Annotated in this window: 103 protein-coding genes, 1 pseudogene and 3 riboswitches (1 of these 107 cut by a window edge); of the genes and pseudogenes, 44 read left to right on the forward strand and 60 right to left on the reverse strand. The window is 69.1% G+C overall.

Features of this window, described 5'->3' with window-relative positions; genetic code table 11:
* Nucleotides 1-224: 224 nt before the first annotated feature.
* From C8P66_RS04295 to C8P66_RS04350, 12 genes are all read right to left on the reverse strand, one after another.
* Nucleotides 225-1649 carry an MmgE/PrpD family protein gene (locus tag C8P66_RS04295; RefSeq protein WP_158537090.1) on the reverse strand — a complete coding sequence of 475 codons (1425 nt, stop codon included), beginning with the start codon at nt 1647-1649 and terminating at the stop codon, nt 225-227.
* Between the two features lie 136 nt (nt 1650-1785).
* Nucleotides 1786-2613, reverse strand: coding sequence for an IS5 family transposase (locus C8P66_RS04300; RefSeq protein ID WP_211314024.1), 828 nt, complete (start codon nt 2611-2613; stop codon nt 1786-1788).
* A gap of 45 nt (nt 2614-2658) precedes the next feature.
* Nucleotides 2659-3117, reverse strand: a complete 459-nt coding sequence (locus C8P66_RS04305) for a Zn-ribbon domain-containing OB-fold protein (protein WP_111396931.1) — start codon at nt 3115-3117, stop codon at nt 2659-2661.
* Nucleotides 3114-4307 carry a thiolase family protein gene (locus C8P66_RS04310; RefSeq protein ID WP_111396932.1) on the reverse strand — a complete coding sequence of 398 codons (1194 nt, stop codon included), beginning with the start codon at nt 4305-4307 and terminating at the stop codon, nt 3114-3116. Before C8P66_RS04310 ends, C8P66_RS04305 begins: the two co-directional genes overlap by 4 nt.
* 193 nt (nt 4308-4500) lie before the next feature.
* Complete coding sequence (pobA, locus tag C8P66_RS04315; RefSeq protein ID WP_111397125.1) at nt 4501-5709, reverse strand: 4-hydroxybenzoate 3-monooxygenase; 1209 nt, start codon at nt 5707-5709, stop codon at nt 4501-4503.
* Between the two features lie 70 nt (nt 5710-5779).
* Nucleotides 5780-6934, reverse strand: coding sequence for an acyl-CoA dehydrogenase family protein (locus tag C8P66_RS04320; protein ID WP_111396933.1), 1155 nt, complete (start codon nt 6932-6934; stop codon nt 5780-5782).
* Nucleotides 6935-6947: 13 nt separating this feature from the next.
* Entirely contained in the window at nt 6948-7433 is a 486-nt protein-coding gene (locus C8P66_RS04325; protein WP_111396934.1) for a MaoC/PaaZ C-terminal domain-containing protein, read from the reverse strand.
* Between the two features lie 14 nt (nt 7434-7447).
* Nucleotides 7448-9601 carry an acetate--CoA ligase family protein gene (locus tag C8P66_RS04330; protein WP_111396935.1) on the reverse strand — a complete coding sequence of 718 codons (2154 nt, stop codon included), beginning with the start codon at nt 9599-9601 and terminating at the stop codon, nt 7448-7450.
* A gap of 86 nt (nt 9602-9687) precedes the next feature.
* Nucleotides 9688-10227 (reverse strand): FAD-dependent oxidoreductase, encoded by a 540-nt coding sequence (locus C8P66_RS04335; RefSeq protein WP_111396936.1) that lies wholly within the window; start codon nt 10225-10227, stop codon nt 9688-9690.
* On the reverse strand, nt 10227-11345 hold the full coding sequence (locus tag C8P66_RS04340; RefSeq protein ID WP_111396937.1) for a CaiB/BaiF CoA transferase family protein: 1119 nt from the start codon (nt 11343-11345) through the stop codon (nt 10227-10229). Before C8P66_RS04340 ends, C8P66_RS04335 begins: the two co-directional genes overlap by 1 nt.
* Nucleotides 11333-11995 carry a nitroreductase gene (locus C8P66_RS04345; protein WP_211314026.1) on the reverse strand — a complete coding sequence of 221 codons (663 nt, stop codon included), beginning with the start codon at nt 11993-11995 and terminating at the stop codon, nt 11333-11335. The genes C8P66_RS04340 and C8P66_RS04345 overlap by 13 nt, the downstream gene beginning before the upstream one ends.
* 96 nt (nt 11996-12091) lie before the next feature.
* Entirely contained in the window at nt 12092-13051 is a 960-nt protein-coding gene (locus C8P66_RS04350; RefSeq protein ID WP_111396939.1) for a Bug family tripartite tricarboxylate transporter substrate binding protein, read from the reverse strand.
* Nucleotides 13052-13234: 183 nt separating this feature from the next.
* On the opposite strand from C8P66_RS04350, the gene C8P66_RS04355 reads away from it, so the two are divergent.
* The 3 genes from C8P66_RS04355 (at nt 13235) to C8P66_RS04365 (ending at nt 15804) form a co-directional block, all read left to right on the forward strand.
* The gene (locus C8P66_RS04355) at nt 13235-14041 is read left to right on the forward strand and encodes a FadR/GntR family transcriptional regulator (protein ID WP_111396940.1); all 807 of its coding nucleotides are present in this window, start codon (nt 13235-13237) and stop codon (nt 14039-14041) included.
* Between the two features lie 283 nt (nt 14042-14324).
* Nucleotides 14325-15479, forward strand: coding sequence for an IS4 family transposase (locus tag C8P66_RS04360; protein ID WP_111396941.1), 1155 nt, complete (start codon nt 14325-14327; stop codon nt 15477-15479).
* A 13-nt stretch (nt 15480-15492) separates the two neighbouring features.
* Nucleotides 15493-15804, forward strand: coding sequence for a hypothetical protein (locus tag C8P66_RS04365; protein ID WP_111396942.1), 312 nt, complete (start codon nt 15493-15495; stop codon nt 15802-15804).
* Between the two features lie 301 nt (nt 15805-16105).
* On the opposite strand, the pseudogene C8P66_RS04370 reads toward C8P66_RS04365, so the two are convergent.
* Nucleotides 16106-16273 (reverse strand): annotated as a pseudogene (locus tag C8P66_RS04370) (transposase); the annotation flags it as partial.
* 497 nt (nt 16274-16770) lie between these two features.
* Between C8P66_RS04370 and C8P66_RS04375 the strand changes: the two are divergent.
* A complete protein-coding gene (locus C8P66_RS04375) occupies nt 16771-17562 on the forward strand; it encodes a DNA-binding transcriptional regulator (RefSeq protein ID WP_111396943.1) in 792 nt (263 codons plus the stop codon).
* A gap of 8 nt (nt 17563-17570) precedes the next feature.
* On the opposite strand, the gene C8P66_RS04380 is transcribed toward C8P66_RS04375, so the two are convergent.
* The gene (locus C8P66_RS04380; protein ID WP_111396944.1) at nt 17571-18953 is read right to left on the reverse strand and encodes an MmgE/PrpD family protein; all 1383 of its coding nucleotides are present in this window, start codon (nt 18951-18953) and stop codon (nt 17571-17573) included.
* On the reverse strand, nt 18950-19951 hold the full coding sequence (locus C8P66_RS04385; protein ID WP_158537091.1) for a Bug family tripartite tricarboxylate transporter substrate binding protein: 1002 nt from the start codon (nt 19949-19951) through the stop codon (nt 18950-18952). Before C8P66_RS04385 ends, C8P66_RS04380 begins: the two co-directional genes overlap by 4 nt.
* A gap of 350 nt (nt 19952-20301) precedes the next feature.
* On the opposite strand from C8P66_RS04385, the gene C8P66_RS04390 reads away from it, so the two are divergent.
* On the forward strand, nt 20302-21366 hold the full coding sequence (locus C8P66_RS04390; RefSeq protein ID WP_111396946.1) for a mandelate racemase/muconate lactonizing enzyme family protein: 1065 nt from the start codon (nt 20302-20304) through the stop codon (nt 21364-21366).
* A 15-nt stretch (nt 21367-21381) separates the two neighbouring features.
* On the opposite strand, the gene C8P66_RS04395 is transcribed toward C8P66_RS04390, so the two are convergent.
* The 7 genes from C8P66_RS04395 to C8P66_RS04425 all read right to left on the reverse strand — a co-directional run bounded on the left by C8P66_RS04395 (nt 21382) and on the right by C8P66_RS04425 (nt 27971).
* Nucleotides 21382-22335: a Bug family tripartite tricarboxylate transporter substrate binding protein gene (locus C8P66_RS04395; protein ID WP_158537092.1), complete on the reverse strand. Its 954-nt coding sequence runs from the start codon at nt 22333-22335 to the stop codon at nt 21382-21384.
* A gap of 209 nt (nt 22336-22544) precedes the next feature.
* The gene (locus C8P66_RS04400; protein WP_111396948.1) at nt 22545-23318 is read right to left on the reverse strand and encodes an SDR family NAD(P)-dependent oxidoreductase; all 774 of its coding nucleotides are present in this window, start codon (nt 23316-23318) and stop codon (nt 22545-22547) included.
* A 91-nt stretch (nt 23319-23409) separates the two neighbouring features.
* On the reverse strand, nt 23410-24360 hold the full coding sequence (locus tag C8P66_RS04405) for a Bug family tripartite tricarboxylate transporter substrate binding protein (protein ID WP_111396949.1): 951 nt from the start codon (nt 24358-24360) through the stop codon (nt 23410-23412).
* A gap of 24 nt (nt 24361-24384) precedes the next feature.
* On the reverse strand, nt 24385-25209 hold the full coding sequence (locus tag C8P66_RS04410) for an amidohydrolase family protein (protein ID WP_111396950.1): 825 nt from the start codon (nt 25207-25209) through the stop codon (nt 24385-24387).
* A 10-nt stretch (nt 25210-25219) separates the two neighbouring features.
* On the reverse strand, nt 25220-26071 hold the full coding sequence (locus C8P66_RS04415; protein ID WP_111396951.1) for an amidohydrolase family protein: 852 nt from the start codon (nt 26069-26071) through the stop codon (nt 25220-25222).
* Nucleotides 26072-26166: 95 nt separating this feature from the next.
* Nucleotides 26167-26958 (reverse strand): DNA-binding transcriptional regulator, encoded by a 792-nt coding sequence (locus tag C8P66_RS04420; protein ID WP_342768004.1) that lies wholly within the window; start codon nt 26956-26958, stop codon nt 26167-26169.
* Nucleotides 26955-27971 carry an NAD(P)H-quinone oxidoreductase gene (locus C8P66_RS04425; protein WP_111396953.1) on the reverse strand — a complete coding sequence of 339 codons (1017 nt, stop codon included), beginning with the start codon at nt 27969-27971 and terminating at the stop codon, nt 26955-26957. Before C8P66_RS04425 ends, C8P66_RS04420 begins: the two co-directional genes overlap by 4 nt.
* Nucleotides 27972-28142: 171 nt before the next feature.
* Between C8P66_RS04425 and C8P66_RS04430 the strand changes: the two genes are divergently transcribed.
* Genes C8P66_RS04430 through C8P66_RS04450 form a run of 5 tightly spaced genes read left to right on the forward strand, consistent with a single transcriptional unit; the run spans nt 28143 to nt 32416 of the window.
* Nucleotides 28143-29147, forward strand: coding sequence for a Bug family tripartite tricarboxylate transporter substrate binding protein (locus C8P66_RS04430; protein ID WP_111396954.1), 1005 nt, complete (start codon nt 28143-28145; stop codon nt 29145-29147).
* Nucleotides 29144-29965 (forward strand): amidohydrolase family protein, encoded by an 822-nt coding sequence (locus C8P66_RS04435; protein ID WP_111396955.1) that lies wholly within the window; start codon nt 29144-29146, stop codon nt 29963-29965. Before C8P66_RS04430 ends, C8P66_RS04435 begins: the two co-directional genes overlap by 4 nt.
* Before the next feature lie 29 nt (nt 29966-29994).
* Nucleotides 29995-30978 (forward strand): Bug family tripartite tricarboxylate transporter substrate binding protein, encoded by a 984-nt coding sequence (locus tag C8P66_RS04440; RefSeq protein ID WP_111396956.1) that lies wholly within the window; start codon nt 29995-29997, stop codon nt 30976-30978.
* Between the two features lie 24 nt (nt 30979-31002).
* Complete coding sequence (locus C8P66_RS04445; protein ID WP_111396957.1) at nt 31003-31962, forward strand: NAD(P)-dependent oxidoreductase; 960 nt, start codon at nt 31003-31005, stop codon at nt 31960-31962.
* A 16-nt stretch (nt 31963-31978) separates the two neighbouring features.
* On the forward strand, nt 31979-32416 hold the full coding sequence (locus C8P66_RS04450) for a nuclear transport factor 2 family protein (RefSeq protein ID WP_158537093.1): 438 nt from the start codon (nt 31979-31981) through the stop codon (nt 32414-32416).
* 202 nt (nt 32417-32618) lie between these two features.
* On the opposite strand, the gene C8P66_RS04455 is transcribed toward C8P66_RS04450, so the two are convergent.
* Both C8P66_RS04455 and C8P66_RS23475 read right to left on the reverse strand, forming a co-directional pair.
* Nucleotides 32619-33521, reverse strand: a complete 903-nt coding sequence (locus C8P66_RS04455; RefSeq protein ID WP_111396959.1) for a cupin domain-containing protein — start codon at nt 33519-33521, stop codon at nt 32619-32621.
* A gap of 69 nt (nt 33522-33590) precedes the next feature.
* Nucleotides 33591-34382 (reverse strand): IclR family transcriptional regulator, encoded by a 792-nt coding sequence (locus tag C8P66_RS23475; protein WP_158537094.1) that lies wholly within the window; start codon nt 34380-34382, stop codon nt 33591-33593.
* A 127-nt stretch (nt 34383-34509) separates the two neighbouring features.
* Here C8P66_RS23475 and C8P66_RS04470 point away from each other — a divergent pair, with 127 nt between their 5' ends.
* A complete protein-coding gene (locus C8P66_RS04470) occupies nt 34510-35280 on the forward strand; it encodes an HpcH/HpaI aldolase family protein (RefSeq protein WP_111397127.1) in 771 nt (256 codons plus the stop codon).
* 15 nt (nt 35281-35295) lie between these two features.
* On the forward strand, nt 35296-36207 hold the full coding sequence (locus C8P66_RS04475) for a DUF6282 family protein (RefSeq protein WP_111396960.1): 912 nt from the start codon (nt 35296-35298) through the stop codon (nt 36205-36207).
* A 190-nt stretch (nt 36208-36397) separates the two neighbouring features.
* Here C8P66_RS04475 and C8P66_RS04480 read toward each other — a convergent pair whose 3' ends face one another.
* Nucleotides 36398-36853 carry a MarR family winged helix-turn-helix transcriptional regulator gene (locus C8P66_RS04480; RefSeq protein ID WP_111396961.1) on the reverse strand — a complete coding sequence of 152 codons (456 nt, stop codon included), beginning with the start codon at nt 36851-36853 and terminating at the stop codon, nt 36398-36400.
* Nucleotides 36854-37132: 279 nt separating this feature from the next.
* Here C8P66_RS04480 and C8P66_RS04485 point away from each other — a divergent pair, with 279 nt between their 5' ends.
* From C8P66_RS04485 to rfbD, 6 genes are all read left to right on the forward strand, one after another.
* On the forward strand, nt 37133-37486 hold the full coding sequence (locus C8P66_RS04485) for a DUF1428 domain-containing protein (protein ID WP_111396962.1): 354 nt from the start codon (nt 37133-37135) through the stop codon (nt 37484-37486).
* 10 nt (nt 37487-37496) lie between these two features.
* Entirely contained in the window at nt 37497-38273 is a 777-nt protein-coding gene (locus C8P66_RS04490) for a VOC family protein (protein WP_111396963.1), read from the forward strand.
* Nucleotides 38274-38276: 3 nt separating this feature from the next.
* Nucleotides 38277-38759 carry a VOC family protein gene (locus C8P66_RS04495; RefSeq protein WP_111396964.1) on the forward strand — a complete coding sequence of 161 codons (483 nt, stop codon included), beginning with the start codon at nt 38277-38279 and terminating at the stop codon, nt 38757-38759.
* A gap of 269 nt (nt 38760-39028) precedes the next feature.
* Nucleotides 39029-39910, forward strand: coding sequence for a glucose-1-phosphate thymidylyltransferase RfbA (gene rfbA, locus C8P66_RS04500; RefSeq protein WP_111396965.1), 882 nt, complete (start codon nt 39029-39031; stop codon nt 39908-39910).
* Nucleotides 39907-40473, forward strand: coding sequence for a dTDP-4-dehydrorhamnose 3,5-epimerase (gene rfbC, locus C8P66_RS04505; RefSeq protein ID WP_111396966.1), 567 nt, complete (start codon nt 39907-39909; stop codon nt 40471-40473). The genes rfbA and rfbC overlap by 4 nt, the downstream gene beginning before the upstream one ends.
* The gene (rfbD, locus tag C8P66_RS04510; protein WP_111396967.1) at nt 40473-41363 is read left to right on the forward strand and encodes a dTDP-4-dehydrorhamnose reductase; all 891 of its coding nucleotides are present in this window, start codon (nt 40473-40475) and stop codon (nt 41361-41363) included. The genes rfbC and rfbD overlap by 1 nt, the downstream gene beginning before the upstream one ends.
* Here the strand turns inward: rfbD and C8P66_RS04515 are convergent.
* From C8P66_RS04515 to C8P66_RS04540, 6 genes are all read right to left on the reverse strand, one after another.
* On the reverse strand, nt 41335-43443 hold the full coding sequence (locus C8P66_RS04515) for a glycosyltransferase (protein WP_111396968.1): 2109 nt from the start codon (nt 43441-43443) through the stop codon (nt 41335-41337). The two genes, rfbD and C8P66_RS04515, sit on opposite strands and share 29 nt — an antisense overlap.
* Nucleotides 43440-44390, reverse strand: coding sequence for an NAD-dependent epimerase/dehydratase family protein (locus tag C8P66_RS04520; protein WP_111396969.1), 951 nt, complete (start codon nt 44388-44390; stop codon nt 43440-43442). Before C8P66_RS04520 ends, C8P66_RS04515 begins: the two co-directional genes overlap by 4 nt.
* 2 nt (nt 44391-44392) lie before the next feature.
* Nucleotides 44393-45655, reverse strand: a complete 1263-nt coding sequence (locus tag C8P66_RS04525; protein WP_146422713.1) for a glycosyltransferase family 4 protein — start codon at nt 45653-45655, stop codon at nt 44393-44395.
* Nucleotides 45655-46593 (reverse strand): glycosyltransferase family 2 protein, encoded by a 939-nt coding sequence (locus C8P66_RS04530; protein ID WP_158537095.1) that lies wholly within the window; start codon nt 46591-46593, stop codon nt 45655-45657. Before C8P66_RS04530 ends, C8P66_RS04525 begins: the two co-directional genes overlap by 1 nt.
* A 20-nt stretch (nt 46594-46613) precedes the next feature.
* Nucleotides 46614-51062 (reverse strand): rhamnan synthesis F family protein, encoded by a 4449-nt coding sequence (locus tag C8P66_RS04535; protein ID WP_158537096.1) that lies wholly within the window; start codon nt 51060-51062, stop codon nt 46614-46616.
* 116 nt (nt 51063-51178) lie between these two features.
* The gene (locus tag C8P66_RS04540; protein WP_158537097.1) at nt 51179-52579 is read right to left on the reverse strand and encodes a glycosyltransferase; all 1401 of its coding nucleotides are present in this window, start codon (nt 52577-52579) and stop codon (nt 51179-51181) included.
* A gap of 339 nt (nt 52580-52918) precedes the next feature.
* On the opposite strand from C8P66_RS04540, the gene C8P66_RS04545 reads away from it, so the two are divergent.
* Nucleotides 52919-53878, forward strand: coding sequence for a Gfo/Idh/MocA family protein (locus C8P66_RS04545; protein ID WP_111396974.1), 960 nt, complete (start codon nt 52919-52921; stop codon nt 53876-53878).
* Between the two features lie 25 nt (nt 53879-53903).
* Here C8P66_RS04545 and C8P66_RS04550 read toward each other — a convergent pair whose 3' ends face one another.
* From C8P66_RS04550 to C8P66_RS04575, 6 genes are read right to left on the reverse strand one after another with little or no spacing between them, the layout of a single operon-like run.
* On the reverse strand, nt 53904-54878 hold the full coding sequence (locus tag C8P66_RS04550) for a Bug family tripartite tricarboxylate transporter substrate binding protein (RefSeq protein ID WP_111396975.1): 975 nt from the start codon (nt 54876-54878) through the stop codon (nt 53904-53906).
* Between the two features lie 31 nt (nt 54879-54909).
* Nucleotides 54910-55713 (reverse strand): alpha/beta fold hydrolase, encoded by an 804-nt coding sequence (locus tag C8P66_RS04555; RefSeq protein ID WP_111396976.1) that lies wholly within the window; start codon nt 55711-55713, stop codon nt 54910-54912.
* Nucleotides 55714-55724: 11 nt separating this feature from the next.
* On the reverse strand, nt 55725-56645 hold the full coding sequence (locus C8P66_RS04560; protein ID WP_111396977.1) for an MBL fold metallo-hydrolase: 921 nt from the start codon (nt 56643-56645) through the stop codon (nt 55725-55727).
* Between the two features lie 26 nt (nt 56646-56671).
* Nucleotides 56672-57595: a BKACE family enzyme gene (locus tag C8P66_RS04565; protein ID WP_146422715.1), complete on the reverse strand. Its 924-nt coding sequence runs from the start codon at nt 57593-57595 to the stop codon at nt 56672-56674.
* 29 nt (nt 57596-57624) lie between these two features.
* Nucleotides 57625-58569, reverse strand: a complete 945-nt coding sequence (gcvA, locus tag C8P66_RS04570; protein WP_111396979.1) for a transcriptional regulator GcvA — start codon at nt 58567-58569, stop codon at nt 57625-57627.
* A gap of 5 nt (nt 58570-58574) precedes the next feature.
* Nucleotides 58575-59180 carry a glutathione S-transferase family protein gene (locus C8P66_RS04575; protein WP_111396980.1) on the reverse strand — a complete coding sequence of 202 codons (606 nt, stop codon included), beginning with the start codon at nt 59178-59180 and terminating at the stop codon, nt 58575-58577.
* Nucleotides 59181-59793: 613 nt separating this feature from the next.
* Between C8P66_RS04575 and C8P66_RS04580 the strand changes: the two genes are divergently transcribed.
* Genes C8P66_RS04580 through C8P66_RS04590 form a run of 3 tightly spaced genes read left to right on the forward strand, consistent with a single transcriptional unit; the run spans nt 59794 to nt 62587 of the window.
* Nucleotides 59794-60474, forward strand: coding sequence for a response regulator (locus tag C8P66_RS04580; protein ID WP_111396981.1), 681 nt, complete (start codon nt 59794-59796; stop codon nt 60472-60474).
* Entirely contained in the window at nt 60471-61985 is a 1515-nt protein-coding gene (locus tag C8P66_RS04585) for a sensor histidine kinase (protein WP_111396982.1), read from the forward strand. The genes C8P66_RS04580 and C8P66_RS04585 overlap by 4 nt, the downstream gene beginning before the upstream one ends.
* Before the next feature lie 5 nt (nt 61986-61990).
* Entirely contained in the window at nt 61991-62587 is a 597-nt protein-coding gene (locus C8P66_RS04590) for a phosphonate degradation HD-domain oxygenase (RefSeq protein ID WP_245903209.1), read from the forward strand.
* 124 nt (nt 62588-62711) lie between these two features.
* Here the strand turns inward: C8P66_RS04590 and C8P66_RS04595 are convergent, their stop codons facing one another.
* From C8P66_RS04595 to C8P66_RS04605, 3 genes are all read right to left on the reverse strand, one after another.
* Nucleotides 62712-63659, reverse strand: coding sequence for an alpha/beta hydrolase fold domain-containing protein (locus C8P66_RS04595; protein ID WP_111396983.1), 948 nt, complete (start codon nt 63657-63659; stop codon nt 62712-62714).
* A gap of 66 nt (nt 63660-63725) precedes the next feature.
* On the reverse strand, nt 63726-64694 hold the full coding sequence (locus tag C8P66_RS04600) for a glycosyltransferase family 2 protein (protein WP_158537098.1): 969 nt from the start codon (nt 64692-64694) through the stop codon (nt 63726-63728).
* Between the two features lie 111 nt (nt 64695-64805).
* Nucleotides 64806-65789, reverse strand: a complete 984-nt coding sequence (locus tag C8P66_RS04605) for a Bug family tripartite tricarboxylate transporter substrate binding protein (RefSeq protein ID WP_111396985.1) — start codon at nt 65787-65789, stop codon at nt 64806-64808.
* 182 nt (nt 65790-65971) lie between these two features.
* On the opposite strand from C8P66_RS04605, the gene C8P66_RS04610 reads away from it, so the two are divergent.
* Nucleotides 65972-66970, forward strand: a complete 999-nt coding sequence (locus tag C8P66_RS04610; RefSeq protein ID WP_111396986.1) for a Bug family tripartite tricarboxylate transporter substrate binding protein — start codon at nt 65972-65974, stop codon at nt 66968-66970.
* A 1-nt stretch (nt 66971) separates the two neighbouring features.
* Here C8P66_RS04610 and C8P66_RS04615 read toward each other — a convergent pair whose 3' ends face one another.
* Together C8P66_RS04615 and C8P66_RS04620 are read right to left on the reverse strand one after the other, a co-directional pair.
* The gene (locus C8P66_RS04615; protein ID WP_111396987.1) at nt 66972-67493 is read right to left on the reverse strand and encodes a gamma carbonic anhydrase family protein; all 522 of its coding nucleotides are present in this window, start codon (nt 67491-67493) and stop codon (nt 66972-66974) included.
* 63 nt (nt 67494-67556) lie between these two features.
* Nucleotides 67557-69314 (reverse strand): ABC transporter ATP-binding protein, encoded by a 1758-nt coding sequence (locus C8P66_RS04620; protein WP_111396988.1) that lies wholly within the window; start codon nt 69312-69314, stop codon nt 67557-67559.
* Nucleotides 69315-69399: 85 nt separating this feature from the next.
* Nucleotides 69400-69492, forward strand: a riboswitch (glycine riboswitch).
* Nucleotides 69493-69496: 4 nt separating this feature from the next.
* Nucleotides 69497-69591, forward strand: a riboswitch (glycine riboswitch).
* Between the two features lie 50 nt (nt 69592-69641).
* Here C8P66_RS04620 and gcvT point away from each other — a divergent pair.
* The 8 genes from gcvT to C8P66_RS04660 all read left to right on the forward strand — a co-directional run bounded on the left by gcvT (nt 69642) and on the right by C8P66_RS04660 (nt 77113).
* Complete coding sequence (gene gcvT, locus C8P66_RS04625) at nt 69642-70730, forward strand: glycine cleavage system aminomethyltransferase GcvT (RefSeq protein WP_111397129.1); 1089 nt, start codon at nt 69642-69644, stop codon at nt 70728-70730.
* A gap of 11 nt (nt 70731-70741) precedes the next feature.
* Entirely contained in the window at nt 70742-71110 is a 369-nt protein-coding gene (gcvH, locus tag C8P66_RS04630; protein ID WP_111396989.1) for a glycine cleavage system protein GcvH, read from the forward strand.
* On the forward strand, nt 71110-73989 hold the full coding sequence (gcvP, locus tag C8P66_RS04635; RefSeq protein WP_111396990.1) for an aminomethyl-transferring glycine dehydrogenase: 2880 nt from the start codon (nt 71110-71112) through the stop codon (nt 73987-73989). Before gcvH ends, gcvP begins: the two co-directional genes overlap by 1 nt.
* A complete protein-coding gene (locus C8P66_RS04640; protein ID WP_111396991.1) occupies nt 73986-74552 on the forward strand; it encodes an NUDIX hydrolase in 567 nt (188 codons plus the stop codon). The genes gcvP and C8P66_RS04640 overlap by 4 nt, the downstream gene beginning before the upstream one ends.
* A 39-nt stretch (nt 74553-74591) precedes the next feature.
* Nucleotides 74592-75065 (forward strand): P-loop NTPase family protein, encoded by a 474-nt coding sequence (locus C8P66_RS04645; protein WP_111396992.1) that lies wholly within the window; start codon nt 74592-74594, stop codon nt 75063-75065.
* On the forward strand, nt 75065-75688 hold the full coding sequence (locus C8P66_RS04650) for a ribonuclease HII (protein ID WP_111396993.1): 624 nt from the start codon (nt 75065-75067) through the stop codon (nt 75686-75688). The genes C8P66_RS04645 and C8P66_RS04650 overlap by 1 nt, the downstream gene beginning before the upstream one ends.
* Before the next feature lie 57 nt (nt 75689-75745).
* Complete coding sequence (locus C8P66_RS04655; protein ID WP_211314028.1) at nt 75746-76834, forward strand: site-specific DNA-methyltransferase; 1089 nt, start codon at nt 75746-75748, stop codon at nt 76832-76834.
* Between the two features lie 87 nt (nt 76835-76921).
* Nucleotides 76922-77113 carry a CsbD family protein gene (locus tag C8P66_RS04660; RefSeq protein ID WP_111397131.1) on the forward strand — a complete coding sequence of 64 codons (192 nt, stop codon included), beginning with the start codon at nt 76922-76924 and terminating at the stop codon, nt 77111-77113.
* A gap of 54 nt (nt 77114-77167) precedes the next feature.
* Here the strand turns inward: C8P66_RS04660 and C8P66_RS04665 are convergent, their stop codons facing one another.
* The 4 genes from C8P66_RS04665 to C8P66_RS04680 all read right to left on the reverse strand — a co-directional run bounded on the left by C8P66_RS04665 (nt 77168) and on the right by C8P66_RS04680 (nt 81407).
* Entirely contained in the window at nt 77168-77506 is a 339-nt protein-coding gene (locus tag C8P66_RS04665) for a carboxymuconolactone decarboxylase family protein (RefSeq protein WP_408881970.1), read from the reverse strand.
* Nucleotides 77507-77583: 77 nt separating this feature from the next.
* Nucleotides 77584-79932, reverse strand: a complete 2349-nt coding sequence (gene clpA / locus C8P66_RS04670; RefSeq protein WP_111396994.1) for an ATP-dependent Clp protease ATP-binding subunit ClpA — start codon at nt 79930-79932, stop codon at nt 77584-77586.
* A gap of 198 nt (nt 79933-80130) precedes the next feature.
* Nucleotides 80131-80562, reverse strand: coding sequence for an ATP-dependent Clp protease adapter ClpS (clpS, locus tag C8P66_RS04675; protein ID WP_456303632.1), 432 nt, complete (start codon nt 80560-80562; stop codon nt 80131-80133).
* A gap of 284 nt (nt 80563-80846) precedes the next feature.
* Nucleotides 80847-81407 (reverse strand): phasin family protein, encoded by a 561-nt coding sequence (locus C8P66_RS04680; RefSeq protein WP_111396995.1) that lies wholly within the window; start codon nt 81405-81407, stop codon nt 80847-80849.
* A 325-nt stretch (nt 81408-81732) separates the two neighbouring features.
* Between C8P66_RS04680 and C8P66_RS04685 the strand changes: the two genes are divergently transcribed.
* Nucleotides 81733-82947, forward strand: coding sequence for a D-alanyl-D-alanine carboxypeptidase family protein (locus tag C8P66_RS04685; RefSeq protein ID WP_111397134.1), 1215 nt, complete (start codon nt 81733-81735; stop codon nt 82945-82947).
* On the opposite strand, the gene C8P66_RS04690 is transcribed toward C8P66_RS04685, so the two are convergent.
* Nucleotides 82948-84087: an ATP-grasp domain-containing protein gene (locus C8P66_RS04690; RefSeq protein ID WP_111396996.1), complete on the reverse strand. Its 1140-nt coding sequence runs from the start codon at nt 84085-84087 to the stop codon at nt 82948-82950.
* A gap of 11 nt (nt 84088-84098) precedes the next feature.
* Between C8P66_RS04690 and C8P66_RS04695 the strand changes: the two genes are divergently transcribed.
* Complete coding sequence (locus C8P66_RS04695; protein WP_111396997.1) at nt 84099-84968, forward strand: CoA-binding protein; 870 nt, start codon at nt 84099-84101, stop codon at nt 84966-84968.
* Here C8P66_RS04695 and C8P66_RS04700 read toward each other — a convergent pair.
* On the reverse strand, nt 84955-85923 hold the full coding sequence (locus C8P66_RS04700) for a Bug family tripartite tricarboxylate transporter substrate binding protein (protein WP_158537099.1): 969 nt from the start codon (nt 85921-85923) through the stop codon (nt 84955-84957). The genes C8P66_RS04695 and C8P66_RS04700 overlap by 14 nt on opposite strands.
* Nucleotides 85924-86027: 104 nt before the next feature.
* On the opposite strand from C8P66_RS04700, the gene C8P66_RS04705 reads away from it, so the two are divergent.
* The 6 genes from C8P66_RS04705 to C8P66_RS04730 are packed head-to-tail and all read left to right on the forward strand — an operon-like array spanning nt 86028 to nt 91580.
* Entirely contained in the window at nt 86028-86984 is a 957-nt protein-coding gene (locus C8P66_RS04705; protein ID WP_245903211.1) for an NAD(P)H-dependent flavin oxidoreductase, read from the forward strand.
* Entirely contained in the window at nt 86981-87619 is a 639-nt protein-coding gene (locus tag C8P66_RS04710) for an enoyl-CoA hydratase/isomerase family protein (RefSeq protein WP_111396999.1), read from the forward strand. Before C8P66_RS04705 ends, C8P66_RS04710 begins: the two co-directional genes overlap by 4 nt.
* On the forward strand, nt 87616-88815 hold the full coding sequence (locus tag C8P66_RS04715; RefSeq protein ID WP_111397000.1) for a CaiB/BaiF CoA transferase family protein: 1200 nt from the start codon (nt 87616-87618) through the stop codon (nt 88813-88815). Before C8P66_RS04710 ends, C8P66_RS04715 begins: the two co-directional genes overlap by 4 nt.
* Nucleotides 88812-89552 carry an enoyl-CoA hydratase/isomerase family protein gene (locus C8P66_RS04720; protein ID WP_111397001.1) on the forward strand — a complete coding sequence of 247 codons (741 nt, stop codon included), beginning with the start codon at nt 88812-88814 and terminating at the stop codon, nt 89550-89552. The genes C8P66_RS04715 and C8P66_RS04720 overlap by 4 nt, the downstream gene beginning before the upstream one ends.
* On the forward strand, nt 89545-91143 hold the full coding sequence (locus C8P66_RS04725; protein ID WP_111397002.1) for an AMP-binding protein: 1599 nt from the start codon (nt 89545-89547) through the stop codon (nt 91141-91143). The genes C8P66_RS04720 and C8P66_RS04725 overlap by 8 nt, the downstream gene beginning before the upstream one ends.
* Nucleotides 91140-91580 (forward strand): MarR family winged helix-turn-helix transcriptional regulator, encoded by a 441-nt coding sequence (locus tag C8P66_RS04730; protein ID WP_111397003.1) that lies wholly within the window; start codon nt 91140-91142, stop codon nt 91578-91580. Before C8P66_RS04725 ends, C8P66_RS04730 begins: the two co-directional genes overlap by 4 nt.
* Nucleotides 91581-91584: 4 nt before the next feature.
* Here C8P66_RS04730 and metE read toward each other — a convergent pair whose 3' ends face one another.
* Nucleotides 91585-93882, reverse strand: coding sequence for a 5-methyltetrahydropteroyltriglutamate--homocysteine S-methyltransferase (gene metE, locus C8P66_RS04735; RefSeq protein ID WP_111397135.1), 2298 nt, complete (start codon nt 93880-93882; stop codon nt 91585-91587).
* A 76-nt stretch (nt 93883-93958) separates the two neighbouring features.
* A riboswitch (cobalamin riboswitch) is annotated at nt 93959-94167 on the reverse strand.
* Nucleotides 94168-94262: 95 nt separating this feature from the next.
* On the opposite strand from metE, the gene uvrB reads away from it, so the two are divergent.
* The gene (gene uvrB, locus C8P66_RS04740; protein WP_245903236.1) at nt 94263-96401 is read left to right on the forward strand and encodes an excinuclease ABC subunit UvrB; all 2139 of its coding nucleotides are present in this window, start codon (nt 94263-94265) and stop codon (nt 96399-96401) included.
* Here uvrB and C8P66_RS04745 read toward each other — a convergent pair whose 3' ends face one another.
* From C8P66_RS04745 to C8P66_RS04785, 9 genes are read right to left on the reverse strand one after another with little or no spacing between them, the layout of a single operon-like run.
* Nucleotides 96402-96812 (reverse strand): GNAT family N-acetyltransferase, encoded by a 411-nt coding sequence (locus tag C8P66_RS04745; RefSeq protein ID WP_245903212.1) that lies wholly within the window; start codon nt 96810-96812, stop codon nt 96402-96404.
* A gap of 20 nt (nt 96813-96832) precedes the next feature.
* Nucleotides 96833-96997: a VOC family protein gene (locus C8P66_RS24055; RefSeq protein WP_211314029.1), complete on the reverse strand. Its 165-nt coding sequence runs from the start codon at nt 96995-96997 to the stop codon at nt 96833-96835.
* The gene (locus C8P66_RS04755) at nt 96997-98472 is read right to left on the reverse strand and encodes a M81 family metallopeptidase (protein ID WP_111397006.1); all 1476 of its coding nucleotides are present in this window, start codon (nt 98470-98472) and stop codon (nt 96997-96999) included. Before C8P66_RS04755 ends, C8P66_RS24055 begins: the two co-directional genes overlap by 1 nt.
* A complete protein-coding gene (locus C8P66_RS04760; RefSeq protein WP_111397007.1) occupies nt 98469-99704 on the reverse strand; it encodes a Zn-dependent hydrolase in 1236 nt (411 codons plus the stop codon). The genes C8P66_RS04755 and C8P66_RS04760 overlap by 4 nt, the downstream gene beginning before the upstream one ends.
* Entirely contained in the window at nt 99701-100990 is a 1290-nt protein-coding gene (locus C8P66_RS04765) for an ArgE/DapE family deacylase (RefSeq protein WP_111397008.1), read from the reverse strand. Before C8P66_RS04765 ends, C8P66_RS04760 begins: the two co-directional genes overlap by 4 nt.
* On the reverse strand, nt 100987-102594 hold the full coding sequence (locus C8P66_RS04770; RefSeq protein ID WP_111397009.1) for an ABC transporter ATP-binding protein: 1608 nt from the start codon (nt 102592-102594) through the stop codon (nt 100987-100989). The genes C8P66_RS04765 and C8P66_RS04770 overlap by 4 nt, the downstream gene beginning before the upstream one ends.
* A complete protein-coding gene (locus C8P66_RS04775) occupies nt 102591-103427 on the reverse strand; it encodes an ABC transporter permease (RefSeq protein WP_111397010.1) in 837 nt (278 codons plus the stop codon). Before C8P66_RS04775 ends, C8P66_RS04770 begins: the two co-directional genes overlap by 4 nt.
* On the reverse strand, nt 103424-104410 hold the full coding sequence (locus C8P66_RS04780; protein ID WP_111397011.1) for an ABC transporter permease: 987 nt from the start codon (nt 104408-104410) through the stop codon (nt 103424-103426). Before C8P66_RS04780 ends, C8P66_RS04775 begins: the two co-directional genes overlap by 4 nt.
* A gap of 4 nt (nt 104411-104414) precedes the next feature.
* Nucleotides 104415-105950 (reverse strand): ABC transporter substrate-binding protein, encoded by a 1536-nt coding sequence (locus C8P66_RS04785; RefSeq protein WP_111397136.1) that lies wholly within the window; start codon nt 105948-105950, stop codon nt 104415-104417.
* 156 nt (nt 105951-106106) lie between these two features.
* Here C8P66_RS04785 and C8P66_RS04790 point away from each other — a divergent pair, with 156 nt between their 5' ends.
* Both C8P66_RS04790 and C8P66_RS04795 read left to right on the forward strand, forming a co-directional pair.
* Nucleotides 106107-107135: a histone deacetylase family protein gene (locus C8P66_RS04790; RefSeq protein ID WP_111397012.1), complete on the forward strand. Its 1029-nt coding sequence runs from the start codon at nt 106107-106109 to the stop codon at nt 107133-107135.
* The gene (locus C8P66_RS04795) at nt 107132-108622 is read left to right on the forward strand and encodes a YifB family Mg chelatase-like AAA ATPase (protein ID WP_111397013.1); all 1491 of its coding nucleotides are present in this window, start codon (nt 107132-107134) and stop codon (nt 108620-108622) included. The genes C8P66_RS04790 and C8P66_RS04795 overlap by 4 nt, the downstream gene beginning before the upstream one ends.
* Here C8P66_RS04795 and C8P66_RS04800 read toward each other — a convergent pair.
* Nucleotides 108619-109002, reverse strand: coding sequence for a YraN family protein (locus tag C8P66_RS04800; protein WP_111397014.1), 384 nt, complete (start codon nt 109000-109002; stop codon nt 108619-108621). The two genes, C8P66_RS04795 and C8P66_RS04800, sit on opposite strands and share 4 nt — an antisense overlap.
* Nucleotides 109003-109038: 36 nt before the next feature.
* Here C8P66_RS04800 and ggt point away from each other — a divergent pair, with 36 nt between their 5' ends.
* Both ggt and C8P66_RS04810 read left to right on the forward strand, forming a co-directional pair.
* The gene (gene ggt / locus C8P66_RS04805) at nt 109039-110742 is read left to right on the forward strand and encodes a gamma-glutamyltransferase (protein ID WP_111397015.1); all 1704 of its coding nucleotides are present in this window, start codon (nt 109039-109041) and stop codon (nt 110740-110742) included.
* Nucleotides 110743-110791: 49 nt separating this feature from the next.
* Nucleotides 110792-111253: a CreA family protein gene (locus C8P66_RS04810; protein ID WP_111397016.1), complete on the forward strand. Its 462-nt coding sequence runs from the start codon at nt 110792-110794 to the stop codon at nt 111251-111253.
* On the opposite strand, the gene C8P66_RS04815 is transcribed toward C8P66_RS04810, so the two are convergent.
* On the reverse strand, nt 111244-111874 hold the 3' portion of the coding sequence (locus C8P66_RS04815; RefSeq protein WP_111397017.1) for an ABC transporter ATP-binding protein. 365 nt of this gene lie beyond the right edge of the window; the window shows 631 of its 996 coding nt (coding positions 366-996); its start codon lies beyond the right edge, outside the window; the stop codon is at nt 111244-111246. The two genes, C8P66_RS04810 and C8P66_RS04815, sit on opposite strands and share 10 nt — an antisense overlap.

Below are 111874 nucleotides of genomic sequence, written 5' to 3' on the forward strand. Positions count from 1 at the left end.
CGTTGTCCATACAGCCATCTCCAAGCATCACGCCTGGAGCCGACCCAGCACATTCATACCGACCCGCGAAAGAAGGGCGCCGAGGCTTCGCTTACTATGCGTCCGCCGGTTCGCTTCGTCATTCTCGCTCCTGATCCGCGGCAGCTTCGCCGCTGTCAGGCCGGAAATCCACTTATCGGACTGTCCGAAGTTGCCGAGCCACCCCTTCAATAGGCTCGCCGGTATCAGGTCAGGTCGAGCTCGTCGAACACCCAATCTAGCCGTCGTTCACCTTCGATCCCGAGGATACGCCGCGCGTAGCCCACGGCCCGGTCCTCCGGCATGCGGCTCCGGGTCAGCATCAGGAACTTGCCGACCACATCATCCGGTGTCATGGGATTGCCTGGCGCCCCCTTGGCCGAGCGGGTGAAGGCTTGGTGCCGCGTCCCGTCCGCCAACACAGCCGTCAAGCGGCACTCTTCGTAGTGACGCAGTGCCTCATCCGGCTCGATCTTGACGGAGTGGAGGAAGGCGGCGACGGCCGGGTCGGCAAGGTAGAACGCCGCCCTGATGCTGTGCTCTGGCAGGATCACGTCGTCGCCGGCTGCCACGACCGCGACGCAGAACTGCGTGTGGAACCGTGCCTCATTGGCCGAAATCGGCGGCGCATTCTTCGAGACGGCTGGAAGGACGTACTGCGGCATTTCGATAGTGATCGTCGCGCCGCGCAACCGGTCTGTGCCAATTGCCCGGCGCTGCTCCGCCATCAGGTCCAGCGCCGCGTGGATGTAGCCACAGCAGGCGTGCTGCTTGCGCCGTGGCCGGGCGAGGTGCCACCGCCCCGGCACCGTGACCTCCTTCGGGTCGAATCGGTCAGCAACCGTGCGGAAGTAGCCGCGCGACCCCTCCAGCAGCTCGCGGGGGCCGGTCATGCCGTGGGCGGCGTAGCGGGCGGCGGTGATCGCCGTTGCCGCTGGCAGGGCGCCGAACAGCATCGCCTTCACCGTTCCGCCGTCGCCAAAGATCACCTCTGACGGGCACCAGCCGCCCAGCGCGCCACTGATCGCGATAGCGTCTGCCACTTGCCCCTCGTCCAACCCGAGGAGCAGTGCGACGCCGGCGGCCGCGCCAAAGCTGCTGGGCAGGCCGACGGGGGTAAGGCCCACCGCGGTGTAGGGGCGGATCGCCGGGTAGAAGGCGCTGTACACGCGGGCTGTCGATTCGAGGCCAGCGATGACGGCACGCAGGAGATCGGATCCGCTGGACCGCCGCTGCTGCACGAGGGCGAGCATCGCCGTGACGGTGCCGATGCTCGCGTGGCCGCCGATCAGGTCGTTCAACTCGAACACGTCGCCCAGATAGCCGTTCAGCCGCGCCGCGGATTCGGGCGACAGCTTCAGAGACGCGCCGAGGACTGAGGCCGTTCCTGCCGCCGCGCCTTCCCGCTCGGCCCGCAGCAGGGCCTGGACCTCCGGAGCGTGCCATCCGGCGATGATGCAACCGATCGTGTCAAGGATACAGGCGGCCGCCTGGCGTCGTACCTCCGCCGGCACGGCTGCGAGGTCGAGACCGTGCGCGAAGCCGGCCAGCGACTCAATCAGCGTGGACGCCCTGGCGCTCGGCGCCTCCGCCACTCGCCCGGCTTTCGCAGTCAGTGTCGCGTCAGGCATGGGGTCTTTCTTTCGAAATGCTGGGGGTCTTGGCCGGCGGCCAGTAGACGGCGCTGCCGCCGGACGCGTCGGACGTGGAGCGACTGCGTTGCAGGGACCGGTTTGGAGGCGCAGGAGGCCGTCGGGGGGTCTGCGGTCATGCGAGCCGGACATACTCCGGCCGTCCGAGCCCGATCATGCGGTTCAGCGCGCTGACGGCGATAGCCACCTCCGTCGCGCGGCGCCCGTCCGTACGCGAGCGCAGTCCGCCGCCCATGACCCGCTTGAAGCGCGCGATATCCGCCTCAACCAGGGCGCGCCGGTTGTAGCCCACGGCCTTCTGCCAGCCCCTGCGTCCGCGCTCGGCGATGGTCTGCAGGTGCTGGTCGCGCTGGGTTGGTGCCGTTTCGGCCGTCGCACTCGGCACGGCGCTGGATCGGGGTGGCAGGACCACGGCAGCATCGGGGTGCCGTGCGGCGACCTCACCGTAGACACTGTCCTGGTCGTAGGCGCCATCGGCCGTGAACGAGGCGATCGGGTCCGCGACCTGGTCGAGCAAGGGCCCGACCTGGGAGGCGTCATCGACGTCCTGCGCTGCCAACCCGGCCGCGACGATCCGTCCGGTGTCGGCATCCACACCAATGTGCAGCTTGCGCCACGACCGGCGCGTCCTGCTCCCGTGCTTCTCAACCAGCCACTCGCCCGGGCCACACAGCTGCAGCCCTGTGCTGTCCACCAGCAGGTGCACGGGGCGGCTGCCGGAGTGAGAGCGTGGCATTTCCAGTGTCTCGGCCCGGCGACTGCGGGTTGAGTGATCCGGCACGGCCAGATCGAGACCGAGCAGAGCGGGAATGGAGCCGATCCGGCCCTCGGTCTGGCGGAGAGCCAGACGGAACACCGCGCGCAAGGTCAGGGCTGTGGTGATCGCCAGGGCCGGATAGCGCGGCTGCCCGCCGCGGCGGTCGGCATTCGCCTTGAATGGCAAGCTCGGCTCTCCTCGATGATGGCAGGGCATCGTCCCCTCACGATCCTACCCCGGGCGGGGCGCCAAGCCGACCGATGCAATACACCCGCCATCGGGCCTCGCGGCGAAGAGCGGCCCGTCGTCGTAGGAGAGCGCCACGAGCCGCACAGGGCTGTCGAGCGTTGCAGGCCCTCCGCCGAGCAGGCGCGTCGCAAGTCGCACCCCTTCTTCCAGATCCACGATCGCTACCCGGTACGGCGCCTCCTGACGAAATGAAGCTGGCGCCGCGTGGATCGTCGTTGAGGAATAGAGGCGGCCATTGCCAGACAGCTCGTGCCAGAGGATGCGGCGTGACCAGCAATGGGGGCAGATCACCTTCGGGGGGAAGCTGAACCGCCCGCAATCGTCGCACCGCGTGGTCTGGAAACGGCCCTCTAGCAGGCCCTCCCAGAACGGTGCCGTGGTGGCCGTGACCCTCGGCGGATAGGGACGGCGCCCTGGGCGGGACAAAACCTCGATGGTCATCGAACTGCCTCAAGCACATGAACGAGTGCGGCGTTGTAGTTGCCCAGTTCAGCGCTGGTCAGCGCAAGCCGCGCGTCGCGCACCTGCCGCTCCCCGGCGCGCCCCTGGAGTTGCTCCAACACCTCCACGAACGTGTAGAAGGGCGTTACATAGGCCGGGTGGCCGCGGGACTGCAGGCCTCCCGAGGTGCAAATTGGAATGCGCCCGCCGAGGCTCGTTTCACTCTCCGCCGCGCCGTGCGCCCCGCGGCCGCGCGGCATTAGGCCCAGCGCCTCACTGACCAGCACCTCAACAATGGTGCAGGGTGCATAAACCTCCGCGAAATCAATATCCGACGGCCCGACGCCCGCCGCCGCATAGGCCGCCTGCCCGGATCTCTGTGCGGCGGCCAGGGCGGTCATGTCGTTCGGTACTTCGCTGATCTGGTGCGCGCCCTCGTGGTAGAAGCCGCGGCCGCGGATGAGCGCGTAGGGCCTGCCGGTCGCGCGTGCGACTTCCTCCTCCGCAAGCACGAGGCACACTGCACCGTCGCTGCGCGGCGGCACCTCGAACAAGCCGAGCGGCTCGACGATCATCGGCTGAGCGAGGACATCTTCCATCGTGATCAGCTTACGAAACTGCGCAAGCGGGTTCAGCGAGGCGTGGCGGCGGTTCTTGACGGCGACGCTGGCGATCGCCTCACGCGAGACACCGTACTCGTGCATGTAGCGGGCGGCGTCCATCGCGTACCATGCGATGGGCGTGAAGCCGAAGGGAACCTGGAAGTCCACGTCACCCGTGGCGCGCATGGAACTCATCATGTGTTCTGCGGCCGAGGTCGCCGTCTCGAAGTTCACGCCCAGGGCGAGCGCCACCTTGGCGCGTCCGAGCAGTATGTCGTCCACCGCACGCTCGAAGGCCAGGCCGGCCGTCATGCCATTGCCAAGCGTTTCCGAAACGGTACCTGTGCAGGGAAGGCGCAGGTAGTGCGCCATGAAGGTCGCGAAGTACTTCTGCAGCGTATAAGGACGACACTGCGCGAAAGCGAGCGAGCCGATGTCGCGCCGGTCGATGCCGGCCTCAGCCACCGCATCGGCGACTAAGCTGGCGAGAACCTCGTGCTCCAGCACTTGCAGCGCTGCATCGGCGGGCGTCTGCCACTTGCCGCAGGGTAGGGCAGCGGCGGCAACCAATGCGACACGGCGGCTCACCAGATCGATCCCTGCCGATAAGACGCAAGGTAGTACATGCACTTGCTGCACAAGGTCGCCATTCCAGCCACTCCTCCTGATCCTTCTACGCTAACCTGCGATAAGGTTGCATGGAATTTTCTTAAAACCCGGTGCGTTACTTCCGCCGCTTACCAGGACGAGGTTGTCGCGTTGAGTGCGGCCGAGCCATGGATCACCTACCTCCAAGCGGCGTGGCCGCATAGGCCAGGGGCAGACCGACGTAGTTCTCCGCCACAACCATCTGCGCCCTCTCGGACGCGCGGATGTAGGCGAGTTCGGCCACTTGCATGTGCCGCGCGAAATCATCCATTTCCGGGAAGCGGTGCGTCAGGCTGGTGAACCACCAGGAAAAGCGCTCTGCCATCCAGACGCGGGCCAGGGCACGCCCCGAATAGGCGTCGAGACCGACGTCAGAGCCACGGGCGTAGTGCTCCATGAGGGCGTCGGCGAGGAAGCCAACATCGGAGGCAGCCAGGTTCAGCCCCTTTGCCCCAGTCGGCGGGACGATGTGGGCCGCATCGCCGGCCAAGAAAAGGCGGCCGTAGCGCATTGGCTCGGCCACGAAGGAGCGGAGCGGCGCGATGCTCTTCTCGATTGCCGGGCCGCGCGTCATGCGGGAAGCGGCCCGGGGGCCGAGGCGGAGGGCCAACTCGTCCCAAAGGCGCTCGTCGGGCCAGTCCTCCAGCCGCTCGGTCAGCGGCACCTGCACGTAGTAGCGGCTGCGCGTGTGCGAGCGCATGGAGGCCAGGGCGAAGCCGTTGAGATGGTTGGAGTAGATCAGTTCTTCGTTACAGGGCGGGACGTCGGCCAAAATGCCTAGCCAGCCGAAGGGATAGACCCGCTCGAAGACGCGCAGGACATCGTCGGGGATGCTGGCGCGGCTGATGCCGTGATAGCCGTCGCAGCCCGCCACGAAGTCGCAGGCGATGCGGTGGCTCTCGCCCCCGTGCTGGTAGGTGACCTGGGGGCGGCCGCCGGCGAGGTCGTGCAGGGCGACCTCCTCCGCCTCGAAAAGGAGGGCGGCGCCGCGGGACTGGTGGGCGCGGATGAGGTCCTGCGTCACCTCGGTCTGGCCATAGACGGTGACGGACCTGCCGCCGGTCAGCCCGTGCAGGTCGATGCGGAACACGTCGCCGTCCAGCGCCATCTGCACGCCGTGATGGGGCAGGCCCTCGCGGTGCAGGCGCTCGCTCACCCCGGCGCGGTCCAGTAGCTCCACCGTGCCCTGCTCGAGCACACCGGCGCGGATGCGGGCTTCGACATAAGCCTGCGACCTGCGCTCCAGCACCAGGCAGTCGATGCCCGCCGCATGGAGAAGTTGGGACAGCAGAAGACCGGCCGGGCCGGCGCCGACGATCACGACCTGGGTATGGCGAGGCATGACCTCATCCTCGCCGATGTTGCAGAAGGCCCGGCCTCGGGTCACGGTCAGCCGTCATGCCCGCCACTGTTCAAAGTCCCATGCGCTTGGCGAGGACGTTACGCTGGATCTCGTTGCTCCCGCCGCCGATCGGCCCCACGCGGGAATCCCGAAAGAACATCTGCATGTCGTATTCCATCGAGTATCCGGCGCCTCCCATGATCTGCAGCCCCTGGTCGGCGCAGCGGAAGTTATTGTCCGTGCAGATGATCTTCGCGAGGGACGTCTCCTCGATCGCCTGCTGTCCGGCGTCCAGCAGCTCTGCCACGCGGTAGACCGACTGACGCGCCGTCTCCGACATGATGAACATGTCGACGAGCTTGTGCTGGATGACCTGGAAGTTGGTGATGGGCTGTCCGAACTGAATGCGGTCCTTCGCGTAATCGCGGGCATATTCGGTAATCTTGAAGCAATGCCCTGCGGAGATTGCCGCGAGCCCCAGCCGCTCGACCCCAAGGCAGGTCATGATGTTCTTCCAGGCCATGCCCTCCTCGCCGATCAGGTTGCGGGCGGGCACGCGGACATTCTCGAAGAAGACCTCATTTGCATGCGTCGTACGGCGCCCGAGCATCTGAAGAGGGCGAATGGTCACGCCCGGGCTGCGCGTGTCCACCAGGATGGCGCTCATGCCCCGGTGGCGCTCAGCCTTGGGGTCCGTCTTCGCGATCACGACGAGGTAGTCCGCCACATGGGCGCAGGTGATCCACACCTTGCTCCCGTTCAGCACATAGTCGTCCCCGTCCCGGAGCGCCGTGGTCTTGATGCCCGCCACGTCCGATCCGGTCCCGGGCTCCGACATCGCGAGGGCAAGCTTGACCTTCCCGGAGATGATCTTGGGAACGATCTCCTCCTGAACCTCCGGCTTTCCGAACTTGACCACATGCATTCCGGCATAGATCAGCGTGGTGGTCACACCCTGGGCGATGCCGGTGTAGTAGTAGCCGAGCGTCTCCAGCAGGACCGTCAGGTCCTTGTGCGTCCCGCCCATGCCACCGAATTTCTCGGGATAGAAGAGACCGAGATAGCCTGCCTCAGCCAGGGCGTCATAGGCCTCGTGCGGAAACTCGCGTTCCTCATCCATCTTCCGGACACGATCCCAGGGCAGGTGGCGCTCGCAGATCTCAAGAATGCTCTCGCGCATCATGCGCTGCTCGTCGGTCAGGCCGTGTAGGTTCATCAGGGTCATAGCTTCCTCGCGATCAGGCGGCTTCGCCGCTTCGTTCCTGCATGGCCACAACGCCGGCGCGGGTCAGGACCATGGTGGTCATGAGCCCGGTCTGGACGACGTCCCCACGCTGGTTCACCAGCTCCATGCGCCGTACGAGCACGCCCCGGTCCGGCTTCGAGGTCGGTCGCGCCGAAACGATCGTCGTCCGGAGATGCACCGTGTCGCCCAGCAGAATCGGCTTCAGGAACCGCCACTCGTCCACGCCAAGAGCGGCGATCGCCGTCCCATCCAGCTGCCCCAGGTCGTAGGAAAGGCCCGTGGAGATCGAGAGCCCAAGGGCACCATGCGCAATGCGCTGCCCCATGGGCGAGCGCCGGCTGTGCTCCGCGTCGGTATGCATCGGGTTCCTGTCACCCGACACCCAGGCGAAGGTCACGACGTCCGTCTCCGTCACGGTCCGTCCGGGGCTGGTTTCCACTTGGCCAACCTCGAATTCTTCGATGCAACGTCCCCGCATGGCGTGACCCTCCCTCAAGACAACACGATCAGGGCGTCGGCCGCGACCGCGCCCTTCCGGCCCACGATCAAAGGGTTCACGTCCGCCTCTCCGATGAGGTCACCGAGGTCGGCCGCCATCTCGGAGAAGCGGCAGATCACGTCCACGGCCGCCTCGATGTCGCGCGGCTCCTCCCTCCGATAACCGGAGAGCAGCTTGTGGCCGCGCAGCGATGAAAGCATGTGCCGTGCCCTCTCCGGCGTCGTCGGGGCGAGCGCCGTGGCCACGTCGCCCAGCAGCTCCACCAGGACGCCTCCGAGACCGACCACGACCAGGGGGCCGAACTGCTGGTCGCTCTGGATGCCCAGCACCAGCTCGACGCCCGGCGACACCATGGACTGCACACTGACACCGACGATCCGCGCTTCGGGGCGGTGCCGCGCCGCGGCTGCCAGCACGGCTTCCGTCGCGGCGCGCACCGCCTCCGCGTCGCGTAGATTGAGGCGTATGCCTTCCACCTCCGTCTTGTGCAGGATGTCGGTGGAGGCGACCTTCACAACCACCGGGAAGCCAATGCTGGTCGCGGCGGCGGCGGCGGCCTCTGGCGTTGCCGCCACCTCCTCCCGTGGCACGGCGATACCGTAGGCAGCCAGGATGCGCTTGGAATCCCGTTCGCCCAGCGCCTTGCCGCCTGCGCGGGCCGCGGCGATCACGGCACGCGCGGTCGCAACCGCGTCACACGGGGAGAGACGCGGGGCAACTCCTTCAGTCGCGGCGGCGCGGCGGGCATGCCAGTCCATCCATGCGCGGATACTGTTCGCGCAGCGCTCGGAGGACCGAAACAGGGTAACGCGCTCGTCGGCATCTAGCACCGCGCTGCCCGGCCCCTCCAGCCAATCGGTCATCCACACCGCCGCGACCGCGCAGTCCGAGCGGGCCGCGACGTCGCTGATCACGGGCGCCCGGGCGCCCGTCGCGCCAGCGTGCGCGAAGACGAGAGGCACGATGACGGCGCTGAAGCTGGGATCCTGCACGAAGGCGTCAAGGCAGTGGGCGAAAGTCGAGGCAGTCTTCAGTACTTCCGCCGTGAGGTCGGCCGGGTTCGCCACAGCGCCGAAATCCGGCACAACCTGCTCCAGCGCCGCACGGGTCTGCGGGGCGAGTTCGGGCAGGGCGAGGCCCGCCTTCTCGGCCTTGTCGGCATTGATGACGCCGGCGCCGCCGGAGGTCGCCATGATCCCCACGCCCGGTCCGCGCCTCGGCGGCCCGTTGCGCGTCATGAAACTCGCCATCTCGATGACGGCTTCCAGGTCATCGACCACGATCGCGCCGCACTCCTCGAAGGCGGCGCGATAGGCCGCGACACTGCCGACCAGGGTTCCGGTGTGGGATAGCGCCGCCTTGCCGCTCGCCTCGCCGTTGCCGGCCTTGTAGACGATCAGCGGCTTGCCCGCCGCAGCTGCGAGGCGCGCGGCCTCCAGGAAGCGCTGGCCGCTCTGCAGGCCTTCGAACAGGCAGGTGATGGCGCCGACCTCCGGGTCATCGGCCATGCAGGCGATCATGTCGCAGATGTCGACATCTGCGGCATTTCCGGCAGCGAGGTAGTGGCTGATGCTTACGCCCCGGGTTATTGACTGAAGAATGGCGTAGCCGAGCGCGCCGCTCTGCGACACGATGGCCACGCGCCCGATCTTGCGGCCGCGGACCATCTCCCCGCAGTCCGGCATGAAGTTCATCAGCGCGCCGGTACGCAGGTTCGAGAGGCCGACACAGTTCGGCCCCACCAGCCGCAGACCACCGCGCTTCGCGGTGGCGACAAGCTGCTCCTGCTCCGCGACACGCGCCGGCAGGCCGGTCTCGGAAAAGCCTGAAGCGTATACAATGGCACCGCCCGCACCGATGCGGATGGCCTGCTGCACCGTGTCCTCCACGAGTTGGCGCGCCACGCAGAGAACGATGCTGTCCGGCGTTTCCGGCAGATCCTCCAGGCTCGGAACGCAGGATCGTCCGGACACCTCACGGTACTTCGGGTTCACGCCGTAGACCTTTCCGGCGAAGCCCGAGAGGTTGGCGAGGGTGCGCTGACCAAAGGATCCCATGGTCTCTGATGCGCCAACCACGGCAATGACGCCCGGATCAACCACGCGCCGCAATTCATCCAGGCGATAGAGACCGCGATTGTCCTGCATGCCTGAGTTCCTCCGCGCGACGCTTCGTCATTAAGTAAGTAATGGACGGTCCATTTAGTCAAGGGGGAGAATTCTCGGGTGAGGTATCAGCTCCCCTCGATCGCGATGAAATCGGCGATAGCCGAGTTGAACATCATGCCGAGGAAGGTGATCGTCTCCAGCGGCTTGCGCAGCCGCCGCATCTCCGGCCCGAGGCGGCGCGCATCATAGGGCAGCGCCGAGACCGAGCGGCCGATGGCAACGCCGCCATTCCGGTCCGGGTGGTAGTCCGGGTAATCGGCGAGGGCGAACTTCACCTCGGTCTCCCGCTCGAAGAACTCGAGCATCCGCGGGCCGTTTTCGAGAAAGGCTTCCACCCGCGCCTCGTCGAAATGGTTGCCGGCCTCGCCGCGCATGTAGGTCCGGGCAGCCTCGCGGCTGTCCTCGATGCCGCGCGCCTTCGCCAGGTGGTTGCCGGGGATCCAGAGGATGCCGCCCGAATAGGCCGTGGTGCCGCCGAAGACGGGCTCCTTCTCCACCACCAGCACCTCCAGCCCCGCCTTGCGCGCTACGATGGCGGTCGCCAGCCCACCTGCGCCCGATCCCACCACCAGCACGTCACAGTGACGCGTTCCGTTCTCGGCCATTATCCGGTCCTTTCCTCCTCGCGGGATGCCGCGCTCCACCTCGCCAGCACCGCCGCCGCGCCGCCGGGCACTTCTGTCGTCGGGCGAATGGCGCCCCGCGTGCGGGAGAGGCGGGGGGCGGGCGCGGGCTGAAGCTGCCCACCGATCTCCTGCTGGACCCTGCGCGCGGCCATGTGTGGGTGCGCGGCCACTGCTTCGAGGGGCAGCACCGGGCTGACGCAGGCCTCGGTAGGCCCAAGACGCTCGGCCCACTCCTCCCGCGTCCCTCGGCGAAAGGCTTGTGCCAGGGCGGCTCGGATGACCGGCCAGGCCGCGCGATCCTCGCGGGGCGGCAGGGCGTCCGGCGCGATGCCGAGGCCGGCGAGGAGCGCCTTCCAGAAGGGTTCCTCCAGTGCGCCGACGGCGACGTGCCCGCCGTCGGCGGTTTCGTAAGTCGTGTACCAGGGCGCCCCGCCGTCCAGCAGGTTCTCACCCCGCCGCGGGACCCAGCCGCTGCGGGCAGCCATGCCGTGAAACACCGCCATCATGGCTGAGGCGCCGTCCACCATCGCTGCGTCCACCACTTGGCCGCGGCCGCTGGCACGCGCCTCGATCACGGCGCAGAGCACGCCGAAGAGAAGGAACATTGACCCGCCGCCGTAGTCGCCAACGAGGTTCAGTGGCGGCACCGGCGCGCCGCCCGCGGGGCCAATGGCGTGCAGGGCCCCGGTGAGCGCGATGAAGTTGATGTCGTGGCCAGCCGTCCGGGCCAGCGGCCCGTCCTGGCCCCAGCCGGTCATGCGGCCGTAGACGAGGCGCGGGTTGTGCGCCAAGCAGGTATCCGGCCCCAGGCCCAGACGCTCCATCACCCCGGGCCGGTTGCCCTCCAGCAGCACCTCCGCCCTGGCGGCGAGGTCAAGGGCCGCAGTCTGGTCTTCCGCCTGCTTGAGGTCGAGCACGATGACGCAGCGGCCGCGCAGGGTGGGGTCGTCTCTCGGGTCCCGCCGCGGCCCCGGGCGGACCACCTGCACCACCTCGGCCCCCATGTCAGCGAGCAGCATCGCGGCGAAGGGCACGGGCCCGATCGCGCCGAACTCCAGCACACGCAGCCCGGCGAGCGGCCCCGTCACGACCGCCACTCCACGACCTCCTCGGTCGGCGCACGGCTGGTGCGGAACGCATTGGCTGGATGCGATGCATCCTCGAAGCGGAAGGCAATGCCGCACACCACCTTGCGGCTCTCCGGGATGCCGAAATGAGTGCGCAGGAAGGGGGAGTAGGCCGCCAGGGCCGCCTGCGCGACGCAGGCGACACCCAGCGCCTGAGCCGTGAGCATGAAGGCGGTGATATAGGCGCCGCAATCGACGGCACCGTAGGTTCCCAGCGCCGCTTCAGTCGTCACCAGCGCCGCGTGTGGAGCGCCGAAAAGTCGGAAGTTTTCGGCCGCCTGCCGCGCCGAGGCCCCCCGGTCGCCCCGCGCGACACCGACCGCGTCGTGGAGCTGGAAACCGCATTCCCGCCGCCTATCCTGGTATTCACCGCGGTAGGCTTCAGGGAAGGCGATGTCCGGCCGCCGCTCCCCCGACCGCACATGTTCCATCAACCCCACGCGAAGAGCTTCGGTCGCCGCGCCGGAGGTGGTGATCACCCGCCAGGGCTGCGCGTTGCACCAGGAGGGCGTGCGCTGTGCGGCGGTCAGGATGCGCCTGATGACCGCTTCGTCCATCGACTCGGGACGGAACGCGCGGCAACTGTGCCGTCGCGCGAGGATGTCCTCGAGCATCGCCATGGCATGGCCCGGAGACGCGACACGATCATCCGGCATGGCCGGTCCCGCGGCTGGAGGGATCGGGTTCAACACTGGCCCCTGCCATGAAAGCCAGCGCTACTCAGGCTTGATGTTTGCCGAGGTTATCACGGAGCGCCACATGGCCTCCTCCTCAGTCAACAGCCTCGAAAACTCCTGTGGCGTGGAGCCCACCGGCTCCATCCCGGCGGAGCGGAGCACCTGCTGGACGGAAGGCAGCGCGAGACCCTGCCGTACCGCAGCCGCGATCTTCTCGACAATCGGTGAGGGCGTGCGCGGCGGCGCGAGAAGTCCAAACCAGATCTCGACGTTGTAGCCCGGCAGCACGTCTGAGATCGGCGGCACGCCTGGAACCTCGGGAGAGGCCTGCGCCGAGCTGACCGCTAGGGCCTTCAGCCTCCCGGCCTCGATCTGGGCGTTCATGGCGGTCGAGGTGGTGGTCAGCACGAACTGCACCTCCCCCGCCACCACTGCAAGACTCGCAGGCGCCTGCCCGCGGTACGGAATATGCGTGGCACTGAAGTCGGCCATCTGACTTAACAGCAGAGTTGCGACATGGCCGAGCGAGGCAACGCCCGCAGTGGCGTAATTCAACCGGCCGGGGCGCTCGCGCGCATAGGCAATGAACTCGCGCAGGTCGCGCGGCGGCAGGGAAGCTGGCGTCACGAGCACGAGCGGGGCTCCGGTCACCCGGGTGATCGCTGTCAGCGCCGTTCCGCGATAGCCAATGTTCGGATCGGTAAGAGGCAGGATAGTGGCCGGGCCGTTATTGGCAATGACAAGGGTATGACCGTCGGGCGCGGCGTTCATCAGTTCGCGCATACCGATAGCTCCTGCCCCACCTCCCCGATTCTCGATCACCACCGGCTGACCCAGCCTGGCCCGAAGCGGTTCCTGAAGAGCACGGGCGATGACATCGGTCGTGCCGCCTGCCGGATAGGGGATGATCACGCGTATCGGCCGGTTCGGGAATTCCTGGGCGAGGGCGGGCGCCGCTAGCATCAGCAGCGCGGCAAGGAGAGTGTTCCGCTTCTTCATTGGCGTTTCCTCACTGTCTTACAGCCGGCCGGGCGGCCGGGCAGAGCGCCGACTATCAGGGTTTTGGACCGTCCATTCAAGAGCATTCCACTCGTATTGCGGACCTGTTATGGCTGCGCTGGTTTTAAGGCGGCCAGCCCCTCTGCACTGGTGTAGGGCGACCGCCTGGGGAAGGATCGCTTGATGGGACGGCCGGGGGCTAAGCTAAAGACGTCCGATATAGAGAATGCGAAGACGCCCTCCCCCAGGGCGAGCCGCGAGCCGGCGGCTCCCACCCGCTCAGTACCCGCGGCCTTCGCTCCGATCAGGCCGCTGCGTATCTCGGAGGAGATCGGCGCACGAATCCGCCAGCAGATTGCGGCCGGCGAGTTGAAGCCCAATGATCGCTTGCCCACTGAGCGCGAACTATCAGACATGTTCGCCGTCAGCCGCATGGCAGTGCGCGAGGGCATGCGCAACCTGGAGGCAGCCGGGCTCATCACTTTGCGCAAGGGCCGCAATGGTGGCGCCTTCGTGGCCGAGAGTGGCGCCAAGCTCGTCACCCAGTCCTTCCGGGACATGATTGATCTCGGGCGTGCCTCGCTGGACATGCTGCTGGAAGCGCGGCTGCATGTGATGGGCACCGTGGTGCGCTTGGCCTGCCGGCGCGCGACCCCTGCCGACCTGGTCGCGCTGCAGCAAAATCTTGACGAGGCGGCGGCGCTGACCGAGCGCGGCCTCCTGGAGGAGCGCACCTCCAAGGCAATCGGCTTCAATCGGCTGCTCGCCGAGGCCACAGGCAACATCATGCTCACTGCCGTGGTTGAAGGACTCAGTGAGGTGCTTCGCCACTTCGTCGCGCAGGCCGGGCGACGTGTGCATGATCCCGTGCTGGCCGTGAGGCGCAAGTTGCTTGCGCAGATCAGCGCCCGGGACGAGGAGGGCGCTGTGCTCACAATGGAGACCTATCTGCGAGGCCTCCAAGATTATCTTGACAACGCTCGCCGCTAGGTAGGGAACCGTAAGCGGGGCAAATTCCCGGGCGGTTTCCGCAAGGCTGCTCGGTCTGGCGCACCCTCGGCCACCAAGAATGGCGGCTATCCGCCATTTCTGGTCGTTGCGGTCGGCGATGCTACACCTGCGTGCCCGGGAATTTGCCCCGGTTACACCGAAAGTCCCGACGGCCCGAAACCTGTCGCGATGCTCACGAATCCCCTCATTTCGCCTAGCCCCGCTAGACCCGATTCGGACGCGCTTTGTAGACCTTCGGGAGCATTGGCGGAGGGTCAGGATTATGGTGCAGGCGGAGCGGTCGCGAGTGCGTTTGCGCGATGTTCGCGGGTTCATTGGCGAGTTGTATGCACACGACCTGCACGCCAAGCGGGTGGATGCGCTGGCGGGCGCCACGCTGGGCGTGATGGCTGGCGCGTCGCTGGCGGTGGCGATGATCGGCCAGGCACTGGCGCTGGCGCGGGGGCTGGTCACCAAGCATGCTGTCAAGCAGGTGGACCGGCTGTTGAGCAACGGCGCGATCGACGTGTGGGACAGCTTTGCCCGCTGGGTGCCGAACCAGATCGGCGCCCGGCGCGACGTTCTGGTGGCGATGGGCTGGACCGATTTCGACCGCGACGGCCAATCGACGCTGGTGCTGAGCCTGGTGACGGGGCATGGCCGCGCGGCGCCGCTGATCTGGCTGACCGTCTGGAAGGACGAGATCGCGACCCGCCGCAACGACTATGAGGATGCCTGCCTGCGCCGGCTTGCCGAGACGGTCCCGCCGGACTGCCGGGTGACCATTCTGGCCGATCGCGGGTTTGGCGACCGGAAGCTGTTCGCGTTCCTGGGCGAACTCGGCTTCGCCTACGTCATCCGCTTTCGCGGCAACATCCGCGTCACCGACGGCGACGGCCAGAGCAAGCCTGCCGTCGAGTGGGTCGGCCGAGGCGGCCGGGCGCGCAAATTGCGCGATGCCCGGGTCACGGCACAGGGACAGCGGGTTGGCGCCGTCGTGTGCGTGCATGCCAAGGGCATGAAGGAGCCATGGTGCCTGGCCGCCAGCGACCCGCAGGCGAGCGCGTCCATGCTGGTCAATCACTATGCGCGGCGCTGGACCATCGAGCCGCAATTTCGCGACACCAAGGATCTGCGTTTCGGGATGGGGCTGTCGGCGACGCGCATCGGCGAGCCGATGCGGCGCGACCGGTTGCTGCTGGTCAGCGCCTTCGCGGTCGCTCTGCTGACGCTGCTCGGCACGGTAGGCGAGCGTCTGGGCATGGACCGGCTGCTCAAGTCCAACACCAGCAAGACGCGCACGCACTCGCTGTTCCGCCAGGGCTGCATGCTCTACGAACTGATCCCCACCATGCCAGAGCACAGGCTCGCTCCGCTCATGCGGGAATTCGCACAGGCAGTGTCACAGGCAGGCGAATTCAGTGGAGCGCTTGCCTGAACGAAATGAGGGGATGATTGAGGTCGCGATGTACACATTCATCGTCAAGGGCGTTGCTGGCGCAATCACCAACGAGGATCGCGCCACTCTCCGTCTGCACCCCGTGCATGAAATCATTGCCGATCTCGATTCCAGTCGCTACCGCGCAGCGCTCGGCATGCTGGTGCGGTGGCAGGGGCAGACCGAGTATCGCCTCGGCTTCAATGACTGCGTGACCTTCGCCGCGGAGATGGCGCGTGCCGTTGGCATGTCGGTGCCGAACCGACAATTCCGAGATCCGATAGATTACCTCGCGGCGATGATAGCGAACAATCGTCCAACATAGGGCGCGCCGCTCATCCAATTTTTTCCTGCCAGAGACATTTTTCCCCGGTTCCCTTTGCTGCCACGATGGGCGCGCAGAATAGGCGCCGGGAGTGGAGACCGTTCGAATCCAGGCGCACCTCCTCCGCCAGTTCCCATGCGAGCCGTGCTCTCCGCCTGACCGGACGCCGCGCTGAGTGGCAGGTTTCCTGGGGTTTTCTGGGTGGACCTGTTGACTGGCCAGACGTGGAGATGGCCGGAAATCGCTCTCCGGAGGCCAATTCTCTCCGGACCTCCTGACTTGGGCATATTAGAGCCTGTCGTCAATTGAGCCAGACGGTAACTGCCGCAAGCTGAATGGCGCCGAGGAAATTTCGGGCGCTTTTGTCGTAGCGCGTTGCGATGGCACGGAACTCCTTGAGTTTGGCGAAGAAGTTCTCGATCAGGTGCCGTGTCTTGTAGAAGTGCTTGTCCGGGCTCCGAGCCACTTTCCGGTGCGCTCGATGGGCTTCGACATAGGCGTGCGCCTAGGCTTGACTCATTTCCGGGAAACCGGCCTGCCCGTGCGATGGTATCCATCCCCATGTCCCCTCGCCGCTGACCAGCCCGTCCAAGGCCGGAGGGCACCGGCAAGCACGGTTTGGCTGCGTTCCGCCGTCGGAAGAAAGCGACCCTGAGCGACCGCCGCATGACGCGGGCGCCCGGGTCGGCGAGCGCGGGGAACGGCGGGCTGGGTCCGTACCCCCGCCTTGACTCGCTATCATTCCAGGATGCGGAATATGCGCGGGCCGCGACCGATCTTGCTCGGCGTGGATGCTAGCCCTGCCGCGGCGGATCCGGGCGCAGGCAAAAGGGGGGACATCGACCGAATGAAGGTCATCGTGATCAGGGGCAAGGGCACAAAGCTGCTCACCTTGGTACAAGGGCGCCCGCCCGTCGCCGGCCGCCTGCTGCCGACGGTATCGCCCCTGCCCTTGCGGCACCGTGAATGAGCGGCCCCCCGGTGCAGTCGGTGCTGCGGGCGCTGGTGCTGCTGAAGGAGCTGAACCGCCAGCGCCACACGACGGTGGACCAGCTGCACCGCGTCTCCGGCCTGCCGAAACCCACCATCATGCGGCTGCTCGGCACGTTGAGCACGGCAGGGCTGGTGGCCAAGGGCGAGCGCGGGCTCGGCTACCGCATCACCTCGCAGGTTGCCGCGCTGAGCTCCGGCTTCCATGGCGGACCGCTGGTGGCAGAGGCCGGGCGCGCCTGGGCGGCGGATCTGACGCGGCGACTGAAGTGGCCGGCGGCGATCGCGGTACCGGACCAGGGGCGCGTGGTCATCAGCGTCAGCACCATGGCCGACAGCGCGGTGTCGCCCTTTCACGCCACGGTCGGCGTGAGCTTCAGCATGGTGACGCGGGCCATCGGCCGCGCCTACCTCGCCTTCTGCCCCGAGGAGGAGCGGCGCATCCTGCTGCGCCTGCTCGCCGCTTCACCCGAAGCCGAGGACAACCCCCCCAACCTGGAACGCGTGGTCCAGGGGATGATCGCCATGGTGCGGCGCCAGGGCTATGCACAGCGCGATCCGAAGGTGGAGCCGCGCAACTCCAACACCGTCGCGGTCCCGATCATGCTGGGTGAGTCGGTCGCCGGCACCCTGGGCCTCAGCTACTTCCGCTCCGTCGTCAGCCATGCCGCCTTGACCGAGGAGCTGGTGCCGGCGCTATGCGAGGCAAGCCGGCAGATCACCGCCTCGATGGAACGGCTGCAGCAGGGCCAGACCCAGGAGGCGTGATTCCGCCATCACGCGAGCGCCCTCAGCCCATCGAACACCGGAGCGACGTCGGCCAGAGTGTCGAGCCGCAGCAGGCTGTCGATCGCCCCATCCGCCTGCCCCGGCGCCAGCGTGTCGCGTGTATTGGCAAGGAACTTCGCAATGATGTCGTCGCGGGACATCGGATTGCTGCGGGTGCCGCGCATGTCGTCGATGCGGTGGGTCAGTTCGCGCCCATCCCGCAGCCGCACCGTGACGGTGCCGCCGGAGCGTGTGGGCTCCGTCGCGAGATCATCCTCATAGACCACCTTATCCGCGAGCGCGTTGACCACGGGGTCCCGCAGGCTGGCCTTGGCATAGGCATCCTTGTCCATGCGGCCGAACACCAGCGCCTCCGCGACCGTGTGCTGCAGGCTGATGCGGCCATGCCAGGTGGTGGCAGGGCGGCGCTTGTCGGCCACCGGCTCGCACATGGTGGCGAAGGAGCGCTTGCCGATCTGGCAGACAACCTCCGCGATGTCATCGGGGCGAAGCCCATGCGTCGCGCGCAAGGCGAGCGCGGCCTCGATATGCGGCATCATGGTGAAGGCGCAGGGGTGCACCTTGGAGGCGATGTTCAGCACCTCCCAGTCCTCCCCGAGGCCGGTGAGCAACGCATCGAAGCGCAGATCGTCGCGGCCCTGCACATGGCTGCGGAACCAGCCGAAGCGCCCGTCGAAGACCGGCGCGGGGCCGGAAATGCCCGCCTGCGCCAGCGCCACCGCGCGCATCGCGCCCGTGGTGGCAAAGCCCACATGCATCATCTTGGTGGAACTGCCATCCTCGAAGGAGGCGTTCAGCCCGGCCGAGAGACTTCCCGCCGCGCCGATGGCATCGCCGATGGCGCGCGCATCCAGCCCGCGCAGCTTGCCCAGCGCATAGGCCGCGCCGAACACGCCGAACACCGCGGTGGGATGGAATCCCAAAGTGTGCAGCCGCACCGGCGTGATGCGGCCGAGCCGGCAGGTCAGCTCGCTGCCCACCAGCACCGCCTCGATCAACTGCCGCCCCGACAGGTGCCTGCGCTGGCTCTCGGGAAAGGCGACGGCGACGCAGGGCGCCGTCGGATGGATGAAGCTCTCGATATGCGTGTCGTCGAATTCCAGCACGGCGGACATCACGCCATTGACGAAGGCCGCGGCCATCGGCGACGTCTCCTCGGCCTCCCCGAGGATCCACGCCCCGCCGCCGGCATCGACCGCCAGCGATGCGCGCCGCGCCGCTGCCACAAGGTCCAACGGCTTCGCCGCCAGCATCACGCCGATCAGGTCGAGCACGCGGAGCTTCGTGCTTTCCACCACTTCGGCGGGGACCTGGTCGAGCGAGAGCCCGGCCGCCCATTCGGCCGCGCGAGCGCTGAGGCGGTCGCTCATTCCGCGGTGATCCCGCTGTTGCGGATGATGGCGCCGAACTGCCGGTTGTCCTCGCGAAGATCCTCCGCAAGCTGCGCGGGTGTGCGGAAGCTCGGCACCACGCCGACGCGGGAGAGGCGCTCAAGAACGACAGGCTCGCGCAGCATCGCCTCGACCTGGCCGGCGAGGAGGTTGACGATCTCCGCCGGCATGTCCGGCGGCCCCATCAGCGCCTGCCAGCCCGAGGTGCGGACACCGGGGTAGCCCTGCTCGGCCATTGTGGGGATGTCGGGGAACTGCGGCAGCCGGCGGTCGCCGACCGCGGCCAGGCCGCGCAACCGGCCCTGCAGGACATGCTGGATCACCACGGTGTCGATCATGAAGTCCACGTCACCGCCCAGCATCGCCTGCACCGCCGGGGCCGAGCCGCGGAAGGGGATGTGCACGGCATCGAACCCGGCCTCGCGCCGGAACATCTCGGTCATCACATGCAGCGTGGAGCCAATGCCGGAGGAGCCATAGTTCAGCTTGCCGGGATTGCGCTTACCGTATTCGACAAGCTCCGCCAGCGTTGCCACGGGCAGCGTGCTGCGGACGGCCAGCAAGCGTTGCGATTCACTGATGTTGGCGATCGGGGTGAAGCCCTTCACCGGATCGTAGCCGACATTGGTCAGATGCGGCAGGATGGCGAAGAGCGCATTGCCAGCCAGCAAGGTCGTGTAGCCATCCGGCGCGGCGCGGGAGACGGCGCGGGCCGCGATGGCGCCGCCGGCACCGCCCTGGTTCTCGACGACGACAGGCACGCCGAGCTTCGCTGACAGGGCCTCCGCCACCATCCGTCCGACCAGATCGCCGGTGCCGCCGGCGGCATAGGCGACGATCAGCCGGATCGGCCGGTCGGGGAAGGCGGCGCTGGCGGTCCGGGTGAGGCCGGTGCCGAGGAGCACCGGAGCCAGCAGCAGGCTGAGCAGCAGACGAAGGCGCCCTGCCCGATTGGTTGGACGGTCTTGGATCGGCATGGCGTAGGCTCCACTGCTGGGCGAAGGATCGGGGGCGTCGCGGTGCTCGGCGGTGACTGCGGCGGCCGGCATGCCTGGGCGCAGCGTCTTGCGGTTCGTGCGGCCATTACCGTGCAAGCGCGCGAAATCCTGCTGGCTCATTCGAGCATTCTGCTTTCCCGCAACCGTCCCCGAATTTCACTCTAACGCCAGACAGACCCCAGGACCCGACAATCTGACAGCGTTCCGCATCTCGGAAAGACGGTCGAATAGCGGCGAGTGCCGCGCGGTGATCGTGCAACGCTTCAGGACGGGGTAGCACCGCCGGTATCGGTAGCGCGTGCCTGCCCATCGTCGCTGGAGGAACCTGGGTGTCGATCGTCACGGCCGAATTGCGTCCCTGCACACAGCGGCAGGCCGATGCGGGATGGAAGTTCGCCCGCGCGACTGTCGCGGAGTTGCAAGGATGGGTCATCGTTCTCACCGATGCGGATGGGGTCACCGGCCTCGGCTACGCCCACGCGGTTCCCGCCATCACGACGCATGGGGCAGGTGCCGAGGCGGCGCTCATCTTCCTGCGTCCGCTTCTGCTGGGACGCGATCCGGCTGACCTCGCCGCGATCATGGACCTGGTCGAGGCCACGCTCGTCGGCAACCGCTCCGTCAAGGCAGCCATCGACATGGCACTGCACGACCTGCTGGCACGGCGTGCCGGGCTGCCGCTCTCCGCGTTGCTTGGCGGCGCCTTCCGGGATCGCATCCCGCAGTCGCGAATCCTGCCGATCAAGACGCCGGCCGAGATGGCGAACGCCGCCGCGGCCTTGGTTGCGAAGGGCTACCGCACGCTGAAACTGAAACTCGCCGGCGACGCTGCCATGGATGCGCGGCGCGTGGCGGAGGTTCGCGCAGCAATCGGCCCCGCCATCGCGCTGACGCTCGATCCAAATCAGAGCTACAGCGCGAAGGGATTCCTCGCCGCGTGGCGGCAAATCGAGCCCCACGACATCGCGCTGGTGGAGCAGCCGGTGCCCGCTGGCGATTGGGGCGGTCTCGCGCTGCTCACCCGCACCCTGCCGGTGCCGATCGAGGCGGATGAATCGGTGGAGACGGTCGCCGATGTGCTGCGCGTGGTCGAAGGGCGCGTTGCCGATGTGGTCAATCTGAAGCTCACCAAGCTCGGCGGCATGCGCAACTTCCTCACCGCGGCACGCATCCTGGAGGCGGGTCAGATCGCGACGCGGATGGGCGCCGCCTTCGGGCCGGCGCTGTTGCAAGGCGCCTCCGCCCATGCCGCGGCCTCGCTGCGCCAGCTTCCCTTTGCCTGTGAACTGTCCGAGCACGACCACATCCTGGATGATCCCTTCACGTCGCTGCCCATCGAGGACGGCATGATCGCCGTGCCGCCCGGGCCCGGCTGCGGCATCGTCTACGCGTGAAGCGGCCTGGCGTGGCTAACGAAGGTTGAGATCCTCCACCAGCCGGGCGCTTACCCGGTCCTCCTCCGCAAGCGCCTGGGCGAGTTGCGTGCGATCCAGCAGCAGCACCTCATTGTAGGTGCGCCGCATCGCCTGCGCGTAATCGGGTGACCCGGCGGCTGCCAGGAAGGCGCTGCTGAGCCGATCCAGAACCGGCGCCGGCGTCCCCTTCGGGGCGAAGAAGCCGAAGCGCGTCACCATATCCACATCCAGCCCGACCTCCTTCAACGTGACCAGCTCCGGCAGGGCCGCGATCCGCGTCGCACCCGTCTGTGCCAGCGGCAGGATGCCATGGGATTCGACGGTCGGCATGATGATGCCCGGCGCGCCGACCACCAGATCGATATCCCCGGCCAACAGCGCCGTCATCGCCGGTGCAATGCCCGGATAGGGAATATGCAGCAGCTTGACGCCCGCCGCCCGCGCCATGGCCTCACCGGCCAGATGCGGTGAACTCCCGATGCCCGGCGAGCCGAAGGAGATGCCCTCGGGCTGGGCGCGCGCAAGGGCCAGCATCTCCTGCATCGTGCGGAAGCGCGAGTCCCGCTTCGCCGCCACCATGATGGGGATGGCGACCAGGTTGCAGATCGGCGCGAAATCCGCCGCGGTGTAGGGAAGGTGCTGAATGCGCGGCACCACGGTAAGCGCCGCCGTGCCGGCGAAGAGCAGGGTGTAGCCATCCGCAGCACTGCCGCGCACCCGGCTGGCGCCGACGCCGCCGCCGCCGCCCACCACGGAATCGATGACCACGGGCTGACCCAAGCGCTGCGCGAAGCTCTGCTGCAGCAGCCGTATGTACTGGTCTGTTCCACCCGCGGCATAGGGCACAATGACCCGGACCGAGCGGGTGGGAAAATCCTGGGCCTGCGAGGGCGCGGCAGCCAGGCCGAGGCCTGCGGCCGCCAAAGCGTGACGACGGGTGATCAACATGAGCCTTGCCCCTCTTTCTCGTTCCGGCGCTTCTGGCTGCGAAGCTTCACCGATGTGCTGCCGCATTTTTGCTCTGGGAGACCCCGGGTCGCGGCGCCGGCGATGGTCCCGGGCTCGGTTCGTTGTCTTGCTGATGCCAACAGATGGAAAGACGATCTGAGCGCAGCGGGGCGTGCCATCCCGTGCTCCGGAATAGGGGCCGTGCCGGCTCAGAGATGCCGGCCGCAATCCACCAGCAGCGAGGTTCCGGTCGTCAGCCGCAGATGCGTGACCGCGGCCACGACGGCGAGCGCCACGTCATCGGGTTGGCAGACGATCTTCAACGGCGTGAGTGCCGCCTGCTTCAGCACGGCATCGCGGCTGCGCCCCGGCACGAAGCCGGTATCGACCGCCGCCGGCGAGATGCCGATGATGCGGATCTCCGGCGCCAGCACGCGCGCCAGCGACAGGCCCATCGTGTCGAGCGCCGCCTTCGACGCACAGTAGGCGATGCTGCTGCCGAGCCCGTTCATCGCCGCGAGGGAGGAGATATTCACCACCACCGCATCGCCGCCCCGCCGCAGCAGCGGGGCGAAGGCGCGGATGGTGGAATAGGGCCCGCGCACATTGGTGATGAGAATGCGGTCGAAGGTCTCGTCATCCAGCGCTTCGAGATCGGCATGCGGCACGGCGCGCGTCGTGCCGGCCGAATTCACCAGCACGTCGGCGCGGCCGAACCTCGCTTCCACCTCCACCGCCGCAGCGCGAATGGCGGCCGTGTCGGCCATCGGCAGGTACAGGGGTAGGTGGCCACTGCCCGGCAAGCTGGCCGCAAGCGCCTCGGCCCGCTCGCGGCCGCTGTTATAGCCGATGGCGATCCTTGCCCCGAGTTCGGCCAGCCGCCTGGCGGTCGCGGCACCGATGCCGCTGCTGCCGCCCGTGATCACCGCGACACGGCCCTGGAGGTCGTAGGGCCCGAGGGCCCCGTTCTTCAATTCGCTCATCCGCTTCTTCCTTCCCGCACGCCCGATTTGGCCCGCACGCCCGATTTGGGCACGTCGCCATGCGCCTCCCGAGGCACGCCATCCTGTTGCATCAACGCAGGTTCAGCTCGGCCAACAGCTGCGCCGTGGCCGCATCCTCCGCGGCCAGGAATGTCTCGAACTGGGGCCGGTCCAGCAGTTCCACCTCGTTGAAGGCGCGATGCATCGCCACGGCATAGGCAGGGTCGGCGCCGGCTTCGAGGATGAGGCGCGACCACCGGTCCAGCACCGCGGCATCGGTGCCCTTCGGCGCGAAGAAGCCGAAGCGTGTGACCATGTCGACATCCAGCCCGGCCTCGCGCAGCGTCGGCAGATCCGGCAGCACGGTGATGCGCCGCGCGCCGGTCTGCGCCAGCGGCAGCACGCCGCGCTCCACAAGCTGCATGATGTTGCCCGGCGCGCCCATGACCAGATCGATGTCGCCGGCCAGCAACGCCACCACGGCGGTGGAGACGCCGGAATAGGGCACGTGCAGCAGCTTCACGCCGGCGGCCTTGCACATCGCCTCCGCGACCAGATGCGGGGTGCTGCCGACGCCCGGCGTGCCGTAGGTCAGGCCCTCCGGCTTGATGCGGGCTTCCCGCAGGAAGCCTGCGAAATCCGTGAAGCGCGCGTCGCGACGACCCGCCAGCACATAGGGGATGGCGATCAGATTGGCGATCGGCGCGAAATCCGCGATGGAGTAGGTCAGGTTCTGCAAGCGCGGCACCGCCGTCAGCGCCCCTGTTCCGGCGAAGAGCAGCGTGTAGCCGTCAGGCGGCGAGGTGCGGACGCGGTTGGCGCCGATCGCGCCGCCGCCGCCAGGTAGGGAATCGATCACGATGGCCTGGCCGAGCGCCTGCATCAGCCGGTTCTGCAGCGGACGGATGAACTGATCCGCGCCACCCGCGGCATAAGGGACGAACAAGCGGATCGCGCGGTTCGGATAGGTCTCCGCGCGGGCCGAACCCGCGCCCAGCATCAGGCCCGCGCCGGCCAGGGCGCCGCGCCGTGTGATCACCATTGGTCTTCTCCCTTTGTGTGCCGGTCACGCGCTCATGCGGAAGAGCCGCGCCGGATTGCTCCAGAGCACCCTCTCGCGGTCCGCCGCGTCAGGCACCACGCGATGCAGCGCCGCGAGCAGCGGCCCGAAATCGGTGCGCGCCTTGGCGCGCAGGAATGGCCAGTCCGAGCCCCAGATGCAGCGGTCGATGCCGAAGGCTTCGATCAAGGCCGCGACATGGGCATCGGTATCCGCATAGGGCGAACCCGTCAGGCTGAAGCGGAACACGCCCGACAGCTTGATGACGGCATCGGTGCTGCGGCCAAGCTCCAGCAGGGCTTGAAAGCCCTTCTGATGAAGCCCGCCCTCCAGCTCCGGCCGGCCGGAATGGTCGATGATGACGGGCAGCTTCGCGCTGCGCAGCACGGGCAGCGCCTCGATGAAGGAATCGCCGTGGTGATAATGCACCTGCGCGAACCAGCCGGCCTCCCGCGCCCGCGCCAGCGCGCGCGCGCCGACCGGGCCGAGCAGCGGCGGGCTGGTCGGGAAGTCCAGGTTGAAGCGGATGCCGACGATGCCGCCTTCCACCATGCGAAGGATCTCCGCATCCGGCGTCGCCTCCGGCAACAACGCCACGCCTTTCAGGCGGCCGCCGGCCTCCTTGATGGCTTCCAACATGTAGGTGTTGTTGGCCCCGTAGCCGCCGAGCGGGTTGATCAGCACGCCATGGGTGAAGCCGTGGCAGGACAGCATGTGCAGGAACTGAGGCGCGGTCCCGAGTTCATTGGCCTGGATATCGAAGCCGCGGTCACCGCCCCAGCCCTGGCGCGCAAGATCGAAGGCATGCGCATGGGAATCAACGGCGGGCATGTCGGTCCTTTCAGAATCCGTAGAGCGCGGCAGGGTTCTCCACGAGCAGACGCTGCCGGTCTTCGGGCTCTGGCGCGAAGTCGGGGATGAGGTTCAGCAGCTCCATCTCGTCCACAGGGGTGGTGAGGTTGGGATGGGGGAAATCGGTGCCCCAGAGCACGCGTCGCGGTGCCGCCCGCAGCAGGGCGCGCGCGAAGGGCAGCGCCTCCGTGAAGGGGGCGCGCGTCATACGCTCCGCGCCGCTCAGCTTCACCCAGATACGCTCGTCGCGCAGCAGGTCGAGCAATGTGCGGAATGCCGGGCCTTCCACGCCCAGCGCGGGATCGACGCGCCCCATGTGGTCGATCACAACCGGCATGTTCAGGCCACGGACCACGCTCTCCATCTCCAGAACGCCGTCGCCCTGCAGCTGCATGACCATGTGCCAGCCGAATGGCCGGGCGCGGTCCGCGGCGCGGTGGAAGATGCCCAGATCCGGTGCTCCACCGAGCGCCTTGATGAAGTTGAAGCGGATGCCGCGCACGCCGGCCTCGTGCATGTCAGACAGCTCGGCCTCGGTCGTGTCGTCATCGATCATCGCGACACCGCGGTAGCGGGCGGGATCGGCGCGCAGCGCATCGACCATGGCGCGGTTGTCGGTGCCGTGGCAGCTTGCCTGCACGATCACCGCACGGCCGAGGCCAAGGCCCCGGTGCAGCGCGGCGAGCATCTCCTTCGGCCTGTCCTGCGGCGTGTAGCGCCGGCTCGGCGAATAGGGGAAGCGCTCGGCCGGGCCGAAGACATGGCAATGTGCGTCACAGGCCAGCCGCGGCACGGCAAAGCGTGCCTCGCGCGATGTGGCATCCTGGCATTCGGCCTGCATGTGGTTTCCCCGCCTTCTTGCGAGGACGCTAGGGCGGCGGCGCGACCGAGCAGAAGGGGGATCTGGTCCCATTCCACATCGCGGAATGCAACGCCCTACGGCGCCTCCGGCATGTTGCGCTGCAGACGCTCGATGGCGGCGGTGATCTCCCGGCTCGCCTGCTTCAGCGCGGGCACCAGCTCCTCCACCAGCGCAGCCTGGCTGACGGCCGAGCGGAAGTAGGTGAGCCCGATGGTGCCGGCGACCGACCCGCCCAGCAGGATCGGGACCGCGACGGTGTCGGAGGAGCGCGGCTCCACCTTCGGATCGCGCAGCGCATACCCTTGGCCCCGCACCTCCGCGATCATCTCGCGCACCACGCGCTCCAGCTTCGGCGGGTTGTCCTCCGGGTCGCTCGAGGCTGCCAGCAGGCGAAGCAGGATGCGCAGCTCCTCCTCAGGGCACCAGGCGAGATAGGCGCGGCCCAGCGCGCGGGTCACCAGGCTGTGGCGCACGCCGATCGTCGCGTGGAAGGGGGATACGGTGCTGCTGGCCGCGGTGCTGACGCTGATGGCGATGCGTCCCCCATCCGGCACCGCGATCGCCGCCGGCCAGCGCAGGCGACGTGTGAGGTCCGACGCCCAGGGCCGCCCGGCCTCCGCCACCAGCGGCCCGCCGTGGAATCCCGCACTCAGCGCCTGCACGTCGGAGGTGACGCGATAGCCGATCCCGCGCTCCCCCTTCGTCACCAGACCGGCCGTTTTCAGCGTGCCGAGCAGGCGCATGATGGTCGGCTTGGGCAGCAGGGTTGCCTGATGGAGCTGGTCCACCGTGGTGTTCTGCTGCCTGTTCAGCTCCCGCAGGATCGACAGGGCCCGCAGGACGGATTGTACCGGCGGGTCGCTCAGGGCTTTGGCTCGGGTATGGTCTCCGCCAGATCGGAGACGGTCAGCACCAGCTTGCCGATCTGGGCGTTGGCGTCGAGCACCGCCTGGGCCGCCGCCGCCGCCTCCAGCGCATACACACCGCAGATATGGGTGCGGATGCGGCCCTCCGCCAGCAGCGGCCAGACCTGCGCCACCAGCTCCCGCGCGATCCGGCCCTTGTAGGCCGGTGGGCGCGAACGCAGGGTGGAGCCGGTCAGGGTCAGGCGCCGGATATAGACCTCCCGCGTGCTGATCTCCGCCTTCGGTGCGCGATGGCTGCCGATCAGCACCAGCCGGCCGTCGGGGGCCAGCAATCCCATCTCCAGCGGGGTGTAGTCGCCGCCCTGGGAGTCCAGGATCACGTCCACCCCGGCGCCGAGGGTCAGGGCGCGCACCTGCTCCGGCCAGTCGGCCTCGCGGTAGTCGACGCCATGGTGCGCGCCATATTCCAGGCAGATCGCGCGCTTTTCGGCCGAACTGCTGGTGGCGATGACGGTGGCGTTGCGGAGTTCCCTTGCCATCTGGATCGCCGCGAGGCCGACTCCGCTGGTCCCGCCCTGCACCAGCAGCGTCTCATCCTCGGCCAGGCGGCCGAGCCAGAAGACGTTGTTCCAGGCGGTGAAGAATACCTCCGGGAGCGTCGCCGCCATCGCGAAGCTGAAGCCCCACGGGATGGGCATGCATTGCGGCGCCGGCACCAGGCAGAACTCCGCGTAGCCGCCCCCGGAGACCAGCGCGCAGACCGCGTCACCCGGGCGCGGCCAGGTAACCCCGGGTGCCACCGCCTCCACCACGCCGGCGACGTCGAGGCCGGGGATGTCGGTGATACCGGGCGGCGGCGGGTAGAGGCCCTTGCGCTGCTGCACATCGGGCCGGTTCACGCCGGCGGCGGCGACGCGGACCAGCACCTCGTCCGGGCCACACTCAGGCACCGGCCGCTCCGTCAGCGCCAGCACATCCGGCCCACCATGGCCCCGGATCTCGATCGCCCGCATGCGTCCCCCATCCTCATGTTCGTAGCCCACCTAAGCACGGCCTGCCGAAGCGGCACGGTGAAGAGACGCGGCATTCCGACATGCGGAATGCCGCGTCGGCGCGCTGGATGGCATCGCCGAACCCTCTAGGCTGCATCGAAAGGCGCAGATCATGCGCCGTGGAGGGAACCTATGCTGCCTGGCCCGGCTTCGGCTGCCCAACTGCCATTCGCCGCCCTTCGGCGCCGTGCCCTGCTGGCGGCGGGCCTTGGAGCGCTCGCAGCACCTGCCGTCGCGCAGGAGCCCTGGCCGACCCGTACCACGCGCATCATCGTGCCCTTCGCACCCGGCGGCACGACCGACATTCCGGCGCGGATCATCGCGGACCATCTGACCCGAAAACTTGGCAAGCCCTTCGTGGTGGAAAACCGCTCAGGCGCCGGTGGCGCACTGGGCATTCGCATGGTGGCGCAGGCAAACGATGGCCATACCTTGCTGCACAGCACCTCCGCGGTGGCAATCCTGCCAGCCCTGCAGCGCAATCCCGGCTTCGATTCATTGGCCGACCTGGTTCCGATCACCATGACCGCCGCATCGCCCATCCTTTTGGTCGTGCGGGATGATTCGCCGTTCCGTGATCTTGCGAGTTTCATCGACGCGGCGCGGGCTGAGCCTGGCAAGATCAGCTTCGGCACCTCTGGTATCGGCACCACCGTCCACCTGGCGGGTGAGTTGCTGCGCGTGCGAGCCGGCCTGGATCTGCTGCATGTGCCCTATCGCGGCTCGGCGCCCTCCGCGACGGCTCTGCTGGCCGGGGAGGTCGATGCCGGATTTCTCAGCCCAATCGAGGTGCTGCCGCATATCCGGGCCGGGCGGCTGCGCGCGCTCGCCAGTTGCGCACGCAACCGCAGCGCCCTGCTGCCGGATACGCCCTGCATCCCGGAACTCGTGCCGGGCTACGATGGCGTGCAGCTCTGGTTTGGTCTGTTCGGGCCGCGCGACCTGCCACCCAGCGTCGTCGTGACGCTGATGCGGGAACTGGCACCGCTGCGCACAGGCTCAATGCTGGCGGAGCGCATGGCCGAGCTCGGCGCCGAGACGCTGCTTGACGGCCCGGACGTGCTGGCCGCGCGCATGCGCAACGAGGTACCGCTCTGGCAAAGCCTTGCAGAGCGTGCAGGGATACCGCGCGAATGAACCAGAACACCGACGCCAACGACACGCCGCTCGTGGACACGCATTTCCACCTCTACACGACTGACATGCCGATCACCCCCTGGGCATGGCACCACCCGCCCGAGGATGCCTCGGCCGAGCAGTTCATCCGGCTGATGGACCAGCATGGCGTCGGCTTCGGCGTGGTCGCGGCGGCGAGCCTTTATGGCCAGTACAACGACTACGTCATCCGCTCCTTGCGCCAGTATCCCCGCCTCCGCGGCACCGCCTTCGTGCTGCCGGAGACAGATATGTACACGCTGGAACGCATGAAGGCCGACGGCATCGTCGGCATCCGGCTGTTCTTCCGCCGCGTGCCGAACCCGCCGGACCTCAATTCCCCAGAATACAAGCTGCTGCTGCGACGGGTGCGCGACCTGGACTGGCACGTACATACGCTGGTCAGCGGATCGGCGCTGCCGGAGGTGATCAAGGCCGTGGAAGGCGCCGGCGTGAAGCTGGTGATCGATCATTTCGGCAAGCCGGATGAGCAGCTCGGCGTCAACTGCCCGGGCTTCAAGGCCGTACTGGCGGCGGTGGAGCGCGGCCGCACCTGGGTGAAGATGTCGGCTGGCTTTCGCATGCCCTCGCGCGAGGCGGCGCGCAGCTATGCACAGGCGCTGCTGCGTGTCTCGGGCGGGGAACGGCTGATGTGGGGCAGCGACTGGCCCTTCGCCGCCTTCGAAGGCCAGACGAGCTACGGCCAAGCCATCGCCGATCTGCATGACTGGGTTCCGGATGCGGCGACGCGCCGGCTGATCTCGGGCGACACGCCAATGCGCCTCTATTTCGGCGCCTGACCACGAAAAGCAAAAAAGGGAGAACACCAATGTCCAGCATCACCCGGCGGCAGTTCGGTGGAATTGCACTTGGCGCGGGCCTTGCCGCGGCATCGCATCCGGCCTCGGCAGAGGCCTGGCCGAACCATCCCGTCACCGTCATCGTCCCCTGGCCGGCCGGCGGCTCGACCGACGTGCTGGCGCGCTCCGTCACGCGCCGGTTCTCTGAGCAGTTCGGCCAGGCCTTCGTGGTGGAGAACCGCTCCGGCGCGAGCGGCAATATCGGCGTGGCGGTCGTCGCGCGCGCGACGCCGGACGGGCACACGCTGATGATCACCACCAACGGCCCGATCACCAACAATACGATGCTGTTCAAGTCGATGCCGTACAACCCCACGACCGACCTGACGCCGATCGCGCTACTGGCGGAACTGCCGATCGTCATCGCGGCACGCAGCCAGGCGCCCTACCGCACGCTGCAAGAGCTGGTCACCTATGCCAAGGCGAACCCGGACAAGGTGAATTGCGGCACGCCCCCACTGGGCTCGGTTGCGCATCTCGCGGTCGAATTGCTGATGCATCGCACCGGCATCCGGCTGAACCTGGTCCCCTATCGCGGCTCAGCGCCGCTGACCAACGACCTGCTGGCCGGATCGGTGGACATGGCGCTCGACCTGGTCACGACCTATCTGCCGCATATCCAGGCCGGCACGGTGCGCGCGCTCGCCGTCACCTCCACCGCGCCGATCCCGCAGCTGCCGGACACGCTGCCGGTGCAGGCGCAGGGCGTGCCGGATTACCAGGCCACAGGCTGGATCTCGCTGCTTGGCCCGGCAGGGTTGCCGCAAGAGATCGTCGGGCGGTTGAACACCGCGAGCAATACCTATCTCGCGCTCGACGAGACCAAGTCGCTGCTGGCGCCTCTGGGCCTTACGCCACTCGGCGGAACGCCGGCCGATCTGACACAGCGGATGGTGGCGGAGGTCGAGCAGTGGCGGCCGATCATCGCGGCCGCCGGTATCTCGATCGAATAGCCGCCGCACAGGAGACCGCTCATCGTGTTCCGTCGTCCCGGCGTCACCAATGGCGCCATTGGCAGCGTGCCCTACATGCGCGAGCTCATCCTCGCCGAATACCCCGAGGCGAGGTTCAACGAGGACATCCGCCACCGGATGGGGGAGGACGAGATCATCGCCTTCCTCTTCGACTGCGACAGCGCAATCATGGGCGGCGATGTGGTGAATGATCGCGTGCTGGACGCGCTGCCGAACATCCGCAGCATCGGCATCTTCGGGGTCGGGCTGAACACGGTGGATCTGGCGGCCTGCCAGCGCCACGGCGTGCGTCTGGGCTTCACGCCCGGCGTCAACCGCCTGGCGGTGGCAGAGCTCGCGCTATGCTTCATGATTGCCGGGCTGCGCTGGGTGGCGCCGCTCAGCCTGGCGATGCGCAATGGCGAAAGGCCGCGCACCCGCGTAGGCCGCAGCCTGACCGGCCGCGTCGTCGGGCTGCATGGCTGCGGCAACATCGGCAAGGAGGTGGTGCGCCTGCTCAAGCCCTTTGGCTGCACGATCATTGCCCACGACCTGCGCGACTACCCCGAGTTCTACCGTGCCAACGGCATCACTCCGGTCTCCTTCGACGAGTTGCTGGAGCGGTCGGAGGTGCTGTCGCTGCACATCCCGCGCAGCCGCGCGACCGAGAAGCTCTACGGCGCGGAGGTGCTGGGCCGCCTGCGGCCGGATTGCGTCCTGGTCAATACCTGCCGCGGCGGCATCGTGGATGAGGACGCGCTGCTGGCGCGTCTGGAATCCAGGCAGCTTGTCGCCGCCTGCATCGACGTCTTCGCGCAGGAGCCACCGGACAATGACCGGCTCCTGCGCCACCCCAACCTGCTCTCCACCCCGCATGCCGGCGCCAGCACCAAGGAAGCCCGGATCGCAATGGTCGAAGCCGCGCTGCACGGGCTGCGCGAAGGTGAGCTGGTCGATCCCGCAAGATTCACGGACTACCTGTAGACGAAGGAAAAACACGATGGTCATCGACGAGCTGCGCATCCGGCAGGAGCTTGAGGTGTTGAACATTGCCTTCTGGCGCGATGTCGATTCCAATTGGGGACGCGAGGCGCACGAGCATTTCACCGAGGATGGCGTCTACACCACCAGCCATAAATCCCGAAAGGGACGCGAGGAAATCCGCAGCTTCTACTCGGAGCGGCATGGGCGTGGGGAGCGCGTGGCGCGGCACCTCATCCACAACTTCCACGTCACCGTGCAGGATGCGGACCATGCGACGGCGGAGTGGACCCTGTGCCTCTATGCCGAAGATGGCGTGGCGCCGCTGCTATCGGAGCCACCGATCCTGATCGGCGCGGTGACGGACGAATGCATGCGTGGCAAGGACGGCCGCTGGCGCTACGCCTCCCGCACGACCAAGCCCCTGTTCAAGGGCAGCCGCCCCACCTCGGGCTGAGCTTCGTGGCTGCGCCAGGCCCCGAAGACCTGGCGCGGCCGCTGGCGTGCCGGACGACGCTCATCAGCTGCCGCTGCGGACGGGGGGCGCAGAAATGAAGGCCGGTCATGACAGGACACGCGCAGGACGCGCCGGGCCACCGGGACCGGCGCGATCTGCTGGTAGAGACCCCTGTCGCGCCTTGCGGCTTCGAGCGAGGCTGTCAGCCGTGCGGCAGCGGGTAGTCCGCCGCGTTCAGCACCCAGCCCGGCTTGGCCGAGAAATCCACGCGCGGCGGGCAGAAGATGTCCACCATCTGCCCTGCCTCCTCCGCACGCGAGGTGTGGATGCTGGGCGGCGGAATGACGGTGACCGAGGGCGCCTTGCAGAGCTCATGCTCATCCTCGCGCCACAGCGTCATGTCGGTGGTCCAGGGCCAGCGGATGTGGTGGGTGTAGGAGCCGTTCAGCACCAGCGAGCATTGCTCGAAGTCATCATGGTGATGCGGCGACAGCTTGCGGATGTCGCGCGGTCCGGCGGCGGGATCGAGGTAGTTCACCATGAAGGTGGTGCAGCGCCAGATGCGGCCGAAGCGCCCGGGCTCCTTCGGTACATCCAATGTGTAGCTGCGGATGCGGAAGCCGTCGGGCGGCGTCGGCCAATCCTGCAGCGGGGGGATGCGCGGGTCCGGCTCCAGGTAACCGGCGGCGTTGCTGCATTGCGCGGCGAGATCGGCGGAGCGCGGGGTGAACAGCCGCACGATGCGGCCGGCGCCGTTGAACGTGATGCTGCTGTCGCCGGGAGGAATGAAGGCGAGCGAGTGGCCCTCGACCGTCTTGGTCTCCGCACCCGCCATGATGGTGGCGGAAAGCCCGGGGTCGGGCAGCAGCAGCACGTATTCATCGGGCTGCGCCTGGCGCGCCAGCACGGCGCCGGCGGTCACCTCCGAATAGGCGATGATGAAGTTGCGGCCGCGCGCGAACCAGCTGCGGATGCCGTCGGCATCCTCCTGCGGCTCGGTCTCGTAGAACTTCGCGTAATCGGCGGGCGCATAGGCGCCCGCCACGATCCCGGCGCTGCCGGCCGGGGCGAGTGCGGCACGGGGGTCGGAGGCGTCATAGGCCATGGATGCTGCTCCCACAGTTTATGTTCTGATAAACAGAACATTGTTCCTTGTGTGGGGACAGTTTTGTTGTCACGTCGCGGTGCTGTCAACTGCCCATCCAAGCCGCTCCGAGATCCGCGCGGCGCTGTCCCTCACCTGGCGGATCTGCTCCGCTGCGGGCTCCCGCCGGATGAACTGGATCGAGCCAAGGATGGCGATGGCCCCAACCATGCCGCCGCCGCCCTCGAAGATCGGTGCCGCCAATGCGTTGACGCCGACCAGGCTTTCCTCCGCCGCCGTCGCCCAGCCCTGGGCGCGGATGCGCTCCAACTCGGCCCGCAGCAGGTCCGGGTCGGTGATGGTGTAGGGGGTCCGCAGGTCGAGGCGCGACAGCAGCACACGTTCGCGCAGGGCCGCGTCCGCATGCGCCAAGGCAAGCTTGCCCTGCGCCGTGCAATGCGGCGCCATCAACCCGCCGGACTTCACCGAGATCTCGATCGTGTCCTGTCCTGGAAGGTTTGCCAGCACCACCGCGCCGGACGGCTCCGCGCGGCTCAGCACGACCGATTGCCCGACCCGGTCGCGCAGCGCGCGCATCTCATCCCGCGCCATGGTCGCGAGGTCGAAATTCTCCGAGACGGCGCGGCCCAAGGTCACCAGGCGATGGCCGATGCGATAGCGTTCCTGCACCTGCACGATGTAGCCGGCCTCCAGCAGCGTACGCAGATGCCGGTGGATGCGGCTCTTGGTGGTCTCCAGCGCGCGCGCGAGTTCGGTGACGCCGACATCGCCGCGCTGCCGCGCCAGATGTTCCAGGATCAGGAAGGCCATGGCGACGGCCTGCAGCCCCTCACCCCGTGTCGGCCCATCGATGCGCGGCATGGCGTCACTCCTCAGGCGGCCGGCTTGACAGTCGGGGCGGCGGCGGCACATGTTTCTGCTGATAGATCTCTTGTTCTGTCTAACAGAACATCTGACGCAGGTCAACGCCAACCATCGGGAACGCCCCATGCCCAGCACCGAGGACACCTTCCGCACGCGCCTTGCGCGCGGCGATCGCCTGGTCGGCAGCTTCATCAAGACGCCCACGCTGCACGCGACCGAGATCCTCGGCTCCATCGGCTTCGACTTCGTGGTGGTGGATGAGGAGCATTCGCCCTTTGACCGTGCCGCCACCGATGCCGCGCTCTTTGCCGCCCGCGCCACCGGCACCGCCGGCCTGGTGCGCGTGCCCAGCCCGGCGGCGCATCATCTGCTCTCCGTGCTGGATTGCGGCGCCGCCGGCGTTCTGGTGCCGCATGTCGCCAGCGCCGCGCTCGCAGCACAGGTCGCCGCCGCCTGCCGCTATCGCGCAGGCAAGCGCGGCTATTCCGGCAGCGTCCGGTCGGCGGGTTATGGCGGCGGCAAGATGTGGGACTACATCGGCGCCGCCGATGCCGCGACCACCGTCGTCGCGCAGATCGAGGATCCTGAGGCGCTGGACGAGATCGACGCCATCGCCGCGACGCCAGGCATCGACGCGCTGTTCATCGGCCGTGGCGATCTGACCGCAGCGCTTGGGGCCCCCACCAATGACGCACCGCCGATCCGCGACGCGGTCGAACGCATCGCCGCCGCCGCGAAGCGCGCCGGCAAGCCGGTGATGGTCTTCGTCGGCAGCATGAAGGAGGCCGAATGGCTGGCCGGCATCGGCGCCACCGCCTTCGTCTATGCCTCCGACCAAGGCTTCATGAAATCCGCCGCCAGCAAGGCGCTGGCCGATATGCGCGCGCTGGCCTGAGAGAAGGACGACACCATGCCACAAGCCAATCCCGAGCTGATCGAGAGCCTGATGCAGGGCGCCATCGACCTGCATTGCCACAGCGGCCCGTCCGTCATGGCGCGCGCCGTGAACCATGAGCAGGCGCTGGAACAGGCCGCCGCCGCCGGCATGCGTGCCGTACTGTTCAAGGACCACTACTACCCCACCGGGCCCTTCGTCGATGTGCTGAAGGATGCCGGCAAGGCGACCAAGGCGGAGCCGATCGGCAGCATCGTGCTGAACAACTCGGTCGGCGGCATCAACCCCTTCGCCGTCGAGCCCGCGGTGAAGACCGGTGCCAAGGTGGTGTGGATGCCCACCGTCTCGGCGGCGAACCATATCCGCGAAGGACATCGCAAATCCCTGCTGCCGACCAAGGGCAAGATGCTGAAGCAGGTGGCGCTGACCGTGGTGGATGCGCGCGGCGACCTGCTGGACCCGGTGAAGCATGTGCTCGACATCATCGCCGAGCACGATGTCGTGCTGTCCTGCGGCCATCTGCATATCAGCGAGGTCTGGCCGCTGTTCGACGAAGCGAAGAAGCGTGGCTGCAACAGGCTTCTGGTGAACCATCCCAGCTACACCGTCGGCGCCTCACTCTCCGACATGAAGGAGTTGGTGAGCATGGGTGCGTGGATCGAGCATTCGATCTGCATGTTCATCCCGAACCGGATGAAGGTCTATGACGAGGCCTTCCTGAAGGCGATGATCGAGGCCGCCGGCGTGGACCGGACGTTCTTCGGCTCAGACCTCGGCCAGACCAATGCACCGCTGCCGGTCGAAGGCTTCCGCCAGATCATCGGACTGTGCCTCTCGATCGGCTATTCCGAGGAGGATGTGCGCAAGATGGTCGGGACCAATGCCGCGCTACTCGCGGGTCTCGGCACGAACAAGGCGGCGGCTTAGCGGCCGCAAGGTCCGGTCGGCCACTTCGCTTCAGATGACTTGCGTCGAAGATCACGCGGGCAGCGCCCATCGGTGGGCCCGCGTGTCGAGCGTGATGGGACAGCAGCGCGCCCGCATTCACGCCGAGAGAGAGTGTGTCGCTCGCGACATGGGATGCACCCCGCCGCGGGCACCCGCGGCGGCCGAGGGATCAGGCAGCGAGGAGATCCAGATCCGCCCGAAGGCGGTCGGGGTCCGGCAGATGCGCTTCGATGGCGGCATGGGTGGCTTCCCAGATCGGCAGGGCAGCGACGAGCATCGCACGGCCGGCTGAGGTCAGGCGCAACAGGCGGACGCGCGCATCGCCTGGATCGACGACGCTTTCCAGCAGCCCCCGCCGTTGCAGCGGCTTGAGGTTGGCCGTCAGGGTCGTCCGGTCGATCGCCAGCAGCGAGGCGACGCTGCCGAGGCTCGCCGGAGCGGGCCGGTTGAGCGACATCAACAGCGAGAACTGGCCGCTGGTGATGCCGGTGGGCTTGAGCGCGATATCGAAGCGCCGCGCCATCGCCCGCGCCGCCCGCTGGGCATGCAGGCACAGGCAGCTATCCCGGACCTTGAGCGTGACCGTGAAGGGCAGGTCATCGGCGAGAGCGACAGGCAAAGACATCGGCGGCCTTATTCGAGGACGAGCAAGCGCGGGAGGGTCGTGGACTGCCATGGCCTCGACATCATCGAATGAAGTCGGAGGTTGACACCCGGCCCCCATATACGTTGATATCAACATTACTGGGTAGCGTCAAAGACGGAGGCATGGCGAACCCCCGGAAAGAGCTTCGGTCGACGAAGCCAAACAACGACAGCCCCTCTCGCATCGCGAGGCGCCGCGCCGCGCCGACAAAGCTCGCCTATGCCGGTGCCATCTGAACCACGGATCAGGAGATTGGACATGAAGTATGTGGAAGGCTTCGTCGCGGCCGTGCCGCTGGCCAACAAGGATGAATACGTCAGGCATGCCGCGCAGGCAGCACCCATGTTCAAGGAATTCGGCGCGACCCGTATCGTCGAATGCTGGGGCGATGATGTGCCCGATGGCAAGATCACCGATTTCCGCAGCGCGGTGAAGGCGCAGGACGGCGAGGTCGTCATCTTCAGCTGGATCGAATACCCCTCCAAGGAGGTCCGCGACGCCGCGAACCAGAAGATGATGTCCGATCCTCGCATGAAGGAGATGGGCGAGCAGATGCCCTTCGACGGCAAGCGGATGATCTTCGGCGGCTTCGCGCCGGTCCTCGACGTTTAGGGAGAGGAACATGACCAATCGGCACGGCGACTTCATCTGGTACGAGTTGCTCACATCGGATCAGGACGCGGCCGCCACCTTCTATGGCGCCGTGGTCGGCTGGCAGTCGCGCGCCGTCGAGGGCGCGGCGCATGGCTACCGGATCTTCGGCATCGCCGGCGCCGATGTCGGCGGATCGATGACGCTGCCAGCCGAGGCGGCCCAGGCGGGTGGGCGGCCAGGATGGCTCGGCTATATCGCGGTCGATGATGTGGACGCGGCGGCGGCGGCCATCGTCGCCGCAGGCGGCGCGCAGCACATCCCACCGACCGACATCCCCGGCATCGGCCGCTTCGCGATGCTGGCCGATCCGCAGGGCGGGATCTTCTACGTCATGCGCGGGATGGCGGCCGGCACCAGCACCGCCTTCGCCCCGGGGATGGTCGGGCACTGCCATTGGAACGAGCTTGCCACCAGCGACCAGCCGGCGGCCCTTGCCTTCTACGGCACGCAATTCGGCTGGCGGAAAGGCGATGTGATGCCGATGGGCGAGATGGGCGACTACCAGTTCCTCACCCATCACGACGTTGGGCTGGGCGCGGTGATGACCCGGCCGGAGGGCGGCCCGTCCCCGATGTGGCGGTTCTATTTCGGCGTCCCGGATATCGACGCCGCGGCGCGTGCCATCGACGAGAAGGGCGGGACGATCCACCACGGCCCGTCAGAGGTGCCAGGCGGCATCTTCGTCATCGTCGGCAGCGATCCCCAGGGCGCCATGTTCGGCGTCGTGGGTCCACGCAAGGCCTGAACCATGCCCAAGGTCACGCAGCATCTCTGGTTCGCGACGGAGATGGACGCGGCGGTTCGCTTCTACACCTCGCTCATCCCCGGCTCGGCGCTGGAATGGGCCACCTCCCTGCAGGCCGACAGCCCGAGCGGCCCGGCGGGCAGCGTCAGGATCGCGGCCTTCACCATCGGAGATCAGCGTTACCGGGCGATCGAGGCCGGCCCGCTCGATCCCTTCAACCACAGCTTCTCGATTGTGGTCGAATGCGACGACCAGGCCGAAATCGACCGGCTTTGGGAGGCTCTCAAGGAGGGCGGCACGGTCGAGCAATGCGGCTGGCTGCGGGATCGCTGGGGCCTGTGCTGGCAGATCATCCCCAGCCGGCTCGGCGCCCTGATGAACGACCCCGATCCGGCAAAGGCCCGGCGCGTCGCCGAGGCCATGCTCAAGATGGTGAAGTTCGACATCGCCGGGTTGGAGGCTGCGGCCCGGGGCGAGCTGCCCTGAGGGCCCAGGACCGCTCTCGCTGGCCTGCCCATACGCGACCGTGACCCGTGAAACCCCCGCCAGAAGCCAATCGCCGGTGGCCTTTCTGGCCAAGCTGTGAAAGATCCAGCATCTACTTGAAACCTTGGCTTGCCCCATCTCGTTGGTACAGGGCCTAAGTCACCGGGCTTCATTAGAGGCGCAATCGGAACAATGTATTTTGACAATGACTGGCCAGGACGGCCGCTCCCCGCATCTTCTTGCGGCGGCCAGCCCCGGCAGCGTCGGGCATGAAGGGGATCATCCTCGCTGGTGGTTCCGGCAGCCGGTTACATCCCATGACCCTCGCCGCCTCGAAGCAGCTGCTTCCGGTCTATGACAAGCCGATGGTCTATTACCCGCTCGGCACGCTGATGCTGGCCGGTATCCGCGACGTGCTGGTGATCTCCACGCCGACCGACCTGCCCTCCTTCCGCCGCCTGCTGGGTGATGGCAGAAGCTTTGGCATCACCATCTCCTATGCTGAACAGCCCTCCCCCGATGGCCTCGCCCAGGCCTTCCTGATCGGTGAGGAGTGGTTGGGCGGAGAGGCCTGCGCCCTCGCCCTCGGCGACAACATCATCTACGGCGAGGGCCTGTCCGATCGCCTCATGGCCGCCGCGCGCCGTGCCGAGGAGGGCGAGGCGACCATCTTCGGCTACCGCGTCGCCGACCCGGAACGCTATGGCGTCGCCGAATTCGACGCCGGGGGCCGCGTCTTCTCGCTGGAGGAGAAGCCGAAGGTCCCGAAATCCGACTGGGCGGTGATCGGCGTGTATTTCTACGACCGCCGGGTCACGGAACTGGCCAAGGGCATCACCCCCTCCGCCCGCGGCGAGCTTGAGATCACCGACCTCAACGCGCTCTACATGCGGGATGGCACGCTGCGCGCCGAGCAGCTTGGCCGTGGCTGCGCCTGGCTCGATGCCGGCACGCCGACCAGCCTACTCCAGGCCGCGACCTTTGTGCAGACGGTCCAGGAGCGGCAGGGCCTCCAGGTCGGCTGCCCCGAGGAAATCGCCTTCCGCCGCGGCTTCCTGGATGCGGCACAGCTACGGGACCGTGGACTGGCGCTCGGCAAGACCGCCTATGGCGCCTATCTTCTCGAACTCGCGGACGGGTCGCACGCATGAAGGTCACACCGCAATCGATCCCCGACGTCCTGCTGATCCAGCCCAAGCGCTTCGACGATCCTCGTGGCTTCTTCAGCGAGGTCTGGAAGCGCAGCGCGCTTGAGGCCGCGGGGATGCAGGTGGAGTTCGTGCAGGACAACCACTCACTGTCTCGCGAAGTCGGCGTGCTGCGGGGCCTGCATTTCCAGCGGGCGCCGCATGCCCAGGGCAAGCTCGTCCGCGTGCTGCGCGGGCGCATCTTCGACATCGCCGTCGATATCCGCGAGGGCAGCCCCACCTATCTGCAGACCGTCGCGGTCGAGCTTTCGGCCGAGAACTGGCAGCAGCTCTGGATCCCGCGCGGCTTCGCGCATGGCTTCCTGACGCTGGAGCCGGATACCGAGGTCTTCTACAAGGTGGATGCCGAATACAACCGCGAGGCCGATGGCGGCATCGCCTGGGACGACCCGGCGCTCGGCATCGACTGGCCGCTGCCGCCCGGCGGCCCGGTGCTGTCCGACAAGGACCGCGTCGCCCCCCTCCTCGCCGATCTGGCGCCGGTGTTCCCGAAGGGCTCGGTCTGATGCGGCGCATCCTGGTCACCGGCCAAGGCGGCCAGTTGGCGACGGGCCTGGCCGATAGCCTGCCCGCCCAGGGCTTCGAGGCGATCCTGGTCGGCCAGCCCGATTTCGAATTCGATCGGCCGGAGACCGTGCGCGCGGCCTTCGCCCGGCACCGCCCCGATGCCGTGGTGAATTGCGCGGCCTGGACGGCCGTGGATGCCGCCGAGGAGGATGAGGCCGGCGCCTTCCGCGCCAATGCGCTCGGCCCGGCGCTGCTCGCCGGGCTCTGCGCCGGGGCGGGCATCCCGCTGATCCAGATCGGCACCGACTATGTTTATGACGGGCGCAAGGGCACGCCTTACGTCGAGACGGATATGCCCAACCCGCTCAGCACCTATGGCCGCACCAAGCTCGCCGGCGAATGGGCGGCGCTGGCCGGCAATCCGATGACGGTGATCCTGCGCACCGCCTGGGTGTTCAGCCCGGTGGGGCGGAATTTCGTCAAGACCATGCTGGCCGTGGGCGCGCAGCGGCCCGAGCTGCGCGTCGTCGCCGACCAGCATGGCAACCCGACCGCCGCCCCGGATCTGGCCGATGCCATCGCGGCCGTGCTGGCGCGGGTGCAGGCCACGGGATGGCAGCCGGCCTATCGCGGCGTCTTCCACGCGACGGCACCCGATGGCACGGATTGGCACGCTTTCGCCGTCGCCATCTTCGACGCCGCCCGCGCCATGGGTGGCCCTGGCCCCAGCGTGCAGGCGATCACCACCGCCGATTACCCGACGAAGGCGGTGCGCCCCGCCGATGGCAGGCTGGACACCAGCCGCCTGGCCGAGGTGTTTGGCGTGACCCTGCCGCCGTGGCGGCAGGGCCTCGCGCGGGTCATGCGCGCTCTGCGAGCCCCGCAATAGGCGCCGCGGTCGCGGCCGTGCGGGGCGGGAAGGCCGCCTCCCAATGCCGCATCGCATCCAGGCTGAGGTTGGGGTTGTGGAAGGGGTCCGCGTCCAGCACCCCGGCCCAGCGGTGCACCATCCGGGCGACCTCGCCCTGGTAGAACGGGCGGCGGTCGCCACCGTAATGCGAGCCGTAGGTCTGCAACTCCAGATGCCACAGCTCGGCCTGCGGGGCATAGATCACCGCATAGCCAAGCTCTCCGATCCGCAGCGCCAGATCGACGTCGTTGAACGCGCTCGGGTAGCCCTCGTCGAGCCCGCCGACCTGCTCCAGCAGCGAGCGCCGCACCAGCATGCAGGCGCCCGTCACCGCCGAGACCTGCTGCGGCAATACCGCGCGCGACATGTAGCCGGGCGACCCGCGAGGCAGGCCGCGATGCGCGTGGTCGCAGACCTCGGACAGACCCATGATGACGCCGCCATGTTGGAGCGTGCCATTGGGATAGACCAGCCGCGCGCCCACGATCCCCACCGCCGGCTCGCTCAGGAACGCCACCATCCAGCGCAGCCAATCCGCCCGTATCGGTGAGACATCGTCGTTCAGCAGCAGGACGTGTTCGCCCTGCGTGCGCGCCAGGATCTGGTTGTTCACCCGGGAGAAGTTGAAGCTCTCGGCCTGGATCAGCGTCACCGTCGCATTCGGAAAGACGCGTATCGCGGCCGCCGCCTGTTCCTGCGCCGCATCGAGCGGCCCGTCCTGGGCGATGGCGACATGCAGGTCGAGGTCGGGGTAGTCGGTGTCCCGCAGGATCGCGGTGATGCACTCCAGGCAATGCGCCTGGCGCAAGGTCGAGGGGATGATGACCGTGACGCGCCCCAAGGGCGCCGTATCGCGCAGCCCAAGCGTTACCGGCCAGCCCGGCCTGGCCGTGAAGGGCGCGCCGATACGGGCAAGATGTGCCGCGACGACAGAGGCCAGCGCATCGGGATTCGCGGCCACCGTCTCCGGATGGCGATGGGACAGGATGTAGGGAATGCGCTGGCTGAAGCCCCCCTCACCCGCCTCCTGCCGCCGCAGCCAGAGGCCCAGCCGCACCGCCTCGGCCGATCCCGCGTCATCGTCGCGCAGCTGATCGAGCAGGGTGCCCCGTGCCACCAGCCACAGCCCACGCGACAGCGTTCCCGACAGCATCAGCATGTGATTGGGCGTCGGCTTGAAGGATGGCGACATCCGCTCTCCCTGCGCCGTGATCTCGTCCTCATCGGCAATCGCGATGTCAGGCCGGCCCAGGCGGGCGAGTTCGGTGGCGGCCATCGCGGTCGCGTGGGGGGGGAGCGTCTCACCAGCCTGGAGGATGCCGATGTAGTCGGCGGGCAGCCCCGAGACCGCCGCCCGAAGTGCGGCACCATCCTCCAGCACCACCCGCACGGGGGGCACGTATTGCGCGTCCAGGCTCTGGAGTGTGCGCGCCAGCGCCGCGGCCCCGGCGCGCCCGATCACCGCATAGGCGATGGCGCAGTCCTTGGGGGGCGGCGGGAAATCCGCCTCGGTCCAGGTATCGAACAGCGCCACCCAGGCCGCATGGCCCTGGTCGTCATAGGCGCGCGCCGACACGGCCAGCACGTCGCGGATCCGGTCGCGCAGGGCATTCCGGGTGAGCGGCAGCGGTCGGGCCACCAGCCCCGCCACCGCCGCCGGGCGCCGCGCGAGCATCCGCGCCGCGGCCCGCCATCGGGGCATGGGGCGACAGGAGAGCCCCGTCGCCATCACCGATGCCGCAGCGGTGCCGACGGCGGTCAGGCGCAGCTCGGCGGCATCAGCCGGCAGGAAGCAGATCGCGCCGAAGCGGTGCGGGAAGCGACCGGCCCAGCCTGGCGCCGGGCCCAGGCGGATGCTGCGCGCGACCTGCGTGCCGCTTGCGGTGAAGAAGCCGACGAGGGCCAGCGCGCCCGCCATGCCGGTGAGCGCAACCTCGATCCAGGCCCAGCTTCCGCGAAGGCGCGCATCCAGCCGCAGGGACAGCAACGCATGGGGCTGGCGCCGAAGCTGCGGCGCCAACGCCTCGGGGCTGGGCCTGACGGCCGCGTTCACGGTCATCGAGCCGGGAAATAGGTCGCCGCGATCCAATCGGCGGTCAGCCGCAATCCCGCCTCCCACTCCATGCGCGGTTTCCAGCCGAACTCCCTCCGTATCAGCGTGTTGTCCAGAACGTTCACCGGCACGTCGGCGTTGCGGCCGGGCTGAAAGATGATCTCCCCCGTTCCCCCAAGCGTCGCATCGACGGCCGCAACCACATCCAGCATCGAGCGCCCGACGCCGGAGCCGAGGTTCAGCACCTGCTCCGGCCCCTCGTAGAGCGCCGCATCCAGCATCGCCTCGGCGAGGTCTCCGACGTAGAGGAAGTCCCGCACCACCCGCCCGTCGCCCCAGATCCGCACGGGCCTTCCGGCAAGGCGCGTGGCGATGAGGGCCGCGACGATCCCCTGGCCGCGATGCGGGCTCTGATACGGGCCGAAGGGATTGGCCGCCCGCAACACGACGGAACGCAGCCCGTTCAACTGCGCGTGCAGGCCGACGTACTTCTCCACCATCAGCTTATGGATCCCATAGGCGGAAATCGGATCGGTCGGATGGGTCTCAGGGATCGGGATGACGCGGGGCACGCCATAGACGGTGCCGCCCGAGGAGATGAAGACGAACTTGCGGACCTCAGCCTCCCCGCAGAGCTCCAGCAGCCGCACCGATGCGACGAGGTTGCTGCTGAGATCAGCCTGCGGATCGCGGTTTGCAAGCGCGGGTATGGAGCCGCCGAGCAGGTTGAACACCACCTCCGCCCCGCGCAGCGCCTCCGCCAGCGCCTCCGTGTCGTCGAATTCGCCGCTGGTCCAGCGCAACGGGGGCATTGCCTCCGGGAAGGCCGGCGCGCGGCCATAGCCATGCACCCGCGCCCCGGCCGCGACCAAGGCCTGGCAGAGATGCAGCCCGATGAAGCCGCCGGCACCGAGAACGAGGCAGGATGTCCCGGCGAGGGATCCCGATGGCATGGTCAGGGACGATCGGTGAGGACGCGTTCCATTTCGCCCACCATCCGCTCGAAGGTGAAGGCGCGCCCGGCCGCCTGGCCGCCATCGGACAGCCGCCGCCGCAGCGCCGCATCCGTCGCGAGGCGAGAGATGCCGCGGGCGAGGTCCTGCGCGTCGCCCTTGTCGAACAGCAGCCCACTCTGGCCGTCCTGCACAATTTCGGGATTGCCGCCGATGCGGGTCGCGATGGTCGGGATGCCGCAGGCGAGCGCGTGGATCAACGTCAGCGAGAAGGGCTCGTAGAGCGAGGGGAAGATGTAGAGGTCATGCGCGGCGAAGAGCTGCGGCAGTTCGTGCTCGCCCACCGTCGGCGCCATCACGATATCCTCGGCGCGGCCACTGCGGGCGATCGCATCCTCGAAGCTGCGCATATAGGCGGCATCCTGCGAATCACCGACCACCGTGAGCAGGATGCGATCGACGCCGAGGGCGGCGGGGTCGAGCAACGACAGCGCCTCCACGGCGGTATGCGCGCCCTTCAGATCCACGAGACGACCGGCGAAGAGCAGGCGCAGCGTGCCCGGCTCGACCAGTCGCCTGCGATCGGGCACCACGAAGCTCTCCTGCGGCGGCAGGCTCACGCCATTGTGGATCACCGCGTGGCGCGCGAACGCCGAGCCGCCCGCTGCATAGAAATCCCGCATGAAGCCGGAGCCGAAAATCGCCTCCAGCGGAGGGCTCGCCGGGGTGGCGGGGGCAAGCGCGCGGCGGATGCGGCGCGCAAGACGCCGCCAGGCGGGGGCCGGCCGGGGCACGATGAAAGGTGTCTGGCCGTGCACCACGTCGCGGAAGAAATCGCTGACGAAATGCGGGTTACGCATCACCAGCAGCCAGTTGTCCGTCAGCATCACGATGGTGCGGTAGGGCCCGTTCTCCAGCGCCGTCAGCAGCGAGCTGTCGAGGAAGAACAGGTTCCAGGCGAAGATCACATCCGGCCGCACCTCATCCAGCACGCGCTGCAAGGTGGCGAGGCTGGCGCGGCCGATGGCGGCGCGATCCTCGGCCGTGCCGGCGAAGGGCGTGTAGATATCGGGGCCGGTCAGCAGGTCCAGCTCGCGCAGGATGGTCTGGCCGGGATAATCGGCGACCTTGCCGCCGTAGCGGCTGGTGAGCACCACCACCTCATGCCCGCGCCGGACGAGATCGGAGGCGACCTGGTGGCAGAGCCGCTCGTAGCCGCCGATGACATTGGGCGGGTAGAGGTTGCTGAGGATCAGGATGCGCATCACACCCACCCCGCGATCTGGCCGCGGAAGTCGGTGTCGCCAAGCAATGGGCTTTCCACCAGGGTGCCGGCGCCGTGGCGGCGCAGATAGGCCATGCAGAGATGCACGGCCCGGCTCAACCCGTGGCGCTGCAACACCTCCTCCACATCCGCGGCGCGCGCCCAATCAGGGGCATCCGCACCGGGGCGGTCCAGCAGGCTGGTGAGGTAGGCGGCGGCGGAGATCGCCCATTCCGCCCGCACCTTGCGATGATCCTCGGAGATGGTGTTGCTGCCGTGCAGGCGATAACGCAGCAGGGGCGTTTCCAGCATCGCGATGCGATGGCCGAAGGCGACGGCCCGCAGCGCGAAATCCAGATCATGCGTATAGCGCAGCGCCGCGAACTCCCCGATCCGCTCGAACAAACTGCGGCGGAAGAGAAAGTTAGACGTGGTCATCAGGAAATTCCCATTGACCAGCGCGGTGCCGATGTCGTGGCCGGCGCGGTGGAAGGCCAGGGCCTCGCCATGCCAGGCATTGGCGATGCTGCGTCCATTGCCATCCATGAAGGCGATGCCGGAGGCCGCGAGATCGGCCCCCGCATCGGCATCGAGCAAACCGACCAGGGCCGCGAAGCGCCCCGGAAGATAGACATCATCGGAATTGAGGATGGTCAGGAACTCGCCATCGCAGTCCCGCAACGCCGCGTTGATCGTTGCATGCGCCCCCTGGTTCGCCTGGGTGCGGAAGGCGATGCGTGGATCGCGCGCGGCCAATTCCTGCATGACGCGCACGGAGTCATCGGTGGAGCCGTCGTCGATCACCACCACCTGCCGCACCCAACTTCCTTGGGTGAGAATGCTTTCGATCGCTGGCGTGATGTAGGCCGCGTGGTTGTACAGCGGCACCACGACTGACACCCGCGCGGCCCCGGAATTGTCCTCGGCGCCGCGGCGCAACCATGGGAGCTTGAACAGGGCTAGGCCCCCCGCTTCGCGAGACGCAGAGCAAGGCCAGGCGGGACGCGGGTGACCAGCGCCGCCGGCTCCTTGGCGACCGGAACAGGCTGGAGCCCGGTCAGCAGCACGCCATGCTCGGTGACGAAATGCGTGAGGTCGGCTGGCTTCGAGACATCAACGATGGTGGACGTATCCAGATACAGCGCGGGATCGGCGATCTTCAGCCAGGTATGGCCGCTGCGCTCGCAGGCCAGGAAATACAGCCGCTCGATGGCATGCGCCGGGGTATGGTCGAGCTGCGCGCCCTCCTGCGGGAACTCCTCGAAGGACAGCTTGAGGTCCAGCAGCGGCTTGAGCGCCGCGGGCCGCGCCCAGAACATGGAGCCTGACGGGAAGTCCAGCGCGCGCCGCGGCGACAGCGTAATGCCCATGCGTGCGGCCAGCCCCTTGGCCGTGTCGTAATTGCCGTTCCAGCCGATCCAGCGCCGGATCGGTTCGTAATGCTGGGCCGCCACCATGCCGAGGTCGGGCAGGCGCGCGAAGGCATCGAGGATGCTCGATACCGTGGCTTGCGACCCGAGCAGGTTTTCCAGCAGGAAGCTCCGCCAGGGGGCGAGGAATCCGGCGTGGGCGGACACCTTGGAATGCAGATGCAGCACAAGATCGTAGTTGGCATAAGCATCGGCGAAGCCGATCAGCTTGGGCGCGATGTCGCGGCCGCGATTGGGCGTGATGCGGATTTCCAGCGTCCCGCCCGGCCATCCGGCAAAGACGGTGCGCAGCCGCGCGGCCTTGGCTTCGGTGTCGGTGGAGAGAAACACATCGGCCGGCAGCGGCAGGTTATCGAGATAGCCGCGCATCTCCGCCGCGATGTCCGGATGGAACAAATGGCAGATCACCGCCAGCCGCGGTGCCGGTGCTGCCAGGGGGGCGAAGCCGAAGGGGATGGCGAGGCTGAAATCGATCTTCGCCGGCCGGCTCGTATTCGGCGCCTCCTTCTGGATCGGCACCGCGGGCCGCACCGGGGCTGCGGCGGCCGAGGCCGCCATCGGGTGAGACGCCGGCAGGGCCTCGACGATGGCGCGGACCCGGGCGGCAAAGGCCTCGGGCGCGTAGTCGCGGTTCACGCGATCCAACGCATTGCGGCGGATTTCCTCCCACAGCGCCGCATCCGTGTAGAGGCGGATGCAGGCGCGGGCGAAGGCGGTCGGGTCATCGGCCACCAGCAGCTCGACGCCATCCCGCCAGCCAAGCTGCCCGGCGACGAGGCTCGTCGCCACCATCGGGACGCCGATCCGGGCGCCATGGAGGATCTTGAGCGGGATGCCGGCGCCAAGCCGGCTCGGCACCACCATCACCCGCGCGCGGGTTAGCCCCACGCCAAGATCATCGACCACGCCTGCAAGGTCGAGCGCGGTGCTCTCCAGCGCGCGGAGGCTCGGCGCCCCGGCCTGGCCGATGAGAGTGAGGCGGAAGGCCTCGCCGAGCGACTGCCGGATGGTGGGCAGGATGTCCTTGGCGAACCAGAGCACGGCGGCGGTGTTCGGCGCGTCATCGCTCTGCGTGCCGCCGAGGAAGACGATCTGGTCGCGCTCCTCGAATCCCGTGGTCAGCGTCTCATCCTCGATGGCGTGGCCGAGCAACTCCACCTGCTTCGCGCCATAGGTCTCGAAGGTCGCCTGTTCGCCGGGCGAGACGGAGACGACCGCATCGGCGAGCCGGGTCAGCGCGACCTCGGCGGCGATCATGCGGTGCCGCTCCTGTTCGGTCGGGGGATTGCCCTCGGCCTCCAGCTTCTGCAGGTCGCGGGTCACGAACAGCGCTTCGGCATCATAGATGATGGTGGCGCCGGCAATCAGCTCGCGATCGGCGCCGACGGCCTCATCGAAGGTGACCATGTTGGTCGGGCGGCAGATGATGATCGCGGCGAAATGCCCACGACGTGCCTCCAGATAGGCGCGCAGCTGCGTGCGATCGGCGGCGATCAGCACCTCGATGCGCTTGTCCAGCGCGCGATGTACCTCATTCCAGGTTTCGGCATGGCGGTTCATCGGGAAGAGCGCGACCTGCGCCCCTGCCTCGACCAGCGCATGCAGCAGCTGGTTGGAACGCGGATAGCCCGCGCCAAGCTCCGTCTTCGGCACGCGGTCTTCCAGCACCAGCACGCGCGGGGCGGCGGAGCGCGCGATGCGCGCGGCGATGACATTGGCGGGCGAGGCCGGGAACTGCCCCTCCAGCCAGGCGCGGTGCTGCTGGGCGAAGATGCCATGGTTCGCCGCCTGCAACGCAAGCGCGTCGCCCGAGCCGCCGGAGCTGCCGAACTCGTAATGGATGATCGTCGCATCCGGGTCGAACACCACCCGCCGCCCGCTCTCCCACAGGCGCAGGCAGTAGTCGGTTTCCTCGTAATAGGCGGGGGCAAAGCGCTCGTCGAAGCCGCCCAGCTCCTGCCACGCCGCCATCGACGTCAGCAGGAAGGCGCCCGAGCAGTAATCCACGTCGCGCTGGAACATGTAATCCGGCGCGTTCGGGTCCTGCCCACGGCCATAGCCGGTGCAGACGCCGTCGCGCCAGACGATCGAGCCCGCTTCCTGCAAGGTGCCGTCCGGCAGGATGATCCGCCCGCCCACGGCGCCGATATCGGGCGCCGAATCCAGCGTCCGCAGCGCCGCCTCGACCGCGCCCGGCAGAAGCTGGGCGTCATTGTTCAGCAGCAGGATGGTGCGGCCCGAGGCTGATCCGGCCGCCCGGTTCACGCCCTTGAGGAAATGCAGGTTCGTCGCACTGCGGATGATCGTCGCACCCTCGATCCGGTCGAGCAGCGCCCCGGTCAGATCGCTGGAGGCATTGTCAAGGATGATGACCTCGACACCAAGATCGCTTGCCGACAGCGTCTCGATGATCGAGCCGAGGCAACCGAAGGTCAGCTCAACCTGATTGTAGAGCACGAGGATGATGCTGACATCCGGCTGCTCCGCGCGCGGCAGGCGCAGCATGGCGGTGCCGGCAAGGAAGGCCTGCAACCGCGCCATCAGCAGCCCGCGCATCGCGGCCTTCAACGGCGTCACCGCCATCACATCATTCGGTGCGGGCGCCTGGACCAGGGCCGGCACCGTGCTGGGGGGCGCGTCCTCGTCCGGCGCCTCATGCGCCGGCTCGGGCACGGGGCCGGACAGCACGGGCGGGCGGAGCCCCTGCCCCTTCAACAATCGCGACGCCACGCGCAACGGTCGCGTCAGCCGCCAGGAGGTGGAGGTGACGTAGCGCTGCGCCACCTCAAGCCCATAGGCATCCATGGCCGCGCGGATCTTCTGCTGCGTGGCCGAGGTGTCGATGCTGACGGCGGGGCTCTCGCCATGCGCCAGCCGGTCCCGCAGCGCCGCCTGCACCGCCTCACGCTCCTCGCTTTCGAGCCTGAGCCGCGTCTCGTACTCTTGCCGCTGGTGCCGCAGGTCGGCGGCAAGGCGGGACGCCAAGGCGTCGCGCGAGAGGATGAGGGCGTCCCGCGTTTCCAGCGCCGCGGCGCGCGCGGCCGCGAGGTTGGAGACGGTGGCGATCTGGGCGTCCTTGGCCGCGATCACCTCGGACCGGGAGGCGAGCAGCGCCTCCTGCCAGGCAAGCCCGGCGCGCGCCGTTTCCGTGGCCCCCTCGGCGGCCTGCACCCGCGTCTCCGCCTCGGCCGTCGCGGCCTCGACCCGCCGGGCGAGATCGGCGATCTGGGCTTCCTTCTTGTCTAGGTGCTCGCGCAGCTCCGCGACCTCGACCTGGCGCTGGAAGGCCTCGCCACGGGCGGAAATCTCGCGGCGGAAGCCGGCGGCCTCATCCGGGGACAGGTCGAACAGCGCCTGCATCGCCGGCGCCTGGTCCGCGCCCACGCCCAGCACCCCAAGCCCGTTCGAATGGCTGAACTCGAAGGCGGGGTAACGCGCGCTCAGCTCCTGCCAGAGCCGCCAGACGCCGAAGCCGCGTTCGCGGACATTCGTATCGTGGAACACCACCACACCCCGGCCGGAGAGGGTCGGCAGCCAGGTTTCGAAGTCGTGGAGCACCGCTTCGTAGCTGTGCATCCCGTCGATATGCAGCAGGTCCACCCCCGCATCGGGGAAATAGCCGCGGGCATCGTCGAAGGTCGTGCGCAGCAAGGTGGAGAATTGCGCGAAGTGCCCGCTGTTGAACTGCGAGACGTCCGCGAAGACCTCTTCGCCATAAGTGCCGGCATGCTCATCGCCCTGCCATGTATCGACGGCGAAGGCGCGCGAGCCGGGGCAGGCCGCGGCGATGGCCTGGCAAAAGGCGAAGTAGGAATTGCCGGAATGGGTCCCCAACTCCACGAAGGTGCTGGGGCGCAGTGCCTTGATCAGCCAATAGGCGAAAGGGATGTGCCCAACCCAAGGGCCTGGCGGTACGATCCGTGTCGGCTCCCAGGCGAGTTCCTCGCCGGGTCCGAACTCATCCAATTTGCCCAGCATGTTCGTCCGGCATTCCTTACATTCCGTGGGAAACGTCGCCGAAGAGGCAAGGTTTCCGCCGGGTATAAAGATACCTATTACTCTATCAATAGATACTTGATGGCCCGTCCGGCGGGCTAAAGCCCCAGGCGGCGGATCATGGTGTCGAGCCGCTCCCGCCATTCGGGCAGCGACAGCCGCGCCTGGGCATAGGCCACGGCGCCGGTCGAAAGCTCCTGCCACAGCACCGGATCGGTATAGGCGTCGCGAATGCGGGCCGCGAAGGCCTCCGGCCCATCGGCGACCAGGACGCCGCCCTCGACCGAGAGGGACATCCCCTCCGCCGCCACGGGGCTCGCGACACAGGGCACGCCCGCCGAGAGGCTGGATGCCACCTTGCCCTTCGCCCCGGCGCCGAAGCGAAGCGGGGCGACCGTCAGGCGCAGGGATTCGAACCAGGGTCCGACCTCGGGCAGGTGGCCGAGCGCGCGCACGCGGCCGGGCGCGGAGGGCAGCAGATCGGCCGGCAGGTCGGCGCCGACGATGCTCATCTCGATATCCGGCAACTCGCGCAGGACCAGTGGCCAGATCTCGGCAAGAAAGTGGCGCATGGCATCGACATTGGGCGCATGGGCGAAGCCGCCGATGAAGCCGATGCCCTGGCGCTGCGCGAAGGGGGTGACGGGCGGCACCAGCGGCCGCGCCAGGGGCATCTCCACGGCATAGGCGTCGGGGGTGGTCTCCCCCAGCAGTTCCAGCTCGGCGCGGGAGACCACGATGGTCGCGTCGCAGCCGCGGATGATCTCGATCTCGCGCATCCGCACATGCCGCGCGATGTCCAGCGCCGCGGTGTCGCCGCTGAGCAGCGCCTTGCGCTCTTCGCGGAGGAAATTCAGGTCGATGGAGTTGAAGACGAGGCGCGCCTTGCCGCAGCTGCGCTGCACCGCCTCCAGGAACCGCCCGCCGCAATAAACGCGACAAAGCACGCAGAGATCGACCTCCGCGCCTCGCCGGCCGAGGAATTCCTCGATCGAACCGGCGTCGGCCGGCATCAGGCACGGCACCCCCGCCCGTACCAGGGCGTCGCGGGCCGGCGAAGGGCCATCCATCTCGCGCGCGGCGGCCAGGATCACCTCGAAGCCCAGATCGGCGAGGCTGGCGACCAAATTCACGATGTCCACCGAACCGGAATCCCGGTTCGGCTGCGGCCAATGATCGTCGATGACCAAGGCGAGGCCACGGGATGCGGGCTGCGTTGCGGCGGGCGGGGCGGAGGGCTGGGCGGACGGCTGGGCCCCTTCCCTTCGCAGGCCGCGCCCGGCCTGTTGCAGCCCGGCCGGCAGGAGATGAAAGCCCCGGCGCAGGGCGCCCAGCGCGGTGCGGCGCAGCGCGCGGACGGCCCTGACGGGATGGGCCTTCTCAAGCTCCGCCACCCGCTGCTGCAGGGCGGAGAGCTCGGCCTGCGCCGCGGCCAGCCGCATCCGGTCCCGGCGCATCTGGGCGGTGATCACGCGAGAATCGACCTGGTCGCTTTCCATTTCCATCCCTGGCATTCAGACCCGCCGTCTGCCTCCGGGACCGGGGAAAGCACGGGGCGCTGCGACCAGCGGTGCTGTAGCGGATCACGGCGCCGGCGGGGAAGCCCCCCAGGCGAGGCGCTCGGCATGGCCCTGACATCGCCCGGCCTGTGCCGGCGAAGCGGTCGCGGTCCGCGGCGAACAGGGCGCGCGAGGCCTCGCCCTATATCCGCGACCGCGCCCTGAAGGAGCGGCTGGCCCATTGGCGCGCGCCCCTCGGCGCCGAGCCGATCCAAGGGCCGGGTGGCGAGGCATCGGGCTGGCGGCTAGGGTCCGCCCCCTTATCCTCGGAGTCGCGCCATGTCCGCCCCTATCGCCCTCGGCATCATCGGCTTCGGCATCATGGGCGAACGCCTGCTGCGGGCCGCGCTGGGCCATGCGACCGACGCCGTCACCCCGGTCGGCGTCTGGGACCCGGCACCCGAGGCGGCCGCGCGGCTGGCCGGGATTTCCGGCGCCGTGCCGATGCTGGCCTCCGTCGAGGCGGTGATCGCCGCCTGCGAGTGCCTCTACATCGCCGCCCCGCCGGCAGCACACATCCCGCTGGCCGAGGCAGCACTTGCCGCCGGCCGCGCGGTGTTCCTGGAAAAACCGCTGGCGACCGACCTCGCCGCCGCCCGCGCCTTCGTCGCCCGGGCCGAGGCCAGTGGCGCGCGGGCCGCGGTGAACTTCCCCATGGCCTCCTCCCCCGCCGTCGCCCAGCTCGCGCGATGGCAGAGCGAGCTCACGCCCGAGGCGCTGGCGATCGAGGTGGGTTTCGCCACCTGGCCGCGTGGCTGGCAGCAGGATGCGGCGAGCTGGCTCGCGCTGCGCGCCGAGGGTGGCTTCACGCGGGAGGTCGTCTCCCACTTCCTGTTCCTGACGCGCCGGCGGCTCGGGCCGCTGACGCTGGTGGAGGCCGCCACCACCTACCCCGCCGGCCAGGGCGCCGAGACGGCGATCCGCGCGCGGCTGACCGCGGGCGGCGTGCCGGTGACGCTGACCGGGGGCGTCGGCACCACCGAGCAGGACGACCACAATACCTGGACCTTGAATGGCGCCATCCGCCTGCGCGACTGGTCCTTTGCCGAACAGGCGGGCGCCGATGGCACCTGGACCCAGGCACCGGACGCCGTGCCGAACGAGCGCATGCGGCCGATGGTGCTGCGCGGCCAGTTGCACGGCGTGGCCGCCATGACCCGTCGCACCCCGCACCCCCTCGCCACCCTGCGGGAGGCGCTGGAGGTGCAGGAGATCGTCGAGGCGATCCTGGCAGCCTGACTCCTGGCAGCCGGCCGCTGACACCCTACTCCAGCTTGGCGCCGGAGAAGCGGATCACCTCGGCCCATTTCGTTGCCTCGGCCTGGATATAGGCGGTGAACTCCGCGGGCGAATTGGCGATGATGCGGCCGCCCTGCTCCATCAGCGGCTGACGGACCCCCGGGGTCTGCAACGCCGCCTTCACCGCCTGGTGCAGCGCCTCCAGCCGGTCGGCGGGCAGGCCCGTGGGGCCGATCAGCCCGTAGTAGCTCTCCGATTCCACGCCAGGCACCCCTGCCTCGGCCATGGTCGGCACATCCGGCAGCGCCGTGGAGCGTTCGGCCGAGGTGACGCCCAGCGCGCGGATCGTGCCCGCGCGGATCTGCGGCAGCATCACCGGCACATCGCCGAACATCATCTGCACCTGGCCGCCGACGAGATCCGTCAGCGCCGGCGCCGCACCGCGATAGGGGACATGCACGATGTCGATCCCCCCCGCCCGCGCCCGGAACAGCTCGGCCGCGAGATGCAGCGAATTGCCGCTGCCGGAGGAGCCGAAGTTCAGCTTCCCCGGCTGCCGCTTCGCCAGCGCCACCAGCTCGGCCACCGTGGCCGCCGGCACCGAGGGATGAACCGCCAGCACCTGCGGCACCGCGATGGCCAGCGAGATCGGCTGAATGTCCTTGGCCACATCATAGGGCATGCGCGGCATCAGATTCGGCAGCACGGACAGCGCCCCGCTGCTGCCGATGCCGAGCGTCAGCCCATCCGGCCGTGAATGGGCCACGGCCTCGACCCCGACGATGCCGCCGGCGCCGGCCCGGTTCTCGACCACGAAGGTCTGGTTGAACTGCTCGGTCAGCCCGCGCGCCAGCAGGCGCCCGACCAGATCGGCCGGCCCGCCCGGCGGGAAGGGCACGATGATTTTTACGGGCTGGTCCGGGTAGCGGCCCTGCGCAAAGGCGTGCCGTGACAGCGCCAGCACGGCAAGCCCGGTGGCGAATTGGCGTCTTGTGGCCATTGTTGTGTCCTCCCTGTTATCGCGCGGCCGTTTATCCGGCTGGCGCCTTTGATAGGCGGCCGAGGAAATCCGTTATTTCCGCGGCCAGAAGCTCCGGCGTCTGGATCGCCATGAAATGCCCGCTCTCCAGCACGCGAAACGCAGCACCGGGGATGGCATCGGCCACCGCGTGCACGCGATCCGGCGGGCGGCCAAGGTCATGCCGCCCCGCCAGGATCAGCGCGGGGCAGGCGATGGCGGCAAGCTCAGCCGCCATATCCAGCCCGGCCAGCATCCGCATGGTCGCGGCCTGGCCGAAGGGGTCGGCGGCCATGCGCTGCGCCCGGCAATTCTCGAAACGTGCCGCATCGCCGCGCAAGGGCATGGGGTAGCCCAGGTCCAGCCCGGCATCGACGAGGCTGCGCGCGCCCTCGCGCTCCATCTGGTCGGCGCGGTCGAGCAAGGTCGCGCGTGCCGCCTCGGGCACGCCGGTCGCGGGGGAGGTCGCGATGACCCCCCGCACGCGCGCCGGCCAGGCCGAGGCCAGATGCAGCGCCACCGCGCCGCCAACCGCGGTGCCGATCGGCACGACCGGGGTCGCGATCCCGAGCGCCTCCAGCAAACCCACCGCATCCCGCCCGGCATCGGGCATGGTCAGGGGCGCGCGCGGCTTCTCCGACAGCCCGGCGCAGCGCTGGTCGTAGCGCAGCACCCGGAATCGCGGCAGCAGGAAGGGCAGCAGCCCGTCCCAGCTTTCGAGCGTGCCGCCCATCTCATGCAGCAGCAGCAGGGTCTCGCTCCCCTCGCCCGCCAGCTCGTAACGCAGGGCCACCTCGCGCGTGTTCAACCAGGGCATCGGGTGCTCCTTCAGGCCGGGGTGTCGCCGCGCAGATCCGTCGGGGCGTCGCCTCGCAGGTCCATGCTCCAGGCATCCGGCACCAGCCGGTAGCCCGCACCCTCCCGCGCCATATGCGCGAAGGCGGGGAAGTGCAGATGCATCCCCGCGAAGGCCTGCCGGTCGCTGGCCACGCGGTCGAAGATCATCCGTCGCGTGGCCTCGGCCTGGGCCGGGTCCACATCCACGGCCATCACCACCTCCGGGCGGGGGATCTGCAATTCGGGGACATGCACGATATCGCCCCAGATCAGCAGCGACTCCCCGCCCGAGGCCACCATGAAGCCGGTATGCCCCGGGGTATGGCCCGGCAGCGGGATCGCGGTGACGCCGGGGAAGACATCGCCACCGGTGAAAGTGCTGGTCCGCTCGCGATAGGGCGCCAGGCGCGACCGCGCCTGCCCGAAGAACATCTCCCGCCGCGCCATATCGGCGACGCGCATCATCGCGGCGTCGTCGTACCAATAGGCCTGCTCGTCGGCATGCAGCTTCAGCTCTGCCTCGGGGAAGATCGCCTGGCCCTCGCGATCGGCGAGGCCGCCGAAGTGATCGGGATGCAGATGCGTCATCAGCACCGTATCCACCTCCCCCGGCAGCACGCCGGCGGCGGCGAGATTGGCGGCGAGGAAGCCGACCGTCGGCTTGGCGCCACCACCGCAGCCGGCATCGACCAGCGCGATGCGCCCGCCGGAGCGGATGATGAAGGCATTCACCTGCGTCCGCCGCGCCGGGCGAAAGGCGGCGCCCAGCATGGCCCCGCCCTCCTCGGCCGAAATGCGCAGCACGCTGCTCATCGCCACATCCTGGTAGCCGTCATGCAGCGCGGTGACCGTGATGTCGCCGATCTGGCGATGATAGACGCCGGGTACCTGCCGGTCGGGATGGGCTGTCATGCTGCTTCCTTTGAAGTGGCGCGGGGTCAGGGCGTGGGCAGGCCCAACCGCTGCCGTGCTTCCTGCGGCGTCGCGATCCCGATGTCGAATTCCTCCAGGATGCGGCGGATCTTCTGCACCTGTTCGGCATTCGACTTGAACAGCCGGCCCGGCCGTTCGGTGAGGTTGTCCTCCTGCCCGATGCGGATGCTGGTGCCCATCAGGGCGCCATAGGCCGCGGCGCGCATGTTATCGGGGCCGGTGCCATGGGTGAAGATCTCGGTCTCCTCGCCGAACAGCCGCTCCGTGGTCCGCTTCATATGCAGCAGATGGTCGATGTCCGAGGGAATGCCGCCCAGAATGCCGGTCAGGAACTGCACGATGATCGGGCGCGGCAGCGTCCGGGTCTTGAGGTGGTGCTCAAGGATATAGAGGTGCCCGACGTCGTAGCACTCGAACTCCATGAGAAACCCCTGTTCGAGGAAGATGTCGATCAGCCGGTCGATCTTGAAGAAGGTGTTCTGGGTGACGAGGTGGTGCGAATCGGGGCCGTAGAACTCCCGCTCCCACTCATGTTTGAAGTCGGTGACGCCCTGGTCCTGCGCCTTCTTGAAGCGGCCGTAGTTCATCGAGCCGACGATGACGGTCGCGATCTCCGGCCGCATGACCATGGCGGAGGAGGCACGATCCTCGGCCGTGGCCCCCATCGAGCAGGACATGTTGATCACCGCATCGCATTGCGCGCGGATGGTCGGCAGGAAGCTCTGCCAGACTGCGGGATCATTGGTCGGGCGCCCGTCCTTCGGATCGCGCGCATGGAAATGCAGGATGGCGGCGCCGGCTTTGGCGGCATCGACCGATTGCGTGATCATCTCATCCGCGGTCACCGGCAGGTAAGGCGACATCGAGGGCGTCAGCGTCGAGCCCGTCACGGCGCAGGTGATGATGACGTTCTTGTTCTTCTTCGCCATGTGGCGTTGCTCCTGTTGGACCTGGGATATCACGGCGCGCGGGATCTCACCGCGCGCGGCAGCATCAGCACACGCTCGGCGTCCGGATCTTGCTGGAGGATCCAGTCACGGAACTCCCGCAACTGCGGCGTGGCCTGCATCTGGCGCTGGTAGATCAGGTAGAAGGCTTCCGGCTGGCGCAGGCTGATCGGCCAGGGCGCCACCAGCCGGCCGGAGCGCAGCTCGTCGCGCACCAGATGCTTCTCGCCCATGGCGATGCCGAGCCCCTCGGCGGCGGCTTCATAGACCAGCGCCGAGCTTTCGAATTTCTGCGCGTTGAAGGTTTCGAGCGGCGGCAGCCCGACCATCGCGAGCCATTGCCCCCAGCCCGCCGGGCGGATGTCCGAACAGAGCAGCGTATGGTTCTTCAGATCCTCGGGCTCGCGCAGCCGCGGCCCGTGGCGCAGCAGGCGCGGGCTGCACACGGGCGTCAGCTCGCTGTCGAACAGCCGGTGCGCCACGACATCGGCCGGCCAGTCATCGGTGCCGAGGCGGATGACGATATCCGCGCTGTCCGAGCTGAAGGCGACCGCCGCCGAGGTCAGCGAGGTGGTGAGCAACACATGGCGGTTCGGATATTGTGCATGGAACATCCGCAGCCGCGGGAACACCCAGCGCGTCGCGACATTGGCCGAGCACATGATCCGCAGCGGCCGCTCCCGGCGCGCATCCCGCAGCCGCCCGGTTGCCACATCCAGGCGACGGAACAGCTCGGTCAGCGTTGCGACGTATTGCGCGCTTTCGGCCGTCAGCCGCACCTGGCGATTGGCGCGGACGAAGAGCTGCACGCCAAGGTTCGCCTCCAACAGCTTGACCTGCCGGCTGATCGCCCCAGGCGTGACGCAGAGCTCCTCGGCGGCTTGGGCGAAGCTGCCATACCGCGCCGCCGCCTCAAAGGCGCGCAATGCATTGAGCGGTGGCAGTTGCCAGGCCATGCCTCTCAGTATTCGTCCCGATGGGCCGTCGCGCGCATCGAGGCCCGTTCGGCAAAGCCGGCATGCCAGGCGGCGAGCGCCGGGCGCCCGGGCCGCCAATCCTCGGCGCCGAAGCGGAAATCCAGATGGCCGAGACCACAGGCGATGGCGATGCTGCCGGCGTTCAGCGAGGCGAGGCTTGCGGCCTCAGCCTCCAGCCAGTCCAGCGTGCGCGACATTTTCTGCACCGCGGCAGCGACATGCGGGGCGGAGACCAGCACGCCGCGGGTGCTCTCGCCGAGACGACGCACGCTGTTCTCCATCAGCCCGTCGCCGATCGCCTGGAGGCGCAGCACCGGAAAACGCGCGGCGGGATCGGTCGGGAACAGCAACGGGCCATGGCGCTGGTCCAGGACCTCCAGGATCACCGCGGAATCGAAGAAGACGGTACCATCGTCGAGCACCAGGGTCGGGATCTGGCCGAGCGGGTTGTGGTGCAGCACGGTATCATTGGGAGCGGCGACCGAGACGACGACGCGTTCCTGCGCGATCTGGTCGGCGATACCAAGCTCATGCGCCGCGACCATCACCTTGCGTGCGAAGGGGGAACGGGAGGACCAGAACAGCTTCACCGCCGCGGGTCCTGGCCGCAGCGGTGCGCGTGGCCGCCCAATGATTGGTGCATCTGCTGCTGACCCATGACATTCCCTCGGCGCTTATCGTTGGTCGCTCCCGGTTCAGGCGAGGGAGCGTGGCTTTATTGCTCACTGTTTGCGATCACGGGAAGGGTTGGTCAAAGTATTTCTTCGGTTCCTTTGGTGAGTTTTCCTCACCTATACGGCGTCACCCTTGCGGCCGCTTCGCTTCGTCAGGCGCCTGGTTTCAAACCGCATGGGCCTCACCACCGGCGGCTTCTTGCCGCGGCACAGGCCCGGCCGGCAGGCTCAGGCTTGCCCCCGCATCGCATCCGGATCATGGGAAAGTGGCAGTGCCGACGCGAACCGCCCCAGGGCGGCGGGGACGGCACGCACGGGTTCAGATGGGGGGGTGTTAGGCTTGGACCTCGGCACGTGTACTGCAACCATGATTTCGGGTCCTGCCAACGAGGGGGACGCACCCATGCCGATGCAGGGGAGGCGAGCGGCGCACTCTGTCATGACGCTGACGACGGCGGGCCGCGCAGGCCTCCATGACGCTTGTTCTCCGGCGGCCGCCATCAGGCCCCGGGGCTGACTGCCACCCCCGATGCGACTGCTCCTGACCGAGGATGACCCCCATCTGGGCGAGCTGATGGCCCAGGGGCTGCGGCGCGCCGGCTGGTCGGTCGATACCGTCGCCAGTTGGGCCGATGCCGAGGCCGCGCTGGGGGTCGTCAGCTACCAGACGCTGGTGCTCGACCTCGGCCTGCCCGATGGTGACGGCCTCGCCCTGCTGCGCGACCTGCGCCGGCGGGGCGACGCGCTGCCCGTGCTCGTCACCACCGCGCGCGGGCGCATTTCGGACCGGGTGCTCGGGCTGAACGCCGGGGCCGACGACTATCTGGTGAAGCCCTTCGCGATGGATGAGCTGGTCGCCCGTCTCGGCGCCATCCTGCGCCGCGCCGCCGGGCCGCCGCGGGCGGTGTACCGCCTGGGCAATCTCGCGGTCGATCCGGCCTCTCGCATGGTCACGATCGGCGATACGCTGCACAGCTTTCCGCGGCGTGAGTTGACGGTGCTGGAATGGCTCGTGCGCGCGAGCCCCAGGGTCGTGCAGAAATCCACGCTGGAGGAGGCGCTCGGCAGCTTTGACCGCGACATCGGCGCCAATGCGATCGAGGTCTATGTGATGCGCCTGCGCAAGCGCCTGGCGCAGCTCGGCACGGATGTCGGCATCCGCACCGAACGCGGCCAGGGCTACCGCCTCGTGCACGAGAAACTGCCGTGACCCGCGAGGGCCGCTCCCTGGCCATGGTGTTCAGCGCGGCGTTGCTGATCGCGCTGGCGACGATGACCGTGGCGCTGCTGATCCTGCTCTCGATCCGCAACAACCAGATCATCGACCGCATCGAGGCCCGGGCCCTGCAAGGCCGGGCCGAGATGATCGCGAGCCACCTGCGCCGCGACGAGAACGGAGAGTGGCGCCTGAACCTGCCTTCCGATGTCGCCGCGGCCTTCTCCATCGTCTATGGCCGGGCGGCCTATGCGGTGGTGGATGCCCAAGGGAAGCTGATCCTGGGCGCCGGAACCTCGGTGCCGCTGGCCGAGCCCATGCCCCCCGGCAGCCGCCGCCCGGTGCCCTTCGAGATGGAGCGCGGCGACGCCGTCTTCACCGGCATCGTCATCCGCACCGAGATCGATGGCGTCCCCCTCTCGATCCAGGTCGCCGAGGATGAGGAGCATCCGGACGTCCTGCTGGATGACGCCCGCAACGGCTTTGCCCTGGGCGTCGGGCTCGTGGTGATGCTGCCGGTGCTGATCGCGCTGGCCGCGGTGGCGATGGTGGTGATGCACCGGCTGGTGCAGCCGGTCCGGCTGCTGGCGCGGCGGGCGGAGCTGCTGGACCCCTCCCGCCCCGCCGAACGGCTGGCGGAGGCCGACGTGCCCTCGGAGATCCTGCCCCTGGTCCAGGCGGTGAATTCGATGCTGTCGCGGCTGCAGGCGGCGCGGGAGACCCAGCGCGCCTTCACCGCCGATGCCGCGCATGAGTTCCGCACCCCGCTCGCGGTGCTGCGCGCCCGGATCGAACTGCTGACCGAGCGCGATACGGCAGCCCTGCTCGGCGCCGACCTCGCGGTGTTCGAGCGGCTGGTCGCCCAGCTCCTGGCCATCGCCGAGCTGGACGATACCGAGGCGGTGCCCGACGCGGCCCTGGACGTGAGCCGGCTGGTGCGCGAGGTCGCCGCCTTCGTGCTCTCCCTGGCCGACCAGAAGCGGGTCTCGCTGCTGGTGGAGCTGCCGGCCGCGCCGGTGATCCTGCGCGCGCATGAGGAAGCCCTGTCCCAGGCGGTGATGAACCTGCTGGAGAACGCCATCGGCCATGCCCCGGAGGAGGGCGTCGTCCGCCTCACCCTCAGCGCGTCCGGGCAGATCGAGGTGGCCGATTCCGGCCCCGGCGTGCCGGAACAGGACCGCGAGGCGGTGTTCCGCCGCTTCTGGCGCGCCCGCCGGCGCATCGCGAGCCAACGGCGTGGCTCCGGCCTCGGCCTCGCCATCGTCCAGCGCGCCGCCGACATTCACCACGGCAGCGTCGAGGTCGGCGTGGCCCCCGAGGGCGGCGCGCTGTTCCGCCTGCGCCTGGGGGAAGCAGCGCTGCCCTGCCCACCGGACCAGCCGCCGGAGCCGCCGCGGCGTGCGCGCTTTGCGCTGTTGCGCTTCTGGCGCCTCGCCCGGCGGCGGGAGAGACTGGCCCCGACCTCCGGCGCCCTGGCGGCGCCAGTCCCGAGCGGAAGGACATGACCATCATGATGACGCCAGAGAAGCGCGCGGCAGAGGAGCGCACGGCAGAGGAGCGCGCGGCGCTGGTCGCCGAGATCGGCGCGATGATGGAGGGCCGGGCGGATGGCCGCTACGGCCTGCATGACGTCACGCAGAGGCAGCATGCCTTGCAGGCCGCCTGGCAGGCCGAGCGCGAGGGCGAGCCGGACGCGCTGGTCGCCGCGGCCCTGCTGCACGACATCGGCCATCTGGTGCATGACCTTGGCGAAAACCCCGCCGAGGATGGCGTGGACGACAAGCATGAGGAATACGGCCACGCCTGGCTCGCCCGCGCCTTCCCGCCGGAGGTGACCGAACCGGTGCGGCTGCATGTGGCCGCCAAGCGCTTCCTCTGCGCGACCGAGCCCGGATACTTCGACAAGCTGGCGCCGGACAGCGTGTTGAGCCTCAGCCTGCAAGGCGGACCGATGTCGGCGGAGGAGGTCGCGGCCTTCCGCGCCCTGCCCCAGGCCGAAGCCGCGGTGCGGCTGCGCCGCTATGACGAGGAAGCCAAGATCGCCGGGCTGGAGACGCCGCCCGTCGCGCATTTCCTGCCCTTCGTGGCGCGCAGCCTGGGCGGCTGACGCGGCAGCCTACCTCGGCGGCGCGAGCCCGGACTTCGCCGATCGTCTCGTTTTCGGCAACGTCATGATGGCGCGCGGCGTCAGGCGGCACGCGGCACGCGGGTGGGATGTCAGGCGCGCGGTATCACAGGTAGCGCGCGATCCCTGCCGCGACCGCCCGCCGCGCCTCCTGCGCCTGGGACAGCAGCGCGGTCTGGCCGATGAAGCCATGCGGGACGCCGCGATAGAGCGTCATGCTGTGCTCGACCCCGGCGGCGGTCAGCTTGCGGTCGAGCTTCAGCGTATCGTCCAGCAGCGGATCCAACCCCGCCGCCAGCAGCAGCAGCGGCGGCAACCCCGCCATGTCGGCATGCAGCGGATAGCCATGGCTCGCCGTCGCGCCACCGAGATGAAGGTCCCAATACCAGGCGAGCTTGTCGGTCGAGAGGCCATAGGTGCCATCGCCCCAGTCGCGATGAGACTCACTGTCATGCTCGGCCGAAAGCATCCCATAGATGATGGCGCCGAAGCGCGGCCCCGGCTCCCCGGCATCGCGCAGCGCCAGCAGTGCCGAGAGGGCCAGGTTGCCACCGGCGGAATCGCCGGCGATGCCCATGCGGTCGGCATCGAGGCCAAGGGCCGATGCCTCCGCACGGAGCCAGCGCAGCACCGCCAGCACCTGCTCCAACGCCACCGGGTAGCGATGGTCCGGCGACAGCGCGTAGTCCAGCCCGACGATGACGGCGCCGGTTTCCGCGGCCAGCTCGCGCTTCCAGCGGTCGAGCGAGTCGATGTCACCGAAGGCGAAGCCACCGCCATGCACATGCAGGAACACAGGCTGCGGCGCGCTGCCCTCGGGGCGGTAGAGCCGGACCTTCACCTGCGGAAAATCGCCGGTCACCAGGTGCTCGGTCACGGCGGGAAGCGCTGGCCCGCCCTCGTTCAGCGCCGCCTGATAGGCGCGGGTGGCGGCGCGCGCCTCGGGAAAGGGCTGGAGCTGGGCGTTCCCGGGGGCGACCCCTTTTTCCCGCAGCAGCGTCTGGGCGGCCAGAACTTCGGGATCGATCCAGGGGGTGGGTTTCGTGTCGGACATGTCCGGCCCTGTCTTGGCTGTTGTGCGCCGACATTCGCCGCTGCCCCGGGCGACGGCAAGCGCCGGTCAGGCGGCATGCCGGATGGGGCGGAACGCGGCCGGATCGGCTGCCGGGAAGGCCCGGTGCAGGCGCGGCTGCGCGCCCAGGCGCAGCCCCTCCCGCTCACCCGCCTCGATCCGTTCGAGGAAGCGCGGCAGCGCGGCCTCGGCAAGCTGGCCGGTTTCGGCGCGCCACCGGGCATTCTCGCGCCACGACCCGGCCCAGCGGCGCGTGAGCGTCTCGGCCGCATCCGGCGCGGCGCCGGGCACCGGGTTATGCCCGACAAAGACCGCGTAGCTGACGATCAGCCGGTAGGGATCGACGATCATCCCCTGGCCATCGCGATTGGCATTGGGGGCATAGGCATGATCCACGAGCGCCTCGGGCAGCACGCGGATGCGCAGACCGGCGTCGATCAGCCTGCGACAGATGTCGACATCATCGTAGTTCGCGGGCAGGGCCTCGTTGAATCCGCCGACCTGCTGGATGGCGCTGCGGCGCAGACTCATGTTGCAGCCGGCAAGGTAGATGAAGGGATCGGCGCCCCGGCCCTGGTAGCGTTCCGCCGGGCCAGCCGCGTCGGTGTCGGGCAGCCCGTCGCGCGAGCAGACGCAGAGCCGCCATTGCATCTGGTCCGCCACCGCATCCCACACATGGCCGCCCACCGCGGCGACCTCCGGCGCGACATAGGCACCGGCATGCAGCGCGAGCCAGTCCGCGCCGCGCGGCACGGCATCGTCGTCGAGAAAGACGATCACCTCGCCCGCCGCCGCCGCGACGCCGATGTTGCGTGCCCGGCCGACGCTGGCCTCCGGGCAGGGCACCACGCGCAGCCACGGGTAGCGGGCGAGCCCCTGCAAGGTGTCGTCCTTGCAGGGGCCCGGCACGACGATGACCTCGAAGCTGGGGTAGTGCTGCCGCCGCAGGCCCTCGATCGCCGCCGGCAGGCTGGCGGCGCGATTGCAGGTCGCGATGATGACGCTGACGCGCGGCATGGCCCCGCGCGCGAAGACGCGCTGACCCAGACGGGCAAGGAATGGGCGGAAGGACATTGCGGCGCAGCATTCCGGCGCACCGCGGATCTGTCCAGCCGCCCCGTCCCTGCTTTACCCCGCGGTCACCCCCGCCTGCCGCACCACCGGCCCCCAGCGGTCGTATTCGCGCCGCACGAAGGCATCGGTATCGGCCGGGTTCATCCAGAGCGATTCCGAGGCCAGCGCCGTCAACCGCGTCCGCACCAGATCCTGCGTCAGCGCGCTGCGGGTGACCGCGGCGATCCGCTCCCGGATATCCGCGGGCGTGCCCGCCGGCGCGAACAGCCCGGTCCAGGAGCGCACGGCGTAATCGGTCACACCCTGTTCGGCGACGGTCGGGATCTCGGGGCGGATGCCGACGCGGGTATCGCCGCATACGCCAAGGATCCGCAGCCGCCCCTCCAGATGCGCGGGCAGCACCGTCGGCAGGTTCTGGAAGGCGATCTTGATCGTGCCGGACAGCATATCCGCCAAGGCCGGGCCCCCCCCCCGGTAGGGGATGTGGGTCAGCTCCGTCCCCGTCTTCAGCCGGAACAACTCGCCCGCCAGATGGTTCGTGCTGCCAACGCCCGAGGAGCCGAAGGCCATGCCGCCCGGCGTGGATTTCAGCAGCGCCACCAGCCCCGGCACGTCGGTGATGTTCAGCGAGGGATGCACCACCAGCGCGTTCGGCACATCGACCAGCATCGAGATGGGTGCCAGCGCCTCGCGCACGTCATAGCCCTGGTCGGGCAGCACGAAGGGGTTGATGACGTGATTGCTCGCCGAGGAGATCAGCAAGGTATAGCCATCCGGCCGCGCCCGCACGACCTGGCCCATGCCGACCGAGCCGCCGCCGCCGGGCCGGTTCTCGATGATGAAGGGGCGGCCGAAGGCTTCGGACAGGCCGGGGGCGAGCAGCCGCGCCACGACGTCATTCGACCCGCCGGGCGCCCAGGGCACCAGCAGGGTCACGGGCCGGTCGGGCCAAGCGGATTGCGCGCGCGCGATGGCAGGGGTGAACAACGCCCCGAACCCGAGGCTGCGGCGGGTCATGACAATGGCGCGCTTGCGCATGGTGTGGTTTCTCTCCCGGTGGGCGATGTTCGGCCGGGCGCGAAACTGCCCCTGCGGCCGTGCCGCGTCCCATGCCGAAATCGTGGCCCGGTATCGCGCAGGGGTCTATCGGGATTCGAAAGATTTATCGGTAACCTTGCACCAAGCCCGGGGCATCCTGACCCGCCCCGGCAGGAGGATATATGATCCAGATCCCGCGTCGCGCCGCCCTTTCGCTCGGGCTGCTTGCCGCCCCCGCGCTGTTGTTGCGGCCCCCCGGCGCCAAGGCCCAGGCAAGGTGGTCGCCGGATCGGTCCATGCGCCTCGTCGTGCCCTTCACCCCGGGCGGCACCACCGACATCCTGGCGCGGCTGATCTCGGGACCGCTGGGCGCCGCACTCGGCCAGACCGTGGTGATCGAGAATCGCGGCGGCGCCGGCGGGACCGTGGGGGCCGAGGTGGTCGCCCGCTCCGCCCCCGACGGGCTCACCATCATGATGGGCCATATCGGCACGCTGTCGGTGAACCCGAGCCTGTATCCGCGCCTCGGCTACGACCCCGACACCGCCTTCGCGCCGATCGGCCAGGTCGCGAGCGTCGCCAACATCCTGGTGGTGAATCCGGCCAAGGTGGCGGCCCGCAACGTGCAGGGGCTCATCGCCGCGGCCAAGCGCGATCCGGGCGGGATTTCCTATGGCTCGGGTGGCAATGGGTCGGCGGCGCATATCGCCATGGCCGCCTTCGCCGATGCGACCGACACCCAGTTCCTGCATGTGCCCTATCGCGGCACCGGCCCGATGATGAGCGACCTGATCTCCGGCAGCCTCGACATCACCATGACCGGCGGGCCGGCCGTGCTGCCGCATGTGCGTGACAACCGGCTGGTGGCGCTCGGCGTCTCCTCCACCACCCGCTCGGTGGCCGCACCCGATGTGCCGACCATCGCCGAACAGGGCGTGCCCGGTTTCGACGCGACACAATGGTATGGGCTCGTCGGCCCGGCCGGTATGCCCGCGCCAGTGGTGGCGCGGCTGAATATGGAGCTGAACCGAATCCTGGCCGATGCCGAGCTTCAGCGTCGCATGGGGCCCGAGGCCGCAGAGGTTGCGCCCGGCACGCCGGAAGCCTTCGGAACCTTCATCAAGGCGGAAACGGCGCGCTGGGGCGCGCTGATCCGCAAGACCGGCATGAAGGTGGAGTAGCCTACAACTGCCGCAACCCGGCCGCGAAGCGACGCCAGTTTTTGACGTAGCTCGCGGCCGAGCGCAGCAGCCCCGCCTGGGCCTCCTCGCTCAGCACCCGCACCGCCTTGGCGGGCGCGCCGACGATCAGGCTGCCATCGGGGAATTCCTTGCCCTCGGTGACCAGCGCATTGGCGCCGACGAGGCAGCCGCGGCCGATGCGGGCGCCGTTCAGCACGGTCGCGCCCATGCCGATCAGCGAGCCCTCGCCCACCGTGCAGCCATGCAGGATGGCATGGTGGCCAATGGTGCAATCGGCCCCGATCACCATCGGGAAGCCGGCATCGACATGCAGCATCGCGCCTTCCTGGATATTGGTGCGGTCGCCGATCACGATGGGTTCGTTGTCGCCGCGGATGACCGCGCCGAACCAGACCCCGACCTCATGCCCCAGGCGAACGCGGCCGATGACATGGGCGTCGGGCGCGATCCAATAATCGGCCGGCAGGGTCGGGATGTGGTCTTCGAGCGCATAGGCCGGCATGGGTTTTCTCCTCCGTTGCCGCCATCATCCGACAGGCGGCAGCGAGGGGGAAGCCCAGGTGCCTCAGGCTATGGCGGTGAAGGCCTGGGCGCGGACCAGCCGGGCGTAGAGCCCGTCCGCGGCCAGCAGGCTCTCATGCGTGCCCTGCTCCACGGCGCGCCCGGCTTCCAGCACCACGATCAGATCGGCATCCCTGACCGTCGCGAGGCGATGGGCGATGGCGATGGTGGTGCGGCCGGCGCGCAGCGTCGCCAGCGCGGCCTGCACCGCGGCCTCGTTCTCGGCATCAAGCGCGCTGGTCGCCTCATCCAGCAGCAGCACGCGCGGGTTGCGCAGCAGGGCGCGGGCCAAGGCGATCCGCTGTTTTTGGCCGCCCGAGAGCCGGCCACCACCGGTGCCGAGGGGGGTGTCGTAGCCCAGCGGCAGGGCCGCCAGGAAGCCATGCGCCTGGGCGGCACGGGCGGCATGCTCGACCTCCTCGCGCGTGGCACCAGGGCGGCCGCAGGCGATATTGGCGAAGGCGGTGTCGTCGAAGATCACCGCTTCCTGGCCGACATAGGCGATCGCATCGCGCAGCGAGGCGATGCTCAGCCCGCGCAGATCCATCCCATCCAGCAGCACCGCGCCGAAGCTCGGGTCGAACAGCCGGGGGATCAGCTGGATGGCGGTGGACTTGCCCCCGCCCGAGGGGCCGACCAGCGCCACAGTGCGGCCAGGCTCGGCCATGAAGGAGAGGCCTGCCAGCGCCTTGGCATCGCCCACCGTGTAGGTGAAGCCGACCTCGGCGAATTCGAGCCGCCCCGGCCCAGGCGGCAGCGGCACGGCATTGGCGGCATCCACCACCACCGCAGGCCGGTCCACCACCGCAAACACCCGTGCCAGCCCCGCCAGCCCTTCCTGGAGCGCCGCATTCAGGCTGCCCAGCGCCCGCAGCGGCCGGGCCGCGATCAGCAGGGCGGCGACAAAGCCGGTGAACTCGCCCACCGTGCCCACACCGACCGAGACTCGCCAGCCGACGAAGGCCAGCACGGCGGCGACGGCGAAACCGCCGAGGGCCTCCAGCACCGGATCGACGCGGGCGCGGTTGCGGCCGATGCCCATCAGTGCCTCGCGCAGATTGGCGAAGGCGCGGGCGGCGCGGGCCTCCTCGGCCTCCTCCAGCCGATAGGCGCGGACCACGCGGGCGGCGGCGAAGGACTCCGTCAGCAGCGCCGCCGTCTCCCCCACCCTTTCCTGCATGCCGCCGGAGGCGCGGCGGATGCGCTTGCCGAGCTTGATGATCGGCACCGCCGCGATCGGATACATGGCGGCGGCGATCAGGCTCATCTGCCAGTCCAGCCAGATCATGGAGGCGACGAGGCCCACCACGGTCAGCACATCCGCCACGCCCTGAATGGTCTTGGCCAGCGCCTCGCGGATCGCGGCGGCGTCGGAGGTGAAGCGGGCGGCGTTGCGCGCCGGGGCCTCGCCGGCGACGGTGCCGAAATCGGCCCGGGTCAGGGCGCGGAACAGGCTGTTCTGCAAGCCCTCGATCACCCGCAGCACCACCGATTGCACCGCCAGCGCCTGGCCATACTGCGCCGCCGCCTTGGCGCAGGTCAGCGCGATGATGGCGATCGGCACCAGCCAGACCACCGCCATGTCGCCGGCCGCGAACAGGTCGAAGGATTGCTGAATCGCCAGCGGATAGAGCGAGGTCAGCCCCGCCACCGCCACGGTGCCGATGATGGCGGCAAGGATGCCGCTCGGATGGTGCCGGACATGGTCGCGCCAAAGGCGGCGGATCAGGAGGCGGGTGGTCTGCGGATCGGGTCGGGCCATGCGCGGCGCGGTAGCACGGCCGCGCATTCCCCCGCGAATCAGCGTTGCACGCCCCCCACCCCTCGGGCATACCCGATGCACCCGCTGATCCCACGCGGGAGAGAGGGGTGGCGACACCCCCGCCGAAGGCGCAACCGGCCCCCGGAAACGCTCAGGCACCAAGGGCCGCGTGGGGAAGGGGACTCTGGAAAGCCCGGATGGCGCAAGCCGGATGGCACCGACGGAGCAAGGCGCCACCTGTCACGGTGGGCTGCATCTCTCAGGTTCACAGACAGAGGGGGGCCACGGACCGACACCGGCGGAAACGCCGGCTGTGATGGAGTGACCGTGGCCGATTCCCTGTTGCAGACCCCGCTTGCCGGGCTTCACGCCGAATTTTTGGGGCGCATGGTGCCCTTCGCGGGCTACGCCATGCCGGTCCAATACCCCAGCGGGATCATGGCGGAGCACAACGCGACCCGCAGCGGCGCCACGCTCTTCGACGTCTCCCATATGGGCCAGGCGATCCTGGAAGGCCCCGGCGCCACGCTGGCGCTGGAACGCGCGACCCCGGCCGATATCGACGGGCTGCGCGTCGGGCGGCAGCGCTATCTGCTGCTGACCACGGAGGATGGCGGCATCCTGGATGACGCGATGTGCGCGCGCCTTGGGCCCGACCGGCTGTTCCTGGTGCTGAACGCCAGCCGCAAGCATCTGGACCTGCCGCGCATCGAATCCCTGCTGCCGCCCGGCGTGACCCTCACGCCCTGGCCGGACCGGGCGCTGCTGGCGGTGCAGGGGCCGAAGGCGGCGGAGTTGCTGCCCTCCCTCGCCCATCTGCCCTTCATGGGTGTCGCGGAAACCACCCTGCTGGGGGCCGAGGTCATCGCCACCCGCAGCGGCTACACCGGCGAGGATGGCTTCGAGATCAGCGTCGCCGCCGACCAGGCCGAGGCCTTCGCCCGCGCCTTGCTGGCCCTCGGCATCACCTTGGCCGGGCTCGGCGCGCGGGATTCGCTGCGGCTGGAGGCCGGGCTCTGCCTCTATGGCCAGGATTTGGATGAGACCACGAGCCCGGTCGAGGCCGGGCTGACCTGGACCATGGGCAAGCGCCGCCGCATGGCCGACGATTTCCCCGGGGCCGATCGCGTTCGCGGTGAACTCGCCGATGGCCCTGCCCGACGCCGCGTCGGCCTGGCCATCGAGGGCCGCCAGCCCGCCCGCGCCGGCACGCCGATCCATCTGCCCGACGGCGAGGCGATCGGCATCGTCACCTCCGGCGGCTTCGGCCCCACGGTGAACGCGCCCGTCGCCATGGGCTACGTGCCTCCCGCCCAGGCGGTGGACGGCACGCCGCTGCATCTGATGGTACGCGGCAAGCCGGTCCTGGCCCGCGTCGCCCCCCTGCCCTTCGTTCCCCATCGCTACATCCGCTGAAAGGCCGCCCCATGCTGCGCTTCACCAAGGACCATGAATGGGTCAGCCTGGACGGCACCCTCGCCACCGTCGGCATCACCGACCATGCGCAGACGGCACTCGGCGACGTCGTCTTCGTCGACCTTCCCGAAGCTGGGCGCGAGGTCGAGGCCAATGAGGCCGTCGCCGTCGTCGAAAGCGTCAAGGCCGCCTCGGACGTCTATGCCCCGCTGGCCGGGCGCATCACCGAGAGCAATGCGGCGCTGTCCGACGAACCCGCGCTGGTGAACAGCGACCCCGCCGGGGCCGGCTGGTTCTTCCGCATGGAACTGGCCGACGCCGCCGCCTTCGACGATCTGCTCGATCAGGACGCCTACACCGCCTATGTGGAGAGCCTGTGATGTCCGGGCGCGCAGCCTTCGCCGCATTGGCCGATCATGACGGTTTCATCCGCCGCCACATCGCCCCGGATGCCGCCGAACAGGCGGTGATGCTGCGCGCCATCGGTTGCGACAGCCTGGAGGCGGCGATCGCCCGCACCATCCCCGCCAGCATCGCGGGCGCCGACCTTTCGGCGATCCCGGCGGTGGTGAATGAGGCGGAGGTGCTGGCCGAACTCGGCGCCCTCGCGGCGCAGAACCGGTCCGACATCCTCTCGCTGATCGGGCTCGGCTACCACAACACCCATGTGCCGCCGGTGATCCTGCGCAATGTGCTGGAGAACCCGGGCTGGTACACCGCCTATACCCCCTACCAAGCCGAGATCGCCCAGGGGCGGCTGGAGGCGCTGGTCACCTTCCAGACCCTGGTCACCGACCTCACCGGCCTGCCGGTCGCCAATGCCAGCCTGCTGGACGAGGGCACCGCGGCGGCCGAGGCGGTGGCGCTGGCCCTCGCCGCCCATAAGGGCAAGTCCGACACGCTGCTGGTCGCCGCCGATCTGCATCCGCAGAGCCTCGCCGTGCTGCGCACCCGCGCCGCCCCCGCCGGTGTAATCGTGGAGGTCGTGGCGCCCGCCGAGATCGTTGCCGCCTGCGCAGCCCAAAAGCCGTTCGCGCTGCTGCTGCAATATCCGGGCAGCACCGGCGAAATCCGTGACCTGCGCCCCGAGATCGCCGCCATCCATGCCGTGGGCGGTCTGGCCATCGTCGCCGCCGATCCGCTGTCGCTCTGCCTGCTGACCCCACCCGGGGAGATGGGCGCCGATATCGCCGTCGGCAGCACCCAGCGCTTTGGCGTGCCCATGGGCTATGGCGGCCCGCATGCCGGCTATATGGCGGTGAAGGACGGGCTGAAGCGCCTGCTGCCCGGCCGTCTGGTCGGCGTCAGCCTGGATGCCGCCGGGCGCCCGGCGATGCGCCTCGCGCTGCAGACCCGCGAACAGCACATCCGCCGCGAGAAGGCGACCTCGAACATCTGCACCGCCCAGGTGCTGCTGGCGGTGATGGCCGCGATGTATGCGGTCTGGCATGGGCCGGAGGGTCTGCGCCGCATCGCGATGCGCACGCGCCTCGCCGCCGGGATGCTGGCCGATGCCGCCACGCAGGCGGGGTTCACGCTGCGCCATGACATCTTCTTCGATACCATCGCGATCGAGGCCGGCGCCCGCGCCGATGCGATCATGGCCGCGGCCCTTGGCGCCGGCATCAACCTGCGCCGGATCGACGCGACGGGCATCGGCATCTCGACGGATGAGGTGGTGACCGAGGCGACGCTCGCGACGCTGGCCCTGGTGCTCGGCGCGAAGGACGCGCTGGCCGCCCCCGCGCCACTGCCGGAGGCGCTGGTGCGCACCAGCCCCTTCTGCACCGCGCAGGTGTTCTCGGCCTACCACTCCGAGCACGCGATGCTGCGCTACCTGAAAAAGCTGGAGGATCGTGACGTCGCGCTGAACCGCAGCATGATCCCGCTCGGCTCCTGCACCATGAAGCTGAATGCGACGGCGGAGATGATGCCGATCACCTTGCCCGGCTTCGCGCGGATGCATCCCTTTGTCCCCGCCGATCAGGCCGCCGGCTATCTGACCCTGGTCGAACGGCTGTCCGCCTGGCTCTGCGCCGCGACGGGGTTTGCGGCGGTGTCGCTGCAGCCCAATGCCGGCAGCCAGGGCGAATTCGCCGGCCTGCTCGCCATCCGCGCCTGGCACGCCGCCCGCGGCGATACGCAGCGCGATGTCTGCCTGATCCCCTCCTCCGCGCATGGCACCAACCCGGCCTCGGCGGCGATGGCGGGAATGCGGGTGGTGGTGGTCGGCTGCGACCGCGATGGCAATGTCGATCTCGCCGATCTGGCGGCCAAGGCCGCGCAGCACGCCGACCGGCTTGCGGCGCTGATGGTCACCTACCCCAGCACCCATGGCGTCTTCGAGGAAGGTATCCGCGAGGCCTGCGCCATCATCCATGGGGCCGGCGGGCAGGTGTACATGGATGGCGCCAACATGAATGCGCAGGTCGGGCTGACCAGCCCCGCCGCCATCGGCGCCGATGTCTGCCATTTGAACCTGCACAAGACCTTCTGCATCCCGCATGGCGGCGGTGGGCCGGGCGTGGGGCCGATCGGGGTTGCGGCGCATCTCGCGCCGCATCTGCCCAACCATCCGCTGCTGGCGGCGGGCGGTCCCGCCACCGGCTATGGGCCGGTCTCGGCCGCGCCCTTCGGCTCGGCGGCGATCCTGCCGATCCCCTATGCCTATATCCGCATGATGGGCGCCGAGGGGCTGCGGCAGGCGACCTCGGTCGCCATCCTCTCGGCGAACTACATGGCGGCCAAGCTGGCACCGCATTACCCGATCCTCTACCAGGGCAGCCAAGGGATGGTGGCGCATGAATGCATCCTCGACTGCCGCGGCTTCCAGGCCTCGGCCGGGGTGATGGTTGAGGACATCGCCAAGCGGTTGCAGGATTACGGCTTCCACGCGCCGACCATGTCCTGGCCGGTCACCGGCACCTTGATGATCGAGCCCACGGAAAGCGAGCCGCTGGCCGAGCTCGACCGTTTCATCGAGGCGATGGTGAGCATCCGCGGCGAGATCGCCCGCATCGAGGCCGGCACCCTGGATCGCGCCGACAACCCGCTGAAGCACGCCCCCCACACCGCCGAGGAAGTCACCGCGACCGATTGGCCGCATGGCTACACGCGGGAGGAAGCGGCCTTCCCGCTGCCTTACGTCCGGGCGCAGAAATACTGGCCGCCGGTGAAGCGGGTGGACAATGTCTATGGCGACCGCAATCTGGTCTGCACCTGCGCGCCCCTCGAGGCCTATGCCCAGGCGGCCGAGTGAGCGCGGACGCGCCCGGCTGGGATCTGGTCTCGGAACGCAGCCTCGTCCGGGACCGCTGGATCGACCTGCGTGCCCAGTGCTGCCGCGCCCCGGACGGGGCGGTGCTGGACCCGTATTATGTCCAGCTCTACCCCGATTGGGTGCATGTCGTGGCGCTGACCGCCGATGACCGGCTGGTGCTGGTGCGGCAATGGCGCCAGGGCATCGGCGCCTGGGTCACGGAACTGCCCGGCGGGGTGATCGACCCCGGCGAGGACCCGGTGACCGCGGGGATGCGCGAATTGCGCGAGGAGACCGGCTTCGGCGCCGCCGGCGCCCGCCACATCGCCGCCCGTTCGCCCGAGCCCGCCAAATTCAACAATCGCGTGCATACCGTCATCGCCCTGGATGCCGAGGTTGTCGCCGCCCCGCATCGCGAGCCGGGCGAGACCATGAGCGTGCTGCTGCGCCCGGTGGCCGAGGTCCTCGCTGAAATGGGCGAGGGGGGCGGCATCGGCCATGCGACCCATGTCGCGGGGCTCTATACCGCTTTGCTCGCACTGGGGCGGCTCGGGCTGCGGTAACTGCTGGCATCCTGTCGTGCTGCACTGCAAACTGCCGGCATGGTGTTCGACTTCAGCCCCAGCGTCGCCGTCCTGACCGGGCCGGTGCATACCGGCAAGACCACCCGCCTGATGACGCGTGCGGTGACGGAGCCCAGCCTCGGCGGCATCGTGAGCCCGCAGGAGGGTGCGACCCGCTGGTTCCGCGACCTGCGCGACCTCGCGGCGGTGCCCATGGATGCCAGCACCGAAGCGCCGGAGACCAGTGTGCAGCAGGTCGGCCGGTTCCGCTTCCGCACCGGTGCCTTCTACTGGGCGGCCGAGCGGATGGAGAGCGCATTCGCCAACCCCGCGCTGACGACGGTGGTGCTGGACGAGGTCGGACCGCTGGAACTGCGCGGCCTTGGCTTCGCGCCCTGGCTGCCGCGCTGGATCGAACAGCATAGCGACAGGCTGCTGCTGGTGGTACGCGATGGTATCCTCAACGACGTGGTCAGTTGCTTCGGATTCGTCCCCTACCCGCAGTTGGATTGATGCCCCCGGATTTCCTGCATGAGGCTGAGGCCGGCGGCCTCGTCGCCGGAGTCGATGAGGCGGGGCGCGGCCCGCTCGCGGGGCCCGTGCTGGCGGCGGCGGTCATCTTCCTCGGATGCCCCTCCCCCGCCCTGGCCGGGCTGATCGACGACAGCAAGCGGCTCAGCGCGCGGCATCGCCAGGACGCGCATGACGCGCTGCGCGCCGCCGCGCGAGACGGGCTGCTGCATTTCGCGATCGGCGCGGCATCGGCCACCGAGATCGGGCGGCTGAACATCCTGCGCGCGACGCATCTGGCCATGGCGCGCGCCGTCGCGCGGCTCGCGGTGGTGCCGGGGCTGGTGCTGGTCGATGGCAACCAGCCCCCGGTGTTGGCGGTGCCGCTGCGCTGCCTCGTCGGCGGCGATGCGCTCAGCCTGTCGATCGCCGCGGCCTCGATCCTCGCCAAGGTCACGCGCGACCGCTGCATGGCGCGGCTGCATCCGCGGTGGCCGGGCTATGGCTTCGCCTCCCACCAGGGCTATCCCACGCTGATGCACCGGACCGTGCTGGCCGAGATCGGCCCCTGCCCGCACCACCGCCGCGGCTTCGCGCCGGTAGAGGCCGCCTACGCCGCCGCTTGACGCCGCGACTCGGGAGACTCATGGTCGGGTTGCCGATTCGCGAAAAAAGGGCTAAGCGTGGGGACCCTGCTCGATTTGCCGCTGGATGAGGTGCTGTGTGGCGACAGCCTCGAAGTTCTGCGCCGGCTGCCGCCCGCCTCTGTGCATGCGATCTTCGCCGACCCGCCCTACAACCTTCAGCTCAAGGGCACCTTGCGCCGGCCGGATGACAGCCTGGTGGACGGTGTGGATGACGAGTGGGACCGCTTCGCGGACCTGCCCACCTATGACGCCTTCACCCGCGCCTGGCTGACCGAATGCCGCCGGGTGCTGCGGCGGGACGGCACGATCTGGGTGATGGGGGCCTACCACAACGTCTTCCGCCTGGGTGCGGCTTTGCAGGACATGGGGTTCTGGATCCTCAACGACGTGATCTGGCGCAAGGCCAATCCGATGCCGAATTTCCGCGGCCGGCGCTTCACCAATGCGCATGAGACCCTGGTCTGGGCCGCGCGCGATCCGGCCAGCAAGTATCGCTTCAACTACCAGGCGATGAAGACGCTGAACGACGACACCCAGATGCGCAGCGACTGGTACATCCCGCTCTGCACCGGGCATGAACGGCTGCGCGATGCCGCGGGCGACAAGCTGCACCCGACCCAGAAGCCGGAGGCGCTGCTGCACCGGGTGATCCTGGCCAGCACCAATGCGGGCGAGATCATCCTCGACCCCTTCCTCGGCACCGGCACCACCGCGGCGGTGGCGCGGCGGATGGGGCGGCGCTTCATCGGCATCGAACGCGACCCCGGCTATGCCGCGGCCGCCCGCGCCCGCATCGCCGCCGTGGTGCCATTGCCGGAGAGTGCGGCCCTGGCACTGCCCTCCAAGCGCGAACAGCCACGGCTTGCCTTCGGCGTGCTGGTGGAACGCGGGCTGGTTCCGCCCGGATCGCGGCTGAGCGACCGCCAGCGCCGCTGGTCGGCCGAGGTCGGTGTGGATGGCACGCTGCGCTGCGGCACCGCCACGGGCTCGATCCATTCGGTGGGTGCCGCGGTGCAGGAGGCCCCCTCCTGCAACGGCTGGACCTTCTGGCATGTCGAGACATCGGGCGGCGGGCTGCGCGTGCTGGATGCCTATCGGGAGGAAGCCCTCGCCGCGCAGGCCTGATCCGTCGCGCAACCAACCCCTGCTCACTGCGTTTATCGAGTGATCCGGCGCTTCCCGCCGGACCGGAACATCAACGGAGAGCACTCCATGACCAGCACTGGTGACAAGGCCAAGGGCCTCGCGAACGAAGCCGTGGGCAATGTGAAGCAGGGCGTCGGCAAGATGACCGGCGACAAGGAAATGCAGGCTGACGGCATTGTGCAGGAGCGCAAGGGCGAGGCCCAGCAGGCGGTCGGCAAGGCCAAGGACGCCGTGAAGAACCTCGTCGACAAGGCCTGACGCCAGCGCCTGTCAACGAAAGGGAGGGGGACGGCAGCAATGCCGCCCCCTTCTTTATGCGGGCGGCAGATCCGCCCGGTCGAGGGCGTGCAGCGAAAAGGTCAGCGCCGCGCCCGCATTGAGGGCGATGGCGACGCCCAGGGCCTCGGCCATTTCCGCCTTGGTCGCACCGGCCTTCAAAGCCTTGGCCACATGCGCGTCCAGACAGCCATCGCAGCGGGTGGTGACGGCCACGGCCAAGGCGATCAGCTCGCGCGTCTTGGCATCCAGATGCTGCGTCTTCGCCGCACCCGCGCTCAACGCGCCGAACCCCTTCATGAGTTCGGGGTGCAGCCGGGTCATATCCTTGCCCTGCACGCGCAGCGCGGCGTTATAGGCGGGCCAGTCCTTCACGGCACTCATTCCATTCTCCCACAAAAAAAGCGCGGCCATTGCGGACCGCGCTTTCTTCATATGGGAGGCGGGGAGCCTTATTCGACGGCTTCCGGTTCCTTTTCCGAATCCCCGTCAGGCCCGGCCTCGGGCTTCGGCAGGGCCGGCGGCGGTGCCTCGGTGTAGTCGAAGGCAAGCGCGCCATCCTTGAGCTGCACCTTCACCGAGCCACCCTTCACCAGGCGGCCGAACAACAGCTCCTCGGCCAGCGGCTTCTTGATCGTCTCCTGGATCACCCGGGCCAGCGGCCGGGCGCCATAGAGCGGATCGTAGCCGCGTTCCGCCAGCCATTCGCGGGCGGCCGAGGACAGTTCGATGGTCACGTTGCGATCCGCGAGCTGGGCTTCCAGCTGCATCACGAACTTGTCCACGACCCGGCCCACGACTTCCTGCGACAGCGCGGCGAAGGGCACCACCGCATCCAGCCGGTTGCGGAACTCGGGGGTGAACATGCGCTTGATCGCATCCTCATCCTCGCCGGTGCGGACGTCGCGACCGAAGCCGATGGTCGGCTTGGCCATGTCGGCCGCGCCGGCATTGGTGGTCATGATCAGCACGACATTGCGGAAATCGACCGTCTTGCCGTTGTGGTCGGTCAGCTTCCCATGGTCCATGACCTGCAACAGGATGTTGTAGAGGTCCTGGTGGGCCTTCTCGATCTCATCGAGCAGCAGCACCGCATGGGGATGCTGGTCGATGCTGTCGGTCAGCAGGCCGCCCTGGTCGAAGCCGACATAGCCCGGGGGCGCGCCGATCAGCCGGGAGATGCTGTGCCGCTCCATGTATTCCGACATGTCGAAGCGGATCAGCTCGATCCCCAGCACCTTGGCCAGTTGCTTGGCGACCTCGGTCTTGCCGACGCCGGTCGGGCCACTGAACAGATAGTTGCCGATCGGCTTTTCCATGTCGCGCAGCCCGGCGCGGGAGAGCTTGATCGCCGCCGAAAGGGCGTCGATCGCGCGATCCTGGCCGAAGACCATCGACTTCAGGTCGCGCTCCAGGGTCCGCAGCGTCTCCTTGTCGTCGGAGGAGACCGACTTGGGCGGAATGCGGGCGATCTTGGCGACGATGTCCTCGACGTCCTTGAGCGTCACCGTCTTCCTGCGCTTGTTCTCCGGCAGCAGCATCCGCGAGGCGCCGACCTCATCGATCACGTCGATCGCCTTGTCCGGCAGCTTGCGGTCATGGATGTACTTGGCCGAAAGCTCGACCGCGGCGCGGATCGCCTCGGGGGTGTAGCGGACCTTGTGGTGCTTCTCGTAGTTGGTCTTGAGCCCCTGGAGGATCTTGACCGCATCCTCGACCGAGGGCTCGTTCACATCGATCTTCTGGAAGCGGCGGACCAGCGCGCGGTCCTTCTCGAAGTGCTGGCGGTATTCCTTGTAGGTGGTGCTGCCGATGCAACGCAGCGTCCCCTGGGCAAGGGCGGGCTTGAGCAGGTTGGAGGCATCCATGGCCCCGCCCGAGGTCGCCCCGGCCCCGATCACCGTATGGATCTCGTCGATGAACAGGATGGAGCCCGGCTGGGCCTCCAACTCGTTCACCACGGCCTTCAGCCGCTCCTCGAAATCGCCGCGGTAGCGGGTGCCGGCGAGCAGGCTGCCCATGTCGAGCGCGAAGATCGTGGACTTCGCCAGCACCTCGGGCACGTCACCCTCGATGATGCGCTTGGCCAGGCCCTCGGCGATCGCGGTCTTGCCCACGCCGGGATCGCCGACATAAAGCGGGTTGTTCTTGGTCCGGCGGCAGAGGATCTGGATCGTCCGCTCGATCTCGGGGTCGCGGCCGATCAGCGGGTCGATCTTCCCGGCCATCGCCTTCTTGTTCAGGTTCACGCAGTAGTTGGTCAGCGCGTCCTGAGCCTTGCCGCGGACGGGGCGCTCCTTCTCCTCGGGCTCCTCCGGCCCGCCGCCATCCTTGGAACCGGTCGGTGGCCGCGCCTGGCTGCGCCCGGGGGATTTGGCGATGCCATGGCTGATGAAGTTGACGGCATCCAGCCGCGTCATGTCCTGCAGCTGCAGGAAATAGACGGCATGGCTCTCCCGCTCGGAGAAGAGGGCGACGAGCACATTGGCGCCCGAGACCTCATCCTTGCCGCTGGATTGCACATGGATGGCGGCGCGCTGGACGACGCGCTGGAAGCCGGCGGTCGGCTTCGGCTCCGCCCCGCGATCGGAGACCAGCCCGGCCAGATCCTTGTCGAGGAATTCACCGAGGTCGCGCTTCAACCGGTCCACATCGACGCCACAGGCGCGCAGGACGGTGGTGGCGTCGGTGTCTTCCGCCAAGGCCAGCAGAAGGTGTTCTAGTGTCGCATACTCATGTTTGCGGTCGTTCGCGAGACCGAGCGCCCGGTGGAGCGTCTGTTCGAGGTTGCGGGACAGCATCGGCAGGCTCCCCTGAAGGGGCCGACGCGCCTCAGTGTCGCGCGGGCCCCGTGTCGTGTCATACACATGTTGGCAGCTTCGGCGGGTAATGTTAGGCCCAGATTGTGGGCGAAATGCCAAACAGTCGCCACAAGATGTAACTCCCGTGACGCGAAGCGCCAGGCGGCCCTCCCCGCCCTGATGAAAACCGCCGTAGTTTCACTCTTTCTCGATGGTGCACTGGAGCGGATGCTGGTTCTGCCGCGCCAGGTCCATCACCTGGGTCACCTTGGTCTCTGCGACCTCATAGGTGAAAACGCCACAAACGCCGACGCCGCGCCGATGCACGTGCAGCATGATCCGCGTTGCTTCGTCCCGGTTCTTCTGAAAGAAGCGTTCGAGGACATGCACGACGAATTCCATCGGCGTGTAGTCGTCGTTCAGCATCAGCACCTTGTACATCGCGGGCTTACGGGTCTTCGGCCTGGTGCGTACGACAACGCCAGTATTGACGCCGTCACCACCATTGTTCTGGCCACCGCCGGGCGGGGCGTCGCTCGGGCCGGCGGCACGGATACCAGTCGCCTGGAGCAGCGCGGCATTGGCGCCGGCCAAAACGCCAGGGTCGAAACGGGTGGTGTGGTCGATCATCGCCTTGGTGTCGGCTTTCGTCCGGGCCGTCACGCGGCCCTGCAATCGTGAAGTCCCCCGCCGGACATCCGGACAGGTGCGACTGTCCCGGAAGACAGCACCGCAATGCACATCATATCGGCACCGCCCCCCAAGAGTGAAGGGTCGTTTGTGCCCGGAATGCGCGTTGCAGCCCCGGGGAGGACGGAGGGGCCGCCAAATGCCGACGCCGGCCACGGGGGTGAACCCGGGCCGGCGTCAAGCGCGTGGAGAGGCGGCATCACCGCCCCTCCGATGGGTCGGTCTCAGGCCGCGAGGGGCTTGGACACCTTCTCGAAGGCGACCGTCACGCGGGCGGCGATCGGAGCGGAGGAGGTCTCGACCAGCTTGATCGAGGCTTCCTGCAGCTTGGCGCCTTCGCTCATCGCGCGCTCCATGCCGGCCTTGGCGAAGGCGGACTGCACGTCGGCGGCTTCCTTCAGCGACTTCACGGCGGCGAGCGCCTTGGCGCTTTCCACGGCGTGGTCGGCCATGCCCTGCAGCATCGCGAAGGCCTGCTTGCCGAGGTCCTGCACGCCGGCCATGTAGACCTGGGTCGCGCGGGTCAGCGCCTCGACATTGCCGCGGCTGAAGTCCATCGCGTCCTGCGCGGCCTTCATCAGGTCCTCGGCCGACTTGGAGGCCTGGGCAACGCCCTGCTCCATCGCGGCGCGGGCCTGGGTGGCACCGTCGGTCATCAGCTTCTGGGCGCGGGCGCTGCCCTCTTCGACCATCTTCTTGCCCTGCGCCACGCCGGCGGCGGTCGTCTCGGTCGCGATCCGGGCAACCTTCTCGGCGGGATTGGTCTTGCTCGTGGTCTCAGCCATGGGAATTCTCCGTCACCTGTTTCAGGACCGGCCGACATGGCCCGGGCCCGTGCGGCAGCCAGTTCTTTGCTGCACCGCAGCACGAGACAGATATGCCGATCGCCAGCCCATAACGCAAGGAGTTTTTTTGCAGTGCAGCATAAGGCCGATACCGGACGATCGGTCGCGCCGCCGCATCCAAAAGCGAAGACGAAGCGGCCAAAGCCTTGAATCAGCCTAATGTTCCTCAAACGTTCAGGATGACGCCAGACGCCGGCAAAGGGTAGCTTGCAACCTATGAGGGCGTCCGCAGGGGGTGGGCCCCAAGAAAACCTGGCGGATCGGCATGAACCTCCCGCGCATTGCGACGCTCCTTGGCCGCCTCGCCTTCGCCGGCCTTGCCTTCAGCCTCTTTGCCTCCCGGGCCCAGGCGCAGATCGGCAGCGATCGCTACAGCGGCTTTGTCCAGAACCTTCGGAGCGGTGAGGTTCTCGTCGCCATCAACGCCGATGAGACGCGCCATCCTGCGTCCCTGACGAAGATGATGACGTTATATATGGTCTTCGAGGCGGTGCGGGAGGGGCGGCTGCGCCTCGATCAGCACATCGCCATGACCGAGGATGCCGCGGCGATGCCGCCCTCCAAACTTGGCCTGCCACCCGGCACCACGCTGACGGTGGAACAGGGCATCCTCTCCCTGGTCACGAAAAGCGCCAATGACGTCGCCGCCCTGTTCGGCGAAACGCTGTCCGGCAGCGAGGCGCGCTTCGCCCAGGCGATGACCCTGCGCGCCCGCGCCCTCGGCATGGCCCACACGACCTTCCGCAATGCCTCCGGCCTGCCCGACCTCGATCAGGTGACGACGGCGCGCGACATGGCGCTGCTCGGCCGCCGGCTCTTCACGGACTTCCCGCAGCACTACCACTACTTCTCCACCGTACGGACGCGGGTCGCCGGGGTGCAGCTGCGCAGCCACAACCGCATGCTGGATTCCTACGAAGGCGCCGACGGCATCAAGACCGGCTACATCAGCGCCAGCGGCTTCAACATCGTCACCAGCGCGCAGCGCGATGGCGTGCGGCTGATCGGCGCGGTGTTCGGCGGATCCTCCTGGTTCGAGCGGGACCAGCATATGGCCGCCCTGCTCGACCAGGGCTTCATCCGCTCGGGCGTCGCCATCGCGGTGACGGCCCCTGTGGCCACCCGCTCCACCGCCATCGTCTCCCGCGCGTCGGCTGCCTCGGTGCCGGCGCGGATGACCAACCGCAGCGCCACCGCCGCCGCCCGGGCCGCCGCCTCCCGCCCGGCCGCAAGCCGCGGCAGCACGACGCGGCAGGCCGCCGCCCGTGCCACGCGCAGCGCCCGTCCGGCCCAGGCGGCGCGCCAGCCGCAGGCGGCCCGGCCCTCGCGCAGCGCCAGCCGTCCCGTCGCCGCGCCCCCGGTGATCCCGGCCCGTAGCGTCGCCCCCCGCCCCCCGGCCCGCACACATGCGCCCAGCGCGCTGACGCGCCAGGTGCTGCAGCCGCCGGTGCCCCGCGAGCCGCGCAACACCCGGGGCTGATCAGCCCCGGGCCAGACGCGCCGCCTCGGCCACCGCCGCCAGGGGTTCCCCGAACAGCGCCGTGACACCGACCTCGCGCAGGCTCGCCTCGGCCTCGGCCATGGAATAGCCCGCCAGCGCCGCATGCCCCGCGGCGATCGCGACCACCAGCGGCTTGGGCGGCGGGGCCGCGCGCAGGGCCGCGGCCAAGGCCTGGATCCGTCCCTTGAGCGGGCGTGAGGCCAGGGTCGTGCAGAACAGGATCGCGCCGACCTCCGGCCGCGCCGCGATCTCGAAGGCCATGGCCAGCCGCTGCACCGTGGTTTCGGCCGGTCCGCCCTGGGCATTGTCCATGAAGCAGGCGGCGGGCGCCCCGGCATCGGCCAGCAGATCCACCAGCATCATCCCCAGGCCCGCGCCCGCGCTGATCAGCGCGACACGCCCCGCAGGCAATTCGACCAGGCTGAACCCTGCCTCGGCGGCGCGGCGTTCGAGGGGGGTGCGCAGCGCCTCCTCCAGCGCGGCGGAGACCGCCGTCTCGGCCGGGTCGTGCCGGAAGCCGGCAGCCTCGTCGCGCAGGCATTTGGCATCGGCCGCGACCAGCCGCCCATCGGGCAGCAGCGCCAGCGGGTTGATCTCCAGCAGTTCCAGATCCTCGGCCACCAGCACCGCGGCGAGGCGGAGCACCAGGCGCGCGATGCGCGGCGCGATCGCCGCGGGGAAGCCCGCCCCCAGTGCCGCCAGGATGCTCGCCCCGGCATGCGGGTCCTGCGCCTGGAAGGTCATGGCGATAGGCGGGGCGGCCGCCTCGATCTCGATGCCCCCGGCGGCCGAGGCGAGCAGCCCGATCCCCTGCCCCGTCCCGTCGATCCGCAGCGAGAGGTAGAATTCCTGCGCGATGGGCAGCGCCTCCTCGATCAGCAGCGGCACGGCGGTGGCCCCGGCGGCACGGACGCCGGCGACAACCTCGGCGATGCCCCCCGCCTCGAACAGGCGCACGAGGCCGCGCTTGCCGCGCCCGCCTTCCAGGACCTGGGCCTTGGCGACGCCGCGCCCCTGCCAAATCGGCGCCGGATCAGTTGCGTGAATCAACGATCCATGCGGCACTGCGATGCCATGCCGGCGCAGCAGCGCCTTGCCCTCATGTTCTGTCAAACGCATCGGACGTCTCCATGATCCTGTTTCCGCAAGGGTTTCCCCGCCGGGTGATCGTCTTCAACCCGGCCGGCCGCTATGCCGCCGCCCAGGTCGCGGCCATGCGCGGCGCCGGCACGCGGATCGTCGCGGGCATCGCGCCGGGGCGTGGCGGCACGCTGCTGGACGGCCTGCCGATGCTGGATGACGCCCGCGACCTGGCCGAGCCCGCCGATGCCGCCGTGCTCTACACCCCGCCCGAGGGGCTGTTGGAAGCGGTGCGTATCTGCGCCGATCTGCGCATCCCGACCATCGTCGCCGCCGCCGAATACGTGCCGGCGCATGATGCGCTGGCGGCGGCCCAGGCGGCGCGGGCGGCGGGGTGCTGGCTGGTCGGGCCGAACACGCTCGGGCTCTGCGTGCCGGGGGTTGGCGTGCTCGGCTCCATCGCGCCGGATTTTTGCACGCCCGGCCCGGTGGCCCTGCTGGCGCGGAGCGGCACCCTGACGCTTACCCTGGCGCGCATCCTGACCGAGGCCGGGCTCGGCCAGCGGCTGGTGGCGCATATGGGCGGGGATGCCGCGATCGGCCGCAACCCGGATGAATGGCTGCGGGCCGTCGCCGCCGATCCGGAGGTCAAGGCCGTGCTCTATTGCGGCGAGCTTGGCGGCGACAAGGAATATGCTTTGGCCGCCGCTTTGCCCGGATGCCGAGTGCCGGTGGTGGCCATGATCGTCGGCCGTCACGCCCCACCCGGCACGCGCATGGGCCATGCCGGCGCGCTGGCGGGGGCGGAGCGGGAGACCGCCGCGGCCAAGCTCGCGGCCCTGGCCGCCGCCGGGGCGACGGCGGTGCCAGGCCCGGCCGAGGCCGTCGCGGCGTTGAGGCGCCTGCTCACTCGGCCCTGATGCCGGCGGCGGCGGTGACCGCTTTCCATTGCGGCACCTCCCGCGCCAGCCGCTCGGCCAGAGGCCCAGGACCGTCCAGCAGCAAATCGGCGCCGGAGGCGTCCATGCGCTCCTTCAGCACCCCGCCTTGCAGCAAGGGGGCGCAGTCCGCGACGATGCGGGTGGCGATGGCCGGGTCCATGCCGGCGGGGCCGAACATCCCGTACCAGATGGTCAGGGCATAGCCGGGCACGACCTCGCCCACCGTCGGCACCTCCGGCAGCGGGGCGATGCGCCGCGGGCCGGTGATGGCGATGCCGATCAGACGGCCGTCGCGGACATGGGGAATCGCCTCGATCGTGCCGGTGACCAGCAAATCGGTATCGCCGGAATAGACGGCGTTCACCGCCTGCCCGGCGCCGCGATAGGGCACGTGCAGCAGGTCGATCCCCGCCTTCTGCGCCAGCAGCGCGCCCGCCAGATGGGTCGTGCTGCCGACGCCGGAGGAGGCATAGGAGATCTCACCCGGCTTTTCCCGCGCCAGGGCGATCAGCCCGGCCAGGTCCTTCACCCGCCCACCCGGCCGCGCGAGCAAGGTGATCGGCGCATCGGTGACCAGGGAGATCGGCGTCAGATCCTTCAGCGGATCGTAGCCCGGATCGCGCATCAGCGCCGGCACGATGGCGACCGAGGAGGTGGTGAAGAGCAGCACATGCGGATCATGCGCCTGCACGACCGTCTGGACCCCGAGGGCACCGCCCGCCCCGGGGCGGGTCTCGACGATGAAGGGCTGGCCCATGGTGCGGGAGAGCAATTCGGCCACCACCCGCGCCGGCACCTCGACCGGGCCACCCGGGGCGAAGGGGACGATGAAGCGCACCGGCCGGTTCGGCCAGGCGCCCTGCGCCAGCGCCGGGACGATCGCCGGGGCCGCGAGGGCGGTGCCGAGCAGGGCGCGGCGGCTGAATTGAGTCATGGTGAGAGTCTCCCGAACACAGTCTGAATGCTGTTCCGTTGACACCATCAACCATCTGCGCCACTTCGCCAAGACAGAACGCAGCTTTTGGGGGACCCGCTCCGGTGATCGAATTCCGCTTCCCGTCGCGGCTGCCAGCGCTGCTCGGCATCCGCATCCCGATCGTGCAGGGCGGCATGTCCTGGGCCTCCTCCTCGGCGGCGCTGCCGCTGGCGGTGGCGCGGGCGGGCGGGCTCGGCGTGATCGCCGCCGGGCCGATGCGGCCGGAGGCGCTGGTCGCGGCGATCCGCGAGGTGCGGGCCGGGACCGATGCGCCCTTCGCGGTGAACGTGCCGCTCTACAACAAGCGCTCGGCCGAGTTCCTCGACATCGCCGAGGCCGAGCGCGTGCCGATCCTGATCGTCAGCCAGGGCGGGCCGCGGGCACATCTGCCGCGGTTCCGGGCCATCGGAACGGTCTGGCTGCATGTCGTGGCCGGCCCGGAACACGCGGCCAAGGCGGAGGCCGCCGGGGTCGATGGGCTGATCGTCGTCGGCGGCGAGGCCGGTGGGCATCCCGCGCCGGATGAGGTCTCGGCGCTGGTGCTCACCCGCGCGGTCGTGCTGGCCACGAGGCTGCCGGTGATCGCCGCGGGTGGCATCGCCGATGGCGCCGGCATCGCCGCCGTCTTCGCGCTGGGGGCCGAGGGCGCCCAACTCGGCACCCGCTTCCTGATGACGGAGGAGGCCTCGGTCCACCCCGCCTACAAGGCGGCGGTGCTGGCGGCGGGTATTGGCGACACAACCCTGGTCGGGCGCGGGGGGCTGCCGGTGCGGCAGATCCGCAACGCCTTTACCGCGCTGGTCGAGGCCGCCGAACGCGCGGGCATGGATAAGGCCGAACTGGCTGCGCTCTACATGTCCCGCAGCCTGAAATCCGCCGCACTCGACGGCGACATCGACCAGAGCAAGCTGGAGGCCGGCCAGACCGCCGGGCTGATCTCCGACTGCCCCCCCGCCGCCGAGGTTTTCCGCCGCCTGGTCGAAGAGGCCGAGGCCGCCCGCCAAAGGTTGTTCGCATGAGCCTGTTGATCGCCGACCAGGACGGCATCCGCCGCATCACCCTGAACCGCCCCGAGAAGCGCAATGCGCTGGACACCGCGACCATCGCCGCCTTGATCGCAGCCCTGTCGGCGGCGGCGGGGGAGGATGCGGTGCGCGCCGTGGTCCTGGCCGGCAATGGCGTGCTGTTCAGCGCCGGCGGCGATCTGGCCGAGATGCGCGCGCCCTCCACGCCCGAGCAGAAGGCGGCGCGCGGCGGGGCCATGCGGCTGCTCTTCGCTTTGCCCGCCACCTTGCGCCTGCCGGTGATCGCCGCGGTCCAGGGCGGTGCGGTCGGTGCGGGCGCGGCGCTGGCCATGGGCTGCGATGCGGTGGTGATGGCGGATGACGCCTGGTTCGCCTGGCCCGAGGCCAAGCACCGCATCCTGCCCTACCTCGTCGGCCCGCCGCTGGCGGCGCGGGTGCCGCGCGGGGTCGCCTTCGACCTGCTGGCGACGGGGCGAAAACTGCCGGCGGCCGAGGCGCAGGCGCTCGGCCTCGTCGCCCGGGTGGTGCCGGCAGCGGCGCTGGAGGCCGAGGCGCTGCGTCTCGCGGAAGAAGCCGCCAGCATGCCGCCCGAGATGATGCTGGCGGTGAAGCGGATGATCACGCCGTGACGCCGTTGCAGGGCCTGCGCATCCTGGACCTGTCGCGGGTCCTGGCCTGCCCCTTCGCCTCGATGATCCTGGCCGAACTGGGCGCCGAGGTCATCAAGGTCGAGCAGCCCGGCAGCGGTGATGAAACCCGCGGCTTCGAGCCCTTCGCGACCAGCCCCGGGGGCGAGCGGGTCTCGGGCTATTACATGGCCTGCAACCGCGCCAAGCGCAGCATCACCGTCGATCTGCGCCAGCCGGAGGGGGTGGAGATCATCCGCGCCTTGGCCATGCGATCCGACGCGCTGGTGGAGAACTTCCCGACCGGCACGATGCAGCGCCGGGGCCTGGACTGGCCGAAGCTGCGCGAGATCGCGCCAAAGCTCGTGATGCTGTCCTGCACCGGCTTCGGCCAGACCGGCCCTTATGCGCGCCGAAAAGGCTACGACACCGTGTTCCAGGCCATGGGCGGGATCATGGGGCTGACCGGGGAGCGCGGTGGCGGGCCGGTGAAGCCGGGGCTGCCGGTCGCCGACCTGACCTCGGGGCTCTGGGTCGCGATCGCATTGCTTGCGGCGCTGCGCGGACGGGATGCGGCGGGGCATGGCGCGCATGTCGATCTGTCGATGCTGGATGGGCAGGTCTCGCTGCTGACCATCGCCGCCGCGCGGTTTTTCGCATTGGGCGAAGTGCCGGAACGTATGGGGACCGAACATCCGGGGCGGGTGCCGACCGCCTCCTTCCTCTGTTCGGATGGGCGGTTCCTCCACATCACCGCCAGCGACCAGCATTGGGCGCCGCTTTGCGCAGCACTGGGACTGGACTCGCTGGCCGCCGATCCGGCGCTGGCGAGCAATGCCGGGCGCCTGGCGCAGCGGGAGCGGGTGATGGCGGCGATGACCGCCGCCATGGCGGGGATGACCCGCGCCCAGGCCGTGACCGCGCTCGATGCCGTGGATGTGCCGAATGGGCCGGTGCTGGCGCTGGATGAGGTGCTGACCGATCCGCATATCCAGGCGCGGTCGGCGGTCCAGTCCTTCACCGACCCGGTGCTCGGCAGCTTCCCGTCGCTGCGCCTGCCCTTCCGCTTCGACGGCTTCGACGACCCGCAGGCGACGCGGCGGCCGCCGGGCCTCGGCGAACATACCGACGAAATTCTGGCGCAAATCGGTTACGATCCCGATCGAATCGCCGCCCTCCGCGCAAAAGGCACAGTATGAGCGACACGCTGGTCCAGGGCTTCTCCGATGGCGTCCTTACCCTCACCTTGAACCGGCCGCAGGCACGCAACGCGCTGAACCTCGCGCTCTGCGATGCGCTGCTCGGCGGCGCGCGGCGGGCCTTGGCCGAACAGGCACGGGTGGTGCTGATCCGCGCCAATGGCCCGGTCTTCTGCGCCGGGGCCGACATCAAGGAACGCCAGGGCATGGCGGATGACGCGATCCGCGCCCGCCGCCTGCGCGCCTTCGCCGCCTATGACGCGATCGAGCGCCTGCCGATGCCGGTGGTGGCGGTGGTCGAGGGGCCGGCGATCGGCTCGGGCGCGGAGATCGCGGCGCTGGCCGATTTCATCATCGCCACCCCGGCCGCGAGTTTTCGGACGCCCGAGGCGCTGTGGGGCACCATCGGCGCGACCCAGCGGCTGCCGCGCATCCTCGGCAAGCGGCTGGCCAAGGATCTGATGCTGACCGGACGCACCCTCTCGGCGGCCGAGGCGCTGACCCATGGCCTCGTCGCCCGCCTCGTCGCGCCCGAGGCGCTGGAGGCGGAGGTCGCGGCGGTGCTGGCACCCATGCTCAAGGCTCCGGCTTCGGCCCTCGCCATGGCCAAGCGCTGCATCGAGGAGGGGCTCGCCCGCGACCCGCGCGGCGCGCTGGCGACCGAACTGCTGGCGATCGAGGAGAACCTGGCCGCCGCCGAATGGAAGCAGGCCATGGCGGGGTTCGGTCATGCCTGACCGCTGGCAGCCGACAATCCTTGGCGACCTGCTGCAACGCAACGCCACCCACAACCCGAATGGCGAGGCGCTGGTCGCCGGAGCCGCCCGCCTGACCCATGCGGCGCTGCTGCTGGAGGCGCAGCGGGTCGCGGCCGGGCTGCTGGCGCTGGGGCTGAAGCGGGGGGATTTCGTCGGGCTGCTGTTCCCCAACAACGCCGAATGGGTCACCGGCTTCTACGGCGCCGCCCTTATCGGCTGCGTCACCGTGCCGATGAACACGCGCTGGAAGGCCAGCGAGATCGCCTATGCCCTCAACCGCGCCGATTGCCGCGCGCTGCTGATGGCTGACAGCTTCCTGAGGCAGGATTTCGTCGCCCTGCTGACCGAGGCCGAACCGGCGCTCGCCACCGCTTTGCCCGGCACCGCCGTGCCGGGGCTGCGGCATGTCGTGGTCGCGGGCGCGACGCCGCAGGGCGCGATCGGCTGGGAAGCCTTCCTCGCCGCCGGCTCCGCCCATCCGACGGTGAAGCCAGGCACCGACGACCCGCTGCTGGTGCAGTTCACCTCCGGCACCACCGCCTTCCCCAAGGGCGTGCTGCTGACGCATCAAAATATGCTGCGCAACGCCGCCGCCTGCGCGCTGCGGCTCGGGGTGCGGGATGATGACCGCTACCTGAACTGCCGTCCCTTCTTCCATGTCGCAGGCAGCACCCTGTCGCTGCTGCTGGCGCTGACCACCGGGGCGAGCCTGGTCACGCCGCCCACCTTCGAGGCCGGCGAGGCGTTGCGCCTGCTGGATGTGGAGCGCTGCACCATCACCAGCGGCAATGACAGCATCTTCCAACTGCTGCTCTCCCACCCGTCCTTCGACCGGAACCGCATCCATCTGCGCGGCGGCTGGGCCGCGGCCGGGCCGCAGACGATGCGGCGCATCGTCGAGGATCTGGGCATGACCGATCTCTGCTGGGCCTATGGCCTGTCGGAAGCCTCGCCGAATGTCGTCCTGAACGACCGGCGCGATCCGCTGGATCTGCGGATCGCCGGGCTGGCGCTGCCGCATGCCGGCGTCGCACTGCGGATCGCCGATCCCGCGACCAACAGCCCGCTGCCGCAAGGCCAGCGGGGCGAGATCCAGGTCCGCGGCTGGTCCGTGATGCGCGGCTATGTCAACGACCCCGAGGCCACCGCCCGCGCCTTCACCCCGGACGGCTGGCTGCGGACCGGAGACCTGGGCAGCCTGAACCTGGAGGGGCGGCTGCATCTGGCCGGGCGCATCAAGGATGTGCTGCGCGTCGGCGGCGAGAACGTCGCCCCCGCCGAGGTCGAGGAAGCGCTCCTCGCGCATCCGATGGTCGCCATGGCCCAGGTGGTCGGCGTGCCCGATGCGCGGCTGGGAGAGGTGCCGGTGGGGTTCGTGCGGCTGATGGACGGGGGGGTGATGGACCCGGAGACGCTGCTCGACTGGCTGCGCCCGCGGATCGCGAACTTCCGCATGCCGCGCCACCTTTGGCTGGTCGAGGATTTCGAGGCGATCGGGATGACCGCCTCGGGCAAGGTGCAGAAGACGCAGCTTCGCGCCCATGCCCTGACGCTGCTGGGCCTTGGATGAGTGCGGCGACGATCAAGGACCTGCTTTCCTACCGCGTGCATCGCCTGGCCAATGCGCTGTCGCGCGGGGCGGCCACGCGCTACCGGCGGGAGTTCGACGTCTCCCTGATGGAATGGCGCACGCTGGCGCTGCTCGGCGGGTTTTCGCCGATGCCGCTGAAGGGGCTGTCGCGCCAGTCGGGGCTGGACAAGGCCCAGGCCAGCCGCACGGTCTCCGCCCTGGTCACGCGCGGCCTCGTGCTGCGCGAGGTCGGGCGCGAGGATGCCCGCGAGGTGACGCTGCGCCTCTCCCCGGCCGGCGAGGTGCTTTACGACGGGCTGATGCGCGCCGCCCGGGCCCGGGACGAGCTGTTCCTCGGCGCGCTGGCGCCGGAGGAACGCCGGGTGCTGGAGGGCGCGATCGCGCGGCTGACCGAGCTCGCGCGATCGCAGAGCTGACGGGCTAGGCCAGCTCCGCCCGCAGGATGCGGGCCGCCGCGACCATATTCGCCATCGCCGGCCGCACCTCGGCCCAGCCACGGGTCTTGCAGCCGCAATCGGGGTTGACCCAGAGCCGCTCCGCCGGGACGCGGGCGGCGGCGCGGCGCAGCAGCCCGACCATCTCCTCGACCCCTGGCACGCGCGGGCTGTGGATGTCCCAGACCCCCGGCCCGATGTCGTTCGGATAGGCGAAGCCCTCGAAGGCGCCGAGCAGCTCCATGTCGCTGCGCGTCGTCTCGATCGAGATCACATCGGCATCCATGGCCGCGATGTCCCCGATGATGTCGTTGAACTCAGCGTAGCACATGTGGGTATGGATCTGGGTGTCGTCCCGCACCACCGCCGCGGCCAAGCGAAAGCAGTCCACCGCCCAGGTCAGATAGGCGGCGCGATCGGCCTGGCGCAGCGGCAGCCCTTCCCGGAAGGCGGGCTCGTCGATCTGCACGATGGCGATGCCGGCCGCTTCCAGATCCGCGACCTCGTCGCGGATCGCCAGCGCGATCTGGCGGCACACCGTCTCGCGCGGGATATCCTCGCGCACGAAGGACCAGGCGAGCATCGTCACCGGCCCCGTCAACATCCCCTTCACCGGGCGGCTGGTCAGGGATTGCGCGTAGCTGGCCCAGCGCAGCGTCATCGGCGCTGGGCGGGAGACATCGCCCCAGATGATCGGCGGCGCCACGCAGCGGCTGCCATAGGATTGCACCCAGCCATGTTTGGTGAAGGCGTAGCCGGCGAGCTGCTCGCCAAAATACTTCACCATGTCGTTGCGCTCGAACTCGCCATGGACGGGCACGTCCACGCCGGTCTCCTCCTGCCAGGCGATGGCCTCGGCGGTCAGCCGCTCCATCCCCGCATCATGCTCCGCGGCGGTGATGGTGCCGCGGGCGAGGCGGCCGCGCAGCGCGCGCACCTCGGCGGTCTGGGGGAAGGAGCCGATGGTGGTCACCGGCAGCTTCGGCAGCGACTGCCGCGCCTGCTGGGCGAGCACACGCGTGGCAAAGGGGCTCCGGCGCTGCGCCATCTCCGGCGTCACCGATGCGAGGCGGCGGGCGACGGCCGGGTCATGCGCGGCGGCGCGGGCGGCGGCGATGACGGCGTCGCTCTCCTTCAGCGCCGGGGCGATGGCGGCCTCGCCCTCGTCGATGCCACGGGCGAGCAGCACGATCTCGGCCAGCTTCTCATGGGCGAAGGCGAGGCGCCGGGCCAGGGCCGGGTCGAGGCCGGTCTCCAGTTTCAGCGACTGCGGCACATGCAGCAGCGAGCAGGAGGGAGCGATCATCAGCCGCCGCCCCGCCGCCCGCTGCGCCAGCGCCAGCGCCGCGCGCAGGTCGGTGCGCCAGATGTTCCGCCCATCGACGACGCCGAGCGAGAGCCAGCGATCGGCGGGCCAGGCCGCCAGGGTCGGCTCCAACTGCGCCGGGGCGCGGACGAGGTCGATGTGCAGCCCCGCCACGGGCAGGCTGGCGACGGTGCCGAGCATGTCGCCCAGCCCGCCGAAATAGGTCGCGAGCAGCAGCTTCAACCCCGGGGCCGCGGCCGCCAGCGCGGCATAGGCCAGGCGATACGCCTCGGCCGCGCCGGGGGGCAGGTCGGTCACCAGGCAGGGTTCGTCGATCTGCACCCAGGTCGCGCCGGCCTCGGCGATGCCGCGCAGCGCCTCGGCATAGGCGGGCAGCAGCCCGGGCAGCAAAGCGAGCGGCGGCGTCCCCTCCTCGGTCTTGGACAGCAGCAGGAAGGAGACCGGACCCAGCAGCACCGGCCGGGTGCGGGTGCCGGAGGCAAAGCCCTCGCGCACCGCATCGGCCCAGGGGTTGTGCAGCAGGCGGAAGCAGGTGGCGTGGGACAGGCGCGGGACCAGATAATGGTAGTTGGTGTCGAACCACTTGGTCATTTCCAGCGCCACGGCGCCGGGGGGGATGCCGGCGGCGGCCTCCGCCTCCGACCCACGGGCGCCGCGGGCCAGGGCGAACTGGGTCGCGAGGCTCACCGGCCCCTCGCCCGCCCAGCCATAGCCCCCCGGCACCGCACCGAAGGCGCAGGCGGTGTCGAGCACATGGTCGTAGAGGGCGAAATCGCCCGAGGGGCAGTGGTTGATCCCCGAACCCTGCTGCAACGCCCGGCTGCCGGCGCGCAGGGCGCTGGCGGTGGCGAGCAGATCGGCCTCGGTGCCCTTGCCGGCCCAGAAGGAGTCCAGGGCGGTCTTCAATTCCCGGCGGGGCCCGATGCGGGGGTAGCCGAGGTTGGCGGCGATGGTCATCTCACGCGTCTCCAACGCCCGGTGCGCCCAGCCCGGCCGACGAATGACGGGGCTGCCCGCGCGCGATGTTGCGCGTGGCCGGTCCCCGATGCCGGCAGGTCTCCTGGCTCGCGGGTCATCGCCACCGGCCCCACCTTCCCGCGCGGTTGGCCGCGCAGTGGCCCGCCCCGGTTCAGGGGCGGCAGGGGCCGACGGCTCGCCGCCGACAGTTGCTGGGGCAGCCACCGACTTGGACGGTGTTCCCTCTTGGCCCGCTCGCGCAGGACCGGCATGATATCAACATATCTTTATGTTTTTGAAGCCGCAAGAGACACTGGCGGCGCGGCATGCGGCAGCCCACATTCGCGCCCATGGATCAGATCGCCGCCCCCGCTTTGTTCATGCCGCCGCCGCGGCCCACCCCGCCCTTCACCAAGGCGCTGAAGGTCACCAGCCCCTATGAGCCGGCGGGCGACCAACCGGCCGCGATCCGGGACCTGGTCGCGGGGCTGCAACAGGGCGAGCGGGACCAGGTGCTGCTGGGCGTCACCGGCTCGGGCAAGACGTTTACGATGGCCAAGGTGATCGAGTCGTTGCAGCGGCCGACGCTGGTGCTGGCGCCGAACAAGACGCTGGCGGCGCAGTTGTATGGGGAAATGAAGTCCTTCTTCCCGGACAATGCCGTGGAATACTTCGTCTCCTACTACGACTACTACCAGCCCGAGGCTTATGTGCCGCGGACCGACACCTACATCGAAAAAGACAGCCAGATCAACGAACAGATCGACCGGATGCGGCATGGCGCGACCCAGGCGCTGCTGGAGCGGAACGACGTCATCATCGTCGCCTCGGTGAGTTGCATCTATGGCATCGGCTCGGTCGAAACCTATTCCAACATGACCATCAAGCTGGAACGCGGCGGCAGCATCGACCGCGACCGGCTGGTGAAAGGGCTGGTCGAACAGCAATACCGCCGCAACGACACCAGCTTCGAGCGCGGCACCTTCCGGGTGCGCGGCGAGAATGTGGACCTCTGGCCGGCGCAGATGGAGGATCGCGCCTGGCGCATCTCGCTCTTCGGTGACGAGGTCGAGGCCTTGCGCGAATTCGATCCGCTGACCGGGGAGGTCGCGGGCGACCTCGACGCCATTTCGATCTACGCCAACAGCCATTACGTCACGCCGCGCCCGACGCTGTTGCAGGCGATCGGCGACATCAAGCGCGAGCTGAAGGAACGCCTCGCGGTGCTCTATGCCGAGGGCAAGCTGCTGGAGGCGCAGCGCCTGGAACAGCGCACCACCTTCGACATCGAGATGATGGAGACGACGGGCTCCTGCAAAGGCATCGAGAACTACAGCCGCTACCTCTCCGGCCGCCGCCCGGGCGATCCGCCGCCGACCCTGTTCGAATACCTGCCGGACAATGCGCTGCTGATCGTGGACGAGAGCCATGTCACGGTCCCGCAGGTCGGCGGCATGTACAAGGGCGATTTTTCGCGCAAATCGATCCTCAGCGACTTCGGCTTCCGCCTGCCCTCCTGCATCGACAACCGGCCGCTGAAATTCGAGGAATGGGAGCGGTTCCGCCCCGACACCGTCTTCGTCAGCGCCACCCCCGGACCGTGGGAAATGGAGCGCACCGGCGGCACGTTTGCGGAGCAGATCATCCGGCCGACCGGCCTTGTCGATCCGCTCTACGATATCCGGCCCGTCGAGGGCCAGGTCGATGACCTGCTGGCCGAATGCCGGACGGTCGCCGCGCGTGGCGGCCGCATCCTGGTCACCGTGCTGACCAAGCGCATGGCCGAGGACCTGACCGACTACATGACCGAGGCGGGCATCAAGGTCCGTTACCTACACTCGGATGTCGATACGCTGGAGCGCATCGAGATCATCCGCGACCTGCGCCGCGGCGTCTTCGACGTGCTGGTCGGCATCAATTTGCTGCGCGAGGGGTTGGACATTCCCGAATGCGAGCGCGTCGCCATCCTGGACGCCGACAAGGAAGGGTTTTTGCGCAGCGTCACCTCGCTGATCCAGACCATCGGCCGCGCCGCGCGCAATGCCGATGGGCGGGTGATCCTCTACGCCGATGTGATGACCGAGAGCATGCGCCGCGCGCTGGAGGAAACCGACCGCCGCCGCGCCAAGCAGATCGCCTACAACACCGAGCACGGCATCACGCCGATGAGCATCAAGCGCGACATCTCCGACGTGCTGCACTCGGTATATGAGCAGGATTACGTCACCGTCCCGGCCAGCGAGGGCGATGCCACCGCGAACTTCGTCGGCAAGGATCTGCGCGCCGGCATCGCGGATCTGGAGAAGAAGATGCGCGCCGCCGCCGCCGATCTGGAGTTCGAGACCGCCGCGCGCCTGCGCGACGAGATCAAGCGGCTGGAAGCGCTGGAACTGGGGATGATGCCCAATCTCGCCGGCCGGTCCCTTCAGGCCAGCACGCCCTGGAAGCCGACGCCCATGGGCCCGGGCGGCGGTGGCTGGGACCCCAAGAAGAAGGGTCGCGGCCGCAAGCCGAAGTAGTCAGCCGAGCGGCTTGGCGTGGCTGGCCCCGCGCGGATCGGCCAATGCCACAAAGCCGGTGGCAAGGTAGAACCCCGCCGCATCCTCCGGCGCGCGCACCCGCAGCAGCGGGAAATGCGGCGCGGCCCGCGCCACCATCGCCGCCAGCAGCGCGCGGCCGATCCCCTGCCCGCGCGCCGCCTTGGCAACGTAGAGCCGGCGCACCCGCGCCGCCCCAGGCGCATAGGGATCGCCGCAGACGCCGCCGATCCCGACCAGGGCGCCGTCCCGATAGGCGCCGAACAGCGCCTCACCCGGGCCATCGAAGCGGTTGGTGCCGCTGGCGAATTCCTCAGCCAGCACATCGAGCGCACGAAAACCTTCGGCCCGCGCTGCATTGGCCAAGATGTCGAGGTCGTCGGGAAGGGTCAACAGGCGTTTGATCACGCCTGCTACCGTAGCACGACCGCCAGCTTGTTGCCTTCAGGATCGCGCGGACAGGCGCCGCAGAAATCCGCGCCGTACTGCGGGCGGGGGCCGGGCGCGCCCAGCAACGCGTCATAGAAGACGAGCGCCGTTTCGAACTCCCGCACGCCGACAATGGCGTAGGCGAGCATCAGCCGGCCTTTGGCGAAAGGCGCAAGCCCGGGCGCAGGTGCTGGAACGGCAGCCCGGAGGGATCGGCGACCACCGGGCCGGGGGCGGTGACGATCAGCACCGCCTCGGCGATCGGCTGGAAATCGGCGCGGAAATGTACCGAGGATTTCAGCCCGATGATTGGCACCCCAGCGGGCTCGATGCCCAGATGCCGCAGGATCGCCTGATCATAGGCCTGCATCTTGCGGCTGACGACGATCACGCGGACGCCGCCCTGCACCTCGACCAGCGCGGTCGGGCCGAGGTTCGCCATGTTCCCCCCCGCCATCGGCCCGGTGCACATGAAGCTGCCATCCGACAGCCGCAGCACGCGGGCGGTGCAGGCGAAGGGCACCCCGTCGCTGCGCCCGCCGAGGCTGAGGGAGAGGCTCGCCCCCTCCCCCGCCGCATGGCAGGCGGCGGCCGACTCCGCGTCATTGATCAGCGCCAGCACGGCGCCGCGCGCTTCCTGCCGCACCAGCTCGGCCAGCAGCCCGGTGGTGTCGCCATGGCCGCCGCCGCCGGGATTGTCCTGGGTATCGGCCAGCAGCACGGGGCGGGAGGCCGTGGCGGCCAGCCTCAGCGCCTGGGCCACGCCTTCGGCGGCCGGGAGCACATCGAGGACGAAATCCGTCTCATGCGCCACGAACCAGGCGAGCAGCCCATCGGCGGCGGCATCGGCCGCGGCCTGATCCTCGGCATAGGCGCAGATCGCGGCCCCACAATCGGGGAAATCGGCATAGGGGAAGCCGAAGCAGAGCCCGAGTTCGGCCACGCCCGCCGCGAGCCGGGCACGTTCCTCCATGGCAATCGTCATCGGCGGCACCAGCGTGCACATGCCCGACAGCGGGATCCAGTAGTCGAGCTGGCGGAAGGCGCGGGCGAAGGGCGTGCCGCGCCTGATGCGCGCCAGCAGCAGCGACATCGCGCGTCCGCCCGCCTCCTTCATGTCCACATGCGGATAGGTGCGGAAGGGGGAGAGCGCATCGGCCCGTGCGACCATCGCGGCCGTCAGGTTGCAATGCGGGTCAAGGCTCGCGGTGATCGGCAGATCGGGGCCCGTGATGGCGCGGATGCGGCGCATCAGCTCGCCCTCGGCATCGGGGTAGCCATCGGCCATCGCCGCGCCATGCAGGTCCAGATAGAGCCCGTCCAGCGGCAGCGCGGCCTGAAGATCGGCGCAGATGAGCGAGGCGATGCGCTCGAAGGCTTCCTCATTTACTGGGCCGGCCGGATTGGCCATGGCCCAGCTCAGTGGGACCAGCGTGACGCCAGCGGCTTCGGCGACCGCGATGGCACCGGCGGCGGGCACGGCCGTATTGCGCAGCCCGTCGAGCAGGGTCGCGGGGCGCTGCACCGGCGGCCAGGAGCCCGGGTTGAGGAAATCCGCCCAGGTCGTGGGGTGCGGCGCGAAGGAATGGCTTTCGTGGAGAAAGCCGGCAATGCCAATTCTCATTTCGGTCCTGCTGCGGCGATGACGGCCTCGGCAAGCACCCGCAGCGCGGCTTCCGCCCAGGCCGGGGTGATGCTCTCGGCTTCATTGTGGCTGATGCCCCCGTGGCAGGGGGTGAAGATCATTGTCGCCGGCCTCTGGCGCGCGACATAGACGGCATCATGCCCGATCGCGGTCGGCATCTCGCGATAGCTGATGCCCAGGCGCTGCGCGGCGGTGCGGACATGGCCGACCAGCGCGGGATCGAATTGCACGAGCGGCGAGATCCAGAAATCCTCGACCTCAATCTCCAGATGGCGGCGGGCGGCGATGGCAGCCCCCTCGGCCCGCAGCGCCTCGCCCATCGCCGCCAGGGCCTGCTCATCGGAATGGCGCATGTCCACGCTGAACCAGATCTTGGAGGGCACCACATTGCGGCTGTCGGGGGTGACCAGCAGGCGGCCGACCGTGCCGCGACCGGGCTCCCCGGCGGGGGTCAGCGTGGTCAGCGCGATGCGCTCGATCGCGGCGATGAGTTCGGCGGCCCCCACCATGGCATCGCGGCGCCCGGCCATGGCGCTGCCGCCATGTGCATCCTCACCATGCACCGTCACCTCGTACCAGGCCTGGCACAGCGCATGGGTGACGACGCCGACCGAAATCTCCTCGCGTTCCAGCACCGGGCCCTGTTCGATATGGACCTCGAAATACGCATCGAAATCCGGCAGCGCCTCGGCGCCGGCATAGCCGATGCGGGCCAGTTCCTCGCCGAAGGTGAAGCCGTCGCGATCGGTGCGGGCCAGGGTCTCGGCGGCGGTGAAGATGCCCATGGCGGTGCCGCTGCCCATCATGGGCGGGGAGAAGCGGGCGCCTTCCTCATTGGTCCAGTTGATCAGCAGCAGCGGTGCCTCCGTCTCCACCCCCGCCTCATGCAGCGCGCGCAGCACTTCAAGGCCGGTCAGCACGCCAAGCACGCCATCGAACTTGCCCCCCGTGGGCTGGGTGTCGAGGTGGCTGCCGATCGCCACCGGCTTGCGCGACGGGTCGCGACCGGGGCGGAGGAAGCCCATGTTGCCAAAGGCATCGACCGTTGGCGTGAGGCCGATCGCGGCGCACCAGCTTTCAAGCAGCTTGCGCCCCTCGGCGTCCAGATCGGTCAGCGCCTGACGGTTGCAGCCGCCCTTGGGCGTGCCGCCGATCTTCGCCATCTCCATCAGATCGGCCCAGAGCCGATCACCCGAAAGGGGCAGGTTCATCGCTTGGCCTCCAGCCCGCACCATTCGGCCATGGTCAGCGCGATGGTGGCGGTGATGTCGTGGATGCTGTCCAGGCCTACGCTTTCGTCGATGCCGTGGATTTCCTGCGCATCGGGGCCGAAGCAGGCGACCGGGGTCTTCTGGTAGAGCTGGAAGAAGCGCCCATCGGTCAGCCCGGTCGCGGGGTAGTGGCGCAGTTCCGTGCCCGCGACATCCTGGAAGGTCCTGGTGGCGAGGCGGACGATCTCGGCCTCCATGTCGAAGACGCAGGGGTCGGCCATGAAGCCCTTGAATTCCAGCTTGAACTTCGCGCCGGCGGTGGCTTCGTCGCGGCGGGCGTCCTCGACGATCTTTTCGATGTCGGCGCGAACATTGGCCGCGGTATTGCCCATCATCACCCCGACCCGCATGCCCAGCTTGGCGCGGGTGGGGACGCTGCTGTTCCACTCCCCGCCTTCCAGCGTGCCGATATTGACGTTTACCGGATGATTCACGCCGCGGAAGGAAGCGTGGATCTTTTCACCCCGGTTCTGGTCGTCCTCATAGGATTTGAAGCGGGCGGCGACGGCCATCGCGGCCTCGATCGCATTCACGCCCGCCTTGATGTCGCGCACATGCGCGGGGCGGCCGGTGACGGTGACCCAGGCCCAGACGACGCCGACTTCGGCGGAATACAGCGCCGGCAGGCCGGGACCAGGCTCGGGGATGATGACGGCATCGGGCTTGGGCATCGCGACCATGCAGGCCAGCGCGCCATTGCCGCTGCATTCCTCCTCGATCACCGATTGCATCTGCACCTCGGCGGCGGGTTGCAGCCCCGCAAGGCCGAGCGCCTTGAAGGCCATGCAATAGGCGATGATGCCGGCCTTCATGTCACCGGCGCCACGCCCATACATGCGCCCGTCGCGGATCGAGGGCTCATAGGGCGGCGTGACCCAGATATCCGCGGCCCCCTCCGGCACCACATCGACATGGCCTTGCAGGGTCAGGCTGCGGCCCTTCTTCTCCCGCGGCGTATGGACCGCGACGACATTGTCGCGCCCCTCATAGGAGATCAGCGGCGGCGAGAACCCCGGGTGGTCCGCCAGCGCCACCGGATCGGTCGGCACGCGGAAGGGGTCGAGGCCGAGGCCGCGATACACCCGCTCCATCTCATTCAACGCCGAGGCTTCATTGCCCAGGGTCGAGGGGCAGCGGACGAGGCGTGCCAGCGTCTCGGTGCCCTCATCGCGCAGCGCGCTCACAGCTTCCAGGATGGCGCGACGGGCGCCGGAGTCGATGGTCATGCGGCCTCTCCAAGATCGGGCGGCGTCCAGGCGCGGCCCGGAATGCTGTCCAGCAATTGCTGCGTATAGGGGTGGGCGGGATTGGCGAAAACCTGGCCGACCGGCCCCTGCTCGACGATGGCGCCGCGCTGCATCACCGCGATACGATCGCAGACCTGGGCGGCGACGCGCAGATCATGGGTGATGAAGAGCATGGTCAGCTTTTCCCGCTCGCGGATTTCCGCAAGCAGCGCCAGAACCTCGGCCTGCACCGAGACATCCAGCGCGCTGACCGGTTCATCCGCGATCAGCAGTTCCGGCTTCATCGCCAGCGCCCGGGCGATGCCGATGCGCTGGCGCTGGCCGCCGCTGAATTCATGCGGGTAGCGATCCATCGCACCAGGATCGAGACGCACGATCGCGAGCAGATCGCGGGCGCGTTCCAGCGCCTCGGCGCGCGGCGTGCCATGGGTGATGGGGCCCTCGGCGATGATCTCGCCCACCTTCCGCCGCGGGTTCAGCGAGGCATAGGGGTCCTGGAAGATCATCTGCACGCGCCGGCGGAACGGCTTCATCGCCGCCCGCGACAGCGGCCGCAGATCGGCGCCGTCAAAGTAGATTTCTCCCTTCTCCGGCGTCACCAGTCGCACGACGCAGCGCGCCAAAGTGGATTTGCCGGAACCGCTTTCACCCACCAGCCCCAGCGTTTCTCCGCGCGTCAGAGAAAAATCGGCATCATGCACCGCGCGCAGCATCTTGCCGGCCGAGAACCAGCCGCCACGGTGATAGGTCTTCTCCAGCCCCTGCACCCGCAGCACGTCCCGTCCCTGCGCCCGTGCGACACCGCCGCCCTTGGGAAACCCTGGCACGGCGCGGATCAGCGCCCGGGTGTAGGGATGCTGCGGCCGGTCCAGCACCTCACGTGCGGTGCCGTGTTCGACGATGCGCCCGTGCTGCATCACCGCGACCCGGTCGGCGATCTCCGCGACCACGCCGAAGTCATGGGTGATGAACAGCACGCCGGTGCCGCGCCGCTGCTGGATCTCGCGAATCAGCCGCAGGATCTGCATCTGCGTCGTCACATCCAGCGCCGTGGTCGGCTCATCGGCGATCAGCAGCGCGGGTTCGAGCGCCAGCGCCATGGCGATCATCACCCGCTGCCGCTGCCCGCCCGACAGGCGGAAGGGATGGCTGCGCGCGATCGAGACGGGATCGGGCAGGTTCACCGCGGCCAGAAGCTCCTGCACCCGGCCGCGGTCGGGCGCGCCATGCACCGCCAACGCCTCGCCGATCTGGTCGCCGACGCGCATCAGCGGGTTCAGCGCCGTCATCGGCTCCTGGAAGATCATCGCCATGCGGCTGCCACGCAGTTTTCGCATTGCCTCGGGCGGCTGCGCGCGCAGGTCGATGCCGTCGAGGATGAGGCGCCCCGCGCGCAGCGGCAGGGATTTGGGCAGCAACCCCATCACGGCATTGGCGGTGATGCTCTTGCCCGAGCCGCTCTCGCCGACGACGCAGAGGATCTCCCCGCGCTCGACGGTCAGCGACACATCCTCGATCGCATGCGGCCGGTCCGCACCCGCGGGCAAAGCGACGGTCAGCCCTTCGATGGTCAGGATGCTCATGCCCGCCCCCGTGCGAGGCGCGGGTTCAGCGCATCCGACAGCCCCTCCCCCACCAGGTTCAAGGCCAGCACGGTGAGGAAGATCGCCACGCCGGGAAACACGCTCATCCACCAGGCGAGGCGAATGACGCTGCGCCCCGAGCCGATGAGGAAGCCCCAGGTCATCAGATTGGGATCGCCGAGGCCGAGGAAGGACAGCGCGCTTTCCAGCAGGATCGCCGAGGCCACCATCAGCGAGGCCAGCACCACGATCGGCGACAGCGCATTGGGCAGGATGTCGCCGATGATGATGGCCAGCCGCGACTTGCCGAGGCATTCGGCCGCCTGCACGAATTCACGACCGCGCAGGGACAGGAACTCCGCCCGCACCACCCGCGCCACCGGCGGCCAGGAGACGATGGCGATCGCACCGACGATGGAGGTGATGGAGGGCGAGAAGATCGCGACCAGCAGCACCGCCAGGATGAAGGAGGGGATGGTCTGGAAGAACTCGGTGAAGCGCATCAACGCATCATCCACCCAGCCGCCGGCATAGCCCGCGATGGCGCCGAGGCTCACGCCGATTCCAAGGGATGCGACAGTCGAAACCGCGCCCACCATCAGCGAAATCCGCGCGCCATGCGCGATGCCGGCGGCGACGTCGCGCCCCAGGCTGTCCGAGCCCAGCAGCATCCCCATCTCGCCCGGCGGCATGAAAGGCGCGCCGGCCATGTCCCAGGGGCTGCGCGGGAACAGCACCGGCGCCAGCACCGCCATGGCCGCGACCAGCACCAGGATGACCAGCCCGACCACGGCGCCGCGATTGCGGGCGAAGCGGATCCAAAACTCCGTCATCCCTGCACCTCCACCCGCGGATCGACCATGGCGTAGAGCAGGTCGGTAAAGAGGTTGAAGATCACCACCATCGCCGAAGTGCAGAAGAACACGCCGAGCAGGACAGGATAGTCGCGCGCCAGCAAGGCCTCGAAGGCAAGCCGCCCGATGCCCGGCCAGGCGAAGACCGTCTCGACCAGGATGGAGCCGCCGATCAACTGCCCGGCCTGGATGCCGGCCAGGGTGATGACCGGAAGCAGCGCGTTGCGCAGCACATGGCGGCGCAGGATGCGGCCCTCCGGCACGCCCTTGGCGCGCGCGGTCTTGACGAAATCCTGGTCGGCGACCTCCAGCATCGTCGCCCGTGTCAGCCGTGCATAGACCGCGACGTAGAACAGCCCGAGCGTCAGCGCCGGCAGGATCAGATGCCGGCCGACATCCAGCACGGCCGCGATGCCATGCAGATCGGCGCCGACGGAGTTCATGCCGAAACTCGGCAACCAGCCGAGCACAACCGAGAACAGCAGCACCAGCATCAGCCCGACCCAGAAGATCGGCGTGGCGTAGAAGGTCAGCGCAATCACGGTAATGACGCTGTCCGCCCAGGTACCGACCCGTCGCGCCGCCAGCGCGCCCAAGGTCACGCCGCCGGAGATGGCCAGGGCGAAGGCGACGCCGGTCAGCAGCAGGGTCGGTGGCAGCCGCTGCCAGATCAGCGCCGCCACCCCCATCTGCTGCCGGTGCGAATAGCCGAGGTCGAGCGCCAGCATCCCCCGCACATAGATCCACAACTGTTCCAGCAACGGCTTGTCCAGCCCGAACTGGGTCCGCAGCTGCGCGAGGTAGCGCTCATCCGCCGCCCCCGATTGCCCGGCCATGACGCTGGCCGGATCGCCGGGGGCGGCATGGATCAGGAAGAAATTGCTGACGATGATCGCCAGGATGACGATCGCCGCCTTGATGCCCCGCCGCAGCAGGAAGGCTGGCAGCCGCGACGGGTCCACGCTGTCAGGACGCCAGGAACATGTCGTCGAAGCTGGCGTTCACCCCGGTGCCGCCGGTGATCACATTGTGCAGCTTCCTGTCGTAGATCGTCGGGAACGACATCTCCATCAGCCAGACCTGCGCCACGTCATCCACCAGAAGCTTCTGCACCTCGCTGAAGGCCGCGGCCCGGGCGGCCGGCGCGGCCGAGGTCCGCGCCGTGGCGAAGAGCTCATCCACCTTGGGGTTGGCATAGCCGCCGGTGTTGGTGAAGGTCACCTTCTGGATGTTGGAGCTGACATAGGTCCGCTCGACGCCGAGCGTGGGATCGCCGAATTGGTACACGAAGTTGATCGAGGTCTCGTATTCCCAGGCACCGATGCGCCGCGCCCAGGAGCCGGCGTCGGTGGCTTCCAGCACCAGATCGATGCCGACCGCGCGCATCGACTGGCGCAGATATTCGCCGAGCCGCGCCCAGACCTCGCCATAGGGCAGCACGAGATGCTTGATCGAGGCACGCACGCCCTGGGCGTTCGGCCGCAGCCCGGCGGCATCGAGCAACTGCATCGCCGCGCGCGGATCATAGGGCGGCAGCTTCACGGCCGGATCGTGGAAGCGCGTGGTGCTGGCGACCGGGCTGGTCGCCGGCTTGTTGATGCCGAACCAGAGCCGCTGCGTGATGAAGCTGCGGTCGATCGCCTGGCTGATCGCCCGCCGCACCCGCACATCGTTGAGCGGCGCCGCGCGATGGTTGATCTCCATCCAGGCCAGCGGGGAGAAATACTCCCAGCCCTTGGTTTCCACCGCCAGATTCGGTATCGCCTGCAACGTCGGCACGTCGAAGGGCTCGATGTCGTTGGAATGCGCCAGCACCGTCTGGCCGGTTTCCATCGCCAGGCGCCGGCTTTGGCTGTCCGGCACGATACGGAAGATGATCGCGTCGAGATAGGGCTGGTTCGGCTTCCAGTAGTCGGCGAAGCGCTCCAGCCGGATGAAATTGCCGCGCTGCCATTCGGCGAAGCGGAAGGGGCCGGTGCCGATCGGATGCTGCACCGAAGGCGCCTGACGGTAGTCCCGCCCGTCGAAGGCCGCCTTGGACACGATCGCGCAGGCGGTCACGTCGAACATCAGCAGGAAGGGCTCGAAGGCCTGCTTCAGCGTGAAGACCACGGTATGCGGATCGGGTGCCGCGGCGCTTTCGATCATGCTGAAGATGGCGCGCGCCCGCGGCGCCAGCTCGAAATGGAATTTGGTGACGGAGAAGACGACGTCATCGGCCGTCATCGGCGTGCCGTCGTGGAACTTCACATTGGGCTGCAGCTTGAACGTATAGACCTTGCCATCCGGCGAGATGGTCCAGGATTGCGCCAGCTCCGGCAGCGGCTCCAGCGTCGGGCTGAACTTCACCAGCCCCTGGAAGATCTTCGACGCCGCGATCAGGGTCGGTCCCTGGTTGTTGACGCCGATCTGCAGGATCGGCGGTTCCGGCGTCAGCATCGTGGTCAAGGTGCCGCCACGGCGCGGCGTGATGCCCTGCGCGATCGCATCCGATACCCGCATCAGCCCGGAAGCCGCCAATACTCCGCCCGCGGCCGAAGCCGCCGTGAATCCACGACGTGAAACGCCCATTGCTTGTCTCCCAGACTTGCGAAGGCGGAAGGCTACGCTGCGGCGCAGCGGCTCGACAACCCGCGCGTCACTGGCGATGCTCCGGCAATGAAATGCTTCGACACGACGGGCGATGCCGCCCATGCGCCCGGCTTCTTCCTGATGCGGGGCGCGGTCCGCCAGAATTATGAGGTTCCCGCGCGCGCCACGGCGCTGCGGGAGGGGCTGGCGCGCCTCGGCCTCACCCCCGCTTCGGTCGCCCCGGCAACACGGGCGGCGCTGCTGTCGGTGCATGACGCCGCCTATCTGGATTTCCTCGAATCGGCCGCCGCCGATTGGGCCGCGCTGCCCGAGGCAGGCCCCGAGGTCGTCGCCAACATTCATCCCAGCCCCGAGATGCTGGCCCAGGGCGGCACGGTCGCCGCGAGCATCATCAGCCGCGCCGGCTGGTTCACCGCCGATTGCGCCTGCCCCATCGGGGCGGGCACCTGGGCCGCCTCCATCGCCGCGGCCGGGGCCGCGCTGGCAGCCGCCGCCGAGGCCGCGGCGGGGCGCTCGGCCTATGCGCTCTGCCGCCCGCCCGGCCATCACGCCTATGCGGCGCGCGCCGGCGGTCATTGCTACATCAACAATGCGGCGCTCGCGGCACAGGCGCTGCGCGATGCGGGGGCGAAGCGGGTCGCGGTGCTCGACATCGACAGCCACCACGGCAATGGCACCCAGGGCATTTTCTGGGACCGGGCGGATGTGCTGACGATCAGCCTGCATGCCGACCCCACCCGCTACTACCCCTGGTTCGTCGGCCATGCCGCGGAGACCGGCGGCGCGCCCGGCGGCAACCTCAACCTGCCGCAGCCCTTCGGCACCGGCGACGACGTCTGGCTCGCCGCCCTCGACGATGGCATCCGCGCGGTGAAGGCATTTGGCGCCGAGGCGCTGGTGGTGCCACTCGGCTTCGATGCCTCGGAACACGAGCCGCTGGCGGCGCTGAAGGTCACCGCCGATGGCTTTGCCCGGGCCGGGGCGGCGATCGGCGCCCTCGGCCTGCCGACCGCGATCACCCAGGAGGGTGGCTACAACATCGATGTCATCGGCGATCTGCTCGCCCGCTTCCTGACCGGCTTCGGCAACAGGTGATCGCCCGCGTCGCGAGCTTCGCCTTCACCGGGATGGAGCCGCGGGAGGTCGAGGTCCAGGTCCAGATCGCGCCGGGGATGCCCGCCTTCACGCTGGTCGGGCTGGCCGACAAGGCGGTGGGCGAAAGCCGGGAGCGGGTGCGGGCGGCGCTGGCCTCGCTCGGCCTGTCGCTGCCGCCGAAGCGGGTGCTGGTGAACCTGGCCCCCGCCGATCTGGTCAAGGAAGGCTCGCACTACGACCTGCCCATCGCGCTCGCCTTGCTGGCCGCGATGGATCTGCTGCCGGCCGAGGAGATGCTGCGCTTCTGCGCCCTCGGCGAACTGGCGCTGGATGGCGCGCTGCTGCCGGTGCCGGGGGTGCTGCCTGCGGCCCTGGCGGCGGCGGGGCGCCAGATGGGGCTGATCTGCCCGGCGTCGCAGGGCGGCGAGGCGGCCTGGGCCGGGCCCATCGAAATCCTGGCGCCGCCGAACCTCGGCGTGCTGATCAACCACATGCGCGGCACGCAGGTTCTGGAAGCCCCGAACCCCGCGCCGCCACAGGAACACGCGCCCGATGGGCTGTGCCTGAGCCAGGTGAAGGGGCAGGAGACCGCCAAGCGCGCGCTGGAGATTGCCGCGGCCGGTGGGCACAATCTGGTTTTGATCGGCCCGCCGGGTGCGGGAAAATCCATGCTGGCGCAGCGCCTGCCGGGGCTGCTGCCCGATCTGCTGCCGGCGGAGGCGCTGGAGGCCTCCATCGTCCATTCCGTCTCCGGCATGCTGCGCGAGGGGCGGCTGCTGCGCCGCCCGCCGTTCCGCAGCCCGCACCACTCGGCCTCGATGGCCGCCCTGGCCGGGGGCGGGCCGCGGGCGCGGCCGGGCGAGATCAGCCTCGCACACCACGGCGTGCTGTTCCTGGATGAATGGCCGGAGTTTCCCCGCCCGGCGCTGGAAGCGCTGCGCCAGCCGATGGAAAGCGGCGAGGTGGTGATCGCGCGTGCCGCCTCGCGCACCGTCTGGCCGGCGCGGTTCCAACTGGTGGCGGCGATGAACCCCTGCCGCTGCGGCATGCTGGGCGATGCGGGGCGGGAATGCGCCCGCGCGCCGGGCTGCGGCGGGGACTACCAGAAGCGCCTGTCGGGCCCCTTGCTGGACCGGATGGATCTGGCGGTGGAGGTGCAGCCGGTGCCGCCCGCCGAGCTTGCCCGCGCGCCGGCGGGCGAGACCAGCGTGGCCGTCGCCACCCGTGTGGCCGCTGCGCGGACGCGTGCGCTGGCGCGCGGCGAGGTGACCGCGACGGCGCAGCACGACACGCTGCGCGCCGGCTTCGACAGCGCCGCGGCGAGCCTGGTCGAACAGGCGGCCGAGCGCCTCGGGCTTTCGGCGCGGGGGCAGGTGCGGAGCATGCGCGTCGCGCGCACCATCGCCGATCTGGCCGGCGCCGCCATGGTGGGGCGGGTGCATGTCGCGGAGGGGCTGGGCTACCGGATGCGAAGCTGGCGGGGCTAATCCCCGATCCGGAACGCATCGGCGATGCGCCGCATCCGCCCCGCGCCATCGACCAGCAGCACATCGAAGCGCACGCCCGCCACCCCCTGCCCCGGGTTCTGCCCCAGCCACCATTCCCCGGCTGCCAGCAGGCGCCCTTGCTGCCGTGCGCCCAGCGAGAAGGCCGCCTCGGACAGCGTCGCGCGGGCCTTCACCTCCACGAAGACGAGCAGCCCGTCGCGGGCCACGATCAGGTCGATCTCCCCCGCCGGCGTCCGCACCCGCCGGGCGAGGGCGAAAAAACCCTCGGCGGCCAGCGCCGCTTCGGCACGGGACTCCGCCGCGCGGCCACGCGCCTCGGCCGCCATGCGCGTCGCGGTTTTGTCGGCGGGCGCGGTCATGCCAGCCTGCGCCGATCCCATTGCCGAGGCCCTGTCATGCGCCGCCTGATCCTCGCCGTCCTGCTGCTCGCGGCAGCCCCCAGCCTCGCCCAAACCCCGGCGCGGCGCCACATGGTCGCCGCCGCCCATTCGCTGGCGGCCGAGGCCGGTCGCGACATGCTGCGCGCCGGGGGCAGCGCCACCGATGCGGCCATCGCGGTGCAGGCCGTGCTGGGGCTGGTCGAACCCCAGGCCTCCGGCATCGGCGGCGGGGCGGTGATCCTGCATTTCGACGCGAAACGCGGCCAGACCACCGCCTGGGACGGGCGCGAGGCCGCCCCGGCCGGCGCCACGCCCGGGCTGTTCTTGCGCCCCGACGGCACGCCTTTGCCCTTCACCGAGGCGGTGATGTCCGGCCGCAGCATCGGCGTGCCCGGCGCGCTGGCGGCGCTGGAGGCGCTGCACCGGTTGCAGGGCCGGCTGCCCTGGGCGCGGCTTTTTGGGCCGGCCATCGCGCTTGCCGAGGATGGCTTCGTCATCACGCTCCGCCTTGCCGGCGCCATCGCTGAGTCCGCCGAGAAGATGCGCCGCAGCCCCACCGCCGCCGCCTATTTCCTCGCCCCCGACGGCACCCCCTGGCCGGAAGGGCACCTGCTCCGCAACCCCGCCTATGCCGCGACCCTCAGGACCCTCGCCGCCGAGGGTGCCGATGCCCTGCTGACCGGGCCGATCGCCGAGGACATCGCCGCCGCCGCCCGTGCCTGGGGCGAGGGCGGCACCATGACCACCGCGGACCTCGCAGCCTACAGGCCCGTGCTGCGGGAGCCGGTCTGCGGTCCCTATCGGGCGGTGGTGGTCTGCGGCTTCCCGCCGCCCTCCTCCGGTGGCGTCGCGGTCGGGCAGATCCTGGGCGTGCTGGAGCATTTGGACATGGCCGCCCTGCCGCCACGCAGCCTCCAGGCGGCGCATGTCTTCGCCGAGGCCGCGCGGCTCGCCTTCGCCGATCGCAACCTCTATCTGGCCGACAGTGACTTCGTGGCCGTGCCGCTGCGCGGCTTGCTGGACCGTGGGTATCTCTCCCAACGCGCGCAACGGCTGGACCCGACCCGCGCCGATCCCGCGCCCCGCGCCGGAAACCCCGATTGGCGTCGCGCCGGACACCTCGATTGGCGCCGCGCCGCCTGGGCGCCGCAGCCGGAGCAACCCGAATACGGCACCAGCCACATCTCCATCATCGATGACGCCGGCAATGCGATTTCGATGACCACCACGGTGGAAAGCGTCTTCGGCAGCTTCGCGATGGTGCGCGGATTCCTGCTGAACAACGAGCTGACCGACTTCTCCTTCCGGCCCGAGGTCGATGGCCGCCCCGTCGCCAACCGGGTGGAACCCGGCAAGCGGCCACGCTCCTCGATGTCGCCGAGCCTGGTGTTCGATCGCGACGGGCACCTGCTTCTGGCGGTAGGATCGCCGGGCGGCGGGCGCATCATCAGCTTCACCGCCCAGGCGCTGGTCGGGATACTGGACTGGGGGCTGACGCCGCAACAGGCGATCGACCTGCCCCGCATCGTGACCCTGGGCGGGCCGGTGGAGCTGGAAGCCGGCACCGAGGCCGCCGATCTGGCGCCGGGCCTGCAAGCCATGGGGCACCGGGTGGTGGTGCAGGCCGAAACCTCCGGGCTGCACGCGATCCTGGTCACGCCGCAGGGTCTGGTCGGCGGGGCCGACCGGCGGCGGGAGGGCGTCGCCCTCGGCGACTGAAACCAGGCGGCGCTTCGACGCGTTGCCGAACCAATACGGAGACCGACCCATGCGACGCCTGCTGATTGCCTTGTTGCTCATCGCCCCCGCGGCGCATGCGGAGGATTCGGTCGAGATCGGCCATGTCGCGACGGCGCTGACGAACCTCGGCCTGACGCGCAGCCATCGCGTCGTGGTCGAGCGCTTCGACGATCCGGAAATCCAGGGTGTGTCCTGCTACATCAGCCAGGCGCGCACCGGCGGGTTGTCGGGGATGGTCGGGCTGGCCGAGGATCCCTCGCGCTTCTCGCTGAACTGCACCGCCACCGGCGAGGTCCATGTCAGCGACCGCGCCCGGCGCGGCGAACGCGGCGAGCAGATCTTCGAAAGCGCCACCAGCCTGTTCTTCAAGGAAACCCGCGTCCATCGCTTCCTGGACGAGGAGCGCAAGGTGATCGTCTATATGGCCTGGAGCACCAGGCTCGTGGATGGCAGCCCCTACAACGCGGTCTCCGCCGTCTCCTACCGCTGAGCCTCTCGCCCTTCCTCGACGGCGTGGCAGGCGACCAGCGTCGCGCCGGCCGCCAGCATCTCCGGCCGCACGGCGCGGCAGCGGTCATTGGCCAGCGGGCAGCGCGGATGGAAGGGGCAGCCTGAGGGCGGGTCGATCGGACTCGGCACCTCTCCCCCCACGGGGACGCGGATGCGGCCGGTCATCTCCAGATCCGGGATCGCCTCCATCAAGGCGCGCGTATAGGGGTGGCGCGGCGCACCGAAGAGCACTTCCGAAGGCGCGTTCTCGACGATCCGGCCGAGGTACATGACCCCGATGCGGTCGCTGACCTGGCGCACCACGGCGAGGTTGTGGCTGATGAAGAGGTAGGTCAGCCCCAGCCGCTGCTGCAATTCCTTCATCAGGTTCAGGATCTGCGCCTGGACCGAGACATCCAGCGCCGAGGTCGGCTCGTCGCAGACCAGGAACTCGGGCGAGGAGGACAGCGCGCGGGCGATGCTGATGCGCTGCCGCTGGCCGCCGGAGAACTCATGCGGGAATTTCTGGCCATCCAGCGGGGACAGGCCCACCTGGGTCAGCGCCTCGCCCACGCGCTCCATCACCTCATCGCCGCGGGCGATGTGGAAGGCGCGGATCGGC

It is taken from the genome of Humitalea rosea (assembly GCF_003253705.1).
Classification (GTDB): Bacteria; Pseudomonadota; Alphaproteobacteria; order Acetobacterales; family Acetobacteraceae; genus Humitalea; species Humitalea rosea.

Bases quoted from the DNA above. Each gene is read 5' to 3' on its own strand.
- C8P66_RS04295 (WP_158537090.1), bottom strand. From the start codon at position 1,649: ATGCCTGACGCGACACTGACTGCGAAAGCCGGGCGAGTGGCGGAGGCG.
- C8P66_RS04305 (WP_111396931.1), bottom strand. From the start codon at position 3,117: ATGACCATCGAGGTTTTGTCCCGCCCAGGGCGCCGTCCCTATCCGCCG.
- pobA (WP_111397125.1), bottom strand. From the start codon at position 5,709: ATGCCTCGCCATACCCAGGTCGTGATCGTCGGCGCCGGCCCGGCCGGT.
- C8P66_RS04320 (WP_111396933.1), bottom strand. From the start codon at position 6,934: ATGACCCTGATGAACCTACACGGCCTGACCGACGAGCAGCGCATGATG.
- C8P66_RS04325 (WP_111396934.1), bottom strand. From the start codon at position 7,433: ATGCGGGGACGTTGCATCGAAGAATTCGAGGTTGGCCAAGTGGAAACC.
- C8P66_RS04330 (WP_111396935.1), bottom strand. From the start codon at position 9,601: ATGCAGGACAATCGCGGTCTCTATCGCCTGGATGAATTGCGGCGCGTG.
- C8P66_RS04335 (WP_111396936.1), bottom strand. From the start codon at position 10,227: ATGGCCGAGAACGGAACGCGTCACTGTGACGTGCTGGTGGTGGGATCG.
- C8P66_RS04345 (WP_211314026.1), bottom strand. From the start codon at position 11,995: ATGGCGATGCTCGAGGACATCCTCGCGCGACGGCACAGTTGCCGCGCG.
- C8P66_RS04350 (WP_111396939.1), bottom strand. From the start codon at position 13,051: ATGAAGAAGCGGAACACTCTCCTTGCCGCGCTGCTGATGCTAGCGGCG.
- C8P66_RS04355 (WP_111396940.1), top strand. From the start codon at position 13,235: ATGGGACGGCCGGGGGCTAAGCTAAAGACGTCCGATATAGAGAATGCG.
- C8P66_RS04360 (WP_111396941.1), top strand. From the start codon at position 14,325: ATGGTGCAGGCGGAGCGGTCGCGAGTGCGTTTGCGCGATGTTCGCGGG.
- C8P66_RS04365 (WP_111396942.1), top strand. From the start codon at position 15,493: ATGATTGAGGTCGCGATGTACACATTCATCGTCAAGGGCGTTGCTGGC.
- C8P66_RS04375 (WP_111396943.1), top strand. From the start codon at position 16,771: ATGAGCGGCCCCCCGGTGCAGTCGGTGCTGCGGGCGCTGGTGCTGCTG.
- C8P66_RS04380 (WP_111396944.1), bottom strand. From the start codon at position 18,953: ATGAGCGACCGCCTCAGCGCTCGCGCGGCCGAATGGGCGGCCGGGCTC.
- C8P66_RS04385 (WP_158537091.1), bottom strand. From the start codon at position 19,951: ATGCCGATCCAAGACCGTCCAACCAATCGGGCAGGGCGCCTTCGTCTG.
- C8P66_RS04395 (WP_158537092.1), bottom strand. From the start codon at position 22,335: ATGTTGATCACCCGTCGTCACGCTTTGGCGGCCGCAGGCCTCGGCCTG.
- C8P66_RS04400 (WP_111396948.1), bottom strand. From the start codon at position 23,318: ATGAGCGAATTGAAGAACGGGGCCCTCGGGCCCTACGACCTCCAGGGC.
- C8P66_RS04405 (WP_111396949.1), bottom strand. From the start codon at position 24,360: ATGGTGATCACACGGCGCGGCGCCCTGGCCGGCGCGGGCCTGATGCTG.
- C8P66_RS04410 (WP_111396950.1), bottom strand. From the start codon at position 25,209: ATGCCCGCCGTTGATTCCCATGCGCATGCCTTCGATCTTGCGCGCCAG.
- C8P66_RS04415 (WP_111396951.1), bottom strand. From the start codon at position 26,071: ATGCAGGCCGAATGCCAGGATGCCACATCGCGCGAGGCACGCTTTGCC.
- C8P66_RS04425 (WP_111396953.1), bottom strand. From the start codon at position 27,971: ATGCGGGCGATCGAGATCCGGGGCCATGGTGGGCCGGATGTGCTGGCG.
- C8P66_RS04430 (WP_111396954.1), top strand. From the start codon at position 28,143: ATGCTGCCTGGCCCGGCTTCGGCTGCCCAACTGCCATTCGCCGCCCTT.
- C8P66_RS04435 (WP_111396955.1), top strand. From the start codon at position 29,144: ATGAACCAGAACACCGACGCCAACGACACGCCGCTCGTGGACACGCAT.
- C8P66_RS04440 (WP_111396956.1), top strand. From the start codon at position 29,995: ATGTCCAGCATCACCCGGCGGCAGTTCGGTGGAATTGCACTTGGCGCG.
- C8P66_RS04450 (WP_158537093.1), top strand. From the start codon at position 31,979: ATGGTCATCGACGAGCTGCGCATCCGGCAGGAGCTTGAGGTGTTGAAC.
- C8P66_RS04455 (WP_111396959.1), bottom strand. From the start codon at position 33,521: ATGGCCTATGACGCCTCCGACCCCCGTGCCGCACTCGCCCCGGCCGGC.
- C8P66_RS23475 (WP_158537094.1), bottom strand. From the start codon at position 34,382: ATGCCGCGCATCGATGGGCCGACACGGGGTGAGGGGCTGCAGGCCGTC.
- C8P66_RS04470 (WP_111397127.1), top strand. From the start codon at position 34,510: ATGCCCAGCACCGAGGACACCTTCCGCACGCGCCTTGCGCGCGGCGAT.
- C8P66_RS04475 (WP_111396960.1), top strand. From the start codon at position 35,296: ATGCCACAAGCCAATCCCGAGCTGATCGAGAGCCTGATGCAGGGCGCC.
- C8P66_RS04480 (WP_111396961.1), bottom strand. From the start codon at position 36,853: ATGTCTTTGCCTGTCGCTCTCGCCGATGACCTGCCCTTCACGGTCACG.
- C8P66_RS04485 (WP_111396962.1), top strand. From the start codon at position 37,133: ATGAAGTATGTGGAAGGCTTCGTCGCGGCCGTGCCGCTGGCCAACAAG.
- C8P66_RS04490 (WP_111396963.1), top strand. From the start codon at position 37,497: ATGACCAATCGGCACGGCGACTTCATCTGGTACGAGTTGCTCACATCG.
- C8P66_RS04495 (WP_111396964.1), top strand. From the start codon at position 38,277: ATGCCCAAGGTCACGCAGCATCTCTGGTTCGCGACGGAGATGGACGCG.
- rfbA (WP_111396965.1), top strand. From the start codon at position 39,029: ATGAAGGGGATCATCCTCGCTGGTGGTTCCGGCAGCCGGTTACATCCC.
- rfbC (WP_111396966.1), top strand. From the start codon at position 39,907: ATGAAGGTCACACCGCAATCGATCCCCGACGTCCTGCTGATCCAGCCC.
- rfbD (WP_111396967.1), top strand. From the start codon at position 40,473: ATGCGGCGCATCCTGGTCACCGGCCAAGGCGGCCAGTTGGCGACGGGC.
- C8P66_RS04515 (WP_111396968.1), bottom strand. From the start codon at position 43,443: ATGACCGTGAACGCGGCCGTCAGGCCCAGCCCCGAGGCGTTGGCGCCG.
- C8P66_RS04520 (WP_111396969.1), bottom strand. From the start codon at position 44,390: ATGCCATCGGGATCCCTCGCCGGGACATCCTGCCTCGTTCTCGGTGCC.
- C8P66_RS04525 (WP_146422713.1), bottom strand. From the start codon at position 45,655: ATGCGCATCCTGATCCTCAGCAACCTCTACCCGCCCAATGTCATCGGC.
- C8P66_RS04535 (WP_158537096.1), bottom strand. From the start codon at position 51,062: ATGCTGGGCAAATTGGATGAGTTCGGACCCGGCGAGGAACTCGCCTGG.
- C8P66_RS04540 (WP_158537097.1), bottom strand. From the start codon at position 52,579: ATGGAAAGCGACCAGGTCGATTCTCGCGTGATCACCGCCCAGATGCGC.
- C8P66_RS04545 (WP_111396974.1), top strand. From the start codon at position 52,919: ATGTCCGCCCCTATCGCCCTCGGCATCATCGGCTTCGGCATCATGGGC.
- C8P66_RS04550 (WP_111396975.1), bottom strand. From the start codon at position 54,878: ATGGCCACAAGACGCCAATTCGCCACCGGGCTTGCCGTGCTGGCGCTG.
- C8P66_RS04555 (WP_111396976.1), bottom strand. From the start codon at position 55,713: ATGCCCTGGTTGAACACGCGCGAGGTGGCCCTGCGTTACGAGCTGGCG.
- C8P66_RS04560 (WP_111396977.1), bottom strand. From the start codon at position 56,645: ATGACAGCCCATCCCGACCGGCAGGTACCCGGCGTCTATCATCGCCAG.
- C8P66_RS04565 (WP_146422715.1), bottom strand. From the start codon at position 57,595: ATGGCGAAGAAGAACAAGAACGTCATCATCACCTGCGCCGTGACGGGC.
- gcvA (WP_111396979.1), bottom strand. From the start codon at position 58,569: ATGGCCTGGCAACTGCCACCGCTCAATGCATTGCGCGCCTTTGAGGCG.
- C8P66_RS04580 (WP_111396981.1), top strand. From the start codon at position 59,794: ATGCGACTGCTCCTGACCGAGGATGACCCCCATCTGGGCGAGCTGATG.
- C8P66_RS04590 (WP_245903209.1), top strand. From the start codon at position 61,991: ATGATGACGCCAGAGAAGCGCGCGGCAGAGGAGCGCACGGCAGAGGAG.
- C8P66_RS04595 (WP_111396983.1), bottom strand. From the start codon at position 63,659: ATGTCCGACACGAAACCCACCCCCTGGATCGATCCCGAAGTTCTGGCC.
- C8P66_RS04600 (WP_158537098.1), bottom strand. From the start codon at position 64,694: ATGCCGCGCGTCAGCGTCATCATCGCGACCTGCAATCGCGCCGCCAGC.
- C8P66_RS04605 (WP_111396985.1), bottom strand. From the start codon at position 65,789: ATGCGCAAGCGCGCCATTGTCATGACCCGCCGCAGCCTCGGGTTCGGG.
- C8P66_RS04610 (WP_111396986.1), top strand. From the start codon at position 65,972: ATGATCCAGATCCCGCGTCGCGCCGCCCTTTCGCTCGGGCTGCTTGCC.
- C8P66_RS04615 (WP_111396987.1), bottom strand. From the start codon at position 67,493: ATGCCGGCCTATGCGCTCGAAGACCACATCCCGACCCTGCCGGCCGAT.
- C8P66_RS04620 (WP_111396988.1), bottom strand. From the start codon at position 69,314: ATGGCCCGACCCGATCCGCAGACCACCCGCCTCCTGATCCGCCGCCTT.
- gcvH (WP_111396989.1), top strand. From the start codon at position 70,742: ATGCTGCGCTTCACCAAGGACCATGAATGGGTCAGCCTGGACGGCACC.
- gcvP (WP_111396990.1), top strand. From the start codon at position 71,110: ATGTCCGGGCGCGCAGCCTTCGCCGCATTGGCCGATCATGACGGTTTC.
- C8P66_RS04645 (WP_111396992.1), top strand. From the start codon at position 74,592: ATGGTGTTCGACTTCAGCCCCAGCGTCGCCGTCCTGACCGGGCCGGTG.
- C8P66_RS04650 (WP_111396993.1), top strand. From the start codon at position 75,065: ATGCCCCCGGATTTCCTGCATGAGGCTGAGGCCGGCGGCCTCGTCGCC.
- C8P66_RS04660 (WP_111397131.1), top strand. From the start codon at position 76,922: ATGACCAGCACTGGTGACAAGGCCAAGGGCCTCGCGAACGAAGCCGTG.
- clpA (WP_111396994.1), bottom strand. From the start codon at position 79,932: ATGCTGTCCCGCAACCTCGAACAGACGCTCCACCGGGCGCTCGGTCTC.
- clpS (WP_456303632.1), bottom strand. From the start codon at position 80,562: ATGATCGACCACACCACCCGTTTCGACCCTGGCGTTTTGGCCGGCGCC.
- C8P66_RS04680 (WP_111396995.1), bottom strand. From the start codon at position 81,407: ATGGCTGAGACCACGAGCAAGACCAATCCCGCCGAGAAGGTTGCCCGG.
- C8P66_RS04685 (WP_111397134.1), top strand. From the start codon at position 81,733: ATGAACCTCCCGCGCATTGCGACGCTCCTTGGCCGCCTCGCCTTCGCC.
- C8P66_RS04690 (WP_111396996.1), bottom strand. From the start codon at position 84,087: ATGCGTTTGACAGAACATGAGGGCAAGGCGCTGCTGCGCCGGCATGGC.
- C8P66_RS04695 (WP_111396997.1), top strand. From the start codon at position 84,099: ATGATCCTGTTTCCGCAAGGGTTTCCCCGCCGGGTGATCGTCTTCAAC.
- C8P66_RS04700 (WP_158537099.1), bottom strand. From the start codon at position 85,923: ATGACTCAATTCAGCCGCCGCGCCCTGCTCGGCACCGCCCTCGCGGCC.
- C8P66_RS04710 (WP_111396999.1), top strand. From the start codon at position 86,981: ATGAGCCTGTTGATCGCCGACCAGGACGGCATCCGCCGCATCACCCTG.
- C8P66_RS04720 (WP_111397001.1), top strand. From the start codon at position 88,812: ATGAGCGACACGCTGGTCCAGGGCTTCTCCGATGGCGTCCTTACCCTC.
- C8P66_RS04725 (WP_111397002.1), top strand. From the start codon at position 89,545: ATGCCTGACCGCTGGCAGCCGACAATCCTTGGCGACCTGCTGCAACGC.
- C8P66_RS04730 (WP_111397003.1), top strand. From the start codon at position 91,140: ATGAGTGCGGCGACGATCAAGGACCTGCTTTCCTACCGCGTGCATCGC.
- metE (WP_111397135.1), bottom strand. From the start codon at position 93,882: ATGACCATCGCCGCCAACCTCGGCTACCCCCGCATCGGGCCCCGCCGG.
- uvrB (WP_245903236.1), top strand. From the start codon at position 94,263: ATGCCGCCGCCGCGGCCCACCCCGCCCTTCACCAAGGCGCTGAAGGTC.
- C8P66_RS24055 (WP_211314029.1), bottom strand. From the start codon at position 96,997: ATGCTCGCCTACGCCATTGTCGGCGTGCGGGAGTTCGAAACGGCGCTC.
- C8P66_RS04755 (WP_111397006.1), bottom strand. From the start codon at position 98,472: ATGAGAATTGGCATTGCCGGCTTTCTCCACGAAAGCCATTCCTTCGCG.
- C8P66_RS04760 (WP_111397007.1), bottom strand. From the start codon at position 99,704: ATGAACCTGCCCCTTTCGGGTGATCGGCTCTGGGCCGATCTGATGGAG.
- C8P66_RS04765 (WP_111397008.1), bottom strand. From the start codon at position 100,990: ATGACCATCGACTCCGGCGCCCGTCGCGCCATCCTGGAAGCTGTGAGC.
- C8P66_RS04770 (WP_111397009.1), bottom strand. From the start codon at position 102,594: ATGAGCATCCTGACCATCGAAGGGCTGACCGTCGCTTTGCCCGCGGGT.
- C8P66_RS04775 (WP_111397010.1), bottom strand. From the start codon at position 103,427: ATGACGGAGTTTTGGATCCGCTTCGCCCGCAATCGCGGCGCCGTGGTC.
- C8P66_RS04785 (WP_111397136.1), bottom strand. From the start codon at position 105,950: ATGCGGGTATCGGATGCGATCGCGCAGGGCATCACGCCGCGCCGTGGC.
- C8P66_RS04790 (WP_111397012.1), top strand. From the start codon at position 106,107: ATGAAATGCTTCGACACGACGGGCGATGCCGCCCATGCGCCCGGCTTC.
- C8P66_RS04800 (WP_111397014.1), bottom strand. From the start codon at position 109,002: ATGACCGCGCCCGCCGACAAAACCGCGACGCGCATGGCGGCCGAGGCG.
- ggt (WP_111397015.1), top strand. From the start codon at position 109,039: ATGCGCCGCCTGATCCTCGCCGTCCTGCTGCTCGCGGCAGCCCCCAGC.
- C8P66_RS04810 (WP_111397016.1), top strand. From the start codon at position 110,792: ATGCGACGCCTGCTGATTGCCTTGTTGCTCATCGCCCCCGCGGCGCAT.